The organism is Nonomuraea coxensis DSM 45129 (assembly GCF_019397265.1).
In the GTDB taxonomy this organism is placed as follows: domain Bacteria; phylum Actinomycetota; class Actinomycetes; order Streptosporangiales; family Streptosporangiaceae; genus Nonomuraea; species Nonomuraea coxensis.
This window is the reverse complement of the sequence record NZ_CP068985.1, coordinates 5,876,778-5,987,843: the sequence shown is the minus strand read 5'-3', so window position 1 is coordinate 5,987,843 and position 111,066 is coordinate 5,876,778. Positions and strand designations below refer to the sequence as shown.

General features: G+C 72.7%; 114 protein-coding genes, 4 tRNA genes and 1 pseudogene (2 of these 119 running past the window's edge). 77 read left to right on the top strand and 42 right to left on the bottom strand.

Annotation, left to right across the window (positions count from 1 at the left end; all coding sequences use genetic code 11):
- The 13 genes and pseudogenes from Nocox_RS28055 to Nocox_RS28000 form a co-directional block, all read left to right on the top strand.
- Positions 1-578 carry the 3' portion of an MFS transporter gene (locus Nocox_RS28055; RefSeq protein ID WP_020547232.1) on the top strand. Its footprint begins 586 nt before the window's first position, so the window shows 578 of its 1,164 coding nt (coding positions 587-1,164); its start codon lies off the left edge, out of view; it ends in the stop codon at positions 576-578.
- 118 nt (positions 579-696) lie between these two features.
- Positions 697-750 (top strand): annotated as a pseudogene (locus Nocox_RS44020) (hypothetical protein); the annotation flags it as partial.
- A 21-nt stretch (positions 751-771) separates the two neighbouring features.
- On the top strand, positions 772-1,149 hold the full coding sequence (locus Nocox_RS28050) for a hypothetical protein (protein WP_020547231.1): 378 nt from the start codon (positions 772-774) through the stop codon (positions 1,147-1,149).
- Between the two features lie 91 nt (positions 1,150-1,240).
- Complete coding sequence (locus tag Nocox_RS28045; RefSeq protein WP_020547230.1) at positions 1,241-2,272, top strand: LacI family DNA-binding transcriptional regulator; 1,032 nt, start codon at positions 1,241-1,243, stop codon at positions 2,270-2,272.
- Positions 2,269-3,183, top strand: coding sequence for a carbohydrate ABC transporter permease (locus Nocox_RS28040; RefSeq protein ID WP_020547229.1), 915 nt, complete (start codon positions 2,269-2,271; stop codon positions 3,181-3,183). The genes Nocox_RS28045 and Nocox_RS28040 overlap by 4 nt, the downstream gene beginning before the upstream one ends.
- A complete protein-coding gene (locus tag Nocox_RS28035) occupies positions 3,180-3,998 on the top strand; it encodes a carbohydrate ABC transporter permease (protein ID WP_020547228.1) in 819 nt (272 codons plus the stop codon). Before Nocox_RS28040 ends, Nocox_RS28035 begins: the two co-directional genes overlap by 4 nt.
- A gap of 9 nt (positions 3,999-4,007) precedes the next feature.
- Complete coding sequence (locus tag Nocox_RS28030) at positions 4,008-5,321, top strand: ABC transporter substrate-binding protein (RefSeq protein ID WP_020547227.1); 1,314 nt, start codon at positions 4,008-4,010, stop codon at positions 5,319-5,321.
- Entirely contained in the window at positions 5,318-6,304 is a 987-nt protein-coding gene (locus Nocox_RS28025; protein ID WP_020547226.1) for an ADP-ribosylglycohydrolase family protein, read from the top strand. The genes Nocox_RS28030 and Nocox_RS28025 overlap by 4 nt, the downstream gene beginning before the upstream one ends.
- A 5-nt stretch (positions 6,305-6,309) precedes the next feature.
- A complete protein-coding gene (locus Nocox_RS28020) occupies positions 6,310-7,275 on the top strand; it encodes an ADP-ribosylglycohydrolase family protein (RefSeq protein WP_026215171.1) in 966 nt (321 codons plus the stop codon).
- Complete coding sequence (locus Nocox_RS28015; protein WP_020547224.1) at positions 7,272-8,411, top strand: ADP-ribosylglycohydrolase family protein; 1,140 nt, start codon at positions 7,272-7,274, stop codon at positions 8,409-8,411. The genes Nocox_RS28020 and Nocox_RS28015 overlap by 4 nt, the downstream gene beginning before the upstream one ends.
- Positions 8,408-9,745 (top strand): ADP-ribosylglycohydrolase family protein, encoded by a 1,338-nt coding sequence (locus Nocox_RS28010; protein ID WP_020547223.1) that lies wholly within the window; start codon positions 8,408-8,410, stop codon positions 9,743-9,745. Before Nocox_RS28015 ends, Nocox_RS28010 begins: the two co-directional genes overlap by 4 nt.
- On the top strand, positions 9,742-10,626 hold the full coding sequence (gene rbsK, locus Nocox_RS28005; RefSeq protein ID WP_020547222.1) for a ribokinase: 885 nt from the start codon (positions 9,742-9,744) through the stop codon (positions 10,624-10,626). Before Nocox_RS28010 ends, rbsK begins: the two co-directional genes overlap by 4 nt.
- A 51-nt stretch (positions 10,627-10,677) precedes the next feature.
- Positions 10,678-10,890 (top strand): hypothetical protein, encoded by a 213-nt coding sequence (locus Nocox_RS28000; protein WP_020547221.1) that lies wholly within the window; start codon positions 10,678-10,680, stop codon positions 10,888-10,890.
- Positions 10,891-10,925: 35 nt separating this feature from the next.
- Here the strand turns inward: Nocox_RS28000 and Nocox_RS27995 are convergent, their stop codons facing one another.
- Both Nocox_RS27995 and pyrF read right to left on the bottom strand, forming a co-directional pair.
- Positions 10,926-11,357, bottom strand: a complete 432-nt coding sequence (locus Nocox_RS27995; protein ID WP_020547220.1) for an SRPBCC family protein — start codon at positions 11,355-11,357, stop codon at positions 10,926-10,928.
- Positions 11,354-12,178, bottom strand: a complete 825-nt coding sequence (pyrF, locus tag Nocox_RS27990; protein WP_020547219.1) for an orotidine-5'-phosphate decarboxylase — start codon at positions 12,176-12,178, stop codon at positions 11,354-11,356. Before pyrF ends, Nocox_RS27995 begins: the two co-directional genes overlap by 4 nt.
- Positions 12,179-12,299: 121 nt before the next feature.
- On the opposite strand from pyrF, the gene Nocox_RS27985 reads away from it, so the two are divergent.
- Both Nocox_RS27985 and Nocox_RS27980 read left to right on the top strand, forming a co-directional pair.
- The gene (locus tag Nocox_RS27985; RefSeq protein WP_020547218.1) at positions 12,300-12,776 is read left to right on the top strand and encodes a DUF2283 domain-containing protein; all 477 of its coding nucleotides are present in this window, start codon (positions 12,300-12,302) and stop codon (positions 12,774-12,776) included.
- A 54-nt stretch (positions 12,777-12,830) separates the two neighbouring features.
- Positions 12,831-13,625, top strand: coding sequence for an HAD family hydrolase (locus Nocox_RS27980; RefSeq protein WP_020547217.1), 795 nt, complete (start codon positions 12,831-12,833; stop codon positions 13,623-13,625).
- A 113-nt stretch (positions 13,626-13,738) separates the two neighbouring features.
- On the opposite strand, the gene Nocox_RS27975 is transcribed toward Nocox_RS27980, so the two are convergent.
- From Nocox_RS27975 to Nocox_RS27955, 5 genes are all read right to left on the bottom strand, one after another.
- Positions 13,739-13,999, bottom strand: a complete 261-nt coding sequence (locus tag Nocox_RS27975; RefSeq protein WP_157383462.1) for a hypothetical protein — start codon at positions 13,997-13,999, stop codon at positions 13,739-13,741.
- 38 nt (positions 14,000-14,037) lie between these two features.
- Positions 14,038-14,655 carry a TIGR00645 family protein gene (locus Nocox_RS27970; RefSeq protein ID WP_051112782.1) on the bottom strand — a complete coding sequence of 206 codons (618 nt, stop codon included), beginning with the start codon at positions 14,653-14,655 and terminating at the stop codon, positions 14,038-14,040.
- Between the two features lie 5 nt (positions 14,656-14,660).
- Positions 14,661-14,810, bottom strand: coding sequence for a hypothetical protein (locus Nocox_RS27965; RefSeq protein WP_020547214.1), 150 nt, complete (start codon positions 14,808-14,810; stop codon positions 14,661-14,663).
- Between the two features lie 73 nt (positions 14,811-14,883).
- Positions 14,884-15,093, bottom strand: a complete 210-nt coding sequence (locus tag Nocox_RS27960) for a hypothetical protein (RefSeq protein WP_020547213.1) — start codon at positions 15,091-15,093, stop codon at positions 14,884-14,886.
- Positions 15,094-15,180: 87 nt separating this feature from the next.
- Positions 15,181-15,333, bottom strand: a complete 153-nt coding sequence (locus Nocox_RS27955; protein ID WP_020547212.1) for a hypothetical protein — start codon at positions 15,331-15,333, stop codon at positions 15,181-15,183.
- A gap of 30 nt (positions 15,334-15,363) precedes the next feature.
- Here Nocox_RS27955 and Nocox_RS27950 point away from each other — a divergent pair, with 30 nt between their 5' ends.
- The gene (locus tag Nocox_RS27950) at positions 15,364-15,741 is read left to right on the top strand and encodes a hypothetical protein (protein WP_020547211.1); all 378 of its coding nucleotides are present in this window, start codon (positions 15,364-15,366) and stop codon (positions 15,739-15,741) included.
- 22 nt (positions 15,742-15,763) lie between these two features.
- On the opposite strand, the gene Nocox_RS27945 is transcribed toward Nocox_RS27950, so the two are convergent.
- On the bottom strand, positions 15,764-16,432 hold the full coding sequence (locus tag Nocox_RS27945; RefSeq protein WP_020547210.1) for an endonuclease V: 669 nt from the start codon (positions 16,430-16,432) through the stop codon (positions 15,764-15,766).
- 100 nt (positions 16,433-16,532) lie between these two features.
- Here Nocox_RS27945 and Nocox_RS27940 point away from each other — a divergent pair, with 100 nt between their 5' ends.
- Positions 16,533-17,273 carry a sulfite exporter TauE/SafE family protein gene (locus tag Nocox_RS27940; protein WP_169577092.1) on the top strand — a complete coding sequence of 247 codons (741 nt, stop codon included), beginning with the start codon at positions 16,533-16,535 and terminating at the stop codon, positions 17,271-17,273.
- Here Nocox_RS27940 and Nocox_RS27935 read toward each other — a convergent pair.
- Together Nocox_RS27935 and Nocox_RS27930 are read right to left on the bottom strand one after the other, a co-directional pair.
- Entirely contained in the window at positions 17,242-17,976 is a 735-nt protein-coding gene (locus tag Nocox_RS27935) for a type 1 glutamine amidotransferase (RefSeq protein ID WP_020547208.1), read from the bottom strand. The genes Nocox_RS27940 and Nocox_RS27935 overlap by 32 nt on opposite strands.
- 100 nt (positions 17,977-18,076) lie before the next feature.
- A complete protein-coding gene (locus Nocox_RS27930; RefSeq protein ID WP_157383461.1) occupies positions 18,077-18,580 on the bottom strand; it encodes a hypothetical protein in 504 nt (167 codons plus the stop codon).
- 160 nt (positions 18,581-18,740) lie between these two features.
- Between Nocox_RS27930 and Nocox_RS27925 the strand changes: the two genes are divergently transcribed.
- On the top strand, positions 18,741-19,736 hold the full coding sequence (locus Nocox_RS27925; RefSeq protein WP_020547206.1) for an NHL repeat-containing protein: 996 nt from the start codon (positions 18,741-18,743) through the stop codon (positions 19,734-19,736).
- Here the strand turns inward: Nocox_RS27925 and Nocox_RS27920 are convergent.
- From Nocox_RS27920 to Nocox_RS27880, 10 genes are all read right to left on the bottom strand, one after another.
- Positions 19,726-19,863 carry a hypothetical protein gene (locus Nocox_RS27920; RefSeq protein ID WP_157383460.1) on the bottom strand — a complete coding sequence of 46 codons (138 nt, stop codon included), beginning with the start codon at positions 19,861-19,863 and terminating at the stop codon, positions 19,726-19,728. The genes Nocox_RS27925 and Nocox_RS27920 overlap by 11 nt on opposite strands.
- A 32-nt stretch (positions 19,864-19,895) precedes the next feature.
- Entirely contained in the window at positions 19,896-20,510 is a 615-nt protein-coding gene (locus tag Nocox_RS27915) for an FMN reductase (RefSeq protein WP_020547205.1), read from the bottom strand.
- 30 nt (positions 20,511-20,540) lie between these two features.
- Positions 20,541-21,641, bottom strand: coding sequence for an LLM class flavin-dependent oxidoreductase (locus tag Nocox_RS27910; RefSeq protein ID WP_020547204.1), 1,101 nt, complete (start codon positions 21,639-21,641; stop codon positions 20,541-20,543).
- A 79-nt stretch (positions 21,642-21,720) separates the two neighbouring features.
- On the bottom strand, positions 21,721-22,371 hold the full coding sequence (locus Nocox_RS27905; RefSeq protein ID WP_020547203.1) for a Rossmann-fold NAD(P)-binding domain-containing protein: 651 nt from the start codon (positions 22,369-22,371) through the stop codon (positions 21,721-21,723).
- A gap of 127 nt (positions 22,372-22,498) precedes the next feature.
- Positions 22,499-23,245, bottom strand: a complete 747-nt coding sequence (locus Nocox_RS27900) for an IclR family transcriptional regulator (RefSeq protein ID WP_084685934.1) — start codon at positions 23,243-23,245, stop codon at positions 22,499-22,501.
- Between the two features lie 97 nt (positions 23,246-23,342).
- Complete coding sequence (locus Nocox_RS43785) at positions 23,343-23,471, bottom strand: hypothetical protein (protein ID WP_020547201.1); 129 nt, start codon at positions 23,469-23,471, stop codon at positions 23,343-23,345.
- A 357-nt stretch (positions 23,472-23,828) separates the two neighbouring features.
- Positions 23,829-23,903, bottom strand: a tRNA-Val gene (locus tag Nocox_RS27895).
- A gap of 5 nt (positions 23,904-23,908) precedes the next feature.
- Positions 23,909-23,979, bottom strand: a tRNA-Cys gene (locus Nocox_RS27890).
- Positions 23,980-23,994: 15 nt separating this feature from the next.
- Positions 23,995-24,066 (bottom strand) — tRNA-Gly (locus Nocox_RS27885).
- 82 nt (positions 24,067-24,148) lie between these two features.
- Positions 24,149-25,345: a ferritin family protein gene (locus Nocox_RS27880; RefSeq protein ID WP_020547199.1), complete on the bottom strand. Its 1,197-nt coding sequence runs from the start codon at positions 25,343-25,345 to the stop codon at positions 24,149-24,151.
- 112 nt (positions 25,346-25,457) lie between these two features.
- Here Nocox_RS27880 and Nocox_RS27875 point away from each other — a divergent pair, with 112 nt between their 5' ends.
- From Nocox_RS27875 to hutH, 3 genes are read left to right on the top strand one after another with little or no spacing between them, the layout of a single operon-like run.
- The gene (locus tag Nocox_RS27875) at positions 25,458-26,009 is read left to right on the top strand and encodes a hemerythrin domain-containing protein (RefSeq protein WP_026215167.1); all 552 of its coding nucleotides are present in this window, start codon (positions 25,458-25,460) and stop codon (positions 26,007-26,009) included.
- A 54-nt stretch (positions 26,010-26,063) separates the two neighbouring features.
- Positions 26,064-26,771, top strand: coding sequence for an ArsR/SmtB family transcription factor (locus Nocox_RS27870; protein ID WP_020547197.1), 708 nt, complete (start codon positions 26,064-26,066; stop codon positions 26,769-26,771).
- 16 nt (positions 26,772-26,787) lie between these two features.
- On the top strand, positions 26,788-28,338 hold the full coding sequence (gene hutH, locus Nocox_RS27865; protein WP_026215166.1) for a histidine ammonia-lyase: 1,551 nt from the start codon (positions 26,788-26,790) through the stop codon (positions 28,336-28,338).
- Here the strand turns inward: hutH and Nocox_RS27860 are convergent.
- Positions 28,319-29,509 carry an NAD(P)-binding domain-containing protein gene (locus Nocox_RS27860; protein ID WP_026215165.1) on the bottom strand — a complete coding sequence of 397 codons (1,191 nt, stop codon included), beginning with the start codon at positions 29,507-29,509 and terminating at the stop codon, positions 28,319-28,321. The two genes, hutH and Nocox_RS27860, sit on opposite strands and share 20 nt — an antisense overlap.
- Positions 29,510-29,566: 57 nt before the next feature.
- On the opposite strand from Nocox_RS27860, the gene Nocox_RS27855 reads away from it, so the two are divergent.
- The 3 genes from Nocox_RS27855 to Nocox_RS27845 are packed head-to-tail and all read left to right on the top strand — an operon-like array spanning position 29,567 to position 32,294.
- Entirely contained in the window at positions 29,567-30,487 is a 921-nt protein-coding gene (locus tag Nocox_RS27855) for a LysR family transcriptional regulator (RefSeq protein WP_157383459.1), read from the top strand.
- 29 nt (positions 30,488-30,516) lie between these two features.
- On the top strand, positions 30,517-31,467 hold the full coding sequence (locus Nocox_RS27850) for a chorismate-binding protein (protein ID WP_020547193.1): 951 nt from the start codon (positions 30,517-30,519) through the stop codon (positions 31,465-31,467).
- Entirely contained in the window at positions 31,464-32,294 is an 831-nt protein-coding gene (locus tag Nocox_RS27845; protein WP_020547192.1) for an aminotransferase class IV, read from the top strand. The genes Nocox_RS27850 and Nocox_RS27845 overlap by 4 nt, the downstream gene beginning before the upstream one ends.
- Positions 32,295-32,352: 58 nt before the next feature.
- Here the strand turns inward: Nocox_RS27845 and Nocox_RS27840 are convergent, their stop codons facing one another.
- Complete coding sequence (locus Nocox_RS27840) at positions 32,353-33,741, bottom strand: LVIVD repeat-containing protein (protein WP_020547191.1); 1,389 nt, start codon at positions 33,739-33,741, stop codon at positions 32,353-32,355.
- 93 nt (positions 33,742-33,834) lie between these two features.
- On the opposite strand from Nocox_RS27840, the gene Nocox_RS27835 reads away from it, so the two are divergent.
- Entirely contained in the window at positions 33,835-34,470 is a 636-nt protein-coding gene (locus tag Nocox_RS27835) for a DUF305 domain-containing protein (RefSeq protein ID WP_020547190.1), read from the top strand.
- 68 nt (positions 34,471-34,538) lie between these two features.
- Here Nocox_RS27835 and Nocox_RS27830 read toward each other — a convergent pair whose 3' ends face one another.
- Positions 34,539-34,955 (bottom strand): SsgA family sporulation/cell division regulator, encoded by a 417-nt coding sequence (locus Nocox_RS27830; protein ID WP_020547189.1) that lies wholly within the window; start codon positions 34,953-34,955, stop codon positions 34,539-34,541.
- Positions 34,956-35,439: 484 nt separating this feature from the next.
- Here Nocox_RS27830 and Nocox_RS27825 point away from each other — a divergent pair.
- A tRNA-Val gene (locus Nocox_RS27825) sits at positions 35,440-35,511 on the top strand.
- Positions 35,512-35,577: 66 nt separating this feature from the next.
- Here Nocox_RS27825 and Nocox_RS27820 read toward each other — a convergent pair.
- Positions 35,578-36,306 (bottom strand): DUF4352 domain-containing protein, encoded by a 729-nt coding sequence (locus Nocox_RS27820; protein ID WP_020547188.1) that lies wholly within the window; start codon positions 36,304-36,306, stop codon positions 35,578-35,580.
- A gap of 101 nt (positions 36,307-36,407) precedes the next feature.
- Here Nocox_RS27820 and Nocox_RS27815 point away from each other — a divergent pair, with 101 nt between their 5' ends.
- From Nocox_RS27815 to Nocox_RS27795, 5 genes are all read left to right on the top strand, one after another.
- A complete protein-coding gene (locus Nocox_RS27815) occupies positions 36,408-36,599 on the top strand; it encodes a hypothetical protein (protein ID WP_020547187.1) in 192 nt (63 codons plus the stop codon).
- A gap of 100 nt (positions 36,600-36,699) precedes the next feature.
- On the top strand, positions 36,700-38,256 hold the full coding sequence (locus Nocox_RS43780; protein WP_020547186.1) for a phospholipase D family protein: 1,557 nt from the start codon (positions 36,700-36,702) through the stop codon (positions 38,254-38,256).
- Between the two features lie 20 nt (positions 38,257-38,276).
- Positions 38,277-39,023 carry an SDR family NAD(P)-dependent oxidoreductase gene (locus Nocox_RS27805; RefSeq protein ID WP_033411302.1) on the top strand — a complete coding sequence of 249 codons (747 nt, stop codon included), beginning with the start codon at positions 38,277-38,279 and terminating at the stop codon, positions 39,021-39,023.
- Between the two features lie 106 nt (positions 39,024-39,129).
- The gene (locus Nocox_RS27800; RefSeq protein WP_020547184.1) at positions 39,130-39,993 is read left to right on the top strand and encodes a hypothetical protein; all 864 of its coding nucleotides are present in this window, start codon (positions 39,130-39,132) and stop codon (positions 39,991-39,993) included.
- 208 nt (positions 39,994-40,201) lie between these two features.
- The gene (locus Nocox_RS27795) at positions 40,202-41,470 is read left to right on the top strand and encodes a hypothetical protein (protein WP_020547183.1); all 1,269 of its coding nucleotides are present in this window, start codon (positions 40,202-40,204) and stop codon (positions 41,468-41,470) included.
- Between the two features lie 16 nt (positions 41,471-41,486).
- Here the strand turns inward: Nocox_RS27795 and Nocox_RS27790 are convergent, their stop codons facing one another.
- Complete coding sequence (locus tag Nocox_RS27790; protein WP_020547182.1) at positions 41,487-42,059, bottom strand: RNA polymerase sigma factor; 573 nt, start codon at positions 42,057-42,059, stop codon at positions 41,487-41,489.
- A 188-nt stretch (positions 42,060-42,247) separates the two neighbouring features.
- Here Nocox_RS27790 and Nocox_RS27785 point away from each other — a divergent pair, with 188 nt between their 5' ends.
- From Nocox_RS27785 to Nocox_RS27775, 3 genes are read left to right on the top strand one after another with little or no spacing between them, the layout of a single operon-like run.
- Positions 42,248-42,958 (top strand): Crp/Fnr family transcriptional regulator, encoded by a 711-nt coding sequence (locus Nocox_RS27785; RefSeq protein WP_020547181.1) that lies wholly within the window; start codon positions 42,248-42,250, stop codon positions 42,956-42,958.
- 22 nt (positions 42,959-42,980) lie between these two features.
- Entirely contained in the window at positions 42,981-44,312 is a 1,332-nt protein-coding gene (locus tag Nocox_RS27780) for an oxygenase MpaB family protein (protein ID WP_020547180.1), read from the top strand.
- Positions 44,309-47,512 (top strand): ATP-binding protein, encoded by a 3,204-nt coding sequence (locus Nocox_RS27775; RefSeq protein ID WP_020547179.1) that lies wholly within the window; start codon positions 44,309-44,311, stop codon positions 47,510-47,512. The genes Nocox_RS27780 and Nocox_RS27775 overlap by 4 nt, the downstream gene beginning before the upstream one ends.
- 8 nt (positions 47,513-47,520) lie before the next feature.
- On the opposite strand, the gene Nocox_RS27770 is transcribed toward Nocox_RS27775, so the two are convergent.
- Together Nocox_RS27770 and Nocox_RS27765 are read right to left on the bottom strand one after the other, a co-directional pair.
- Positions 47,521-47,940 carry a hypothetical protein gene (locus Nocox_RS27770; protein WP_020547178.1) on the bottom strand — a complete coding sequence of 140 codons (420 nt, stop codon included), beginning with the start codon at positions 47,938-47,940 and terminating at the stop codon, positions 47,521-47,523.
- Between the two features lie 98 nt (positions 47,941-48,038).
- Positions 48,039-49,205, bottom strand: a complete 1,167-nt coding sequence (locus Nocox_RS27765) for an alpha-hydroxy acid oxidase (RefSeq protein WP_020547177.1) — start codon at positions 49,203-49,205, stop codon at positions 48,039-48,041.
- 359 nt (positions 49,206-49,564) lie between these two features.
- On the opposite strand from Nocox_RS27765, the gene Nocox_RS27760 reads away from it, so the two are divergent.
- Positions 49,565-50,218, top strand: coding sequence for an HD domain-containing protein (locus tag Nocox_RS27760; protein ID WP_219495510.1), 654 nt, complete (start codon positions 49,565-49,567; stop codon positions 50,216-50,218).
- Between the two features lie 18 nt (positions 50,219-50,236).
- Here Nocox_RS27760 and Nocox_RS27755 read toward each other — a convergent pair whose 3' ends face one another.
- The 3 genes from Nocox_RS27755 to Nocox_RS27745 are packed head-to-tail and all read right to left on the bottom strand — an operon-like array spanning position 50,237 to position 52,476.
- Entirely contained in the window at positions 50,237-50,509 is a 273-nt protein-coding gene (locus Nocox_RS27755) for a DUF4031 domain-containing protein (RefSeq protein ID WP_020547175.1), read from the bottom strand.
- Positions 50,506-51,279 (bottom strand): HAD family hydrolase, encoded by a 774-nt coding sequence (locus Nocox_RS27750; RefSeq protein WP_020547174.1) that lies wholly within the window; start codon positions 51,277-51,279, stop codon positions 50,506-50,508. The genes Nocox_RS27755 and Nocox_RS27750 overlap by 4 nt, the downstream gene beginning before the upstream one ends.
- A gap of 18 nt (positions 51,280-51,297) precedes the next feature.
- Complete coding sequence (locus Nocox_RS27745; RefSeq protein ID WP_020547173.1) at positions 51,298-52,476, bottom strand: cytochrome P450; 1,179 nt, start codon at positions 52,474-52,476, stop codon at positions 51,298-51,300.
- A gap of 365 nt (positions 52,477-52,841) precedes the next feature.
- Here Nocox_RS27745 and Nocox_RS27740 point away from each other — a divergent pair, with 365 nt between their 5' ends.
- Both Nocox_RS27740 and Nocox_RS27735 read left to right on the top strand, forming a co-directional pair.
- On the top strand, positions 52,842-54,080 hold the full coding sequence (locus tag Nocox_RS27740) for a hypothetical protein (protein ID WP_026215159.1): 1,239 nt from the start codon (positions 52,842-52,844) through the stop codon (positions 54,078-54,080).
- Between the two features lie 24 nt (positions 54,081-54,104).
- Positions 54,105-54,803 carry a DUF2786 domain-containing protein gene (locus Nocox_RS27735; protein ID WP_020547172.1) on the top strand — a complete coding sequence of 233 codons (699 nt, stop codon included), beginning with the start codon at positions 54,105-54,107 and terminating at the stop codon, positions 54,801-54,803.
- Between the two features lie 12 nt (positions 54,804-54,815).
- Here the strand turns inward: Nocox_RS27735 and pgm are convergent, their stop codons facing one another.
- Entirely contained in the window at positions 54,816-56,450 is a 1,635-nt protein-coding gene (gene pgm, locus Nocox_RS27730; RefSeq protein WP_020547171.1) for a phosphoglucomutase (alpha-D-glucose-1,6-bisphosphate-dependent), read from the bottom strand.
- A 97-nt stretch (positions 56,451-56,547) separates the two neighbouring features.
- Between pgm and Nocox_RS27725 the strand changes: the two genes are divergently transcribed.
- The 3 genes from Nocox_RS27725 (at position 56,548) to thrS (ending at position 60,115) form a co-directional block, all read left to right on the top strand.
- A complete protein-coding gene (locus tag Nocox_RS27725) occupies positions 56,548-57,447 on the top strand; it encodes an LLM class F420-dependent oxidoreductase (protein WP_020547170.1) in 900 nt (299 codons plus the stop codon).
- Between the two features lie 40 nt (positions 57,448-57,487).
- Entirely contained in the window at positions 57,488-58,084 is a 597-nt protein-coding gene (locus Nocox_RS27720) for a glycoside hydrolase family 25 protein (protein ID WP_157383458.1), read from the top strand.
- Between the two features lie 66 nt (positions 58,085-58,150).
- Entirely contained in the window at positions 58,151-60,115 is a 1,965-nt protein-coding gene (gene thrS, locus Nocox_RS27715) for a threonine--tRNA ligase (RefSeq protein WP_020547168.1), read from the top strand.
- 60 nt (positions 60,116-60,175) lie between these two features.
- On the opposite strand, the gene Nocox_RS27710 is transcribed toward thrS, so the two are convergent.
- Positions 60,176-60,379, bottom strand: a complete 204-nt coding sequence (locus tag Nocox_RS27710; protein ID WP_020547167.1) for a TM2 domain-containing protein — start codon at positions 60,377-60,379, stop codon at positions 60,176-60,178.
- Between the two features lie 147 nt (positions 60,380-60,526).
- Complete coding sequence (locus Nocox_RS27705; protein WP_020547166.1) at positions 60,527-61,255, bottom strand: PIG-L deacetylase family protein; 729 nt, start codon at positions 61,253-61,255, stop codon at positions 60,527-60,529.
- Positions 61,256-61,353: 98 nt separating this feature from the next.
- On the opposite strand from Nocox_RS27705, the gene Nocox_RS27700 reads away from it, so the two are divergent.
- The 4 genes from Nocox_RS27700 to Nocox_RS27685 are packed head-to-tail and all read left to right on the top strand — an operon-like array spanning position 61,354 to position 63,246.
- Positions 61,354-61,680, top strand: a complete 327-nt coding sequence (locus Nocox_RS27700) for a PadR family transcriptional regulator (RefSeq protein ID WP_020547165.1) — start codon at positions 61,354-61,356, stop codon at positions 61,678-61,680.
- Positions 61,680-62,381: a hypothetical protein gene (locus tag Nocox_RS27695; protein WP_020547164.1), complete on the top strand. Its 702-nt coding sequence runs from the start codon at positions 61,680-61,682 to the stop codon at positions 62,379-62,381. Before Nocox_RS27700 ends, Nocox_RS27695 begins: the two co-directional genes overlap by 1 nt.
- Positions 62,381-62,659 (top strand): hypothetical protein, encoded by a 279-nt coding sequence (locus Nocox_RS27690; RefSeq protein ID WP_020547163.1) that lies wholly within the window; start codon positions 62,381-62,383, stop codon positions 62,657-62,659. Before Nocox_RS27695 ends, Nocox_RS27690 begins: the two co-directional genes overlap by 1 nt.
- Before the next feature lie 56 nt (positions 62,660-62,715).
- A complete protein-coding gene (locus tag Nocox_RS27685; protein ID WP_246649568.1) occupies positions 62,716-63,246 on the top strand; it encodes an HIT family protein in 531 nt (176 codons plus the stop codon).
- On the opposite strand, the gene Nocox_RS27680 is transcribed toward Nocox_RS27685, so the two are convergent.
- Both Nocox_RS27680 and Nocox_RS27675 read right to left on the bottom strand, forming a co-directional pair.
- Positions 63,202-65,412, bottom strand: coding sequence for a hypothetical protein (locus Nocox_RS27680; RefSeq protein ID WP_020547161.1), 2,211 nt, complete (start codon positions 65,410-65,412; stop codon positions 63,202-63,204). The genes Nocox_RS27685 and Nocox_RS27680 overlap by 45 nt on opposite strands.
- Before the next feature lie 110 nt (positions 65,413-65,522).
- A complete protein-coding gene (locus Nocox_RS27675) occupies positions 65,523-66,440 on the bottom strand; it encodes a branched-chain amino acid transaminase (protein WP_246649567.1) in 918 nt (305 codons plus the stop codon).
- A gap of 90 nt (positions 66,441-66,530) precedes the next feature.
- On the opposite strand from Nocox_RS27675, the gene Nocox_RS27670 reads away from it, so the two are divergent.
- Positions 66,531-67,871 carry an aminotransferase-like domain-containing protein gene (locus tag Nocox_RS27670; RefSeq protein ID WP_020547159.1) on the top strand — a complete coding sequence of 447 codons (1,341 nt, stop codon included), beginning with the start codon at positions 66,531-66,533 and terminating at the stop codon, positions 67,869-67,871.
- 104 nt (positions 67,872-67,975) lie between these two features.
- Here the strand turns inward: Nocox_RS27670 and Nocox_RS27665 are convergent, their stop codons facing one another.
- Positions 67,976-68,905, bottom strand: a complete 930-nt coding sequence (locus Nocox_RS27665; RefSeq protein WP_020547158.1) for a zinc-binding dehydrogenase — start codon at positions 68,903-68,905, stop codon at positions 67,976-67,978.
- 97 nt (positions 68,906-69,002) lie between these two features.
- Here Nocox_RS27665 and Nocox_RS27660 point away from each other — a divergent pair, with 97 nt between their 5' ends.
- Positions 69,003-69,644 (top strand): TetR/AcrR family transcriptional regulator, encoded by a 642-nt coding sequence (locus Nocox_RS27660; protein ID WP_020547157.1) that lies wholly within the window; start codon positions 69,003-69,005, stop codon positions 69,642-69,644.
- On the opposite strand, the gene Nocox_RS27655 is transcribed toward Nocox_RS27660, so the two are convergent.
- Both Nocox_RS27655 and Nocox_RS27650 read right to left on the bottom strand, forming a co-directional pair.
- On the bottom strand, positions 69,631-71,184 hold the full coding sequence (locus Nocox_RS27655) for a glycoside hydrolase family 10-like protein (RefSeq protein ID WP_033411224.1): 1,554 nt from the start codon (positions 71,182-71,184) through the stop codon (positions 69,631-69,633). The genes Nocox_RS27660 and Nocox_RS27655 overlap by 14 nt on opposite strands.
- 147 nt (positions 71,185-71,331) lie before the next feature.
- Positions 71,332-73,470 carry an elongation factor G-like protein EF-G2 gene (locus Nocox_RS27650; RefSeq protein WP_026215157.1) on the bottom strand — a complete coding sequence of 713 codons (2,139 nt, stop codon included), beginning with the start codon at positions 73,468-73,470 and terminating at the stop codon, positions 71,332-71,334.
- A gap of 162 nt (positions 73,471-73,632) precedes the next feature.
- Between Nocox_RS27650 and pgsA the strand changes: the two genes are divergently transcribed.
- The 20 genes from pgsA to Nocox_RS27550 all read left to right on the top strand — a co-directional run bounded on the left by pgsA (position 73,633) and on the right by Nocox_RS27550 (position 94,695).
- Entirely contained in the window at positions 73,633-74,235 is a 603-nt protein-coding gene (gene pgsA, locus Nocox_RS27645; protein WP_026215156.1) for a phosphatidylinositol phosphate synthase, read from the top strand.
- Complete coding sequence (locus Nocox_RS27640) at positions 74,232-75,152, top strand: phosphatidylinositol mannoside acyltransferase (protein ID WP_020547153.1); 921 nt, start codon at positions 74,232-74,234, stop codon at positions 75,150-75,152. Before pgsA ends, Nocox_RS27640 begins: the two co-directional genes overlap by 4 nt.
- Positions 75,149-76,279: a glycosyltransferase family 4 protein gene (locus tag Nocox_RS27635; protein WP_020547152.1), complete on the top strand. Its 1,131-nt coding sequence runs from the start codon at positions 75,149-75,151 to the stop codon at positions 76,277-76,279. Before Nocox_RS27640 ends, Nocox_RS27635 begins: the two co-directional genes overlap by 4 nt.
- A gap of 8 nt (positions 76,280-76,287) precedes the next feature.
- Complete coding sequence (locus Nocox_RS27630) at positions 76,288-76,818, top strand: hypothetical protein (protein ID WP_085996070.1); 531 nt, start codon at positions 76,288-76,290, stop codon at positions 76,816-76,818.
- A gap of 66 nt (positions 76,819-76,884) precedes the next feature.
- Positions 76,885-77,901 carry a DUF3048 domain-containing protein gene (locus tag Nocox_RS27625; RefSeq protein ID WP_026215155.1) on the top strand — a complete coding sequence of 339 codons (1,017 nt, stop codon included), beginning with the start codon at positions 76,885-76,887 and terminating at the stop codon, positions 77,899-77,901.
- Between the two features lie 119 nt (positions 77,902-78,020).
- Entirely contained in the window at positions 78,021-78,935 is a 915-nt protein-coding gene (gene pdxS, locus Nocox_RS27620) for a pyridoxal 5'-phosphate synthase lyase subunit PdxS (RefSeq protein ID WP_020547149.1), read from the top strand.
- 142 nt (positions 78,936-79,077) lie between these two features.
- A complete protein-coding gene (locus Nocox_RS27615; RefSeq protein WP_020547148.1) occupies positions 79,078-80,766 on the top strand; it encodes an alkaline phosphatase D family protein in 1,689 nt (562 codons plus the stop codon).
- Positions 80,767-80,811: 45 nt separating this feature from the next.
- Positions 80,812-81,234 carry a MarR family winged helix-turn-helix transcriptional regulator gene (locus Nocox_RS27610; protein ID WP_020547147.1) on the top strand — a complete coding sequence of 141 codons (423 nt, stop codon included), beginning with the start codon at positions 80,812-80,814 and terminating at the stop codon, positions 81,232-81,234.
- 25 nt (positions 81,235-81,259) lie between these two features.
- Entirely contained in the window at positions 81,260-82,480 is a 1,221-nt protein-coding gene (locus Nocox_RS27605; RefSeq protein WP_020547146.1) for an MFS transporter, read from the top strand.
- 93 nt (positions 82,481-82,573) lie between these two features.
- Positions 82,574-83,152: a pyridoxal 5'-phosphate synthase glutaminase subunit PdxT gene (pdxT, locus tag Nocox_RS27600; protein ID WP_020547145.1), complete on the top strand. Its 579-nt coding sequence runs from the start codon at positions 82,574-82,576 to the stop codon at positions 83,150-83,152.
- 3 nt (positions 83,153-83,155) lie between these two features.
- Complete coding sequence (locus Nocox_RS27595) at positions 83,156-83,914, top strand: YebC/PmpR family DNA-binding transcriptional regulator (RefSeq protein ID WP_020547144.1); 759 nt, start codon at positions 83,156-83,158, stop codon at positions 83,912-83,914.
- A 287-nt stretch (positions 83,915-84,201) separates the two neighbouring features.
- On the top strand, positions 84,202-85,347 hold the full coding sequence (locus Nocox_RS27590; protein ID WP_157383457.1) for a GNAT family N-acetyltransferase: 1,146 nt from the start codon (positions 84,202-84,204) through the stop codon (positions 85,345-85,347).
- 127 nt (positions 85,348-85,474) lie between these two features.
- The gene (ruvC, locus tag Nocox_RS27585) at positions 85,475-86,005 is read left to right on the top strand and encodes a crossover junction endodeoxyribonuclease RuvC (RefSeq protein ID WP_020547142.1); all 531 of its coding nucleotides are present in this window, start codon (positions 85,475-85,477) and stop codon (positions 86,003-86,005) included.
- 70 nt (positions 86,006-86,075) lie between these two features.
- The gene (ruvA, locus tag Nocox_RS27580) at positions 86,076-86,696 is read left to right on the top strand and encodes a Holliday junction branch migration protein RuvA (RefSeq protein ID WP_020547141.1); all 621 of its coding nucleotides are present in this window, start codon (positions 86,076-86,078) and stop codon (positions 86,694-86,696) included.
- A 273-nt stretch (positions 86,697-86,969) separates the two neighbouring features.
- Positions 86,970-88,001: a Holliday junction branch migration DNA helicase RuvB gene (gene ruvB / locus Nocox_RS27575; RefSeq protein ID WP_033411288.1), complete on the top strand. Its 1,032-nt coding sequence runs from the start codon at positions 86,970-86,972 to the stop codon at positions 87,999-88,001.
- Positions 88,002-88,185: 184 nt separating this feature from the next.
- Complete coding sequence (yajC, locus tag Nocox_RS27570) at positions 88,186-88,596, top strand: preprotein translocase subunit YajC (RefSeq protein WP_246649566.1); 411 nt, start codon at positions 88,186-88,188, stop codon at positions 88,594-88,596.
- Between the two features lie 41 nt (positions 88,597-88,637).
- A complete protein-coding gene (secD, locus tag Nocox_RS27565) occupies positions 88,638-90,449 on the top strand; it encodes a protein translocase subunit SecD (protein ID WP_246649562.1) in 1,812 nt (603 codons plus the stop codon).
- A gap of 1 nt (position 90,450) precedes the next feature.
- Entirely contained in the window at positions 90,451-91,452 is a 1,002-nt protein-coding gene (secF, locus tag Nocox_RS27560; protein WP_020547137.1) for a protein translocase subunit SecF, read from the top strand.
- Positions 91,453-91,784: 332 nt separating this feature from the next.
- On the top strand, positions 91,785-92,303 hold the full coding sequence (locus tag Nocox_RS27555; RefSeq protein WP_026215154.1) for an adenine phosphoribosyltransferase: 519 nt from the start codon (positions 91,785-91,787) through the stop codon (positions 92,301-92,303).
- Between the two features lie 199 nt (positions 92,304-92,502).
- Positions 92,503-94,695: a RelA/SpoT family protein gene (locus Nocox_RS27550; protein ID WP_020547135.1), complete on the top strand. Its 2,193-nt coding sequence runs from the start codon at positions 92,503-92,505 to the stop codon at positions 94,693-94,695.
- 9 nt (positions 94,696-94,704) lie between these two features.
- On the opposite strand, the gene Nocox_RS43300 is transcribed toward Nocox_RS27550, so the two are convergent.
- The 3 genes from Nocox_RS43300 to Nocox_RS27535 all read right to left on the bottom strand — a co-directional run bounded on the left by Nocox_RS43300 (position 94,705) and on the right by Nocox_RS27535 (position 98,076).
- Positions 94,705-95,796 (bottom strand): cupin domain-containing protein, encoded by a 1,092-nt coding sequence (locus tag Nocox_RS43300; RefSeq protein WP_020547134.1) that lies wholly within the window; start codon positions 95,794-95,796, stop codon positions 94,705-94,707.
- A gap of 118 nt (positions 95,797-95,914) precedes the next feature.
- Positions 95,915-97,144, bottom strand: a complete 1,230-nt coding sequence (locus Nocox_RS27540; protein ID WP_026215153.1) for a DUF349 domain-containing protein — start codon at positions 97,142-97,144, stop codon at positions 95,915-95,917.
- Between the two features lie 62 nt (positions 97,145-97,206).
- Positions 97,207-98,076, bottom strand: coding sequence for a peptidylprolyl isomerase (locus Nocox_RS27535; RefSeq protein WP_246649560.1), 870 nt, complete (start codon positions 98,074-98,076; stop codon positions 97,207-97,209).
- Between the two features lie 138 nt (positions 98,077-98,214).
- On the opposite strand from Nocox_RS27535, the gene Nocox_RS27530 reads away from it, so the two are divergent.
- From Nocox_RS27530 to aspS, 3 genes are read left to right on the top strand one after another with little or no spacing between them, the layout of a single operon-like run.
- Positions 98,215-98,895, top strand: a complete 681-nt coding sequence (locus Nocox_RS27530; protein WP_020547131.1) for an MBL fold metallo-hydrolase — start codon at positions 98,215-98,217, stop codon at positions 98,893-98,895.
- On the top strand, positions 98,895-100,151 hold the full coding sequence (gene hisS, locus Nocox_RS27525) for a histidine--tRNA ligase (RefSeq protein ID WP_020547130.1): 1,257 nt from the start codon (positions 98,895-98,897) through the stop codon (positions 100,149-100,151). The genes Nocox_RS27530 and hisS overlap by 1 nt, the downstream gene beginning before the upstream one ends.
- The gene (gene aspS, locus Nocox_RS27520) at positions 100,148-101,881 is read left to right on the top strand and encodes an aspartate--tRNA ligase (RefSeq protein WP_020547129.1); all 1,734 of its coding nucleotides are present in this window, start codon (positions 100,148-100,150) and stop codon (positions 101,879-101,881) included. The genes hisS and aspS overlap by 4 nt, the downstream gene beginning before the upstream one ends.
- Before the next feature lie 63 nt (positions 101,882-101,944).
- On the opposite strand, the gene Nocox_RS27515 is transcribed toward aspS, so the two are convergent.
- Positions 101,945-102,841, bottom strand: a complete 897-nt coding sequence (locus Nocox_RS27515) for a peptidylprolyl isomerase (RefSeq protein WP_020547128.1) — start codon at positions 102,839-102,841, stop codon at positions 101,945-101,947.
- A gap of 107 nt (positions 102,842-102,948) precedes the next feature.
- Here Nocox_RS27515 and Nocox_RS27510 point away from each other — a divergent pair, with 107 nt between their 5' ends.
- The 8 genes from Nocox_RS27510 to mltG (Nocox_RS27475) form a co-directional block, all read left to right on the top strand.
- Positions 102,949-103,197 (top strand): hypothetical protein, encoded by a 249-nt coding sequence (locus Nocox_RS27510; RefSeq protein WP_219495509.1) that lies wholly within the window; start codon positions 102,949-102,951, stop codon positions 103,195-103,197.
- Between the two features lie 9 nt (positions 103,198-103,206).
- Positions 103,207-104,532: a replication-associated recombination protein A gene (locus Nocox_RS27505; RefSeq protein ID WP_033411220.1), complete on the top strand. Its 1,326-nt coding sequence runs from the start codon at positions 103,207-103,209 to the stop codon at positions 104,530-104,532.
- Between the two features lie 63 nt (positions 104,533-104,595).
- The gene (locus Nocox_RS27500; protein ID WP_020547125.1) at positions 104,596-104,985 is read left to right on the top strand and encodes a DUF948 domain-containing protein; all 390 of its coding nucleotides are present in this window, start codon (positions 104,596-104,598) and stop codon (positions 104,983-104,985) included.
- Entirely contained in the window at positions 104,982-105,215 is a 234-nt protein-coding gene (locus tag Nocox_RS27495; protein ID WP_020547124.1) for a hypothetical protein, read from the top strand. The genes Nocox_RS27500 and Nocox_RS27495 overlap by 4 nt, the downstream gene beginning before the upstream one ends.
- A gap of 58 nt (positions 105,216-105,273) precedes the next feature.
- A complete protein-coding gene (gene alaS / locus Nocox_RS27490; protein WP_020547123.1) occupies positions 105,274-107,946 on the top strand; it encodes an alanine--tRNA ligase in 2,673 nt (890 codons plus the stop codon).
- Between the two features lie 7 nt (positions 107,947-107,953).
- A complete protein-coding gene (gene ruvX / locus Nocox_RS27485; protein WP_020547122.1) occupies positions 107,954-108,433 on the top strand; it encodes a Holliday junction resolvase RuvX in 480 nt (159 codons plus the stop codon).
- A gap of 574 nt (positions 108,434-109,007) precedes the next feature.
- A complete protein-coding gene (mltG, locus tag Nocox_RS27480) occupies positions 109,008-110,234 on the top strand; it encodes an endolytic transglycosylase MltG (protein ID WP_020547121.1) in 1,227 nt (408 codons plus the stop codon).
- Positions 110,235-110,445: 211 nt separating this feature from the next.
- A protein-coding gene (gene mltG / locus Nocox_RS27475; RefSeq protein ID WP_020547120.1) for an endolytic transglycosylase MltG crosses the window boundary here: on the top strand, positions 110,446-111,066 show its 5' portion. 537 nt of this gene lie beyond the right edge of the window; the window shows 621 of its 1,158 coding nt (coding positions 1-621); the start codon lies at positions 110,446-110,448; the stop codon falls past the right edge of the window.

Sequence of the window (111,066 nt, the reverse complement as noted above, 5' to 3'; positions counted from 1 at the left end):
TCGCCGGTCACCTGAGCGAGGGCGCGGCCATCGACTGGGCCGCGCTGCACGCCCGCTGGGTCCTCGGCACCGACCCGGCGGCCGCTCCGCTGGCGTACACGATCTTCTCGGTCGCGATGACCACCGTGCGGCTGCTGGGCGACCCGATCAGGGCGAGGCTCGGCTCCGTGCGCACGATCCAGCTCGCCGGGCTCCTCGCCACCCCCGGGTACGCGCTCGTCCTGCTCTCCCCGCTCGCCCCGGAAGCCCTGACGGTGGCGTGCGCGTGGACCGGCTGGGCGCTGGCCGGCGTGGGGCTGGCGACCGTGGTGCCGGTGCTGTTCAGCGCCGTCGGCGCGGCCGGGGAGCGGGTCGGGCGGGCACTCGCCCTGGTCACCGCCTTCGGCTACAGCGGCCTGCTGGTCGGGCCCGCCGTGCTGGGCCACGTGGCGGACCTGGCCTCGCTGCCGGTCGCGCTGATCATCCCGGCGGTGCTGGCCGCCGTGGTCTCCCTCGCCGGCGCCCCGGCCATCCGCTCCCTCCTGCGCGCCTCGCCCCCGGCCCCCGCCGCCCCGCTCCCCGAGCCCGCCCGGGACTGACACCGGCGCCGACCTTCCTGATCCTGACCGCGTCGGCCGCCGGTCCCCGGCACGGGTACGGCGTCATCACCGACGTGGAACGCATCTCGGAAGGCCAGGTCCGCCTCGCGCCGGCACCCTGTACGCCGCGCTCGACCGCCTCCAGGAGGAGGGCCTGATCGCCGAGGACCGGGAGGAGATCGTCGACGGCCGGGTGCGCCGCTGCTACCGGCTGACCGGCGACGGCGCCGCGAGGCCGGCGGCGGAGGCCGACCTGTTGTGGGGCGCGCTGCGCGTCCACGGGCGGCGGGCCTTCGGCCCGGTCTCCGCGCCGGCCTGGCGCGGCGGGCCGGCGCTCGCCGTGGCGCTGTGGCCGTTCCTGATGCCGGCCGGCGTGCTGGCGGCCGAGCTGCTCCGGACGGCCGGGAGCCTGCACTACGCCGCGCACCGCGCGATCGCGGGCATCCGCAGGCGCGCGTTCCTGCTGTGGGGGCCGGGTCGGGTGCGCGGCCCTGGCCGTCGCCGCCGCGGCCGCCCTGCGGCGCGTTTGCGTCCCACCCCTCTGACCTGGTGTTATGCGATCGTGACTTGACCGCCGGGTTACGCACGGGTTTCATGTCCCCCACACCGTAAACGTTTACAGAAGCATGGTCGTCAACGTTTGCGCCGATGGAAGGACTGCCTTGGCCGACGGACCCACGATCAACACGATCGCCGCGCGCGCCGGTGTCTCGATCGCCTCCGTCTCGCGGGTGCTGAACGGCCTGCCGACCAGGCAGGAGACCGTGCGCAAGGTGATGGCGGCCGCCGACGAGCTGGGCTACGTGCGCAACGCCGTGGCCAGGTCGCTCAAGTCCCGCCGCACCCACCAGGTCGCCTTCGCCATGGCCGACGTCGGCAACCCCGCCTACCTGGCGATGCTGCGCGAGATCCAGCCCGTGCTGAAGGCCGCGGGCTACCGGCTCGTGCTGCACTCCACCGACGCCGTCGCCGCCGACGAGATCGACGTGCTGCGCAGCCTGGGCGAGCGGTACGTGGACGGCCTCATCATGAGCCCCCTGCGGGTCACCGACGCCCACCTGGAGACGCTGGCCGCCGCCCGCGCCCCGGTCGTCATCATCGGCCAGGTCCCCGACGGCACCCCGGTGGACAACGTACGGGCCGACTCCCGCACCGGCGTCCGGCTCGCGATCGACCACCTCCACGCGCTCGGCCGCCGCCGCATCGCCATGGTCAACGGCCCGCTCGACACCGTGCCCGGCGCCGCCCGCGGGGCCGGCTACCGGGAGGCGCTGGAGGCCGTCGGCCTGCCGTACGACGAGGGCCTGGTGCAGATCGGCGACTTCTACCGCCCTGAGGGACGGCGCGCGGTCGCCGAGCTGCTGGCCCGCCGCCCCGACGTGGACGCGCTCATGTGCGCCAACGACCTCATCGCGCTCGGCGCCCTCGACGTGCTGCGTGACGCGGGCCGCCGGGTGCCGGAGGACGTGGCCGTGGCCGGCATGGACGACACCGACCTCGCCGCCGCCTCCTGGCCCTCGCTCACCAGCGTCTCGCTCGGCTCGGCCGAGCGCGGCCGGGTCGCCGCCGAGCTGCTGCTGGAGCGGCTGAACGGCGGCGAGCGCGAGCCCCGGCGGGTCACCGTCCCGCCCCGGCTCGCGGTGCGCGCCTCCACGGCCGGCGAGGGGCACAGCGGTGAGGGGAGCGGCGCGTGACCGCCACCGCGACGAGGCCCGCTCCGCCGCGCCGGCCGCACGCGCGGCCCCGGCGCGTGTCCCGCCAGACCCGCGAGATGTGGCTGCTCATGCTGCCCGCGCTGGTGCCGGTGCTGCTGTTCAGCGTGGGCCCGCTGCTGTACGGCATCGCGCTCGCCTTCACCGACGCCCGCAACACCCGCAACCACGAGACGAGCTTCGTCGGCCTGGAGAACCTGACCGAGCTGCTCACCGCCGAGGACTTCTGGTCCTCCTTCAGGATCGGCGCGATCTGGGCCGTCTCGGTGACGGCGCTGCAGTTCCTGGCCGCGCTCGGCCTGGCGCTGCTGCTCAACGAGAACCTGCGCTTCCGGGGCGTGGCCCGGGTGCTGGCCGTGGTGCCGTGGGCGATGCCCCCGGTCGTCATCGGCCTGATGTGGAAGCTCGTCTACCACCCGGACGCCGGCATACTCAACGCCCTGCTCGGCACGGACGTCAACTGGCTGGCCGACTTCTCGCTCGCGCTGCCGGCGATCATCGTGGTCGGCGTCTGGACCGGCATGCCGCAGACCACGGTCGTGCTGCTGGCCGGCCTCCAGGGCATCCCGCGCGAGCTGTACGAGGCCGGCGAGGTGGACGGCGCGAGCCGCTGGCGGCGTTTCTGGAACATCACGCTGCCGCAGCTCCGCCCGGTGATCGTGGCGATCACCTCGCTCGACTTCGTGTGGAACATCAACCAGTTCGGCCTGGTCTACGTGCTCACGCAGGGCGGGCCGGGCGGCCAGACGCGGCTGCCCATGCTGTTCGCCTACGAGGAGGCCTTCCGCTACCGCTTCGCCGGGTACGCCTCGATGCTCGGCCTCGCGATGGCGATCGTCGTGCTCGCGGTGCTCGGACTGTACCTGTGGCGCGAGTTGAGGGAGACCCGATGAGACGCCTGCCGCAGTACGCCGCCCTCGCCGCGTACGTCGTCTTCCTGGCCTTCCCGCTGCTCTGGCTGCTGTCGACGGCGCTGAAGACGCCGCAGGAGATGGCGCTGGCCGATCCCACGTGGATCCCGCGCGAGCCGACGCTGGCCAACTTCACCGACGCCTTCGGCGAGCAGGACCTCGTGGGCGCGGCGGCGCGCAGCCTCGGCGTGGCGCTGGCCTCCAGCGTCGTCACGGTGGTGATCTCGCTGCCCGCCGCCTACGCGATGGCCCGCTACCGCGGCCTGGTCAACAAGATCGCGATCGGGTGGGTGCTGGTCAGCCAGGTGTTCCCGTTCATCCTGATCATCATCCCGCTCTTCATGATCCTGCGGGACCTGGAGCTGGTGAACACGCTGCCCGGCCTGGTGGTCGTGCACGTGACGTTCACGCTGCCGTTCGCGCTGTGGATGCTGCAGGGCTACGTCCGGGCGGTGCCGCCGGAGCTGGAGGAGGCCGCCGCCGTGGACGGCGCGACCCGGCTGCGCTCGATCGTCTCGGTCGTCGCGCCGCTGCTCGCGCCGGGCGTGGTGGCCACGCTGCTGTTCGCGTTCATCTCGTCGTGGAACGAGTTCATGTTCGCCCTCGTCATCCTGCAGAACCCCGACGTCATGACGCTTCCCCTCACCCTGGTGCGCTTCACCGGTCCTGAGGGGGTGGCCAGGCTCGGCCCGCTGGCCGCGGCGTCGCTCATGGCGACGATCCCGAGCTTGATCTTCTTCGCAATCATCCAGCGGCGACTGAAGTCCGGCCTGATGGCCGGCGCCGTGAAGGGCTAGGAGGCTCACATGCGTATCAGGTCCGCTCTGGCGGCGGCCGCCATCGTGGCGCTCGCCGGCGCGTGCGGCAGCGGAGGCGGCGACGGCGGCTCCTCGTCGTCGTCCTCCTCCGGCGAGCCGGTCAAGATCAATTTCCTGAGCCTCGCCTGGCAGAAGGAATCCGTCGCCGCGAACAAGCAGATCGTGGACGAGTGGAACAAGGCCAACCCGAACATCCAGGTCACCTACGTCCAGGGGAGCTGGGACAACGTCAACGACCAGCTCGTCACCCAGTTCGCCGGCGGCACCGCGCCCGACGTCATCCACAACGACTCGCCCGCGCTGTCCGGGTTCGCCGCCGACGGCTACCTGATGGACCTCAAGGACAAGCTGCCCGCCGAGCTGAAGGGCGACATCCCGCAGGCCGCCTGGGACACCGTCACCTTCGACGACGGCAAGGGCGGCCAGGGCGTCTACGGCGTGCCGTTCCTCCAGGAGTCGCAGGTCATCATCGCCAACAAGAAGCTGCTCGACGCGGCCAAGGTGCGCGTCCCCACCGCCGCCGAGCCGTGGACGTGGGACGAGTTCTCCGAGGCCGCCAAGAAGATGACCAAGGACGGCACGTACGGCGTCGCCTGGGCCATGAAGTCGCCGGTCAACAAGACGCTCAACCTGGCGCTGAACTTCGGCGGCACGTTCTTCCAGACCGCCGGCGGCAAGACCACCGTCAAGGTCGGCCCCGAGGAGCGCGAGGTGCTCCAGCGCATCCACGACCAGCTCCACACCGACAAGTCCGCCGACCCCGACGCGCTCGGCCAGGGCACCGCCGACCCGCTGCCCGCCTTCTACAAGGGCAAGTTCGCGCTGCTGCCGGCCGGCGTGTACCTGCGCCAGCAGGTCGCCGAGCAGGCGCCCGACGGCTTCGAGTGGGTCACCCTGCCCGGCCCGAAGGGCACCACCGCCCAGCAGGGCGCGGTCTCGCAGACGCTGTCCGTCGCCCAGGACAGCAAGCACCCCGAGGAGGCGATGAAGTTCATCGCCCACTTCCTCAACGGCCCCAACCAGGCCAGGCTCGCCAAGGGCGACTGGCTGCTGCCGACGTCCCAGGCGGCCGCCTCCGACCCGGCGATCACCACCGAGGAGAACGGCTGGGACGTCGCCACCGCCTCCGCCAAGAACCTCGTCGTCGCGCCCTTCCTCAAGGTGAACGGGTTCGACGAGTGGAAGACCAAGGTCGCCACGCCGGTGCTGCAGGAGTACTTCGCCGGCAAGATCAGCCTCGACGACGCGGCCAAGCGGCTCGTGGAGGAAGGCAACAAGGTGCTGGAGCGGTACCAGCGGTGACCTCCTACCGGGAACGGGCCCGGGGGTGTCTGCTCGGCCTCGCGGCCGGCGACGCCCTCGGGGCCCCCGCCGAGAACCTGTCGCCGGCCGAGATCCGGCGGCGGTGGGGGCGGCTCACCGAGATCGAGGGCGGCGGCACGGACGACACCGAGTACGCCATCTTCGCCGCCTCGCTGCTCGGGCGGCACGGCCACGGGCTGACCCCTGAGCTGGTCGCGCGGGCGTACCGGGACGAGGTCATCCCGAGGGTGGACGGGCCGATGCGCGGCGCCGGGTTCTCGGAGCTGGGCACCGTCGAAGCGCTTCGACGCGGGCTGGAGCCGCCGCTCACCGGGCTGGTCCACTCCCACGGCTGGTCCGACGGGCTGGCCATGCGCGCCGCCCCGTACGGGATCTTCTGCCCGGGAGACCCGGCGGAGGCGGCCAGGCTCGTGGAGCAGGACGGCCTGGTGAGCGGGTCGGGCGAGGGCATACTCGGCGGTCGCGCGGTCGCGGGGGCCGTGGCCGCCGCGATGTCCGGCGCCGGGCCCGAGGACGTCGTGGACGCCGCCCTGGCGGTGATCCCCGCCGACTCCTGGACCTCCAGGAACATCCGCCGCGCCCGCGCCGTCCTCGGCGAGGCGGCGCCGGACGAGCTCGTCGAGGCGCTGCACGAGGCCGTCGTCGTCCGGCACTACCCGTGGACCGACCTCGCCCCGGAGGCCGTCGCGCTCGCGCTGGCCGCCTTCCTGGCCGGCGGCGGCGAGGTGGAGCCGGCGGTGACGTTCGGGGTGAGCCTCGGGCGGGACGCCGACACCATCGGGGCCATCGCCGGGGCCGTCAGCGGCGCGCGGCAGGGCGAGCGCGGCGTGCCCGCCCGCTGGGCGGCCAGGATCGGGCCGGTGACCGGCAAGTGCCTTCCCGTCGTGGCGGGACGGCACGTGCTCACGACCGCCGACGAACTCGCCGGCATGGTGACCGGCGAGCCCGTGAGAGGACGGTGACGCGGATGCCGGGGGACAGGATCAGAGGAGCCGTCGCCGGGCTCGCCGTCGGTGACGCCGCGGGCTGGCCCGCGAGCCGGCACCGCGCGGCCCTGCACGCGCCCTGGAGCAGGCGGCTCCATCGGGAGCTGGACGCCTTCGCCGAGGAGCACCGGGTCACGACGCTGCCGGTGCCGTTCGCGCTCAACCAGCCGACCGCGCCGCTGGCCGCCGGCCCATCCGACGACGCCGAATGGCTCGCCTGGACGCTGCTGACCGCCGACCGGCCGCGCGCGGCGGCCTTCCGCGAGCTGATCGGCCAGGACCTGCGGGCGCGCGTCTCGGTGCGGACCGCGCTCGACAACCTGGACAGGGGCGTCGAGCCGCCCGCGTCAGGGCACGACAACCCGCACCACTTCGACGACGCCGCCGCGGTCCGCGCCGTCGCGTTCGGGGTCCTGGGGAGGGACCCGTCGGACGACGCCCAGGTCACCAACGCCGGCGACGGCGTGCTCGGCGCGCGGGCCATGGCCGCCGCCGTGACCACGGCCGTGGCCACCGGCGACGTGACGCGGGCGGTGGAGGCGGCGCTGGACCTGCTGCCCGCCGGCACCGCGATCGGGCACAACGCCCGCCTCGCGCTGAGCGCCGCCGAACGGGCCGGCGACGCGTTCGCCGCCGTGCCCGCCCTCGACGCGGCGCTGCTCGACCACGTCTACAGCTACGGCGTGGGCGCCGCCCAGACGGTGCCCGCGGCGCTGGCGCTGGCCGCGGCCTCCGGAGGCGACCTGACCAGGGCCGTGCCCGCGGCGGCGTGCCTGGCCGCGCTGGCCGACTCGGCGCCGGCGCTGACCGGCGCGCTCACGGGGGCCTCCGGCGGCTTGGAGGCGATCCCGGAGGGGTGGACCGCCTCGGCCCGGACGCTGGCAGGCTGTTGCCTGCCGGAACTGGCCGGCCAGGATCTGATCGAACTGACGAAAGGACTCGCATGACGCCGCTTGAGGACAGGGCGACCGGCTGCGTGGCGGGGGCGGCGGTCGGCGACGCGCTGGGCGGCGCCACCGAGGGCTGGACCCCCGAGCAGATCGTCGAGCGCTACGGCGGGCGCGTCGAGGGGATCGTGCCGCCGTACAACGAGGACTGGCGCAACGCCCGCCCGATCGCGCCGTACCACAAGGGCGACGGCCACATCACCGACGACACCCTCATGACGCACGCGCTCATCCGCGTCTACGAGAAGGCCGGCCGGCACCTCGACGCGTACGCGATGGCTGAGCACCTGGTGCCCGAGCTGATGAGCGAGCGGCGCTGGATCCCCGAGCTGGAGGCCGAGGCGCTGCCGCTGCAGCGGATCTTCCTGGCCGAGAAGTGGATCGTGGCCCGGCTGCACTACGGCCACGCCGACCCGCGCGAGGCCGGCGTCGGCAACATCGTCAACTGCGGCGCCGCCATGTACGTCGCCCCCGTCGGCATCGTCAACGCCGCCGACCCCGACGCCGCCTACGCCGAGGCGATCGACCTGACCGGCGCCCACCAGTCCAGCTACGGCCGGGAGGCCGCGGGCGTCATGGCCGCCGCCGTGGCCGAGGCCATGCGGCCGGGCGCCACCGCCGACTCCGTCGTGTCCGCCTGCCTGCGCCTGGCCAAGGACGGCACCAGGGCCGCCATCGAGGCGGTCTGCGAGGCCGCCGCCGGGCTCGGGCACTGGGAGGGCTCGTTCGAGACGCTGCGGGCCGCCGTACGCCCCTACGACACGGTCGCCGACACCTACCGCGACCAGGGCCTCGGCGCGCGGCGGCCGAGCCGCGTGCACAGCATCGAGGAGCTGCCGCTGGCGCTCGGCATGCTGGTGATCGCCAAGGGCGACTACCGCGACACCGTGCTGGGCGGCGTCAACTACGGGCGCGACGCCGACTCCATCGCCTCCATGGGCGGCGCCATCGCGGGCGCGCTCGGCGGGCTCGCAGCGGTGCCGGCGGAGTGGGTGGAGCAGGTGGGGGCGGCGAGCCGTACGGACCTGGTGGCCCCCGGCCGGGCCATCGCGGCGGTCGCGCGCCGGGTGCGGGCCGGCGACCAGGAGCGGCGGCGGGCCGCCGAGGCCGCCTTCGCCGAGCTGGACCGCCCGTGATCCGTCTCACCTGGGTCCAGCCGGAGGACCTGGTCGGGCACGAGCTGCGCCAGGCCGCCGAGGACGGCCGCGACCCCGCCAGGGTGCGCGCGGTCGCCGAGCGCTGGCACGCGGCGGGCGGGCACGACGCCCCGCCGCGCGCCGGCGCGTCCGAGGCGGGCGCGGCGCGGCTGCGCGGCCTGGCCGAGGAGCTGCTGGACGAGCTGGAAGCTCTCCCGTCGCCGCTGGAGGAGCCGTCGGAGCTGGCGGACATCGCCGCCGCCTGCCCCGCCTGGCCCGCCGCCCGGCCGGGCGGCACGGCCGACCCGCGCCGGGTGCTGGCCGCCTGGCAGGGCCGGGCGGCCGGATGCGTGCTCGGCAAGCCCGTGGAGAAGATCCCGCGCGCGGGCATCAGGGAGATCGCCGAGGCCACCGGCAACTGGCCGATCCGCGGCTGGTTCACCGCCCGCGGCCTGCCGGACGACGTGGCGCGCCGCTGGCCGTGGAACCGCCGCAGCGCCGTCAACTCCCTCGCCGAGAACGTCGACGGCGTCCCCGAGGACGACGACCTCAACTACCCGCTGCTCGCGCTGACCGTGCTGGAGCGCCACGGACGCGGCTTCACCACCGAGGACGTGGCCCGGCTGTGGCTGGACGAGCTGCCGGCCGGGCGGACGTTCACGGCCGAGCGGGTGGCGTACCGCAACCTGCTGGACGGCGTCGAGCCGCCGGAGACGGCGACCCGGCGCAACCCGTTCCGCGAGTGGATCGGCGCGTTCATCAGGACGGACGTCTACGGCTGGGTCAACCCGGGCGATCCGGCCACGGCCGCCGCGTACGCCTGGCGCGACGCCCGCCTCACCCACACCGCGAACGGGATCTACGGGGCGATGTTCGCCGCCGCGATGTGCGCGGCCTCGCTGACCGCCGGCACGCCGGAGGAGGTCGTCGAGGCCGGGCTGTCCGTGGTGCCGCCGGGCTCGCGCCTGCACCGCGCCGTCAGGGAGGCCGTCGCCGACGCCGCCCGCGAGCCGGACTTCGAACGCGTCGTGGACCGGCTGCACGAGCGGCACGGCGCCCTCCACTGGGTGCACACCATCCACAACGCGGCCCTCGTCGCCGCGACCCTCGTCCACGGGCGGGGCGACTTCACCGCCACGATCGCCGGAGCCGTCGCCGGCGGCTGGGACACCGACTCGGCGGGCGCGACCGCCGGCTCGGTCTGCGGCGCGCTCGCCGGGGAGGTGCCCGAGCGGTGGCGCCTCCGCGACAGCCTGGCCAGCAGCCTGACCGGGTTCGACGGCGTGAGCCTCGGCGAGCTGGCCCGGCGTACTCAGGAGATGATGCGGACATGATCGCGGTTTTCGGCAGCGCCAACATGGACCTGGTCGCCTACGTCGACCGGGCGCCGGCCCGCGGCGAGACGGTCACCGGGCACCGCTTCCGCACCGTGCCCGGCGGCAAGGGGGCCAACCAGGCCGTCGCGGCCGCCCGGGCGGGGGCGGAGGTGGCCTTCCTCGGCGCGGTCGGCGACGACGGGTTCGGCACCGAGCTGCGCGCCGCGCTGGCCGCCGCCGGGGTGGACGTGCGCGGCCTGCGCGAGGTGCCAGGGCCGAGCGGCATCGCGCACATCGTCGTGGACGACGACGGAGGCAACTCCATCATCGTCGTCCCGGGCGCGAACGGCACCGTCACCGGCCCCTCCGAGGCCGACCTGGCGGCCATCGCCGGGTCGCGGGCGCTGCTGCTCCAGCTCGAACTGCCGATGCCCGCCGTCGTGGCCGCCGCCGAGGCCGGGCGGGCCGCCGGCGTCCCGGTCATCCTCACGCCCGCGCCCGCGCAGCCGCTGCCCGGCGCGCTGCTCGACGCGGTCACGATGATCGTCCCGAACGAGCACGAGGCCGCCGCCATCACCGGCGCCACCGGCCCGGACGCCGCCCTCGACGCCCTGCTGGAGCGGGTCGAGGAGGCCGTCATCACGCTCGGCGCCGCGGGCGCGCTCTACGGGTCGCGCTCCGGGGAGCGGCTGCGGGTGCCGGCCGCCGAGGTCAAGGCCGTGGACACCACGGCGGCCGGGGACACGTTCGTGGGGGCGCTGGCCGTGGCCCGCGCCGAAGGCCGGCCCATGGCCGGCGCCCTCCGCTTCGCCACCGCGGCGGCGGCGCTGTCGGTGCTGCGCGAGGGCGCCAGCACCTCGATGCCGCACCGGCGCGAGATCGAGGACTTCCTGGCCTGACGGCGCGCCGCCGCGGGCGGTGACCAGGCGAAACGAGGGCAGAGGAAGGACATGAGCGAGATTCCCTATGAGCTGCCGGAAGCCGTCGGCGGCGTGGACGGGGAGAGCGACGTGGTGGCCGAACGGTCCGGCTGCGTCAACCGGCGCAACCGCCGTCCGGTCTCCGCCGACATGCCTCAGGACCTCGACCCGCCGCATCCGTACGAGGAGCCTGAGGAGAACGAGGAGAACGTCACCCGGCCCGACATCGGCCCCACCGGCTGACCTCGCCCGCGGGGCCCCTCGCGCCGGGGGCGGGGTCAGCCCGGAGGCTCCCGTTCGCAGCGGCGCTTCAGGCTGAGCGCCTCCGTACGCACGTAGCGGCGGGTGCGGGCGCCGGTCAGCAGGGCGAGGACCGGCGCCAGCAGCCCCCTGCGGGTGATCGACAGCTCCACGGCGGCCCCGCCGCGCCCGGCCGCCTCCACGACGTGCCCCGCCGCGATCGTCACGCCCGCGGCCACCGTCTCCCAGACGAAGGAACGGCCCGGGGTGAGCGCCGTCACCATCCAGTCGAGTGCCGGCAGGCCGGGCTGCTCCACGCGCACCCGGCTGCCGGCGCCGAACGGCTCGTCGTCCAGCAGGCGCACGCTCGTCATCGTCGGCGTGAACTCCGGCCAGCGGGTCACGTCGGACATCGTCCGCCACACCAGCTCGGCGGGGGCGTCCACGGCGACGCGGGTGCGGAAGGTCATCTCCTGCCCGCCGCCTCGGGCGTCAGGTGGGCCGCGCACTCGTCCCGGTACTGCAGGACCCGGCCGCGCAGCCGCTTCGGGTCGGCCAGCACCGCCCGCGAGACCGACGGCAGGACGGCGTGCCGCACCGGGGCGAACAGCCGCGCCACGTCGGCCGGCGTCCCGCCCTGCGCGCCCACCCCCGGAACCAGGATGGGCCCGTTGAGCTCGGTCAGCGGAAGGTCCACCTCGCGCAGCGTGGCGCCCATGACCACCCCCACAGGCCCGAACGGCGTGGCCCCGGCGTTCGCCGCCGCCGCGCCCGCGAGGACCTGCCCGGCCACCAGCCGCTGCAGCTCCGCGGACTCCGGGTTGGAGGTCCTGGCCAGCACGAACACGCCCGCGTCGTTGGCCACCGCCGAGGCGATCGCGCCGGTCAGCGAGCCGAACCCGAGGTAGGGGCTCAGCGTCACGGCGTCGGCGGCGAGCGGGCTGCCCCGGTCGAGGTACGCCTCGGCGTAGGCGGTCATCGTGCTGCCGATGTCGCCCCGCTTGACGTCCAGCAGCACGAGCGTGCCCGCCTCGCGCAGGTCGGCGATGGTGCGTTCCAGGACGGCGACGCCCCGGCTGCCCCACCGCTCGAAGAACGCCGACTGCGGCTTGACGACGGCCGCCACCTCCGCCACGGTCTCGACGACCGTCCTGCTGAAGCGTTCGAGCCCGGACGGCGAGTCGTCCAGCCCCCAGGCGTCCAGCAGGGCCGGGCCCGGATCGATGCCGACGCACAGCGGCCCGCACGCGTCGAGCCTGGCTCGCAGGCGTGCCCCGAACGACTCGTTCATGGTGAACCCCTTCGCACGGTTATGCGGCGACCCTACGGGACGGGCCGTCCGGGTGAACAGGAGACCGACCGTTCCCGTTCACCTGTCTTCCGGGGGCGGCGGCAGGGGTAAGGCAGCAAGCATGTACGAGATCGCCCACCGGGTGCTGGCGCTGCGCAGCGATCCGCCCCGTGACGTGGTCGTCACGGTCGGCATGCCGTACGAGGAGCCGACGGGGGAGTGGTCGTGCCCCTACCGCATCGACGGGCTCGACGGGTGGGAACACGAGAGGAAGGTCACGGGGCCCGACTCGCTGGGCGCGGCCGAGCTGGCGCTCGCGATGGTGCGGGCCGCGGTCACCGGCTCGCACGAGGCCAGGGAAGGGCTGCTGAGCTGGGAGGAGGCGTCGCCGGGGCCCCGCGCGCAGACCGTCTGGGTCACCTGGGACAAGAAGCACGACGTCGCCTACATCGCGATGAAACACGAGATCTCGCCGGGCGAGGCCACCCGCCAGGTGGTGGCCGAGGACGCCGTGCTCGACTACGGCGACAAGGGGCGGCTGATCGGCGTGGAGCTGATGAACGCGACCGCCAGGCTTCCGTCGGAGATGCGCATGTGAGACCTGGCAGTCCGGCGAGGCCCGCCGGGGGCGGCTCTCGCGTACCTTACGTCCGTGACTCCTCCCCGCATCGTCGCCACCGATCTCGACGGCACCCTGCTGACCTCCGAGCGCGCCGTCTCGCCCCGCACCAGGGACGCGCTCCGGCTGGCCCGCGCGGCCGGCGCCGAGATCGTCCTCGTCACCGCCAGGCCGCCGCGAGGCGTGCGCCCGATCGCCGAGCAGGCGGGCGTGACGGGCACCGCGATCTGCAGCAACGGGGCCGTCGTCTACGACCTGGACACCGACGAGATCATCGAGAGCCTGCCGCTCGACCCCGGCGCCGCCCGCCGGGCCGCGCGCGCCCTGGCCGAGGCCCTGCCGGGCGTCGGGCTGGCCGTCGAGACGGGCCGCGGGGTGCTGGCCGAGGCCGGCTACACCCGGCGCGTCCCCGAGGACCTGGCGTTCCACCGTGAGGTCGTCTCGGTCATGGAGGAGGCGGAGCCCATCGTCAAGCTGCTCGCCCACTCGCCGGCGCACACCGCCGACGAGATGATCGCCGCCGTGCTGGCGGCCATGAAGGGTCTGGCCGAGATCACGCAGTCGGGCGACGGCGGGCTCGTCGAGATCAGCGCGCCGGGGGTGACCAAGGCCGCCGCGCTGGACCGGCTCTGCCGGGCGCGGGGCGTGCCGGCGAGCGAGGTGGTGGCCTTCGGTGACATGCCGAACGACCTGGCGGTCCTGACGTACGCGGGGCTGGGGTACGCGATGGCCAACGCGCATCGGACGGTGCTCGCGTCGGTGCCGCGCCGCACCCTCTCGAACGACGAGCACGGCGTCGCCGCGGTGCTGGAACGCCTGTACGCCTGAGCCGCGCGGCGCCGGGCGTGCGGAACGGCCGGGCCCGCCCGCGGGGTGTCGGGCGGGCCCGGCCCAGGGGATGGTCCGGTGGGACGGGGGGTCAGGCGGGGGCCGGGCGGGGGTCAGGCGTCGTCGTCGGAGACGCGGGAGGTGTCCTTGCAGCCGGAGGGCGCCTGCGCGAACAGCGAGACGCCGCCGCACGTGCTCACCGGCACCGACACGGGCTCGACGATCTCGTCGTTGAAGACGGTGACGTCGCCGACCAGGGGCGGCGGACCCGGGCGGCCCGTGCCGGCCTGCGCCGCCCCGGGCCAGAGCTGCACCAGCGCCCCGGCCCCGCCGAGCAGCCCACGGACGAGCCCGGCCCGGGATCCGCCGATCAACCCGGTCCCGGGCGCCTGCCCGCCCACAGGCCCGGATGTCAGGCGATCAGCCGCTCCTGGGGACGTTCGGCGGGCCGCCCGCCCTGGTCGCCGCGGTCGGGCTGCGAGCGCCCCGAATGCATGACCCGGTCGATCAGGGCGAGCGCCACGGCCGAGACCACGAAGGTCAGGTGTATGAGGGTCTTCCACAGCAACTCCCTGTCGGTGATGGCCGGTAGGCCGGCGTTGATGAAGATCTGCAGGAGGTGGATGCCGGAGATGCCGATGATCGCCATCGCCAGCTTGACCTTGAGCACGTTGGCGTTGACGTGCGAGAGCCACTGCGGCTGGTCGGGGTGGCCCTCGATGCGCAGCCGGGAGACGAACGTCTCGTAACCGCCCACGATCACCATGATCAGCAGATTGGAGATCATCACCACGTCCACCAGCCCGAGGACGATGAGCATGATCACGGTTTCCGGCGGCGAGCCGCCGAACCCGAGGTGGACCAGGTGGGCGAGCTCCACCATGAAGCGCCACACGTACACGATCTGGGCGACGATCAGCCCGAGGTAGAGCGGCACCTGGATCCAGCGGCTGAGGAACATCACGTAGCCGACCCGGGTGAGCACCGACCGTGGCGCCCCCTGCGAGGGCGCCACGGACAGTTGAGCCATGCCCACTACGACGTCAGGACGTTGACGTGCTGGACCCACGCCTCGACGTCGACCAGGGGAGGGGAGCCCTGGCCGAGGTGGTCGAGGAGGACGGGAGGTGCGATGGCCGTGGCCAGCGCGAAGGCGGCGACGAAAGTCAGGGATCTGGCCTTCAACGGATCTCCTTGCTGCTGCTCGTCTGCGTGGTGGCCGGGAGGGGGCGGAGGGGGGAGGGGGAGTGAGGGTCGGTCAGGGCTGGAGGCAGGACACGGCGGGCACCTCGGCGGGGACGCCGGGCGCGGCCGGGTCGACGAGGGTGGCGACGTCGGCCGTGGCGCCGGTGAGGCAGGCGCTCACGGCGAAGGGATCGACGACCGCCTGGGCGGCCGGCGCGGCGAGCAGGCCGAGGCCACCGGCGATGATCGCGGCCGCGACGGCTCTGCGGGGGCTGGGGAGCATGGAACCTCCTGGGTAACTCTCGGTAACGATCGGTCGACCTTTAGTTACCTAGAGTAGTGGCTCGCTAACGGAAAGGAGACGGGAAGTTCAGGACAGCGGGTCGGTCCAGCGGTCCTGGGCCTCCATGACCTTGTCGGCGTGCGCGAAGGCCCTCCCGCGGCGTACGCCCTGGGGCGTAGTGGTGACCACGACCCGCGGCGGATGCCCGGGCCGCCCGCCCGGCACGATCCTGGTGGTCATGTTCGCGGGAGACGTCGAAGGAGAGTGCCCGTGGTGACCACGCAGGCGGCCGTGAGGAGCAGCGGCTACGTGACCGCGTTCCGGGCCGTGACGGTGCTGAACGCGCTGGCCGTGCTGGCGCAGGGGGTGACGGCCGGGCAGCTCATGAGCGGGGCCGGAGCGGGGATGCACGCCTCGGGGGCAGGGGCCGTGCACGTGCTGGGGCTCGCCCTGCTCGTCTCCGCCGTGCTGCTGTGGCGGCCGGGGCGCGGGGCGGGCTGGCCGGCCCTGGTGTCGCTGGGGATCCTGCTGCTCGGGATGGTGCAGTCGATGCTCGGCGGGACGGGGGCCGTGGCCGTGCACGTGCCGCTCGGGATGACGCTGCTCGGCCTCAGCGTGTGGCTGATGGTCGCCGCCTGGCGCCGCTGAGCGCGGGAGGACCCGCGCGAGGTCAGGAGAGGCGGGCGAGGTGGTCGGCGTGGCGGATCGGCTCGGGGAGGCGGTAGCGGGGGGTCAGGCGCAGGACCTCGGCGGTGACGGTGTCCAGGGAGACGCGGTGTCCCTGGGAGACGTACACCGGCTTGACGCCCGGTCGCGTGCGCAGGGCGCGGCCCACCACGGCGCCGCCGTGCGTGATCGGCGTCCAGTCCCCCCGCTCCGGCCCCGGCGGCTCGTGCGTCCCGACGAAGGGCGTCTTGCCCACCCCCAGGGCGGGCAGCCCGGTCAGCACGCCGAGATGACACGCCAGCCCGAACCCGCGCGGGTGCGCCAGGCCGTACCCGTCGCACACCAGCAGGTCGGGCGTGACGGTGAGCCGTTCGAGGGCCTCGACGAGCGCGGGCAGCTCGCGGAAGGCGAACAGCCCCGGCACGTACGGGAACGCCGCCTTCCCGCGCACCACCACCTGCTCGGCCACGGCGAGCGTGCCGGGATCCAGGACGGCCACGGCGGCCGTCAGCGCGTCATCGCCGCCGCCGGCCCCGTGGTAGTGCACGTCCAGGCCCGCCACCAGGCCGAAGGAGGTGGGCCCGGACAGTTCGACGCGCGGGCGGAGCCGGTCCTGGATGGCCTCCGCCTCCTCGGCCGTGGCCGGCCACGGATGAAGCCGCTGTACTCGCATCCGGCACAGCGTACGCCCTGGACCTGGACGACGGCGCCCGGCGGACGTTCCTGCCGCCCCGGCGGCACGGACGAAAAGGACCGGTCACTAGCATGACCGGGTGATCGTCGGAGATGTGCTCGGCCTGCTCGCCACCGGTGTCGCGGCCGGAGTGGTGAGCACGGTCGTCAGTCTCGCCTCGATCGTCTCCTACCCCGCCCTGCTCGCCTTCGGGCTGCCCCCGCTGACCGCGAACGTCACCAACACCGTCGCCCTCGTCTTCACCGGCATCGGCGCGGCGGCGGGCTCCCGTCCCGAGCTCGCGGGGGAGGGGCGCACGATGCTGCGCCTCGGCCCGGTCGCCGCGCTGGGCGGCGCGACCGGCGCGCTCCTGCTGCTGGTGACCCCGGCGCGGACGTTCGAGCTCATCGCGCCCTGGCTGATCGGGATGGCCTCGCTCCTGCTGGCCCGCCCGCCTTCGCGCGAGGCGCGCGGCGAGCACGGGGTGCTCGGGCGGATCGCGCTGTTCGCCGTCACGATCTACGTCGGCTACTTCGGCGCGGCCGGCGGCATCCTGCTGTTCGCCGTGCTCTCCTCGATGTTCGCCCATCGCGACGCCAAGCTGAACGCGATGAAGAACGTGCTGTCCGGCCTGGCGAACGCGGTCGCCGCCCTCGGCTTCGCGCTGTTCGGCCCGGTGGACTGGGCCGCGGCCGTGCCGCTGGCGGCGGGCTTCCTGCTGGGTGGCTGGATCGGCCCCAAGATCGCCCGCCGCCTGCCCGGTCACAGCCTGCGGTACCTGGCCGCCGTCTGCGGGGTCGCGGTGGCGGTCAAGCTCGGCTGGGACTCCTACGCGGGTTAGCCGCCTCCCTGGCCGCGGCGTGCTCGGCGACCAGGGCCGCGAAGCGCAGGGTCACCATGCGCCAGATCGGGGTGGACACCGGCTCGTCGGCCACCGCCCGCGCGTGGACCTCTGCGGGATCGAAGCCGTCGGCCTCCCACTCGCGGATGCGCGCGGGCAGCACCTCGGGATGGAACTGCACCCCCCAGGCCCGCTCGCCCACCCGGAACGCCTGGTAGGGGCAGGCCGCCGTCTCGGCCAGCCACACCGCGCCGGGCGGCAGCCCGGTGACCGCGTCCTTGTGGTGCTCGACGGCGGGCACCACCGGGGGCAGCCCGTGGAAGAGCGGGTCGGCCGCCGCCTCCGGCCGGATCGTGACGGGGAGGCTGCCGTTCTCGGGCGCGCCCGTGTCGCCGGTGACCTCGCCGCCCGCCACCTCGGCGATCATCTGGCCGCCCAGGCAGATGCCGAGCAGCGGAACGCCCTCCGCGAGCGCCTGACCGACCAGCCGGCGGGCGGCGGCCAGCCAGGGGGCCCGGTCGTCGTCGCCCGGGAGGTAGCCGCCGCCGAGCATGATCATGGCGTCGTGCTCCAGCCGGTCAGGGAGCGGGGCGCCCTCGTGGGCGAGCACGACGTCCAGCTCGTGGCCGGCGTCCGCCAGCCAGTCGCCCACCCGGCTCGGGCCGCCGCTCCTGCTGTTCTGCACCACCAGCACCTTGCCCATCACACGCTCCGGGAAGGTGTGGCGGCGGGCGTCCGGCCGGCCGGGAGGTCGTCGATCTTCGTGTCGCGCATGGCCCGCATTCTGCCAGGCCGTCCGCGGCCTACTCGCGGTACATCGGCCTGGTGGCGTCCTCGGGCAGGTACGGAGAGGTCCCCTGTCCGTACGCGGGCGACACGGAGAGCGGCTCAGGAACGGCCGCCCGCCACCGTGACGGGAACAGCGAGACGGTCAGCAGCAGCACCCCCGCGAACAGCAGCGCCCCCGAGTAGCCGAGGGCCAGGTAACCCTCGTGGACGCGCGCGGGCAGCATCCCCTGCGGCACCAGCCGCGGCCCGCCCGAGAACTCCAGCAGGGGCGTCAGGCCCAGCGCGGTGTACGCGAGCCCGCCGAGGAGCGAGGCGACGGGCGAGAGCCGCGAGCCGGCGAGGAGGGCCAGGACGACCGCGGCGGCGGCCAGCACGCCGGCGGCGTACCACGGGAACTGGAACGCGGAGCGGGTCTGGAAGGAGATCTCGCCGATGCCGTACAGGAGGCCGGCGAGCGCCACAGGAGGAAGGAGCAGCCCGGCGACCACTCCGAGGGCATGACGGGCACCATTTGACATGATCTAACCCCGTTTGTTGGCTTCGGTGCCCAACCTACCCCGACCACACCGCGAGCGTGCGACGGTCGCCGGGTCCGGCATCGCGCCCTTCCTCCGAACTCGCTGTGAAAGCCCGCCGCGGCACTTAACGCGGCCCCGGCGTCCGGGCATCGTGGGCCGCATGAGACCCGCGATCCTCACGACCGCGTTCCGTGCGCTCATCGTGCCCCTGGCAGGGGTCCTCCTGCTCGGCGCCCAGCCCGCGCAGGCCACCGCTTTCCAGCCCGGCGCTTTCCAGCCCGGCGCTCTCCAGCCCGGCGCTCTCCAGCCCGGCGCCAAGCCCGCGGCCTTCCCGCTGCCCGACGGCTTCCAGCCGGAGGGGATCGCGATCGGGCCGGGGCCCCACGCGTACTTCGGCTCCCGCGCCAACGGCGACGTCTACCGGGCCGACCTGCGCACCGGTGAAGGCTCGGTGATCAGCAAGGGCCCCGGCACGCCGACGCTCGGGCTCAAGACCGACGGGCGCGGCCGGTTGTTCGCCGCCGGCGGGACGGGCGGCGACGCCCGCGTGATCGACCTGCGCACCGGCGCGGTGCTGAGGTCGTACCGGCTGGCCACCGGGACCGCCTTCGTCAACGACGTGATCCTCATGGGGAACGCGGCCTACTTCACCGACTCCGCCAACCCGGTCCTGTACAAGCTGCCGCTCGGCCGGGGCGGCGCGCTGCCCGCCGAGGCGGTCACGATCCCGCTGAGCGGCGCCATCCAGTACACCACCGGCAACAACGCCAACGGCATCGCCCCGAGCCCGGACCGGCGCTCGCTGCTGATCGTGCAGTCCAACACCGGCAAGCTGTTCGAGGCGGACCCGGCGACCGGCGTCACGACCGAGGTGGACCTCGGCGGCGAGACACTGACCAACGGCGACGGCCTGCTGCTGTCCGGCCGGACCCTGTACGCCGTGCAGAACCGCCTCAACACGATCGCCGTCATCGCCCTGTCCCGGGACGGCTCGTCCGGCCGGATCGCCAGGCGGATCACCGACCCGCGCTTCGACGTGCCGACGACGGTGGCCGCGTTCGGTGACCGGCTCTACCTGCCGAACGCCCGCTTCACCACACCGCCCACGCCGGAGACGACGTACGACGTGGTGGCCGTGAAACGGGTCAGCTCCTGATCGTGTAGCTGTCGCCGTAGACCTTCCACCTCAGCGGCGGCTTGAGGTCGAGGTTGCCAAGACCCGCTGCATGGTGTCCACCCGGGGTGACGGCGAGGGAGAGGGCCAGGAGGGTGGCTGCGAGCACGGGCGGACCCTGCTCCCGCGACCCCCCGGAAACTACCGCTTCGGGCGAAGTGCGGCGAGCTGTTCCTCGAACGGCACGACCTCCCTGACCGGCTCCGCCGCCGCGGGCGCGCGGTGCAGCAGCAGGTCGGCCAGTTCCCCGGCGGCGCGCTCCACGCGCTCGCCGAGCCCGTCCGTGAACGCGTCCTGACCGCCGCCCCAGTCCTCCGCCGCCGCGTAGACGGCGGTCGGGACGACCACCGCCCGCAGGTACGCGAACAACGGCCGCAGCGCGTGCTCCAGCGCCAGCGAGTGCCGCGCGGTGCCGCCCGTGGCCGCGACCAGCACCGGCTTGCCGGCCAGCGCCGTGTTGTCGAGCACGTCGAAGAACGACTTGAACAGCCCGCTGTAGGAGCCGCTGAAGATCGGCGTGACCGCGACGAGCCCGTCGGCCTCGGTCACCGCGTCCAGCTCCGCGCGCAGCCGCGCGTTCGGGAACCCGGTGACGAAGGCGTTGGCCACGTCGCCGGCCAGCTCGCGCAGCTCGATCACGCGCACGTCCGGCTCGTGCCCGGCCAGCCGCCGGACCGCCGCCTCGGCGAGGCGGTCGGCCAGCAGCCTGGTCGAGGACGGCTGCGTCAGTCCCGCCGTGACCACGACGAGCTTCATGATGTCTCCTTCTTCTCCTGTACGGGGGGGTCAGGCTTCCACGGGGGCGATCTCCGCCTCCTGCCTGGCGGCGAGCAGGGAGGCGTGCGTCGGCGCGTCCGGCACCCCGGCCGGCCGGCCCTTGGCGAACTCCGCGCGCAGCACCGGCACGACCTCCTCGCCCAGGAGGTCGAGCTGCTCCAGCACGGTCTTCAGCGGCAGGCCCGCGTGGTCCATGAGGAACAACTGGCGCTGGTAGTCGCCGAAGTAGTCCCTGAACTCCAGCGTCCGCTCGATGACCTGCTGCGGGCTGCCCACCGTCAGCGGCGTCTCGGCCATGAACTCCTCGAGCGAGGGGCCGTGCCCGTACACGGGGGCGACGTCGAAGTACGGGCGGAACTCCCTGACCGCGTCCTGGGAGTTCCTGCGCATGAACACCTGCCCGCCGAGCCCGACGACGGCCTGCTCGGGCGTGCCGTGGCCGTAGTGGGCGTAGCGCCGGCGGTAGAGGGCGATGAGCCGCTGGAAGTGCTCCTTCGGCCAGAAGATGTTGTTGGCGAAGAAGCCGTCGCCGTAGTAGGCGGCCTGCTCGGCGATCTCGGGGCTGCGGATCGAGCCGTGCCACACGAACGGCGGCACCCCGTCCAGCGGGCGCGGCGTCGAGGTGAAGCCCTGGAGCGGCGTGCGGAAGCGGCCCTCCCAGTCGACCACGTCCTCGCGCCAGAGCCGGTGCAGCAGGGCGTAGTTCTCCACGGCGAGGGGGATGCCCTGGCGGATGTCCTGGCCGAACCACGGGTAGACCGGGCCGGTGTTGCCCCGGCCCATCATCACGTCCACGCGGCCCTCCGCGAGGTGCTGGAGCATCGCGAAGTCCTCGGCGATCTTCACCGGGTCGTTCGTGGTGATGAGGGTCGTGGCGGTGGACAGGATCAGCCGTTCGGTCCGCGCCGCGATGTAGCCGAGCATCGTGGTGGGGGAGGACGGCACGAACGGCGGGTTGTGGTGCTCGCCGGTAGCGAAGACGTCCAGCCCGACCTCCTCGGCCTTGAGCGCGATCGTCACCATCGCCTTGATCCGCTCATGCTCGGTCGGCGTCCTGCCCGTCATGGGGTCCATCGTCACGTCGCCCACGGAGAAGATCCCGAACTGCACTTTAGTCACCATCCATGACTGTTGAAACTTTAACGGTTACGGTAGCGCTCAGGCCCTCGCGGTTATTCCATCATCGCCGTCAGAGGGCGTTGATGCCGGCCGGGCCGAGGATCCGCGTGGGCGCCCCGTGCTCGGTCACGGCGATCATCGCCTTGCCGATCTGCTCGGTCGTCGTCATCGCCGGGCCGAACATCCGCCGCAGGAGCGGGTAGAAAGGGCGCGTCACGACGTAGCCGAGACGGTAGAGCCGGGTGCGCGAGGTGAGGCCGTGCAGGGGCTGGATGTAGCCGGGCCGGAACATGTAGGCCCGCAGGTCCATCGCCAGCAGCGCGTTCTCGGTCTCGCCCTTCACCCGGGCCCACATGGCGCGGCCGTGGGCGTCGGTGCCGGCGCCGGAGACGTACACGAAGACGGAGCCGGGGCTGAGCCTGGCGAGGGTGCGGCCCGCCGTCACCGTGTAGTCGTAGGTGACGTGCCGGTAGTCCTTCTCCTTCATGCCGGCCGAGGAGACGCCGAGGCAGAAGAAGCAGGCGTCGTGCCCGGCCAGGCGGTCCTCGATCGGCGACAGGTCGTCCAGCTCGCCGTGGACGAGCTCGCGCAGCTTGGGATGGCTGACGCCGGTCGCCGTCCGCCCGACGGTGAGCACGCCGGTGACCCGGGCGTCGAGCAGGCACTCCCGCAGCACGCCCCGGCCCACCATGCCGGTCGCCCCGAAGATGATCACTTTCATGGCGGGCCAGCCCCGATCGTCTCGCCGATGTCCTCAGGGGAAGGATAGGGCTCACGCGCCCGCCCGGTCGCGGCGCTCACGCGCCTGCCGGGTCGCGAGGCTCACGCGCCTGCCGGGTCGCGGGGGCTTACGCGCCTGCCAGGTCGCGGGCCGCCGCGGACAGCAGGGCCACCGCCGGGGCCGGGAGCTCCAGCCCGCGCGTGGAGATCCCGATCGCCCACGCCGTGCCCGCGACCACGGCCCCCGCGCACGCCACCTGCTCGCGGAACTGCCCGTGCTCCTCCACCACCATCCGCCCCGGCGGCAGGCTCGCCAGCTCCTCCTCCACGTCCTCCACCGTGGCCGGCGTCGCGGAGGTGAAGCGGGGCAGCCGGCCGTACCCGGTCAGGATCTCCCGCCGGTCCCGCGCCGGCAGCGCCCGCAGCAGCGCCTTGCCGAGCGCGGTCGCGTGCGGCGCCGTCTCCAGCCCCGCCTGCAGGTCCTCCAGCCACGGCGAACGCGGCCCCTCGGCGACGTCCACCACCAGCAGCCGCCCGTCGGCGAGCTGCGCCAGGTACGCGGTGTGCCCCGTGACCTCCGCCAGGTGCCGCAGCACCGAGCCGGCGTGCGGCGGCCGCTCGAAGCCGTCCAGCATGTCGTGGAAGCGCTCGGCCACCTTCGAGCCCAGCAGGTAGTCGCCCTCGGGCCGCCGGTGCAGGTAACCCTCGTAGCACAGCGTCCTGACCAGGTGGTACGACGTCGACAGGTTGAGCCCGCAGCGGCGGGCGATCACCTTGACCGGCAGGGGCCGATCGGCCCGCGCCACCTCCTCCAGGACGCGAAGGGCGCGCGAGACACTCCGGATCAGATCGCTGGGCTGTGCGTCACCTGTCATCGCTCCAGCATCATCGCCATCTGAAATCGCGACGCCTACCCCGGCGGACACACCCGCCCGACGGCGAGGACACGCCGGGGATACCGTGGCGCGCGGGTCAGCGGGCCGTGCGCCGGCTCTGCTCCTCCACCAGCTCCACGCTGCGCCAGCCGTCCGGCGTGGCGCTCACGCGGGCCTCCCCGGCGCCGCCGAAGCCGATCACGGGCGCGCCGTCCTGAACGTCCATGCCATGATCGTCGCGCCGCGACGGCGTACGCGCCGGCCCGGTGCGCGCGTCCCTCTCGTCCTGGGCTCAGAGCAGCCAGTTGACCACCACGGTCAGCACGACCGACAGCAGGACCGACACGATGATCATCAGCAGGCAGCCCGTCCAGCCGCCCAGCGGCCGCACGTCCCAGTTCCCGAACCTCATGGCCCCGCGCCTACCCCGGCCACCCGACAGGAAGCCCCGGCCTGTCGCTCAGGCCGCCCGGCGACCAGCAGGCCGCAGGCGGGGCGGCGGCGCACGCGGCGCGGCGGCCCGGAAAACGACGAAGCCTCACCAGCGCCGGCCGCAGAGAGGCCGGAACTGGTGAGGCGGTGATGGTGGACGATACTGGGATTGAACCAGTGACCTCTTCCGTGTCAGGGAAGCGCTCTCCCGCTGAGCTAATCGTCCTTGTGAGGTGGCGACGGGATTTGAACCCGTGTGGACGGCTTTGCAGGCCGCTGCCTCGCCTCTCGGCCACGCCACCGAGCCGGAAGCTCCGAGCGGAAGACGGGATTCGAACCCGCGACCCTCACCTTGGCAAGGTGATGCTCTACCACTGAGCCACTTCCGCATCCGCCCCGCTCGCGACCGGGGCGACGAGAGAACTGTAGCGAATCTCGGCCGAGTACCCAAACTGGGAATCCGCGCCCCGCTCATCCCAGCCGGGCCTGCGCCGGGTGCGGGCCCTCCGTCTCCAGGCGGTACTCCTGGCCGGAGACGCTCCGGTTGTCGCCGACGACCCGCTCGGAGGCCGGCTTCCGCCCGTCCATGACCGCGTCCTGCATCCGCTCGAACCGCTCGTGGGCCTCGCGCGCGTAGCCGGTGCCCAGCGTGGTCAAGCCGGCCTGGGCGGCGAGCAGTTCCCGCAGGTACGCCTTGTTCGGCTCGAACGTGACCGGCGGCGGCAGCGCCGGGGCCAGCACCTGGTCCGGGTCGCGCCCGTCGAAGCGCCGGAACAGGTCGGCCGCCAGCCGCAGGTGCTCCAGCTCCATCCCCAGGTGCAGCTCCCAGAGGCGCTTCACCCTCGGGTCGGACTCGGTCTCCATGAAGGAGTAGTACAGGTAGCACTCGTTGTACTCGTGGTTGAGCAGCCGCTCCCACCAGCTCTGCCCCGGGTCGACCAGGGACTCGTAGTGGGTGACGTGCTCCTCCTCCACCATGGCGATCTCCTGGTAGAGCTCGCGCGCGATCGGCTCCATCTGCAGGGGGCCGACGTTGAGGTAGTGGTTCATGGCCTGCTGCTCGGCCGCCGTGATCGTCAGGGCGTGCAGGCGCGACAGCGGCTCGGTCCGGCTCCGGTCGTACGCCTCGCGCACGCCGTCCGCCGGATCGCGGTGCTGCAGGCGCGTCGGCCGCCCCGGCATGACCTCGGTCACGTTGTCGACGATCTTCTCCGCAGCGCGGTGCTCGACCATCTCGTACAGGTTGGAGAACCGGTAGAGGTGGTCGACCTCCTCCAGCACCCCGAACTCGTACGCCTGCCGCAGGTAGGGATCGGGCTCCATCCGCGCCACCCACGCCGTCAGCTCCACCGCGGCCTGCTCGTACGCGATGGTCGTCTCCAGCACCGACGGCGCTCCTGGCAGCAGCCAGTTCACCGCCTTCTGCTGCTCCGCCTCGACGTAGCGGACCTGGGCGAGCCGCCGCCTGAGCTCGGTGTCCGGGCAGTGCCTGGCCAGCTGGTGGTTGAACAGCACCGCCTCCGTCTCGATGCCGTTCATCGTGATGATCCGGCAGCGGGTGTACGGGTCGGCGCGGTCGGGGTCGATGGGCGTGACGTCCAGCTCGCGCCAGTCGCGGAGCTGCCTGTCCAGCGGGATACCCCGCTCCTGCAGCGGATCGAAGGCCATGTCGGCGCCCGTACCCGGGGGTTCGGCGGGCAACCTCCGCGTTGGGTCCCCGGACGTCCCGCGTTCGGTAAGGAGGCGCGTGTCCGGTGGGAGGCCGGGTAGGCCGCCTGGCGTGGCAGAACACGATGTGATCGACCTGCTGGTGGCCCAGCACGGGCGGATCAGGGACCTGTTCGACGAGGTCGAGCAGGCGCCGCCGGAGAAGGTGGAGGCGGCCTTCTCCCGCCTGACGCGGCTGCTGTCCGTGCACGAGACCGCCGAGGAGGAGATCGTCCATCCGTACGCGCGCAGGAAGCTCGACAACGGCCCCGGAGTCGTCGCCGACCGGCTGCGCGAGGAGAGCCTGGCCAAGCGGCTGCTGCAGGACCTGCACCGCGACGGCGTCGACCACCCTCGCTTCTGGGACCGCCTGGCGGAGCTGCGGTCCGCGGTCACCACGCACGCGCGCGGCGAGGAGCGCTACGAGTTCGCCCGGCTGCGCGCCTGCACCACGCCCGTCGAGCGGCGGGCGATGGGCGCGGCGGTCCGGGCCGCCGGGGGCCTGGCGTCGATCCGGCCGCGTCCCGGCGCCGAGTCCCCTGCCAGGAACCTGCTGACGGGCACCCCGGCGGCGTTCGCCGAGCGGGCCCGCGAGGTGATCCGCAAGGCCCTCGGCAGGAGCTGACCCACCGGCACCCTTCGGCGCGGGACGAAACGTGCGCGTACTACCGTCGGGAGCATGGAGCACATCGCCAGGGACGCCGACATCGCCCCCGTCGCCGCGCTGATCGCGGACCCTACCCGGGCGGCCATCCTCACGGCCCTCCTCGACGGCCGCGCGCTCGCGGCGGGGGAGCTGGCCAGGATCGCCGGAGTGAGCGCCGCCACCGCGAGCGCCCACCTGGCCCGGCTGCTCGACGGCCGGCTCGTGGACGTCGTCCGGCAGGGCCGCCACCGCTACTACCGCCTCTCCGGCCACGAGGTGGCCGAGGTCCTGGAGGTCCTCGCCAGGATCAGCGCCCGGCCGCCGGTCCGCTCGCTGCGCCAGTCGCGGCAGGCGCGGCTGCTGGAGGAGGCCCGCACCTGCTACGACCATCTCGCCGGGCGGGCCGGCGTCGGGCTGCTCGACGGCCTGCGCGCGGGCGGCTACTACACCGGTTCCGGCCTCACCGGCGAGGGGGAGCGGCTGCTGACCGGGCTCGGCGTGGACGTGGCGGGCGCGCGCGGCTCCCGGCGCAGGTTCGCCCCCGAGTGCCTGGACTGGACCGAGCGCCGCGCGCACCTCGGCGGAGCGCTCGGCGCGGCGGTCACGGACACGCTGTTCGAGCGCGGCTGGTACCGGCGCGGCACCGTCCCACGTGCGGTGATCCTCACCGACGAGGGCAGGGAAGGGCTGGCCGCGATGTTTCCGAGTAAGGAGCTAACATCGCACACACCAGTTACCTGACGAGGGAGTGCCCACCATGCGCGACAACGGAGTCGTGGCCGTCGGCCCCGAGCCGCTGAGCTTCCAGGACGTGATCGACGTGGCCCGCCACGGCGCGGCGGTCAGGCTCACCGACGACGCCGTGGCCGCCATGGCCGCCGCCCGCCAGCGGGTGGACGAGCTGGCCGAGAGCCCCGTCCCCGCGTACGGGGTCTCGACCGGCTTCGGCGCCCTCGCCACCCGGCACATCGACCCGGCGCTGCGCGCGCAGCTCCAGCGCTCCCTCGTCCGCTCGCACGCGGCCGGCAACGGCCCCGAGGTCGAGACCGAGGTCGTCCGCGCCCTCATGCTGCTGCGCCTGCACACTCTCGCCACCGGCCACACCGGCATCCGCCCGGTCACCGCCAGAACGCTGGCCGCCCTGATCAGCGCCGGCCTAACCCCCGTCGTGCACGAGTACGGCAGCCTCGGCTGCTCCGGCGACCTCGCCCCGCTCGCGCACGTCGCGCTCACGCTCATGGGCGAGGGCGTGGTCCGCGACCGCGACGGCGACCTCCGCCCCGCCGCCGAGGCGCTGAAGCAGGCCCGCATCGAGCCCGTCGAGCTGGCCGCCAAGGAGGGCCTCGCGCTCATCAACGGCACCGACGGCATGCTCGGCATGCTCGTCCTCGCCGTCCACGACCTCACCCGCCTGGTCCGCACCGCCGACGTGAGCGCCGCCATGAGCGTCGAGGCGCTGCTCGGCACCGACCGCGTCTTCGCCCCGGAACTGCAGGCCCTGCGCCCCCATCCCGGCCAGGCCGCATCCGCCGCCAACATGGTGAAGGTGCTGCGCGACTCGGGCGTCATGGCCAGCCACCGCGACCCGGAGGCGTGCACCCGCGTCCAGGACGCCTACTCGCTGCGCTGCGCCCCGCAGGTCGCCGGCGCGGTCCGCGACACGCTCGCGCACGCCGCCACCGTCGCCGAGCGGGAGCTGGCCAGCGCCGTGGACAACCCGGCCGTGCTGGCCGACGGCCGGGTGGAGTCCAACGGAAACTTCCACGGGGCGCCCCTCGCGTACGTGCTGGACTTCCTCGCCGTCGTCGCCGCCGACCTGGCCTCCATGTCGGAGCGGCGTACCGACCGGTTCCTCGACGTGGCCCGCAACCACGGCCTGCCCGCCTTCCTGGCCGACGACCCCGGCGTGGACTCGGGCCACATGATCGCCCAGTACACCCAGGCCGCGATCGTCTCCGAGCTGAAGCGCCTGGCCGTGCCCGCGAGCGTCGACTCCATCCCCAGCTCGGCCATGCAGGAGGACCACGTGTCCATGGGCTGGTCGGCGGCGCGCAAGCTGCGCAGGTCGATCGACGGGCTCACCCGCGTGCTGGCGATCGAGGTGCTGACCGCCGCCCGCGCGCTCGACCTGCGCGCCCCCCTGCGGCCCGCGCCCGCCACGGCCGCCGTGGTGCGGGCGCTGCGCGAGACCGTCCCCGCCCCCGGGCCCGACCGGTTCCTGGCGCCGGAGATCGACGCCGCCGTCCGCCTGGTCGCCGACGGCGGCGTGATCGCCGCTGTGGAGCAGGTCACCGGCCCCCTGGCGTGACCCGCGACGGCAGCGCCACGATCAGGTCCACCTCCAGCAGCAGCCCCGGCATGAACAGCCGCGACACCTCCACGGTCGTGCTGGCCGGGGGCGTGCCCGTGATGTACTTGCGGCGCACCGCGCCGTGCTCGGCGCGGGCGTCCATGTCCGTCAGATACGTGCGGATGAACGCGATGTCGCCGAACCCCGCGCCCTGGTCGGCGAGGATGCGCCCGATGACCTGGTAGACGTGCTCCGACTGGGCCGCCATCGAGCCCTCGCCGACGATCTCGCCGTGCTCGTCGAAGGCCGCCACCCCCGAGACGTAGAGCGTGTCGCCGGCCCGCACCGCGTGCGAGTACATCCCGTTCGTGGCCGGGACCGTCGCCAGGTTGAGCGGCACCGCCCGCGTACCCGCCGGGCTCACCGCCACGTGGCCGGCGATGGCGGTCAGGTCGCGCTCGCCGAGCCCGGCCGCCCGCGCCTCCTGCAGCCGGGCGCGGGCCGCCCCCGCGACGCTCGCGCCCTCCCACGCCCCCAGCTCCAGGTCCTTGGCGGCGTGCGCGAGGGAGTAGCGGGTCTCGGCGGCGGGCACGCGCAGCCGCTCGGCCAGCGCGCCGAGCGGGGTGAGCGCCAGCACGTCGGACAGCGCCTCGCGGTCCACGCCGTGCGCCTCCCCGTACGCCAGCGTCTCGGCCAGCAGCACCTGGGCGGGCACCAGCGCGTTCATCACGGCCAGCTTCATGGCCGCGCCCGCGCCCAGCGGCCCGAGCTCGCGCACCGTGCCGAACACCGACAGCACCTCACGGCAGCGCGCCACGTCGTCGCCGTCGCCGCCCGCCAGCACGGTAAGGGCGCCCTCGGCCGCCGGGCCGACGCTGCCCAGCACCGGCGCGTCCACCAGGCCCACCCCGGCCGGCAGCAGCGCGCGCAGCTCGCGCACCGCCTCAGGGCCGATCGTCGACATCTCGGCCACCGTCGCGCCCGGCCGCAGCCCCGGCAGCGCCGCCGTCAGCACCTCGCGCACCGCCGCGGGGTCGCTCAGCATCGTGATGACCAGGTCCGCGCCCTCCACGGCCGCGGCGGGGGAGACGCCGGCGCCGCGCCGCCAGGTGGTCACGTCGTGCCCGGCCGCCGCCAGCCGCCGGGCCATGGGGACGCCCATCCGTCCCTGTCCGAGAAAAGCAATCATGGGGCCAGTGAAGCGGTGAGTCCGGTATTCCACCACCGACTAGATTGCATGGCAGCCATGACTGACACGAATGCCTTCGACGCCGCCACGCTCCGCCTCTTCGACGAGGTCGCGCGGAGCGGCTCCTTCACCGCCGCCGCCGAACTGCTCGGCCAGACCCAGTCCGCGGTCTCCCGCCGCGTCGCCGCCCTCGAACGCGCCGCCGGCGGGCCGCTGTTCGAACGGCTGCCCCGCGGCGTCCGGCTCACCCCCGCGGGGGCCGCCCTGCACCGGCACGCCGCCGCCGTGCTCGACCGGCTGGAGCGGGCCGGGGAGGAGCTGGCCGCCCTGCACGCCGGCCGGGGCGGCACGCTGCGGCTGGGCGCGTTCGCCACCGCGAACGTGGACCTGGTGCCCGGCACGCTCAGACGCTTCGCCACCCGCCGCCCCGGCGTCGAGCTGCGCCTGGTCGAAGGGCTGACCACCAAGCTGCTGGAGCGCCTGCGCGCCGGGGCGCTGGACGCCGCCGTCATCAGCGACTACCCGGCGGGGCTGCCCGCCGCGGACACCGGCCGCCTGGTGCCGTTGCGGGAGGACCGGCTGCTGGTCGCCCTGCCCGCCGGGCACCGGCTGGCCGCCGAGGACGCGGTGGACCTGCGTGACCTGGCCGGGGAGACGTGGATCGAGGCCGCGCCGCGCGGCCAGCCGACGCTGCTGCTCGCCGCGTGCGCCGCCGCCGGGTTCGCGCCGCGCGGCGGGCTGCGGGTGGCCGAGTGGACCGGCAAGTTCGGCTTCGTCGCCGCCGGGCTCGGCGTGACGCTCGTGCCCGAGCTGGCCGCCCGCGCCGTACCGGCCGGTCTGGTGCTGCGGCCCCTGCGCGGGCAGGCCCCCGTCCGCAGGGTGTACGCGGCCCTGCCGGAAGACCCCCTCCCCGCCGCACTGGAATTCGTCCGGCTCCTGGAAGAATGGGAAGCGTGTACGACGGATTCGCCCGCTTAGGCCATATGTTGGCCACCGGTCTTCGGGACGTGACCTCCGACCTCGCCGCGCTCGACGGCGAGGGCTGGTGGGCTGTCGTCGTCGACTACGAGGGCAAGGTGACGTGCGCCCGCTTCGACCAGGTACGCCCCGCGCCGCTGCCCCGCCCCGCCACGCCCTGGCACGGTCCAAAGCCGGACGAGTGGCGCAGCTCCCTCGACCGTGACGCCTACGAGCGCGGCGTGCGCACCATCCGCGCCCTCATCGAGCGGGGCGAGGTCTACCAGGCCAACCTGTGCCGGATCCTGACCGCTCCGCTCCCGCCCGGCGCCGACCCGCTCGCGCTGGCCGCCCGGCTCGCCGAGGGCAACCCCGCCCCGTACGGCGGCGTGGTCCGCCTCCCCGGCCTCAGCGTGGTGACCGCCTCGCCCGAGCTCTACCTCGCGCGCGACGGCGACGTCGTCGAGTCCCGGCCGATCAAGGGCACCGGCGTCACCGCCGCCGACCTGCTGCCGAAGGACCACGCCGAGAACGTGATGATCGTCGACCTGGTCCGCAACGACCTCGGCCAGGTGGCGGCCGTCGGCTCGGTCGAGGTGCCGGAGCTGTGCGTGGTCGAGGAGCACCCGGGGCTGGTGCACCTCGTGTCGACCGTACGCGCGCGGCTCGCGCCGGGGGCCGGCTGGCCGGAGCTGTTCGCCGCGACGTTCCCGCCGGGATCGGTCACGGGAGCCCCCAAATCGTCCGCGCTGCGCATCATCAACGAGCTCGAACCGGCACCCCGGGGCCCGTACTGTGGCACGGTGGGCTGGGTCGACGCCGACCGACGCACGGCGGCGCTGGCCGTCGGCATCAGAACCTTCCAGATCTCGGCAGGCGAGATCCGGTTCGGCACGGGAGCGGGCATCACCTGGGGCAGCGATCCCCGGCGCGAATGGCTCGAGACCGAGCTCAAAGCAGCCAGGCTCATAGCCCTGGCATCCACAGGAGGAAACGCATGAACATCCCTGTCTGGGTCAACGGGGAGCTGATCGACCCCGCGCAGGCCACCGTCTCGGTCTTCGACCACGGGCTCATGGTCGGCGACGGTGTCTTCGAGACCATCAAGCTCGTGAACGGCCGGTCGTTCGCGCTGACCAGGCACCTCGACCGGCTCAAGCTCTCCGCCCAGCGCATGGACCTGCCCGAGCCGGACGTCGCCGCCATCGCCGGCGGCATCGACCGCCTCCTGGAGAACGCCCCCGGCTGGGCGCTGGGCCGCATCCGCGTCACCTACACCAGCGGCCCCGGCCCCCTCGGCTCCGACCGCGGCAACCAGGGCACCACGACGGTCGTCATCATCGACGAGCAGAAGCCGTTCCCCGCCACCGCGAACGTCACCGTCGTCCCCTGGCCGCGCAACGAGCGCGGCGCGCTGTCCGGCGTCAAGAGCACCTCCTACGGCGACAACGCCAAGGCCCTCCTCTACGCCAAGAAGCGCGGCGGCGGCGAGGCCGTCTTCGGCAACCTCGCGGGCAACCTGTGCGAGGGCACCGGCTCCAACGTCTTCCTCGTCCTCGACGGCCGTCTGGTCACCCCCACGCTGGAGGCCGGCTGCCTGGCGGGCGTGACCCGCGGGCTGGTGCTGGAGTGGTTCGGCGGCGAGGAGACCGACATCCCGCTGTCGGCCCTGTACGAGGCCGAGGAGGCGTTCCTCACCTCCACCACGCGCGACGTGCAGCCCATCAAGCTCGTGGACGACACCGAGCTGCCGATCGCCCCCGGCCCGATCACCAGCAAGGCCATGCGGGTCTTCGCCGAGCGCGCCGCCTCCGACCTGGACCCGTGACCGGCGCACACCCACGTCCGGGCTCCGGCCGCGCGTCCCGCGCGGCCGGAGCCGGAACTCAGTAGCTCTTCTGGGTCTGGACGTTGAAGTCGTCCATCTTGACCTTCTTGGCCGGGTCGGTGAGCGGGTCGTCGATCTCCAGGACGTCCAGGCCCTCCATGATGTCGCTGGAGTAGATGTAGCCGTTGTAGTAGTAGGCCGACCAGGAGCCCGCGATGGTCGGCGGCCGGTGCGGGCCGCGCTCGAAGTAGCCGATCTCCCTCGGGGCGGCCGAGTCGGTGAAGTCCCAGACGGACACGCCGCCCTGGTACCACGCCTGGACCATGACGTCCTTGCCCGGCACCGGGATCAGCGAGCCGTTGTGGGCCACGCAGTTCTCGTCCTGCTGCTGCTCACGGTCGATCTTGAAGTAGCCGCGCAGCTCCAGTCTGTTGTCCACCAGGTCGTACACGGCGTTCGCGCCCTTGGTGCGCGGCGTGCCGCGGTCGCAGGTGGCCTGGCCGCCGCCGCCGAGCTCGTCGCTGAAGACGACCTTGGTCGCGTCGTTGTTGAACGTCGCCGAGTGCCAGATCGAGAAGTTCTCGGTGTCGGTGAGCTGCTGGAGCACCTTCGGCCGTACCGGGTCGGCGATGTCGAGCAGCACGCCGTCGCCGAAGCAGGCGGCCGCGGCCAGCTTCTTCTCCGGGTAGGCGGTGATGTCGTGGCAGCCCGAGAGCATCTCGTCGTGCTGGCGCTCGGGGAAGATGTCCGGCTTGGCCACCACCCGCGCCGACTGCGGCGCCCCCATCGGGATCTCCACGATCTGGATCAGCTCGTGGGGCGGCGGGCAGGTCCGCGACTCGGGAACCGGGCCGGGGGAGGAGACGTAGACGTACAGGGTGTCCCCGGCGGGCACCATCGTGTGCGTGTGCGAGCCGCAGTCGGTCGCGACGGCGCCGACGTAGCGCGGGCTTGCCTTGTCGCTGACGTCGAAGATGCGCAGCCCCTCCCAGGCGGGCTCGTCGTCGTCCGCGTCGCACTCCGGGCCGGACACCGGCTCGTCGATGGACAGGATCAGCAGGTTCCGGTAGACCGACACGTCGTTCTGCTGGCCGGGGCAGGCCACCTGGGTGACGGTCTTGGGCTTCTTCGGATCGCTGATGTCGTAGATGGCGAAACCGCCAAAATTGCCCTGGAAGGCGTAGTCGCCCTGGAAGGCGAGGTCGGTGTTGATGTCGTCCCGTCCGTCGAACGGGGCGGTCCTCGGCACGTGCGCGACCTGCCTGACGTTGTCGCTGGCCGTGACGCCGTCCCCGGCCGGGGATCGGTCCGCTGGAGCGCTGGTCTCCTGCTGGGAGGTGTCTGAGCTCGCCGGCTCCCCTGAGGCCGACGGGCCGCCCGCGCACGCGGCGGTCAGCAACAGCGTCGCCGCGACCGACACCGCTCCGCGCAGCTTGGCAGAGATCAACGCGCATTCCCCTTTGTCTCGTAGCTCACTATGGAAGGTATGTCAGCAGGTTCGCGGCCGCGTACGGCATTCATCACAGTTAAGGTGCTTTCGGTGCTTGCCGCCTGCGCTCTCTCCACCGCCGCGTGCGCGGCCGAGGCGGTCCGGCCGCCGTCCGCGATCGGCACGGACGCGCCCGTCATCGTGCCGGGCAGCCCCGGGGCGCCCGCGCGGACCGCGACGCCGGGGGAGCGGGTGGGCCGGACGCCGCAGCCGACCGTGGCCGCCGACGTGCGCTTCGCGGAGGCGATGATCCCGCATCACCGGCAGGCGCTGGAGATGACCTCACTGGTCGAGGAGCGCACCACGACGGACGTCGTACGCCGGGTCGCCCGCGCGATCACCGCCGCCCAGACCCCCGAGATCAGGGCGATGACGAGCTGGCTCGCCGGCCTCGGCCGCCCCGCCCCCGCCGGTCACGACCACACGGCGGCGGGCACCGGCTCCGGCTACGGGATGGCCACGGAGGAGGAGCTGAACGCCCTGCGGGCCGCCCGCGGCGACGCCTTCGACCGCCTGTTCCTGCGGCTCATGACCCGCCACCACGAGGGCGCCGTGACGATGGCGGAGGAGGAGCTGGCCGGCGGCCGCGACCACCGCATGCGGCTGCTGGCCAAGGACGTGTACGCGGGTCAGAGCATCGAGATCGCCCGCATGCGCGCCGCCATGGAGTCCCTGCCGCCCGCGTGAGACGCACGCGAAAGGGGGCGGGCCCGTACGATCGGGCCCGCCCCCTTCACTTCACGTCTTCTCGTGGCTCAGGACGGCCAGAGCATGTTGGTCAACTCGGCATCGAGGTCCATGAAGTCGGTCTCACGTCCCGCCGGCACCTTCTCGTACGTGCGGTGCAGGAACTCCGTCAGCGGCGCCAGCGGCACCTCGAACAGCGCCTGGCCGAACGGCGAGGTGAGGCTGATGTGGAGCGTGCGCTCTCCATCGGCGCGGGCGGGCCAGACCTGCACGTCGCCGTCGCCGACACGCCTCACGATGCCCACGGTCAGCAACTCGCGGGCGAAGATCCACTCGACCGGCTCGTCATTCCCTACGTGGAAGGCCATGCGGATGGCGTAAGGGTCGTCGGCTGTGTAGCTCAGTCCGGCGAGCAGGGGGACGGTAGTACGGTCGGGGACCACAAGCCGAAGGCCAAGCTCGGCGGAGACGGTGGTGCTGTTCATCGTCAGCCAAACCTTTTCGTCGTAGGTCCCCTCTTCGGGGCTTTCACTGCTCTGACGGACTTCGTCCTGAGCTATGACGCGGAACGAAGAAACCTGTAGGAAAGATTCCGCCTCAGGGGCCTTCTGTAACGCACATCACAGCTGGACATTCAGGCATCTACCAGGCTAAACGGCATCAATCGGGTCGCATTTGCAAGGGTTTTGCGTGCTGTCGAGCCTGCCCCGGAACGGCCGATCATGAACGTTTCTCAAGAAAGATCGCGACCGCCCACTTCCGGGACACGACGATGGTATGTCACCGACCCCACTCGCCGGTGGGCAACCGCCGCCTTTCACCCTGAATCCCTCCGCCGCGACCGCCAGGCACCCCCCGGAACCCGCCCGGCACCTGCCCGACACCCGCCTCCCGGCCGCTTCGCTTCGCCAGCAGGTGCCGGAGTGCGGTATGGTTTTCCCCGTCGGCACCGCGAGGGACCGGCAGGGCGGGCGATTAGCTCAGCGGGAGAGCGCTTCGTTCACACCGAAGAGGTCACTGGTTCGATCCCAGTATCGCCCACCGAGCTCAAGGGCCACATCCCCGACACGGAGATGTGGCCCTTGATCTTTGTGCGACAGCGGCTACTCACCCGAGTGACCATTCGCCCTTCTGGTCGGCGAATCCCGAGTTAAGCCCATACTGGAACTTCACCGCCTTCGCCGACTTTGGCAGCTCGAACACGATCACACCTTTCCGGCTGTCGCCGGCGTTGATCGTGGCTTGCCCGCCGAACCCCTGCCCCTCTCGTACCTCGTGGTACGACGACTGGTACTGCTGGTCGTCGGCGTCGATGAGGAAGGCGCCGTTCGTGGGGGAGTCACTGTAGACGGTCGGCCCCACGTTCCTGAGCGTGAGCTGCACGGCGACGAGCCGGTGACCCGCCCGCGCGGTCGAGAACTGGCCGGCGGTCGCCGGATCCACCAGCTTGGTGAGGGTGACGGACATTTTCAGGCCCTCGAAACCGTCGAGGGTGATCGATCCGCCGACGGCGGCGGCGGTCGCCGGATCCCGCGCCTCTTGAGAGCGTGAGGCGCTCGGCCGTGACTCCTGCGGAGAGACCGGTTCTGACCGGTCAGGCTCGGTGACCACCCTGTCGTTCGCGCCGGCCAGGGTCATGACGAAAGCCGCGCATCCGCCGAGCAGCAGCAGTGGCAGTCCGATCGCGAGCACCAGGATCAGCCCGGTGTTGCCGCGTCGCGGCGGGGGCGGGCCCGTGGGCGGCTGGTGGCCGTACTGCGGCTGGGGGCCGCTCGCGTAGCCGTACGGCTGATGCGGCTGCTGGTCGTACGGCCCTTGGTGCGGCGGATGGCCCATGTGGCGACTCCCGGTGACGGCGTTAGGACGTTGTGAGACGTGAGACGCTCCGGTCGCCGCCTTGGTTCACCGTCTGTACGTGTCCGGATGCGGACAGCACCGTGATCGTGCCGTCCGCCTGGTTGCGCGGTTGCCGCGGCCCGTGCCGACGGGCCTGGTTCGCCGAGCCGGTCGGGCGCGCGGGCTGGGAGGCCGGGGCGCGGTTGCGGGCGATGCCGGCCCGGACTCTCACCCGGGAGATGGCCGGGCGTCTGCTGGAGGAGTGCGCGCAGGCCGACGTCCGCTCGGGTTGACGTCCGGCCGGTCAAACGATGACACCGGGTTGACCAGGCACGACGAGGGGCAGGCGCACAAGCGCACATCATGGCCTCCGTATGGGGTAAATGGTACAAAATGCGGATCGAGGACTGGTTCCTGACTGAGGACGAGCGCGGCAACGGGGCGACCAAGCTCGGGCCGTGGACGACCGGCAACGACGTACGCCCCCTCGTCCACGGAGCGACCTACTTCGCCGAGCTGCGGGCCTGCCTGGAGCAGCTCGGCAAGGACGACCTGCTGCTGTTCGCCGACTGGCGCGGCGACCCCGACGAGCGCCTGACCCCCGACGGGCCGACCGTGAGCGAGGCCATGGCCGCGGCGGCGCGGCGCGGCGCCCTCGTACGCGGCCTCATCTGGCGCTCGCACATGGACCTGCTGCGTTTCAGCTCGGCGGAGAACCGCCGCCTCGGCAGGGAGATCGAGGACGCCGGCGGCCAGGCCCTGCTGGACACGCGGACCAAGCCGGGCGGCGCGCACCACCAGAAGTTCGTCATCCTGCGCCACGACCGCGACGCCACCAGGGACGTCGCCTTCGTCGGCGGCATCGACCTGTGCCACAGCCGCCGCGACGACGCCGACCACCTGGGCGACCCGCAGAGCTGCCCCATGCCCGACGCGTACGGCCCCCGCCCGCCCTGGCACGACATCCAGGTCGCCATCCACGGACCGGCCGTCGCCGAGGTGGAGACGGTCTTCTGTGAACGCTGGGAGGACCCCGCCCCCGAGACCCGGGACCCGCTGCGCCGGCTGCGCGACCACCTCGGCCGGCTGGACGACGCCCCGCCGCTGCCGAAGCCGGGCCCGCCTCCGCCGCCGGCCGGGCGGCACGCCGTGCAGTTATTGCGTACCTATCCGGCGCGGTGGGACCGCTACCCGTTCGCGCCGGACGGCGAGCGCAGCATCGCCCGCGCCTACCGCAAGGTGCTGGCCCGCGCCCGTTCCATCGTCTATCTGGAGGACCAGTACCTGTGGTCCACGGACGTCATCGAGCCGTTCGCGGAGGCGCTGGAGCGCGAGCCGGACCTGCGCATGATCGTCGTCGTGCCGCGCCATCCCGACCAGGACGGCCTGCTGGCCGGGCCCGCCAGCCTCATCGGGCGCGCGGACGCCCTGGCCCGGCTGCGCGCCGCGGGCGGCGACCGGGTCGCCGTCTACGACCTGGAGAACCACCGGGGCACCCCCATCTACGTGCACGCCAAGGCGTGCGTGGTGGACGACGTGTGGGCCACGGTCGGCTCCGACAACGTCAACCTGCGCTCGTGGACGTACGACTCGGAGCTGAGCTGCGCGGTGCTGGACGAGCGGGAGGACCCGCGCCCGCCGTACGGCGCGCTGCGCTTCGCCCGCGACCTGCGGCTGACCCTCATGGCCGAGCACCTGGACCTGCCGGGCGGCGAGCAGGACGAGCTGTGCGACCCGGCCGCCGCCTTCGAGGCGTTCGCGCGGTCAGCGGCCCGGCTGGAGGAGTGGCACCGGGGCGGCGAGGAGGGTCCGCGCCCGCCGGGGCGGCTGCGTCCGCACCCGGCGCCCACCCTGTCGAGGCTGCAGAAGGCGCTGGCCATGCCCCTCTACCGGTTCGCCGTGGACCCGGACGGCCGGCCGGCCGAGCTCCGGCGGTCGGGCCGGTTCTGAGCGCTGCTAGGGTGCGGCGGGTGAGCAGCGGACGTGGAGTGCTCGTGACCGGCGGGTCGCGGGGGATCGGGCGGGCCGTCGCGGCGGCCTTCGCCGCGCAGGGTGACCGGGTGGCCGTCCACCATCGCGATTCGGCGGCGGAGGCGCACGGGCTGCTCGGCGAGCTGCCCGGGGAGGGGCACGCGGTCGTCCGGGCCGATCTCGCCGATCCCGGCGAGGTCCGCGACATGGTGGACGCCGCCGCGGACGCGCTCGGGCGCATCGACGTGCTGGTGAACAACGCCGGGGTCTTCTTCCACCATCCCGTGGCCGAGGTGTCGTACGAGGAGTGGCAGGACGCCTGGCGGCGCACCCTCGCCGTCAACCTGCTGGGGGCGGCCAACGTCACCTACTGCGCGCTCCGCCACATGCGGGCGGGGGGCCGCGTGGTCAACGTCTCCTCGCGCGGGGCCTACCGCGGCGAGCCCGACGCCCCGGCGTACGGGGCGTCCAAGGCGGGGCTCAACGCGCTCGGGCAGTCGCTGGCCGTCGCGCTCGCGCCGCACGGGATCGCGGTCGCCTCGGTGGCGCCGGGGTTCGTGGCGACCGACATGACCAACGAGCACCTCAAGGCGCCGCGGGGCGACGCCATCAGGGCGCAGAGCCCGTTCGGGCGGGTGGCGCGGGCGGAGGAGATCGCGGCGGCCGTGGTGTTCCTGGCCTCGCCGCAGGCCGAGTGGGCGAGCGGCGCGGTGCTCGACCTGAACGGCGCCTCCTACTTCCGCTGACGTTCCCCCGGGCGCCCTGGATGGCGTGGTATAGCCGCGGAATGTCGGAAGTGGCGGCTATTGTGGCATCCAGGGCACTGCGGGTACTCGCTTCGGAGGGGACGGCGTGGCCAGAGGATGGGGTTGGGCGCTGGCGTCGCTCGTCGCGTCCGTCGGCGTCCTGCTGACCGGTTTCACCCTGTTTGTGGAGTTAGGCCCGATCGCCGCGGTCATCGTGGTGCTGCTCGCCCCCATCATCCTGTGCGGCTTCGTCGTGGCCCACGACGTGCTGCGCCACCGCGCCCTGACCCAGGAGGAGGCGCTGCGGCTGGACCGCGAGCGCGAGCACGTCCGGCGCACCGTCGACCTGGTGCTGGACCCCGAGCTGAACGCCGAGCAGCGCCTGGCCGTGCTCGACTGCCACATCCCCCGGCTGGGCCGCGACCCCCGGTCCTCGCCGCTGCGCGAGCGGTTCGTGGCCGTCGCCGAGCTCTCCCCCCAGGGGCGCGCCCTGCTGGAACGTGCCCGCCGCGCCGTCGCCGTGATCCAGCGGTCGGAGGCCATGCGCCGCCACCTGCTCGACGTCGTGGCCAACGAGGTGCTGCTGCCCCGCCAGGTCTGGGAGATCGCCCGCCTGCTGCGCGTCCAGCAGGAGCTCCAGCACGAGCAGGACGCCGCCCGCCACGGCCTGGTCACCGACGAGCTGCGGGCCGTGCTCGACCCGCAGCAGGAGGCGCTCGACCGCTCCCTGACCGCCGTCACCGCCCGGGTCGAGGGCCTGGAGCGCTACGCCCGCCGCGTCCAGGAGGCCGACGCCGCGCTGCGCGCCCGCGAGGCGCTGGACAACAACCACAAGTACCGCGCGCTGCTGGCCGCCACCGACGACGCCGAGGGCATGGCCGCGCTCGCCGCCCACGGCGACGCGCTGGAGGAGACCCTGGCGCGCAGCGTCCGCGAGGCCATCGAGGCCGGCCAGACCCTGTCCGTCTGAGCCGCCGGGGGCTCCTGTGCCGCCTGGGCCGCCGCGCGGGGCTCACCGGGCGCTGATCAACCTGCAAGCCTTCCGCAAGCGGCCCCTTCTACGCTCGACCTCCCGGCGGCCACGGGGAGGCGAAGCTGGTCGCCGGGCTGTATCTGACGCCCTCGGGGACGCTCTGAACTCTTCGAGGCGAGGGATTAGCGAACGGGAGACACCCCCTATGTCCGAGACCCGGATGACCGCGGACGACGTGCTCCGCATCGCCGCCTACAGGGACCGCAGCCCGGCACTCGAGGCGATGGTCATCGCCTACGCCTACCACCGGGTCGCGGGCGACCTTTCCGGACATCTCGGCCAGGCGTGCAACAACTGGTACTGCTACGCCACCTGGACCTCCAAGGCCGTGGGCGAGAGCCTCGACCTGACACCCGACTCGCCGTTCATCGAGAACTTCGGGCGCCGCCTCCGGGTGCCGCGCCGCCTGCGCCGCTTCTTCCGCGCCACGCTGCTCACCCTGCTCGGCCCCAGCTACCAGCTCGGTCTCGCCCTCGCCAACCGTGCGATCTTCCTGGAGACCGCCAGCCTCGCCGTCAACCTCTGGCGCGACACCCCCGACCGGTTCCTCAAGGTCAGCCCCGAGTCCGACCTGACGCCGACGCCGCCCGAGTTCCTGACCGGGCTGCTGGAGCAGGCCGACCCGCGCTACCTGCGCGACGCCGCCCAGCTCCTGATGGAGGCCAGGGAGGCGAACGACCCCGAGGTACGCGCGGAGCTGATGTTCGGCGCCAACATCGCGCTGTCGGCGTACGAGCAGAAACGCGCGCAGAAGGCCCTGGAGCTGGTGCTCTACCGGCCGGTACGGTGGCTGACCCGCGTGTCGTGGCGCTCGCTGCGCTCGCTCGTGACCCGCCGCCCGCTCCCCCGCTTCCGCCTCTACGCCGCCCGCCACGAGGACCAGCCCTGGCTGACCCGCAGGCTGGAGGAGCTGTGGGCGGGGCTCTACACCCGCCACCTGTTCGCCGTCCGCACCCCGCTGAGCGACATCAGGGTGGGCCGCCCGCTCACCGCGCCCGACGGCGTCGACTTCGACCAGGCATGGGCGCCGATCCGCGACGAGCGGGTGCGCAAGCTCGCCGAGGAGTTCATCACCGAGGACCGCGAGGCGTCCACGGCCGGGGTGACCAACTGGGTGTCCTACCCCGACCGCATGCGCTTCATCGTCAGCTACTTCCGCGTCTACCAGACGGTGGCCGCCCTCTACCGGGTGCCCTTCGACGACAAGCTCGCCACCGGCCTCGCCGAGGAGATGCGGCGCGGCCTGGTGCCCCAGTCGATCGGCGAGATGTTCGACCGCGACCCCGGCCTGCCGGCGATCCGGCGCAGGTTCTACCGCTACCCGGCCGAGACCGACCCCGACGTCTTCGAGATGGCCCATTTCGACTTCGAGCCGTTCCTGGAGGCGATCCCGCTCGACCGGAGCGTCACGTAGTGGGCGGCCGGACGGATCAGTCGAGGAAGTCCCTGGTGATCTCGCGGGCCTGGAGCATCCCGCGCAGCTTCGCGAAACAGCGGGCACGGGTGGGCCCGATGCTCCCGACCGGCCTGCCCAGCCTGCGCGCCACGTCCACGTAGTGCGGCTCGGAGGTCTCCGTGAGCGCCCTGAACAGCACCCGCTGCGCGTCCGGCAGCCCCTCGACCAGCTCTTCGAGGGTCCCGGCGAGCCAGATCCTGGCCAGCTCCCTGTCCACGTCGTCGGTGCTGCCGAGCGTGTCGAGGTCGGGCGTGCAGATCTCGCGCGTCCTCCTGGTCAGCTTGAGGCACTCACGGAAGGCGATCGTGGCCAGCCAGCCGGCCATGCGCCGGCCGTCGGCGACGCTCTTCAGGTTCTGCCAGGCCAGCAGCCAGGTGGTCTGCAGCACGTCCTGGGCGTCCTCGTGGCCGAGCCTGAAGCGGCGGATGCGCGCCTTCAGCATCGGGGTGAACTCCTCGACCAGCCGCTCCCAGGCGCCGGCGTCGCCCTGCTGCGCTGCCGCCACCAGAGCGCCCGTGTCGAGGCGGTCGATGGTCTCCAACTGCATGTTCCACTCCTCGCCGGCGCGGGTACTCGGGGGGCCACTTCCGGCCGGCCCTCCCACGGTCCGCCTGAAGATCCGCGACGTCTGTCGCGCCCGTGACAGCTCGCGTGTGTTCCTCGTCACATTCGGGACGTGGAAGAGATCGCTTACCGGTTACTGCCGGGCCGCCGATTGCGGCCTAGAGTTCTTTCATGAACGGGTTCAGCGGGCCCCCGCAGGACGGTCAGCAGCTCGCCGCCGTGCTGGCGGAGATCCCGTTGTTCCGCGTACTCGGGAAGGACGGCGTCGAGAGCGCGCTGCGGGCGGGGCTCGCCCGCAGATACCGGTCGGGGCAGATCATCTTCCACCAGGGGGATCCCGGGGAGTCCCTCTACGCGATGCTGGACGGCCTGGTGAAGGTCGTCTTCACCACCGAGCACGGCGACGAGATCGTGCTCAACATGCTGAGCAGGGGCGACACCTTCGGCGAGATGGCGCTGCTCGACGGCTCGCCGCGCTCGGCGTCGATCGTCACCGTGCGCCCCTCGTGGGTGTTCGCGCTGCCCAGGGCGCGGCTGCTGGAGCTGATGCGCGAGCATCCCGCGCTGGCCGACGAGTTCCTGCGCATGCTCGGCCACCTCGTGCGCCGGCTCACCGGGCAGGCGGCCGACCTGGCCTTCCTCGATCTCGGCGGCCGGCTGGCCAAGCTCCTGCTGGAGCTCGCCGGCAAGCACGGCAGGGCGGACGCCGTGGTGGACCTGCCCGGCCTGACCCAGTCGGATCTGGCCGCGCTCATCGGCGCGACCCGGCCGGCGGTCAACCGGGCGCTGCAGTCGCTCGTGTCACGGGGGCTCATCGCCATCGATGGCCGCACGATCACGCTGCTGGACGTCGCCGCACTGCGCAAGCGGGGCGGCCTCTGACCGAATCGGGAGTACGGGGACAATGAACCGACGCGAGGATGCCCACGAGCGCTGGCCGGAGGAGAGGTTCCGGCAGCTGAGGCAGATGGCCGACCCCGAGATCGACGAGATCGTCGCCCGCCACCTCAAGGAGCGCGACGACGGCCTCGGCCCGCTGGAGCTGGTGAAGGCCGTGGTCAAGGAGCTGGGGGAGGCCAAGAAGGAGGCCAGGCAGCCCTCGGGACGGCCGCCCGCCTCCGAGATCTTCGACGCGCTCGACTTCGCCGCCAACCTGCCCGAATGGGGCTGCGACGCCGACCTGCTGGCCAAGGGCCAGGCGGTGTTCGCCGACTACGGCCTCTACCAGTCGGCCGCGCTGTTCTGCAAGTGCCTGCCGATGGCGTACGTCGAGGTCTCCAGCGCCCGCGTGCTGGCCGGGGTCTCGCAGCTCGCCACGCACGGCCTCACCCGCCGCGTCGCCGAGACCGGGCAGATGCTGGTGGACGTCATGGGGCTCAAGGCCACCGACAGCCTGCTGCCCGGCGGCCCCGGCAACACCACGGCGCTCGGGCTGCGCATCCTGCACGCGTTCGTGCGCGCCCTGGTCGACGAGCGCTACGGCGACCACTGGGACGTCGAGCGGTTCGGGCCGCCGGTCAACCAGGAGCTGCTGCTGGCCACCCTGTTCGACTTCACGGTGGTCACCTGGGAGGCGATGGAGACGATGGGCGTCACGCTGACCGACGAACAGCGCGCCGCCCACCTCTACACGTGGAGCGTCTTCGGCCACCTCATGGGCGTGGAGGCGTGCCGCGAGCGGCCGCTCACCCTCGACGACGTCGCCCCGGTGAGCGAGCGCATGGGCCGCCTGTACGAGTCCAGCCCCGAGGGCCGGCTGCTCATGTCCATGCTGCTGGCCGAGATGGAGGAGTTCATGCACCTCGGCTGGCGCAAGCTGCCGCGCAGCCTGGTGCACTGGGTCTTCCGCGACGCCCGTCACGGCGCCGACCGGGTGCCCGAGCTGCTGGAGGTGCCGCCGCCCGCCTGGTGGTTCACCGCGCTGTTCGCCCTGGCCAAGGCGGCGCACCGGCGGCCGTGGCTGGGCCGCGCGGTCGACGGCGTGGTGCGCGGCCTGGTGCGCAGGGTGGGCCGGCACCTCGTGGTCGCCCTGGTCGACCGCCACTCCGACGGGCAGGCCGCCTTCCGCATCCCGCCCGAGCTGGCCGGCGCCTGGCGGATCAAGCAGTCGAAGACGGCGGTCAAATCACGTGAGATCCGGCGTAACGTCCGCAAGAATGTCCGCAAGACCGTCCGCAGGAGTGTGCGCACGACCGAACGAGCGCCCGCGGAGGGGCGGAAGGGGCTGCGCGCGTGAGCGTCCCGCACGAGCCAGGCACCCTCACCACGGCGACGATCCTGTTCACCGACGTGGTGAGCTCCACCGCGCTGCGCATCAGGCTGGGCGAGGAACGCGCGAACGACGTCTTCCGCCGCCTCTACCAGCTCCTCCGCTCGGTGGTGCAGGCCAACGGCGCCACCTTCACCAAGAGCCTCGGCGACGGCCTCATGGCCGTCTTCGAGTCGGCGACCGCCGGCCTCGACGCGATCATCGCGGTGGAGCAGGCGGTGGCCGACGAGAACGAGCGCGCGCTGGAGAAGATCTCCATCAAGGCGGCGCTCGCCGCCGGCGACGTCTGCTGGGGCCACGACGACGTGTCCGGGCTGCCCACGGTGGAGGCGGCCCGCCTGGTCGCGATTGCCGAGGGCGGCCAGGTACTCTGCACCGACCTGGTGCGGCGCCTGGCCCAGGGCCGCAGCAGGCACGAGTTCAAGGACCTCGGCCGGCTGCCCGGCAAGGGCCTGCGCGAGCCGATGCACACCTACGAGCTGCACTGGCAGAACGCCGACCACCACCAGAGCGGCGCGCTGCCCGCCTGGCTGGCCGGCGAGCGCGAGCTGACGTTCGTCGGCCGGGGCGAGGAACTGCGGGCGCTGGAGGCCGGCCTCGCGGCGGCCGAGTTCGGCAGCGGGCTCGTGATCCTCCAGGGCGAGCCGGGGGTGGGCAAGACCCGGCTCGCGTCCATGGCGGCCAGGCAGGCGCTCAAACGGCAGTTCACCGTGCTGGCCGGGCGGTGCACCGATCCGGCGCGGCAGGCGTACGAGCCGATCGCCGGAGCCGTCGAGCGGCTGGCCCGCACCTCGCCCGCGCTGCTGCTGCGGGCCGGGATCGACCAGCAGTGCGGCCAGCTCGTCCGGCTGGCGCCGTCGCTCGCCGCGCCGCCGCTGTCGCTGGAGGTGCCGCCCGCCACCGAGCCCGTCTCCGAGCGCTACCACCTCATGGCCGCCGCCCGCACCCTGATCGAGCGGCTCACCACCGTGCGCCCGGTGCTGCTCGTCATCGACGACCTGCAGTGGGCGACGCTGGAGTCGCTCCAGATGCTCAACGCCCTCATGTACGACGCCGACGCGCTGCCGCTGCTCATCCTGGCCACGGCCCGGCCCACGCCGGTCGAGACGGCCATGCCCGAGCTGCTCAAGCTGACCGCCGACGGCCGCGTGCTCCAGGTCGCCTCGTTCGGCCTGGAGGAGGTCGCCGACGTCCTGGCCGAGGTACGGCCAGGCGCCGACGCCGAGCTGCTGCACCGCGTCACGGGCGGCAACGCCTTCCTCGTCAGCGAGATGGCCCGCGAGCTGACCGCCGGCAAGGAGCTCGACGCGCTCGGCGTGCCCGACTCCGTCACCCGCATGGTGCGGGCCCGCCTGGCGCAGCTCCACCCCGACGCCCGCGACCTGGTCAGCATGCTGGCCGTGGGCGAGCACATGGAGTCGGCCGAGCTGCGCGCCGCCCTCGGCCTGGACGAGGCCCGCTTCGTCGCGGCGGTCGAGGAGGCGCTGGGCGCGGGCCTGGTCGCCATGTCCGCCCGCGGCGCGTGCAGCTTCCCGCACGAGCTGACCAGGAACGCCCTCTACGCCACGCTCTCGCCGCTGCGCGCCGGGCTGCTGCACGGCAAGGTCGCCGACGCGCTGTGCCAGGCCGACCCGCGGGCCATGGAGACGCGGCCGTACGTCGTGGCGCGGCACCTGATGGCCGCCGCCGAGCACGGCCGCGACCCGGCCCGGGTGAGCGCGGCGGCCGAGGCCGGCGTCCTCGCCGCCGGGCACGCGCTGAAGGGTCTCGCCCACCGCGAGGCCGTCACCTGGTACCGCCGGGTGCTCGACCTGCTCGACGGCGCCCCGGGCACCACCCCGGAACGCCGGGCCGAGCTGCTGGTCGGCTGCGGGCGGGCGATGTGGCTGGCCGGGCACCCGGAGGCGAGGGCCACCCTCGGCGAGGCCGCCGACCTCGCGCTGGAGTGCGGCCGCGGCGACCTCGTCGTCACCGCGGCGCTCGGCGGCGTCGCCTTCTCCGGCATCAACGCAGCCCTCGACCGGCAGCGCATCGCGCTGCTGGAGGAGGCGCGCAGGCAGGTCGACTCCACCGACGTCAGCACCCGCGCGCTGCTGGCCGCCAACCTGGCCGCCGAGCTGATCTGGGCCCCCGACGGGGAGCGGCGCTTCGCGCTCAGCGACGAGGCGGTGGCACTGGCCCGCAAGTCCGGCGACCCGCGCACCCTCGCGCTGGTGCTGGGCCTGCGCAGCCTCACCATCATCCCGGCCGACCCACTGCACCAGCGCCACCGCGACGGCGACGAGATGCTGGAGGCGGCCCGCCGCACCGGCGACGACCTCGCGCTGTTCCACGCCTACGTCCAGCGCACCCCGCCGGTCCTCGACAGCGGCGACGCCGCCCGCGCCGCCGACCTGCTCGACCGGGCCGACGAGCTGGCGCACCGGCTGGCGCAGCCGCACCTGCACTGGCTGGTCGGCTACTCCAGGGCCGGCCTCACCCTCATGCAGGGCGACCTGGCGCAGGCCGAGGCCGAGGCCGAGGCGGCGCTGCGGCTCGGCTCGCGGATCGGCCGCCGCCTGGAGGCCGTCGCCATCTACTCCGAGCAGATCGCCGAGATCCGGCGGCTCCAGGGCCGGCTGTGGGAGCTGCGCGACCGGCTGCGCCGCGCCGCGCAGGCGCCCCGCGCGGACCCCGTCCACGCGGTGCTGCGCTATCTGAGCGAACTCGACGACGAGGAGGCCGGCCCGCTGCTGGAGCGCATCCTCGCCGACACGGGCGCGATCCCGCCGCGCAACATGGCGCACCGCCCCGCCCTCGACAACCTGACCGTGGCCGCAGGCCGGCTCGGCCGTCCCGAGCTGGCCGCGCGGCTCCACGACGCGCTGGCCGGCGAGGGCGACACGTTCGGGCACTCGACGGTGGCCCACCACTGCGGCCACCACTACCTGGCCCACCTGTGCGTCACCATGGGCGAGCCGCGGCGCGCGGCCGAGCACTTCGAGGCCGCCGCCGAGGTGCACGAGCGGCGCGAGGTGCCCCTCATGCTGGCCGAGTCGCTGCTGGACTGGGCCGACCTGCTGGACGGCGGCGAGGTGAACGGGCCCAAACCGGCGGACCTGCGCCGATGGTGCTCCTCGCTGCTGGCCGGCCGGGGCGCGGTGCTCCTCGACCGCCGGCTTCGCTGACTCCGCCGTCACTCCTTCACCAGGATCTTGCTGAGCACCACGAAGCCGCCGAGCGCCCCCGCGGTGCCGGCGGCGGTCGTGGTGGTGAGGTTGACCACGAGGTCATAGGTGCCGGGGGCGAGCTGGCCGCGCATCGGGATCGACGCCGTATATCGGCCCGACCCCGGGGTGAACGTCAACTCCACGGGAGGCGAGGGATGCCGGCTCTCGCCACCGCCCAATAAGTCGGCGATGATCTCCAGCTGCCATCGGCCCTGCAACCAGTCGATGAGCTCGCCGGTCACCTCCCAGCTCACGTCCACGGTCCATCCCTCGCCGCGCCTGACCACGGTCGTGGGCTGCGCGCCCGGATCGACAACCTGGCCGTGAAGGGCGCCGGCCAGCTGCTCGGCCGGCACTTTCATCACTTGGAACTCTCCGGTTGCCATCTGCTCTCCTCTCCGGGTGAGGACCAGGTCCCCGTGTGAAGGAGCAGAGCGGCGACACCGCCGCCCAGATACGCTCGTTTTCCCGGCGGATGCGGCGGTCAGGGCCGCAGGCGCACCAGATCGCGGTCCAGGCCCTCGACGCCGCCCGCGCCCAGCAGCTGCAGGGTCCGTACGAGCTCGGCGCGCAGCAGGTCGAGCACCCGGGTCACGCCGCGCTCGCCGCCCGCCATGAGGCCATAGAGGTAGGCCCGGCCGACGAAGCAGGCCCGCGCGCCGAGGGCCACCGCCGCCGCCACGTCCGCGCCGCCGCGCACCCCGCCGTCCAGGAACACCTCGGTACGGTCACCGACGGCGTCCACCACCTCCGGCAGCAGCTCCAGCGGGGTGGGGGAGCGGTCGAGCTGCCGGCCGCCGTGGTTGGACACCACCAGCCCGTCCACGCCCACGGCCGCCAGGTCCTTCGCGTCGTCCACCCGCTGCACGCCCTTGACCAGCAGCGGGCCCTGCCACGCGGACCGGATCCACTCCAGGTCCGCGACCGTCACCGACGGGTCGAACATCAGGTTCGTGATGCCCGCCATGTCGCCGGGCGCGCCGTCCACCGTCGCGAACCGCAGCGGCTCGCTGGTCAGGAAGTCGAACCACCACGCGGGGCGGCCCAGCGCCTGCAGCGCGCTGCGCCAGCGCAGGGACGGCGGCACCGTCAGGCCGTGCCTGACGTCGCGCAGCCGCGCCCCGGCGACCGGCACGTCCACGGTGACGACCAGCACGTCCATGCCCGCCTCGCGGGCCACGGCCAGCATGTCCAGGGTGCGGGCGCGGTCGCGGACCACGTAGAGCTGGAACCAGTTCCACCCGCCGGGGGCCGCGGCCGTCACCGCCGGCGCCGGGGTGGTGCCCATCGTGGACAGCGTGTACGGGACGCCCGCCCGCTCCGCCGCCCTCGCCACCGCGCGCTCGCCCGCCCGGTGCATCATCCGGGTGAACCCGGTCGGGCCGAGCACCACCGGCATCGCGATCCTGCGGCCCAGGATCTCCACCGCCGTCGGCGCCTCGGCCACGTCGCGCAGCACCCTCGGCCGGAACTCCACCCGGTGGAACGCCTCCACCGACCTGGCCAGCGACCACTCGCCCTCGGCGGCGCCGTCCACGTAGTCGAAGACCATGCGCGGGGCGCGTCTCCTGGCCAGCTCCCGCAGGTCGCCGACGTCCGCCGCCGCGGCCACCCGGTCGGCCCGGGAGAGCCGGGGACGGCCGGGCAGCACCTCCCGCAGCTCCCGCCACCGCGGCAGCCGCCGCCGCTCCTCCCCGCTCCCGTCGATCCCCCGACGCTACCAAAACCGACCCAACCCAGCGAGACCCCACCACCCCGACCCCCGCGCCCCTCTTCCCCTCAGCCCCGTCCGCGGCCCCCTCCCAGGGGACCCCGGCCCCCGCACCTCCCGAGGGACCCCGGCCGTCTGCGGCCACCCCTCTACCTCCCGAGGGACCTTGGCCGTCTGCGGCCACCCTTGTACCTCCCAAGGGACCTCGGCGTCTGCGGCCCCGTACTTTCCAAGGGGACCTCGGCGTCTGCGGCCACCCCTGTACCTCCTGGGGGACCTCGGCCGTCTACGGTGGGGGCGTGATCGAGCACCGTAGTGACGGCGGCGGGCCGGCGGCGGCGTGGGTGCGGCTCGCCGGGGCGTCGCCCGCCGCACTCGCCACCGGCGCCGAGCTCGTCGCCCGCTGGTCGGAGCCGCACCGCCACTACCACGACCGCGCCCACCTGGCCGCCGTGCTCGCCGCCGTGGACGACCTCGCCTCCGACGCCGCCGACCCGGACGCGGTCCGCCTGGCGGCCTGGTTCCACGACGCCGTCTACGACGGCCACCCCGGCAGGGACGAGGAACGCAGCGCCCAGCTCGCCCAGGCCAGGCTCCCCGCCTGCGGCGTCCCCCCGGCCGTGGTCGCCGAGGTGGCGCGACTGGTCCGGCTGACCGCCGCCCACGACACCCTCGCCGGCGGCGACGCGAACGGCGCGGTCCTGTGTGACGCCGACCTCGCCGTCCTGGGCGGCCCGCGGGACGCCCCCGGCGGGTACGCGGCCTACGCGGCCGCCGTCCGCCGCGAGTACGCCCACGTCCCCGACGACCTGTTCAGGCTGGGCCGCGCCGACGTCCTGCGCCGCCTGCTCGCCACCCCCAGCCTCTACAGGACCGCCCGCGCCCGCGAGCTGTGGGAGGAGCGGGCCCGCGCGAACATGACCGCCGAGCTCGCCTCACTCACCGCCCCCTGACCGCGGCCGGCCGGGCGTTCACCGCGGCAGGTGCCGCTTGCGGCTGCGCAGCCCCGCGTCGACCAGCCGGCGCAGCAGTTCCCGCGAGCTGACCGCCTCGGCCCCGAGCGACACCGCCCGCGCGTGCACGGTCTCGGGCACGTCGTAGTGATCGCGGTCGAACGCCCGCCCCGGCATCCCCAGCAGCACGGCGAAGTCGTGCAGCTCGTCGAGCGTGTGGTCGCTGACCAGATGCGACCACATCAGCCCGCGCGGACCGGGCCAGTGGGGAGGATCGATGAGAACGGTCACGAGGACAAGGGTAGGACCCGCCCGCGCACCTCGACCTCCCCGAGGTCGGCGACGACGGCCCCGGCTCCGGCGGCGCGCATGTCGTCCGCCTGCCCGCTCTCGCGTACGACGCCGACGACCAGCCCGAACGCCCCCTTGCCCGCGGCCTCCACGCCCGCCAGCGCGGCGTCCACCACCGCGACGCGGGCCGGCGGCAGCCCCAGGCGGCGCGCCGCCTCCTGGAACAGGGCGGGGTCGGGCTGGCCGGGGAGGCGCAGCTCGGCGGCGTCGGCGCCGTCGACGATCACGTCGAACAGGTGGGACAGTCCGGCCGCCCGCACCAGCCGCCGCCCGTGCAGGCTCGCCGACACGGCCGCCGTCCTGGCGCCGCGCCGCCGCAGCTCGTGGAGCAGCGCCACGGTGGAGGGGAACGCGGCCACGCCGTACGCGTCGACCTGCGCGAGGAACGTGCGGTCCTTGGCCAGGCCCAGGCCGTGCACGGTGGGCGCGCCCGGCTCGTCGTCCGGTGCGCCCTCGGGCAGCGTGATGCCGCGCGTGGCGAGGAACGTGCGGATCCCGTCGAGGCGGGGCCTCCCGTCCAGGTGGCGCAGGTAGTCCTCGCGGATGTCGAACGGCGCGGAGCGGCCGCGCAGGAAGGCGTCGAAGACGTGTTTCCAGGCGGCCGCGTGCCCCCGGGCGGTGTCGGTGACCGCGCCGTCGGTCCCGAAGGCGACGGCGCCGACCCGGGTCAGGTCGATGACGGGGTCGTCAACAGCAGCAGGCTCGCTCACATGGCGAACGTAGCCCGTCTACCAGGCCACGGGTAGCGTCTTGAGGCCGTAGACGATGGCGAGCTCGCGGAAGGTCGCCTCGCCCGCGACCCGGAGGGTGGGGAAGCGGCGCAGCAGGGCGGGGAAGGCGATGCGCATCTCCATCTGCGCCAGGGGCGCGCCGAGGCAGCGGTGGATGCCGTGGCCGAAGGCCATGTGGGAGCCGTCGCGGCCGGGCCGGATCTCGTCGACGTCCGCGCCGAGCGCCCGCGGGTCGCGGTTGGCGCCGATGAGCGAGCACAGCACCATCTCGCCCTTCTTGATCGGCACGCCGTGCAGCTCCAGGTCGTCGCGGGCGAAGCGCGGGAAGGCGACCTGCACGACGGACATGTAGCGCAGCAGCTCCTCGACGACGTCGTTGACGTAGCCGTCGACCTCGCGCACCTTCGCGGCCTGCTCCGGGTGCTCCAGCAGCCAGAGCGTGCCGAGGGCGAGCATGCTGGTGCTGGTGTCGTGGCCGCCGGTCAGCAGGCCGTCGGCCATGCTGGCGAGCGTGCGGTCGTCGAGCTCGTCGCCGTGCTCGCGCAGGAGCTGGCCGAGCAGTCCTTCGCCGGGGTTCAGCCGTTCCCTGGCGACCAGCTCGACGAGGTACGTCATCGCGTCGTTGATCGCCTGCAGCGACGCCTCGGGCCCGGCGGTGAAGTCGAAGCGGTCCTTGCTGATCTTGACGAAGCCGGCGCGCTCCTCGTAGGGGACGCCCAGCAGCTCGCACACGACGAGCGACGGGATCGGCAGCGCGAACTCCTCGAACAGGTCGACCGGCATGCCCTCGGCGCCCTTGGCCTCGATGCGGTCGAGCGCCTCCTCGACCATGGCCTCGATGCGCGGCTCCATCCGGCGCAGCCGCCGCACGGTGAACTCGGGGGTCAGGAACTTGCGCAGCCGCGTGTGCTCGGGCGGGTCGCGGAAGCCCAGCCCGCCCGGGTCCTCCTGGTTGGAGCCCAGCCCGATGACGCCCGCGAAGTCGTTGCTGAACCGCTCGTGGTCGCCGAGCACCGTGCGGACGTCCTCCCAGCGGGTGACGAGGTACACGGTCTGGTCGCCCGGGATCTGCATCGGAAAGACCGGATGCTCGTTCCTGATGCGGCCGAGCTCGCCCACGGGGTCGAAGCCGTCGCGCATGAACTGGACGAGCGGGAACTCATTGTCTGACATCATGTCCGTCCTGCTGGGATATAGCGCACCATCCAGGGATAAATCCCTCGATAGATGGTCCCACCTGGGAAGCCTGCTGGGCCCCTCCGAAAGGAGGAATTTACACCTCAGCCCGCCGGCGGGCCGTCCGTTCGGCGTCCGCGGACCCCGCCCCCCGCGCCGCCCCCCGCGCCGCCCCCCGCGCCGCCCCCCGCGCCGCCCCCCGCGCCGCCGGCCGCGGACCGGCGTCCGCCGGGGCGGGCCCGTTGCCCCTGAGAAAGCGGGGCAAACTGGGGCGGCAGACGGTGTTCGGCGTACAGATTTGGCGACATTCTGCGATGATCTCGTCGCATAGAGCCGGAGTTAACGCCCCCCACGGATAGTGACTGATGCCGACATTCGAGGAAATCACCGCCTTCGTCCAAGAGAAGCCGGTCGCCACGGCGGTCATCGCCCTGCTCAGCCTCCTCGGGCTGGCGCTCGCGTTCCTGGTGACCAGGATCGCCTGGAGAGCCCTCGCCTGGCTGTTCGCCAGATACGTCGCCCAGCGTCCCATCGAGGACGTGCTGACCATCGTGGCCGCGTCCATCGCCACCGGTGTGTCGGCGCAGGGCATGTGGCGCTTCTCCGGCGACGTGCTGGGGCTGGACGGGCCGCTGAGGTTATTGCTGTTCGCCTTCATCGAGGTCGCCATCATCACCTCGGCCGTACGCGCCCGCCGCAACATGCGCGAGAACTTCTCCGCCGGCATCGACGGCATCGCCGTGTGGGCGCTGACCTGCCTGACCGCCGTCCTGTCGTCCATGGACGCGCGCAGCCTGCCCGAGGCCGTCTTCCGCCTCGCCGCGCCGCTGGTCGCCGCCTGGCTGTGGGAGCGCGGCATGGCCATCGAACGCCACCGCATCCGCGGCACCGGCCGCATCAACTGGCGGCTCACCCCCGAACGGCTGCTCGTCCGGCTCGGCCTGGCCGAGGTCAGCGACCGCACGGCCAGCGAGGTCGACGCCCACCGCAGGCTCACCCGCGTCGCGCTGGCCGCCAAGAAGGCCAAGGCGCTGCGCGAGTCCGGCGCCCCCGAGCGCAAGCTGCGCGCCGCGCTCGCCAAGCTCGACAAGGCCATGGACCAGGCCGTCGAGCACACCGGCCTGGCCGTCGACCCGGCCCGCCAGGAGGCGCTGCTCGCCCAGATCGCCGCGCTCTACAACACCACCGCCCTCATCGACGCCGACCCGCGCGTGCCGTGGGAGCACGACGCCGAACGGCACCCGGTGCCCGCCCGCCCCGCGCTGCCGCCCGCGCTGGCCGAGCTCGTCGACGACGAGGACGAGGACGCCGAGGTGCTCGACACCACCCCGCAGGTGCTGTCCACCGCCGAGCGCGCCGCCCGGCAGCGGGCCGCCCGCGACTACTGGGACCGGCAGATCGCCAAGGGCATCGTGCCGCGCACCGTGGACATCGCCCAGGAGATCGGCATCTCGCTGGCCACCGCGCGCGAGTATCGTGCCCTGTGGAAGCTGGAGCCGCAGGCACACGCCCTCATCGAGGCGCTGTACCAGCAGCACGGCATCGTGGACACGGGCGCCTTCCCCGCCCTCGGGGCCGACGGGCGGGTGCTCGCCAAGCACTGAGCGGCGGCACCCTGGGGGCGGCACTTGCGCGAGCAGCGCACACTGGAGCGCGTCAGGAAACTCCTGGCCAAGGCCGAGCGCACCGACAACGAGCACGAGCGGGCCACGTTCATGGCGGCGGCCTCGGCGCTCATGGCCAGGCACGGCATCGACGCGCTGCCGCCCGGCCGCGACCGCCAGGCGCCCGGCGACCGCGTCGTCACCCTGCCGGGCCCGTGGGCCAGGGAGAAGGCCCGCCTCGTCAGCCTGGTCGCCCAGGCGGTGCGCTGCCGCCCGCTGCTCATCGGGCGCGGCGACGGCGGCCAGCGCGTGCACGTCTTCGGCTTCGCGGCCGACCTGGAGCGGGCCGATCTGCTGGCGACGTCCCTGCTGCTGCAGATGGCCTCGGGGCTGGCCCGCGTCCGGCCGCCCGGCGACGCCGTCTCGCCGCGCGCCTACCGGCGCTCGTGGCTGCTCGGCTTCACCGACGAGGTCTACCGGCTGCTGTGCGCGGCCGAGGCGGGTGCCGAGGCCGACGCGGCGGCGGCCGGCACGGGGACCGCGCTCGTCCTCGCCGACCGCCGCGCCGAGGTGGAGCGCGCCGTGGCCGCGCACTACCCGCGGGTCAGGATGAGCGTCCCGCGCACCAGCGGCACCGGCTACGGCGACGGCGTCGCCGCCGCCCGCCACGCCGACCTCGGCCGCACCGGCATGCCCTCGTCGTCCCTCCGGGAGCTGAGCTGACCTGGGCGCGGGTCAGCCGGCCAGCGCGGCGGAGACCAGCGAACGGGCCTCCTCCTGGACCTTCGCCAGGTGGCCGGGGCCGCGGAAGGACTCGGCGTAGATCTTGTAGACGTCCTCGGTGCCGGACGGCCGCGCGGCGAACCAGGCGTGCTCGGTCGCGACCTTGACCCCGCCGAGCGCCGCGCCGTTGCCGGGCGCCGACGTCTGCACGGCGGTGATCTCCTCCCCGGCCAGTGACGACGCCGTCACCTGCGCGGCCGACAGCCTGCCGAGCACCGCCTTCTCCTCCCGGGTGGCGGGGGCGTCCACCCGCGCGTACGCCGGCTCGCCGAACCGCCCGACCAGATCGGCGTAGTGGGCGCTCGGCGACCTTCCGGTGACCGCCAGGATCTCGGCGGCCAGCAGCGCGAGGATGATGCCGTCCTTGTCGGTGGACCACACCGAGCCGTCCCTGCGCAGGAACGACGCCCCCGCGCTCTCCTCGCCGCCGAAGCCGAGCGAGCCGTCCAGCAGGCCCGGCACGAACCACTTGAAGCCCACCGGCACCTCGTACAGCCGCCGCCCCAGGGAGTCGGCGACCCGGTCGATGATGCCGCTGCTCACCATGGTCTTGCCGACCCCGGCGTCGGCCGGCCAGCCGTCGCGGTGGGCGTAGAGGTAGGAGATGGCGACCGCGAGGTAGTGGTTGGGGTTCATCAGGCCGCCGTCGGGCGTGACGATGCCGTGGCGGTCGGCGTCGGCGTCGTTGCCGGTGGCGATGTCGTAGCTGTCGCGGGCGGCGATCAGGGAGGCCATCGCGTACGGCGACGAGCAGTCCATCCGGATCCTGCCGTCCCAGTCGAGCGTCATGAACCGCCACGTCGGGTCCACCAGCGGGTTGACCACGGTCAGGTCGAGCCGGTGCCGCTCGGCGATCTCCCCCCAGTAGGCCACGCTCGCGCCGCCCAGCGGGTCGGCCCCGATGCGCACCCCGGCCTCCCTGATCGCGTCGAGGTCGAGCACGGAGGGCAGGTCGTCCACGTACGTGCCGAGGAAGTCGTAACGTCCGGCCCGCTCCACCGCGCGGGCGTAGGGCACCCGGCGGACCCCCTTCAGACCGTCGGCCAGCAACTCGTTGGCGCGGTCCTGGATCCAGCCGGTGGCGTCGGTGTCGGCGGGGCCGCCGTGCGGCGGGTTGTACTTGAACCCGCCGTCGGACGGCGGGTTGTGCGACGGCGTGACCACGACCCCGTCGGCGAGCCCGGAGCCGCGCCCCCGGTTGTGGCGCAGGATGGCGTGCGAGACGGCGGGCGTCGGCGTGTAGCCGTCGCGCGTGTCGATGAGCACGTCGACGTCGTTGGCCGCGAAGACCTCCAGCGCCGACACCCGCGCGGGCTCCGACAGCGCGTGCGTGTCGACGCCCAGGAACAGCGGCCCGTCGGTGCCCTGCTCGCGCCGGTATTCGCAGATGGCCTGGCTGGTGGCCAGGATGTGGCCCTCGTTGAAGGCCGCGCCGAACGCCGACCCCCGGTGCCCGGAGGTGCCGAACGCGACCCGCTGCCCGGCCTCGGCGGGATCGGGGCGCAGGGCGTAGTAGGACGTCACCAGCCGGGGGACGTCGACCAGGTCGGCGGGCTGAGCGGGCTGTCCGGCGCGTTCGTGGGTCATACGGGTCACTTTACAAACGGGGTCCGGCGCGCCGGATGACCGCGCCCCGGTGTGCGAAGTAGATTCACGTCAGCCACCAGAATGGAGTTCTGTTCGGATGCGTTACGGATACTTCCTCAACGAGCCCACGGGCGCCGACCCCATCGGCGGTCTCCGCGACCAGATCGCCCAGGCCGCCGAGGACGGCTTCAGCTCGGCCTGGCTCTCCCACATCTTCGGCCTCGACGCGATCACCGCCCTGGTCGCGGCCGGCGTGCAGGCGCCGCCGCTGGAGCTCGGCACCGCCGTCGTCCCCACCTACCCGCGCCACCCGGCCGCGCTGGCCCAGCAGGCCATGACCGCCAACGCCGCGCTCGGCGGCCGGTTCGCGCTCGGCCTCGGGCTGTCGCACCAGGTCGTCATCGAGAACATGTTCGGCTACAGCTTCGAGCGGCCCGGCCGGCACATGAAGGAGTACCTGGACGTCCTCGTGCCGGCCAGCCGCGGCGAGCACGTCCGCTACGAGGGCGAGACGCTCAAGGCCGACATCAGGCTGAGCACCCCGGGAGCCGGCTTCCCCGTGCTGGTGGCCGCGCTCGGCCCGCGCATGCTCAGGATGGCCGGCACCGTGGCCGACGGGACCGTCCTGTGGATGACCGGCCCCAGGACCGTCGCCGAGCACATCGTGCCGACGATCAGGGCCGCCGCCGCCGAGGCGGGCCGGGAGCCGCCGCGCGTCGTGTGCGCGCTGCCCGTCTGCGTCACCGACGACCCCGAGGGCGCCGTCGCCCGCGCCAACGAGGTCTTCCAGATCTACGGGCAGCTCCCGTCCTACCGGGCCATGCTCGACAGGGAGGGCGCGGCCAACCCCGGCGACGTCGCCCTCGTGGGCGACGAGGAGACCGTGCTGGCCAAGCTCGCGGAGCTGGAGCGGGCCGGGGTCACCGACTTCGTCGGCTCCGTGTTCGCCGGGCGGGAACGCACGCGGAGCCTGCTGATCGGCGCGGCGAAGGGCTGAGGCGGGAGGGATCCCCATAAGCTCTGGCAAGGTGAAGGGCGTGCTGCACGGCATAGACGTGTCCAACTGGCAGGGCTCGGTCAACTGGTCCGGCCACGCCGAGGCCGGACTGGCCTTCGCCTTCGCCAAGGCGACCGAGGGCGGCGACTGGACCGACAAATGGTTCGCGCGCAACTGGAACGGCATGCGGGAGAGCTGGCTGGTCTGCGGCGCGTACCACTTCGCCCGCCCCAAGGGCGACCCCGTCCAGCAGGCCCGCCACTTCCTGGACACGATCAGGTCGGCGGGCGGGCTGCGCCGCGGCGACCTGATCGCGCTCGACCTGGAGACCGGCGACGGCCTGCGCCCCGAGCAGGTCGCCAGGTACGCCCGCCGCTGGTGCCACCACGTCGAGCGGCACACCGGCGTGCGCCCCTTCATCTACACCTTCCACTCCTTCGCGAACTCCGGGCACTGCGCCGGCCTCGGCGAACACCCCCTGTGGATCGCCGGCCCGGAGCACCCGCGGGGCCGCCCCGCCGTGCCGCGGCCCTGGACCGACTGGACCATCCACCAGTACGCCCAGAGCCCCGTGGACCGCAACGTCTTCCACGGCACCAGGAAGGACCTGACAAAGCTGGGGTTTCACCCGCGATAGCATCGTTGTTCGTCACCGAAGCAGCCCCGGTGCAGGGCGCCGGGCGCGCGACCCCAAGGAGTCACCGTGTCAGCCGAGCTACACATCACCCTCGCCGGAGCCGAGCGTGTGGTGGCGGCCGGCACGACGGCCGGCGCGGCGCTGGAGGCCGACGGCCGCACGGTCATCGCGGCCAAGGTCAACGGCGAGGCCCGCGACCTCGCGCACGAGCTCGCCGACGGCGACGTGGTCGAGCCGATCGAGATCTCCAGCGAAGAGGGCAGGGCGATCGTCCGCCACTCCACCGCGCACGTCATGGCGCAGGCGGTGCAGGAGCTGTTCCCCGAGGCCAAGCTGGGCATCGGGCCGCCCGTCGACAACGGGTTCTACTACGACTTCGATGTCCCCCAGGCGTTCAACCCCGACGACCTCAAGCGCGTCGAGAAGCGCATGCGCGAGATCGTCAAGGAGGGGCAGCTCTTCTCCCGGCGGCCGGTCGGCGACGACGAGGCGCGCGCCGAGCTGGCGGGCGAGCCGTACAAACTGGAGCTCATCGGGCTCAAGGGCGGCGCGGCCGACGAGGAGTCGGTCGAGGTCGGTGCGGGCCAGCTCACCATCTACGACAACCTCGACGCCAAGAGCGGCGAGCTGCGCTGGAAGGACCTCTGCCGCGGCCCGCACGTGCCGTCCACCCGGTCCATCCCGGCCTTCAAGCTCATGCGCTCCGGCGGCGCCTACTGGCGGGGCAGCGAGAAGAACCCGCAGCTCCAGCGCATCTACGGCACCGCCTGGGAGTCCCGCGACAAGCAGGACGAATACCTCAAGCTGCTGGAGGAGGCCGAGAAGCGCGACCACCGCAAGCTGGGCGCCGAGCTCGACCTGTTCAGCTTCCCGCCCGAGCTGGGCAGCGGCCTGCCGATCTTCCACCCCAAGGGCGGCATCATCCGCAAGGAGATGGAAGACTACATGCGCCGGCGGCAGGCCGAGGCGGGCTACGAGTTCGTCAACACGCCGCACATCACCAAGTCGTCGCTGTTCGAGACCTCCGGCCACCTGCCGTGGTACGCCGACGACATGTTCCCGGCCTTCGAGCTCGAAGGCGTCGAATACCGCGTCAAGCCGATGAACTGCCCGATGCACAACCTCATCTTCCGGGCGCGCGGCCGCTCCTACCGCGAGCTGCCGCTGCGGCTGTGCGAGTTCGGCTCCGTCTACCGCTACGAGAAGTCCGGCGTCGTCCACGGCCTCACCCGGGTGCGCGGCATGACACAGGACGACGCGCACATCTACACCACCCGCGAGCAGATGGCCGAGGAGATCCAGTCGCTGCTGCGGTTCGTGCTGAGCGTGCTGCGCGACTTCGGGCTCGACGACTTCTACCTGGAGCTGTCCACCCGCGACGACTCCGACAAGTTCATCGGCGACCCGGCCGAGTGGGAGGAGGCCACCGAGGCGCTGCGCCAGGTGGCCACCGAGTCGGGGCTCACGCTCAAGGACGACCCGGGCGGCGCGGCCTTCTACGGCCCGAAGATCTCCGTCCAGGCCAAGGACGCCATCGGCCGCACCTGGCAGCTGTCCACCATCCAGCTCGACCTCAACCAGCCCAAGCGGTTCGGGCTCGAATACCAGGCGGCCGACGGCTCGCGGCAGACGCCCGTCATGATCCACCGGGCGCTGTTCGGCTCCGTCGAGCGGTTCCTCGGCGTGCTCACCGAGCACTACGCCGGCGCCTTCCCGCCCTGGCTCGCGCCGGTGCAGGTGGTGGGCATCCCGATCGCCGAGGCCCACGCCCCCTACCTCCAGGACGTCGCCAAGAAGCTGCGTGAGCACGGCATCCGGGTCGAGGTCGACACCTCCGACGACCGCATGCAGAAGAAGATCCGCAACGCGCAGAAGGCCAAGGTGCCGTTCATGCTGCTGGCCGGCGACGACGACATCGCGGGCGGCGCGGTCTCCTTCCGCTACCGGAGCGGCGAGCAGAACAACGGGGTGCCGGTCGAGCAGGCGATCACCGAGATCGTGCAGGCGGTGGAGCGGCGCGTCCAGGTCTGACCCGATGGGACGGGGGCGGAGCGGCCGTGCCGCTCCGCCCCCGTCGTCGTTCCCGAGGCGCTACTTCGCGAGCGGCCGGCCCTGCTTGTCGTCGAACTTGCCGATGAGGATCATGATGAAGTCGATCAGCACCCAGACGCCGAGGCCGCCGAGCGTGACGAGCTGCAGGATGCCCGTTCCGATCTTGCCTACGTAGAAGCGGTGCACGCCCAGCGCTCCGAGGAAGAAGCAGAGCAGGACAGCAACGACCCATGACTTGCCCATGAGGGAAGACCTTTCCTTGGGGGACGGGCCGAGCGCGTGACACGTCGCGCCCGGCCGGTGAGCCTGCGGGATCGGATCGATCGACCGCAGGCCACGAAACCTAGCAAGATCTCCGCACCGTCCGCCGACTCTTCTGGTTGCGATGACCTAACGGGAGAACAGGCGGAAGGTCACGGCGGGCCGGCCGCCGAAGCGCCTGGCCTCCTCTCGCGCGAACCCCTCGATGAGGTCGCGGGCGTACTTCTCCGGGTCCTCGCCGGTCAGGGCCTCGATGTAGGCGCGGTGCTCCATGAGCGAGCGCACCCCCCGCTCCAGGCCGTCGGTGACGTCCACGGCGTGGGTGGGCGCGCCGGAGCCGGCGACGGCGACCCAGCGCACGCCGTTCCAGGGCTCGGCGTCGGTGTCGGGGAAGATCCACCGGTTGCCGGCGTCCCCGGCCGCGTCCAGCACCGCCCTGCCGACCGCCCGGTGGTCCGGGGTGTTCCAGTAGGTGCCGCCCCAGGTGTCCTCCGGGTTGAGCGTGATCAGCAGCTCGGGGCGGTGCCGGCGGATCGCGGCGGCCAGGTCGCGGCGCAGGGCGACGCCGTACTCGATGACCCCGTCCTGATGGCCCAGGAACTCCACCTCGCGCACGCCCACGACGGCGGCGCTGGCCCGCTCCTCCCGCTCGCGCAGCGGCCCGCTCTCGGCGGGTTCTAAAGTGTCGATGCCGGCCTCGCCGCTGCTGACGATCACGTACGTGACCTCGCGGCCGGCGTCGGTCCAGACGGCGACGGCGGAGGCGCAGCCGTACTCCAGGTCGTCGGGGTGGGCGACGATGGCCAGGGCGCGCTGCCAGTCGCCGGGCATGGGCTCAAGCTGATCGTTCGTGGTCATTCCCACACCCTAGGGCGGGTTCGCCACGGTTCGTCCGCCGGAAAGGACAGGAAAACCTACCCTCGACATATGTAGCCTACATAGGTAGCGTCGAGGTCATGAAGCTCACTGAGCCCCTGGCGCGGGTGCTCACGGCCTTCCTCGCGGACCCCACGGAAGACCGTTACGGCTACGACCTCATGAAGGTCACCCGGCTGGCCAGCGGCACGCTCTATCCCATGCTCGCCAGGCTCATGGACGAGGGCCTGGTCGTGGCGGAGTGGGAGGCGCAGCCGGCGGACGCGGCCGGGCGACCGCCGCGCAAGTACTACCGGCTGACCGGCGACGGTGTCCGCGTCGCCCGCGAGTCCCTGGCCCAGGCGTCCCTCGACGCCTCACGGGACGGCTTCCTGACGCCCAGGCCCGCGCCGCGAAGGGCGGTCTGATGGTCCTTCGCACGAGCGCCCTGAGACTCGGCAAGCGGCTCATCCGCAGCGCCTGCCTCAGCCTGCCGGTCGAGCTCGCCACCGACTACTACCGGGAGTGGACGGCGGAGCTGCCCGCGATCCTCGACGACCGCGACGTCCGGCGTCCGGCGGTGCGGATCGTCAGAGCTCTCGCGTACGCGGCCGACCAGCATCGCAGCGTCCGCAAGCTGGCTCCGCGCGGCGCCCGCAGCAGGTCGTCGCGGGGCGTCGTGCTCACTCTGACCGCCATCGCGTTCCTCGCCGGGGTCCTGTGCGGGGGGATCGCGGGCCTCGCCACCGTCCTCGCCACCGGCGCGGGATACTTCGCCGGGATCTTCGTCGGCATGGTGGCCGATTCCACCGTGGTGGGCGTCGCGGGCGCCGTGCTGCTCGGGGTCGGCGCCGGCGGCTACCTCGCCGGCGCGGGGATCGTGATCATCGGCGAGCTGATCGACACCACCACCGACGAGATCGTCATCCGGGTCGCCCTGGGCGGCGCGCTGGTCGGCGCCGTGGGGGTCTCCGCCCTGGTCATGACGCTGGGCCACGGGCCGATCGGCCTGATCTCGCTCTGCGTCTGCGGCGCGGGCATCATCCCGGCCACCCGCCGGCTTGCCATCGCCTACCGGGCCGCCTACGCCGAGCACTACCGGGCACTGTCCCTCGAAGAGGACGTGTGATGAGCGGCGCGATGGTGCTGGGGATGCCGTGGTGGGCCTACCTGATCGGCAGCGTCGCCTGGCTGCTGGCCTACATATGTAGGCAACTGGTCCTGCTCCTGCTGGCCTCGAAGGCGCTGGACAAGGCCGAGGCCAGGCACGTCCCTGCCGTCATGACCGTGATCTTCCCCGGGCGGCAGCCGGCGGCCGGAGAGGACGAGCCGGCTCCCGGCGAGCTCCCGTCCGCCCTGGCGGCCGACGGGGCGGCGACCGGCGAGGACGGGGCCGGCCCCGCCTGAACCGCCCGGTCCGGGGGGAGGGCAGCCCGTACGCCCGGGGTCCTATGCTGCTAGTTATGCACGATCAGGAAGGGGCCGGGGCCCCGGACAACTTCGAACGTCTGTGGACCCCGCATCGGATGGCCTACATCAAGGGTGAGAACAAGCCGACGGGCACCGGGCCCGGCGACGGGTGCCCGTTCGACGCCATCCCCGAGATGAGCGACGAGGACGGCCTGGTCGTGGCCCGGGGGGAGAGCGTCTACGCGGTGCTCAACCTCTATCCGTACAACTCCGGCCACCTCATGGTGGTGCCCTACCGGCACGTCTCCGACTACGACGAGCTGACCCCCGCCGAGCTGGTCGAGCTGGGCGAGTTCACCCAGAAGGCGCTGCGCGCGCTGCGCAAGGCCAGCGGCGCCCAGGGCTTCAACGTCGGCATGAACCTCGGTCACGTTGCCGGCGCCGGCATCGCCGCCCACCTGCACCAGCACGTGGTGCCCCGGTGGGGCGGCGACACCAACTTCATGCCGGTCGTCGCCCGGACGAAGGTGCTGCCGCAGCTACTTCGCGACACCCGCCAGCTCCTCGCCGACGCCTGGGGCTGACGCCTCCCGCGCCACCAGCACCCCGATGCCGGTGGCCAGCAGCAGCGGCACCGCCAGGGCCAGCGCCATCGACAGCACCGCCGCCCCGGAGTCGTTGACCAGCATGCCGACCACGCCGGCGACCATCGTGCCGATCAGCCCGGCCCGCAGCGCGGGCGAGTGCTCGAAGGCCGCCGGCACCACCCCGGCCGACGCCTCGTCGGGACGCAGGATCGCGTACACGAGGAAGGCCACGGCGACGATCACGATCGGCATGAGGTTGGGGCTGAGCAGCGTGGCCAGCATCGCCTGGAGCTTACGCCAGATGACGTCGAACGCCTCGCCGGTCAGCACCTGCCCCACGAACCGGCCCAGATGGGTCTGCTCGCTCGGCGGCTTGAGATAGTTGAGCCAGGCGAACGTCATCACGATCACCCCGCCCGCCACGCAGAACAGCCCCAGCTTCACCAGCGACACCCGCTTGCCCGTCAGGACGAGCGCGGTCACCGCGATGCCCGGCACGAACGCGATCACGCCGCCGAAGTCGCTGCCCAGCCCCGACCCGCCGAGCACCATGGCCCCGGCCCCGAGGCCGACGATCGCGGCCAGCCCGGCCCGGCCCGGCCAGCGGTGCGCGATCACGGTGGTGGTGAGCAGGGTGCCGGTGGCGAAGAGCGCGAACGGGATGTTGCCGAGCCCGAAGTAGCGGGCGCCCTGCTCGGCGCTGTAGCCCATGAAGCTGTTGAGCTGGAGCGTGGTGCCGGTCAGCAGGTCGGCGGCGAGCGTGAGCGCCGTGACTCCGGCCACCACCGCCAGCGGGCCGAGCGGACGCCTGCGCCACGGCCCGGCCAGCGCCAGCGCGACGATCGCCGCCCACCAGGCCAGCATCCAGCCGAACAGCTCCAGATGCGTGGACCACGGCAGCAGGTTGACCAGGAACGTGGTGACCGGCAGCGCCGCCAGCGCCACGGCCGCCACCCGCACCCACGGCAGCCGCCTGCGGCGGCGCAGCAGCACGAACGCCAGCACGTAGAACAGCACCTGGAGGACCGCCAGCCCGGTGAAGTACTGGCCCTTGGCGGAGCGCATGGTCTGCGCGGTCGCGTCGGCGCGGGCCATCGCCTCGATCGTCGCGCCGCGCTCGCCCACCCGCATCGGCACGCCCACCACGGTGGCGGGCACGGGCACGCCGAGCTCGGTCAGCACGGTGGCGGTCAGGTCGGGCAGGATCGAGATGTCGTCGCGGCGGGTCGAGGCGGCGCCGAGCAGGCGGCCCTCCGCGCCAGGCGCGTGCAACGCGGCCACCCGCAGATGGGGCACCGAGCCGTGGTCGGACAGCCCGGCGAGCAGCACCGTCGTGCCGGTGGGCAGGGCCGCCAGCAGCGCGCCCGCCTTGGCGTCGGCCAGCCGCAGCGCCTCGCGGCGCTGGGCCGGGGTGAGCTGGTCGGGCGTCGCGGGCAGCCGGTCGCCGGCGAGGTAGGGGCGGACGAGATCGTCGACGTCCATGGCGATCAGCCGGCACCGCTCCAGGTCGCCGGCGGCGAGCTGGGCGGGGGAGGCGTGGTAGCGCGGGATCCGGCCCTCGCGGTCGGCGAGCGCGAGGGCCGCGCCGGGGCCGATCGCGAGCGAGCACTGGCCGGCCGCCTTCAGCGCCTCGCCCAGGTTGCCGGCCTCGCGGTTGCCTGCCACGTCGATGAGGTAGCGGTAGTCGGGGATGACCGCGCCGTCGCCCCGCTGCTCGGGGGCCGGGGGCGCGCCGCAGCCGTAGCCGACCGCCGACCTGGCGCCCGCGGAGACGGTCAGCCAGCCGTCGTAGGGGCAGGTCACGTTGCCGACCGTGCGGACCGACAGGGAGCCGATCGCGCTCGATCCCGCCAGGGCCCACAGGTGGGGGGTGCCGGTGGGGTCGAGGTCGTTCCAGTGCAGCGCGGGCACGCCGATCAGCGCCACCCGCTGGGCCGCGGCGCCGGTCGCGGCCTGTCGCCGCGCGTCCGCGCCGGTCGGGGCCGCCTCCCGCGCCGCGGCGTCCGTGCTAGCGACGTCCGTGCCCGCGGCGGCGGGCGCCGCCGCGGCGGACAGCCCTGGGCCGGCCAGGAGCTGGCCCGCCAGTACGGCCAGCACGATCAGGGCGCGCCTCACCTCGAAGACCTCCCGCGACTCGGTCGTGGCGTCGTGCGACCGGCGCACGGGGGGCCGGTACGGGCCCGCGCCGTCGGACGCGACTACCCTCTCATGCCGCGGACCCGCCGCGAGCCGCTTGCGCGACGGTGATCCCCGGCAGTCGTCCGGGCGGCGGTTCAGGCCGCCGGGCGGGAGGCGGGGACCGGGGTCAGCCAGTGGCGGTGGCGGTCGTCGCGGCCGTGGGTGACGGCGTCGTAGGCGTCGGCCAGCTTCGCCGTGACCGGCCCCGGGCCGCCGAGCTCCCGCCCGTCCACGGAGCTGACGTGCACGACCCCGGCGCCGGTGCCGCACAGGAGGATCTCGTCGGCGGCGTACAGGTCGGTCCGCATCAGGTCCTGACGGACGGCGGGGACGCCGAGGCCGGCGGCGAGCCGTTCGAGGGTGTCCTGGGTGATGCCGTCGAGCGCGCCCGCGCCGGGCGGCGGCGTGAGCAGCCGCCCGTCGCGCACGACGAAGAGGTTGGCGCCGGTGCACTCGCTGACGTGCCCGGCGGCGTTGAGCAGCACGGCCTCGTCGTAGCCGGCGGCCATGGCCTCGTCCTTGGCCAGGACGGAGTTGAGGTAGGGGCCGGTGGCCTTGGCCGCGACCGGGACGACGCGGTGGTCGTTGCGCCGCCAGGAGCTGGTCATGAGCCGCACGCCCGAGGTGCCGAGCAGCGGCGGCCACTCCCAGGTCGCGACGGAGACGACGGCCGGGCAGCGGCGCGCGGCGATGCCCATCTCGCCGTAGCCCCGGTGGACCAGGTGCCTGATGTAGCAGGCGGCGTGGCCGTTGGCGGCGACGGTCTCCAGGGTGGCGGCGCGCAGCTCGTCCACCGTGTACGGCAGCGCGAGCCCGATCATCCGGGCGCTGCGCGCGAGCCGCGCCAGGTGCTCCTCCAGCCGGAACACCGCCGGCCCGTCCGGCGTCGCGAACACCCGGGTGCCCTCGAAGACGGCGGTGCCGTAGTGCAGGGCGTGCGTCAGCACGTGCACGCGGGCCTCACCCCAGGGGACCAGCTCCCCGTCCATCCAGATGTACGCGGCTTCGCGCACTGTGCCCACCCTCTTCCCCATTGGCCGCGATTCGGCGGCGTTCATGAGCCAATTGGCTCATGAGTGGCACAGTAGCGGGATACTAGTGGCATGGGAAGGGATGACAACCTCGTCACACTCGTCCGCGATCGGCTGCGCCTGCACCGGGGCACACCCAGCCGCAGGCTCGCCGGCGCGCTGGCCGACCTGGCGCAGACCGGCGCCCTCGCCCCCGGCGACCGGCTGCCCTCCGAACGCGACCTGGCCCAGGCCGTCGGCCTCAGCCGGGGCACGGTGGCGGCCGCGTTCAACGCGCTCTGCGATGAGGGCCTGTGCGAGCGGCGGCACGGGAGCGGCACGTACGTGCTGGGCACGCCCTCGTTCGGCGGCCTGCTGAAGGGCGGGGCGGTGGTGGCCGACCTGTCCACCTCCGTCGTGCCCGACCCCTCCCACCTGGTCGTGCCCCCGCTCGACCCGGCCGCGCTGCTGCGCTCCCCGAGCGGCCACGGCTACGACGCCATGGGCGATCCCCGGCTGCGGGCGCTGCTGCGCGGGGGCGCGGCCGGCGCCTGGCCGGAGGGCGGGGGAGAGGTCCTGGTCACCGCCGGGGCGCAGCAGGGCATCGACCTGGCCGCGCGGGTGCTGCTGCGTCCCGGCGAGCGCGTCCTGGTCGGCGACCCCGCGTACGGCGGGGCGCTCAGCGTGTTCCGGCGGGCGGGGGTGATCGCCGTGCCCGTCGACCTGGCCGCGCCCGCCGCCGTCGAGGACGCGCTCGCCCGGCACCGCCCCGCCGCCGTCTACGTCGTCGCCGTGGAGAACCCCACGGGGGCGGTGCCCGACCTGCGCCCGGCCGCCGAGCTGGCCGCCGCGGCGGACGTGCCGCTCGTCGAGGACCGCACCCTGGCCGCCCTCGTGCACGACGGCGCGCCGCCGCCCGCGCCGCTGGCCCCGCTGCACCCGTACGGGACGGTGACGGTCGGCTCGCTGTCCAAGGTGCTGTGGGGCGGGCTGCGGGTGGGCTGGCTGGCCGCGCCCGAGCCGCTGCTGGCCCGCCTGGTGGACGCCAAACTGGACGCCGACCTGGCGACCAGCGCGGTGGCCCAGCGGCTGGCCGCCGGCCTCCTCGACCACAATCCGCCCGGCCCGTGGCTCGCCGAGCTGGCCCGCCGCCGCGACCACTTCACCGCGGCCCTGGCCGCCCGCCTGCCCGGCTGGACGTGGGAGCGGCCGGCGGGCGGGCTGTCGGTGTGGGCGCGGCTGCCCGGCACGGACACCGACCGGTTCGCGGTGGCGGCCAGGGAGGAGGGGGTGGCGGTGGCGCCCGGCTCGCTGTTCTCGCCCGACGGCCGGCACCGCGACCGCCTGCGGCTCAGCTTCGCCCTCCCGCCGGCCCTCCTGGACCAGGCGGTCGAGGCCCTGGCCCGCGCCTGGACGGCCGCCCAGGGCGACTGAGCGGCCCCCGCCGGTTGCGGCCCGGCCAGGGCGGTTGAGCGGCCCCCGCCGGTTGCGGCCGGCCACGGCGGCTGAGCGGCCTTCGCCGGTCGAGGGCCGGCCCGTCAGGTGAGGTCGAGGACGGCCTTGCCGTGCAGGCGGCGCTCCAGCAGCGCGCTCACGGCCTCGCCGGCCCTGTCCCACCCGCCGCGCCACGACACGTGCGGATCGAGGACGCCGTCGGCGACGCGCGCGGCCAGCCACGTCAGGTCCGCCTCCAGCGGCTGCCCGTCCAGCAGGTAGAAGGTGACGATCGAGCGCCCGTGCCGCCCCTGGTCGCCGGAGAACGCGCCGGGCGGGAAGACCTCGGGCTCCTCGGCGGAGTGGCCGACCGAGACCAGCGTCCCGTGCGGCGCCAGCTTCATGAAGCCCTGTACGAGCTGCGGCCCGCCCACGCAGTCCACGACCCCGTCCAGCGTCCCGGAGACCAGTTCGGGGGCGGCGACCACCTCGTGCGCGCCCAGCGCCCGCAGCCCGTCCCCGTGGGCTCGCGGGTCGCCCGTGGAGGCCACGACCCGCGCCCCGCCGAGCCTGGCGAGCCGCACCGCGTACCGGCCGACGCCGCCTGTGGCGCCCGTGACCAGCACGCGCCTGCCGAGCAGCGGCCCGATCCTGCGCAGGGCGCGCAGCGCGCTGGCCCCCGCGACCGGGACGGTGCTGATCGGGCCGAGGTCGGCGCCCTCGGGGACGACGCCGAGCGCGCCGGTGTCCACGGCGCGCAGCTCGGCCCAGCCGCCGTCGCTGCCGAGCGTGACGACGGGCGTGCCGGCGGCGGGGCCTGAGCCGTCGGCGGCCGGGCGTTCGACCACTCCGGCGGCGTCCCAGCCGATCACCGCGCCGTCCGGCGCGGCGGCGAGGGCGTGCCTGACCTCGCCGTAGTTGAGCGAGACGGCGCTGACCCTGACCAGGGCCTGGCCAGGGCCGGGCACGGGGTCGGCGGTCTCGCCGAGGCGCAGGCCGGAGGCGGTGGAGTGGTCGACGAGCAAGGCGCGCATGCGAGATCTCCTCGTGGTGCGAACGGATGTCCCGGTCATTTATGCCACTGAGTGGCATAAGCCTGCAAGTGACATTCGCCCCTGCTATGCTTCCCGCGTGACCCTGCGCGAACGCAAGAAACTCCGCACCCGCCAGACCCTCATCGACACCGCGCTGGAGCAGTTCACCCGCCGCGGCTTCGACGGCGTCACGCTGGACGAGCTGTGCGAGGCGGTGGAGGTGTCCAAGCGCACCTTCTTCCGCACCTTCGCCAGCAAGGAGGACGTCGCGATGGCGCCCGCGCAGGACCTGTGGACGCTCTTCCTCGCGGAGCTGGAGTCCGCCGAGCCCGGCGGCCGGACGCTGCTGGAGATGGAGCGGGACACGTTGCTGGCGGCGCTGGAGCGCGCCGCCGAGGAGGAGGGCTGGGCCGGGCGGATGGCCCTGGCGTACGCGCTCGCCCAGCGCACGCCCTCGATGGACGGCCACAACCGGCACTTCTGCGAGAGCACCACGCGAAGCGCCCTGGACATCCTGTGGCGGCGGTTCGGCCTCGGCGGCCCCGACGACCCGCGCGCCCGCCTGGCGGTCGACATGCTGGTCGCGGCGTTCCACGTCGCGATGGCGGGCTGGGCCGACGGCCCCGAGCCGGACCCCGCCGACCTGGCCGTCCGGCTCCGCGACGCGCTGGCGGCCCTGCCCGCCGCCCTCACCCTGGTCCCGGGCGAGGGCGGCGCGGCGGGCGTCAGCTCACCTTGACGCTCGTCCCCTTGCTCTCGTGCTGGAGCCGGTCGAGCGAGGTGACCAGGTAGGTGCCGGCGCCCTTGGCGGTGTAGGACGGGCTCGTGACGACGGCGAGCAGGTTGCGGTTGTCGGTCTCGTAGCAGCTCTCGCCGGACTTCGGCACCTGGTAGACCGCGTAGCCGCGAGCCCCCTGCGAGGGCGTCCACGACAGCGTCGTGCCCGCGGCCTTGACGCCCGCCGGCTTGGCCGGCGCGTGGCCGCCGAGCTGCTTCATGATCGGCAGCAGCGCCGGGCGGCTGTAGAACTCCTTGACGACGCGGTCCATCGCGCCCAGCGGGTTGGCCAGCAGGTTCTTGGCGCTGAAGTAAACGTCGCCCTTGACCTCGGGATACTTGCGGTTGAGCGTCAGGTGCGCGGCCAGCTCGCCCGGCTTGGACCACGACTGGTCCTCGCCGACCCGGTAGAGCGCCTGGCCGATGTAGAGCTGCACGCCGGAGCCCTTGACCGCGCCCGCCCACCACGGCATCAGCTCGCGGTAGTCGGCCGCCTTGAAGCCGCGCGGCCAGTAGAGCTGCGGCATCACGTAGTCGACCGTGCCGGCCTTGATCCAGGCGAGCGCGTCGGCGTAGATCGAGTCGTAGGCCGACATGCCGGAGGTGTTGGACCCGGACGGGTCCTGCGCCTTGTTGCGCCAGATGCCGAACGGGCTGATGCCGAACTTCACGTAGCTCTTGCGGGCGTGGACCGACTCGTCCACCTCCGCGACGAGCTTGTTGACGTTGTCGCGCCGCCACTCGGCCAGGCTCTTGCCCTTGCCGTACTTGGCGAAGGCGGCCTTGTCGGCGAACTGCCCGCCCTCGCCCGGATAGGGGTAGAAGTAGTCGTCGAAGTGCACGCCGTCGATGTCGTAGCGGCTGACGACGTCGTCCACGACCTTGACGACGTGCTCGCGCACCTGCGGCAGGCCCGGGTTGTAGTAGAGGCGGCCGCCGTACTTGACGACCCAGCCGGGGTGCTGCCTCGCGGGGTGGTTGGCCGGGAGCTGGGAGACGTCGGACTCGTACGCGGCCCGGTAGGGATTGAACCAGGCGTGGAACTCCAGGTTGCGCTTGTGCGCCTCGTCGATGAGGAACGGCAGCGGGTCCCAGCCGGGGTCCTTGCCCGCCGTGCCGGTGAGGAACTTGGACCAGGGCTCCAGCGACGACCGGTAGATCGCGTCGGAAGCGGGCCTGACCTGCACGAAGACCGCGTTGAGATTGCGCTTGGCCGCGGTGTCGAGGATCTTGAGGTATTCGGCCTTCTGGCGGGCCTGCGACAGACCGGCCTTGGACGGCCAGTCGAGGTTGGTGGTGGTCGCGATCCAGAGGCCGCGCAACTGGCGCTTGGGGTAGCGCGGATCGGCCTTGCAGGCGGCGGCCGCTGCGGCGCTGGCGGTGGTCGTCTTCTTCTTGCTCGCGGCGGGGCTCTCTCCGGCTCCGGGGCCGAACAGGTAGGCGGCCGTGGTGGTGGCGACGGCGAGAGCGGCGGCGGCCAAAAGTGGGCGTCCAGTTCGCATAGTGCCACCCAGTCTGGCAGCCCGGGGCCGGTGATCAGGCCAAAAGCGCGAAATGGAATCGTGATGCTTCTGTGATGATTTGTTATGGCTGGGCCGGGAGGGATCCGATCCGCCCTCCCGGCTCCACGGCTCAGACCGCCCCGCGGCTCACCCGGCCGCCGCCATCTTGTTCGCGAGGTTCGGCGGCAGCGGCTCGTAGCGCAGGAACGAGCGCGTGAAGGCGCCCGTGCCGTGCGACATCGACCGCAGGTCGATCGCGTACCTGGTGATCTCCAGCTCGGGCACCTCGGCCCGCACCAGCGTGCGCCCGGTGCCGACGGGCTCGGTGCCGAGCACCCGCCCGCGCCGCGACGACAGGTCGGACATCACCGAGCCGACGTAGTCGTCGGCCACCAGCACCGACAGCTCGTCCACCGGCTCCAGCAGCAGCGTCGGCACCTTCGACGCCGCCTCCTTCAGCGCGAGCTGGCCGGCGATCTGGAAGGCCATGTCGGAGGAGTCGACCGAGTGGGCCTTGCCGTCGTACAGCGTGACCCGCACGTCCACCATCGGGTAGCCGGCCACGACGCCGCGCTCCATCTGGGCGCGCACGCCCTTCTCCACCGACGGGATGAACTGCCGCGGCACGACACCGCCGACGATCTTGTCCACGAACTCGAACCCGCCGCCGGAGGGCAGCGGCTCGACCTCGATGTGGCAGATGGCGTACTGGCCGTGGCCGCCGGTCTGCTTGACGTTGCGGCCCATCGCCTGGCACCTGCCGCCGAACGTCTCGCGCAGCGGCACCCGCAGGTCGATCCGCTCGACCTCGACGCCGTAGCGCTTGGACAGCCGGTCGAGCAGCACGTCGGTGTGCGCCTCGCCCATGCACCACAGCACGAGCTGCTTGGTCTCGGCGTTGTTCTCCAGGCGCAGCGTCGGGTCCTCGGCGACCAGCCGGGAGAGCGCCTGCGCCAGCTTGTCCTCGTCGGCCTTCGACCTGGCCCGGATCGCCACCGGCAGCAGCGGGTCGGGCATCGTCCAGGACGTCATCAGCAGCGGCCGCTCGACGTCGGAGAGCGTGTCGCCGGTCTCGGCCCGCGCGAGCTTGGCCACCGCCACGATGTCGCCGGCCACGCCCTTCGGGATCGGCCGCTGCTGCTTGCCCAGGGGGCAGCTCAGCGTGCCGATGCGCTCGTCCACGTCGTGGTCCTCGTGCCCGCGGTCGGCCAGGCCGTGCCCCGAGACGTGCACCGTCATGTCGGGGCGCAGCGTGCCGGAGAAGACGCGGACCAGGCTGATGCGGCCCACGTACGGGTCGCTGGTGGTCTTGACGACCTCGGCCACCAGGGGGCCGTCAGGGTCGCAGGTGACGTCCCGCACCGGCTTGCCGGACAGGTCGGTGATCTCCGGCATCGGGTGCTCCAGCGGCGACGGGAAGCCCTGGGTGATCACCTCCAGCACCTCGTGCGTGCCGACGCCGAGGCCGCTGCACACCACCGGGTAGAAGCTGCCGCGCTCCACGGCCTTCTCCAGGTCCTCGATGAGGACCTTGACGTCGATCGGCTCACCCTCGAGGTAGCGCTCCATGAGCGACTCGTCCTCGCTCTCCTGGATGATCCCCTCGATGAGGCCGCCGCGGTGCTCCTCGATCTGCGCCCCGTAGTCCGCGCCCGGCTCCTTCTCGGTGCGGGCGCCGGTCGCGTAGTTGTAGAACTTCTGCGTCAGCAGCCCGATGAGCCCGTTGACGTGGCCGTTGGTGATGACCGGCAGGTAGAGGGGCGCGACGCCGTCGCCGAAGATCTCCTGGCAGGTGGCGAGCACCTCCTCGAAGTTCGCCCGCTGGTGGTCGATCTTGGTGATGACGACCGCGCGGGGCATGCCGACCTGGGAGCACTCCTCCCAGAGCATCTGGGTGAGCCCGTCGATCCCGTCGGAGGCCGACACGACGAACAGCGCGGCGTCGGCCGCGCGCAGCCCGGCCCGCAGGTCGCCCACGAAGTCGGCGTAGCCGGGCGTGTCGATGAGGTTGATCTTGATGCCTTTGTGGGTCAGCGGCGCCACGGCCAGGTTGACCGACCGCTGCTGCCTGACCTCGACCTCGTCGAAGTCGCTGACCGTGTTGCCGTCCTCCACGCGCCCCGGGCGCTGGATGGTGCCCGTCGCCGCCAGCAGCTGCTCGACGAGGGTCGTCTTGCCCGCTCCTGAGTGGCCGACCAGCACGACATTGCGTATAGCGTCCGCCCGGTCGGCCGCGGGTGCCCTGCCCGCGGCTCCCACGGCGTTGCCCGAGTTCTTCTCCGCCACATCAGCCTCCCGCGCGTCGAACTCTGTCCGGCCCGCGCCCGCGGAATGTGCTGGAAACCGCATGGACGCGGTGTGTTCACCAAATACCCGTGTGGCGGATATCACAAGGGGGGCGGGGCAAAGAAAGTGCCTGGGTCCGTGATGGCCTACGATCGGACCGCGATGCTCAAACTCCTGCGCCCGGCCATGACCCGGATACTCACCCCGCTGGGCAGGGCCCTCGTGAGCCGCGGGATCGGCCCGGACGCCGTCACGGCGATCGGCACCCTCGGCACCGTCGTGGCCGCCCTGACCTTCTTCCCCATGGGCCAGCTGACCTGGGGCGCTCTCGTGATCACGGTTTTCGTGCTGTTCGACCTGCTCGACGGCGTGGTCGCCCGGCTCGGCGGCAAGGGGGGCAGCACCTGGGGCGCGTTCCTCGACTCGACGCTCGACCGGGTCGCCGACGCCGCCATCTTCGCCGGCCTGATCTTGTATTTCGTCTCCCGGGGAGACACGCTGATGGCGGCGGTCACGCTGGCGTGCCTCGTCGCGGGCGCCCTGGTCTCCTACGCCAAGGCCAGGGCCGAAGGGCTCGGGCTCACGGCCGACGTCGGGCTGGCCGAGCGTCCAGAGCGGCTGGTCGTGGCGCTGGTCGCGGCCTTCTTCTCGGGGCTCGGGGTGCCGTACGTGCTGGCGGCCGGCATGTGGCTGCTGGCCGCGGCGAGCGTGATCACGGTGGGTCAGCGGGTGTGGCACGTCCACGAGCAGGCGAGGGAGAGATGAGCGGGGACACGTCGTTCGGCGACCGGGTCGTCGCCGCGGGTTTCGCGGCCGGCTGGAAACTCGTCCCGCTGCTGCCCGAGCGGCCCACGGCGGCGGTCTTCCGCCTGCTGGCCGACCGGGTGTGGGCCAGGCACGGCAAGTCGGTGGCCCGGCTGGAGTCCAACCTGGCCAGGGTGACCGGGCTGGAGCCGGGCAGCCCCGAGCTGCGCGAGCTGACCAGGGCGGGCATGCGCTCGTACTTCCGCTACTTCCACGAGATCTTCCGGCTGCCGCGGATGAGCGGCGAGGAGATCGTGCGCCGCACGCGCGTCGTCGGGGCCGAGCACATCCACGACACCGTGGCGGCCGGCCGGGGCGTGGTGCTGGCGCTGCCCCACATGGGCAACTGGGACCAGGCCGGCGCGTGGCTGGTCAACGTGGGCCACCCGTTCACGACCGTGGCGGAACGCCTCAAGCCCGAGTCGCTGTTCCGCCGCTACGTCGCCTTCCGCGAGGGCCTCGGCATGGAGGTGCTGCCGCTGACCGGCGGCGACGGCCACAACTTCGCCACCCTGGCCCTGCGGCTGCGCAGGGGCGGCGTGGTCTGCCTGCCGGCCGAGCGCGACCTGACGAAGACCGGCGTGGAGGTGCGCTTCTTCGGCGCGGCCACCAAGATGCCGGCCGGGCCGCCGCTGCTGGCCGTGCAGACCGGGGCCGCGCTGCTGCCCGCGATCGTCCACTTCGACGGCGACGACTGGGGCATCCACATCCAGGAGGAGCTCCCGGTGCCGGCGGAGGGCACCCGGCAGGAGAAGGTGGCGGCGCTCGCCCAGGGGCTCGCCGACGCCTTCGAGAAGGGCATCGCCGAGCACCCGGAGGACTGGCACATGCTGCAGCGGCTCTGGCTGGACGACCTGCCGGGCGGGGCCGGCCGATGAAGGTCGGCATCGTCTGCCCCTACTCGTGGGACATGCCTGGCGGCGTCAAGCAGCACATCGACGACCTGACCCAGGCGCTGGCGGCGCAGGGCCACGAGGTGTCGGTGATCGCGCCGGCGGCCGACGACGACGAGCTGCCTCCTTACGTCACCGGAGCGGGCCGGGCGGTGCCGGTGCCCTACAACGGGTCGGTGGCCCGGATGTCGTTCGGGTTCCTGTCGGCGGCGCGGGTGCGGCGGTGGGTGCGCACCGGCGAGTTCGACGTGCTGCACATCCATGAGCCGCTGATCCCGAGCCTCGGCGTGCTGGCCTGCTGGGCGGCCAAGGGGCCGATCGTGGCGACCTTCCACGCCTCGTTCTCGCGCTCGCGGGCGATCGCGGTGGCCGAGCCGCTGCTGCGCAGCGCGCTGGAGAAGCTGACCGGCCGCATCGCGGTCTCCGACGCGGCCCGCAAGAGCCTGGTCGAGCAGTTCGGCGGCGACGCGGTGCTCATCCCCAACGGGGTGACGGTCGCCCGCTACGCTCGGGCCGAGCCGCTGGAGGGCTGGGGTCCCGACGGCCGGACGATCGGCTTCCTCGGCCGCATGGACGAGGAGCGCAAGGGCCTGCCGATCCTGCTGGAGGCGTTCGCGGCGCTGGCGGACGAGCGGCCCGAGGTGCGGCTGCTCGTCGCCGGCCCCGGCGACGAGAAGGACGTCTACGAGCGGGTCCCCGGGCGCTTCCACGACCGGGTGACGGTGCTGGGCATGGTGAGCGAGGCGGACAAGATCCGCGCCTACCATTCGGTGGACGTGTTCTGCGCCCCCAACACCCGCGGCGAGAGCTTCGGCATCGTGCTCGCCGAGGCCATGGCGTCCGGGGCGACGGTGCTGGCCAGCGACATCCCGGCCTTCCGCAAGGTGCTCGGCGACGGCCAGGCGGGCGCGCTGTTCGCCAACGGCGACCCGGCCTCGCTGGCGCGCGAGGCGGGGGCGCTGCTCGACGCGCCGGAGCGCCGGGCCGCGCTGGCCGAGGAGGCGCTGCGGGCGGTCAGGAAGTACGACTGGTCCACGGTGGCCCGCGACGTCGTGCGCGTCTACGAGACGGTCACCGCGTCGGGCGCCGGGCGGGTGGAGGAGGACCTGTGACGTCGACCATGGCCGTGCTGGTCGCGGGCCTTGTCGTGGTGCTGCTCGCGGTCTACGTCTCCTGGCGCGCGGGCCGGCTCGACCGCCTGCACATCCGCCTGGAGCTGGCCCGCGAGTCGATGGAGGCGGCGCTGACCCGCCGCCGGGCCGTGGTGCTGGAGCTGGCCGGCTCACGCCTGCTCGACCCGGCGACGTCGCTGGTGCTGGCCGCGGCGGCGCACGAGGCCAGGATCGCCGGGCCCGAGGAGCGCGAGCACGCCGAGAGCGACCTGTCGCGGGCGCTGCGGGCGGCGGTGGACCAGGAGCGCTTCAGGGAGAAGCTGGGGGAGTCGCCCGGCGGCGCCGACTTGCTGGAGGAGCTGGACGCGGCGGTGGCCAAGGTGGTCTACGCGCGCCGCTTCTACAACAACGCGGTGGCCGTCACGCGGACGGCGCAGCGCCGCTGGCTGGCGCGGACGCTGCGGCTGGCGGGCCACACGGACTTCCCCGGTTTCTTCGAGATCGATGACAATCCGCCGGCGACCATGGCAACTGAATGACCAGATTTGTGAGGAAGCAGTAAGCTCATGCCGGTTTCGCCAGGCATGCAGCGAGGAGTGTTCAACGTGCGGCTACCCCGGATGATCTCGGTCACGCTGGCCGGAGCGGCCGTGCTGCTGCCCATGGCGGCCTGCTCCAGCGAGGAGCCCGCCCCCGGCAAGGCGCCCGAGGCCGCCACCGCCGCCCCCAGCGCCGAGCCCGAGGAGTCGGCGCCGGCGCATCCGTTCACCGGCAAGCCGTACGACACGCTGAAGCCGGTGCTCGCCGTGAAGATCGAGAACACCGCGGCCGGCAAGCCGCAGCTCGGGCTGAAGAGCGCCGACATCGTCTACGTCGAGCAGGTCGAGGCCGGTCTCACCCGGCTCATGGCCATCTTCTCCTCCAAGCTGCCCGCCAAGGTGGGCCCGGTCCGCAGCGCGCGCGTCTCCGACCTGCACATCGCGCCCATGTTCGGCAAACCCGCCTTCTCCTACTCCGGCGCGCAGACCAAGATGCTCCCGCTCATCGCCGAGGCCTCCCTCTGGGACGTCGGCGACACCCGCAACCCCGGCGCCTACTACCGCGAGCCCGGCCGTTTCGCCCCCTACAACCTGTTCGCCACCACCAAGCAGCTCCTGGCCAAGGCGCCCAAGGCGAGCAAGGCCCACGACATCGGCTTCACCTTCGGCGAGGCGCCGGCCGAGGGCGGGGTGGAGCGCAAGTCGTACACGGTCCGCTGGCCCGCCGCGCGCTTCACCTTCGCCTGGAACGAGCAGCGCAAGCTGTGGATGATCTGGCAGGACGGCAAGAAGGACATGGCCGCCGAGGGCGGGCAGCTCGGCGCGCCGACGATCGTCGTCCAGTACACCAAGACCGAGCGCTCGCAGTTCCACGACAAGAACCAGAGCTACACGCCCCTCGTGCACACCACCGGCAAGGGCTCGGCGATCGTGCTGCGCGACGGCAAAGCTTTCAAGGCGCGCTGGGAACGGGAATCCGAGGACAGTGGCACGACGTTCACCACGGTGAGCGGCGAGCCGATGAACTTCGCGCCCGGCCAGGTCTGGGTGGCGCTCGCCAGCCGCAAGCCCGTGATCCCTTAGCCGCCTGCATGTACAACAACAGCCCTGAATCCTGACATCTTGGCATGTCGGGTGAGGGGTCCCGCAGGACCTACGATGGGCTTGACAAACGAACCGATCCGCCGTGAGAGCCCGTGAGGATGACCGTGTCCAGCAGCACGCCAGAAAGCACCCCCGTCACCGGAACCGCCCGCGTCAAGCGCGGCATGGCCGAGATGCTCAAGGGCGGCGTCATCATGGACGTCGTCACGCCCGAGCAGGCCAAGATCGCTGAGGACGCCGGAGCGGTCGCCGTCATGGCCCTTGAGCGCGTGCCTGCCGACATCCGCGCCCAGGGCGGGGTGTCCAGGATGAGCGACCCCGACATGATCGACGGCATCATCGAGGCCGTGTCCATCCCCGTCATGGCCAAGGCCCGCATCGGCCACTTCGTCGAGGCCCGGGTGCTGCAGTCGCTCGGCGTCGACTACATCGACGAGTCCGAGGTGCTGACCCCCGCCGACTACGCCAACCACATCGACAAGTGGCAGTTCACCGTGCCGTTCGTGTGCGGCGCCACCAACCTGGGCGAGGCCCTGCGCCGCATCACCGAGGGCGCGGCCATGATCCGCTCCAAGGGCGAGGCGGGCACCGGCGACGTCTCCAACGCCGTCACCCACATGCGCACCATCCGCGCCGAGCTCAAGCGGCTCTCCTCCCTGCCCGAGGACGAGCTCTACGTCGCGGCCAAGGAGCTGCAGGCCCCCTACGAGCTGGTCGCCGAGGTCGCGAGGAGCGGCAAGCTGCCGGTCGTGCTGTTCACCGCGGGCGGCATCGCCACCCCGGCCGACGCCGCGATGATGATGCAGCTCGGCGCCGAGGGCGTGTTCGTGGGCTCGGGCATCTTCAAGTCGGGCGACCCGGCCAAGCGCGCGGCGGCCATCGTCAAGGCCACCACGTTCCACGACGACCCCGACGTCGTCGCCAAGGTCTCGCGCGGCCTCGGCGAGGCGATGGTCGGCATCAACGTCGACGAGATCCCGCAGCCGCACCGCCTGGCCGAGCGCGGCTGGTAGCCCCCGGGCGCTGACGGAAATCTTCGAGTGAGGCGGCATCCGCGAAGGATGTCGCCTCCTTCGTGTCGCGTGGCGTTCACCACCCGGCCATGATCCTCGGTCAGGCTACGGGCGTTCCCCCCTCCGCGATCCAGGAGCGCCCATGTCCTTCCCCAACCGCAGGCACTTCCTCGTCACCGGGCTGGCGGCGGGCGCCGCCGCGGCCCTGCCCGCCACGCTCGCCCCGGGAGCGGCCTTCGCCGACGACCCCGCCGCCGATCCCACCGCCGAAGCCGCCTCGCGGGGGCTGCGCGGCGACCCGTTCACTGTCGGCGTGGCCTCCGGCGACCCCGACCACGAGGGTTTCGTGCTGTGGACCCGCCTCGCCCAGCAGCCGCTCGCCGAGGACGGGCTCGGCGGCATGCCGCAGCGGCCGTTCCCCGTCCAGTGGCAGGTCTACGCCGACGAGCGGCTGCGCCGCGTGGTGCGCGCCGGCGTGGCGACGGCCGCGCCCGAATGGGGGCACAGCGTCCACGTCGAGGTGGACGGCCTGGCCGCCGACCGGGAGTACTGGTACCGCTTCCGCGTCGGCCCGTACGTCTCCCCGGCCGGCCGCACCCGCACCGCCCCGCACCCGGCGTCGTACGGCGGCGCGCTCGCCATGGCGTTCGTCTCCTGCGCCCAGTACGAGCACGGCTACTTCACCTCGTACCGCAGGCTGGCCGAGGACCACCCGGACCTGGTCCTGCACCTCGGCGACTACCAGTACGAGTACACCAGGGACACCTACACCATCCCCGGCGGCAACATCCGCGACCACGAGGGCCCCGAGACCGAGACCCTGGCCGGCTACCGCCAGCGCCACGCCCAGTACAAGACCGACCCCGACCTCCAGGCCGCCCACGCCGCCGCGCCCTGGCTGGTCGTCTGGGACGACCACGAGCTGGACAACAACTGGGCCGACAAGGTGCCGGAGAAGCCCGAGATCCCGCAGCCGGGCTTCCTGGCCCGCCGCGAGGCCGCCTTCCGCGCCTACTACGAGAACATGCCGCTGCGCCGCACCTCGATCCCGCGCGGCGTCGACATGCAGCTCTACCGGCGGGTCCGCTGGGGCCGCACGGCCACCTTCCACATGCTCGACACCCGGCAGTACCGCGACGACCAGGGCTGCGGCGACGGCTACAAGAACTGCCCGGCCGCCGTGGACCCGGCCCGCTCGATCACCGGCGCCGAGCAGGAGGCGTGGCTGCTCGACGGCTTCCGCCGGTCGCGGGCGCAGTGGGACATCCTCGGCCAGCAGGTCTTCTTCGCCCAGCGCGACAACAACGCCGGCCCCGCCAAGATCACCAGCATGGACGCCTGGGACGGCTACGTGGCCTCCCGCCGGCGCATCACCCAGGGCTGGGTGGACGCCGGGGTGCGCAACGCCGTCGTGCTGACCGGCGACGTGCACGCCCACTGGGCCAGCGACCTGAAGCTCGACTACGACGACCCGACCGGGCCCTCGGTGGGCGCCGAGCTGGTCGCCACCTCGATCTCCACCACCGGCGACGGCGCCGACTCCGACCCGGCGGCGCACCCGTTCCTCGCGATCAACCCGCACCTGAAGTTCTACAACAACCAGCGCGGCTACGTGCTCACCAGGATCGAGCGCGACCAGATCACCGCCGACTTCAAGGTGGTGCCCCAGGTCACCGTGCCGGGAGCGGAGGCGTACACGCGGGCCACCTTCGTGATCGAGGACCGGGTGCCGGGGGTGCAGCAGACGTACCTGCGGCCGCTCGACCCGGGCCTGCGCGCCGCGCCGGTCACGGTCGAGGACACCGTCAGGCAGGAGACCGAGCGCCCCTGACGCTCCCCGGGGAATATTAGCCAGGCTAAGTGAGTTGGGCCAGGCATGAGGGACGACCCCGCCGGCCTGGCAGAGCAGGTCTCATCGGTGCTGCGCCACCTGGTGCTCCTCCTCCGGCGCACGGTCGCCGGGCAGCCGCTCACCAGCCAGCAGTACGGCGTCCTCGGCTCGCTCGAACCCGGCCCGCGCCGGATGACCGAGCTGGCCGAGGAGCACGCCGTGCAGCTGCCCACCATGACCGTCCAGATCAACCGGCTGGAGGACGCCGGGCTGGTGACGCGCGGCGGCGACCCCGCCGACGCCCGCGTCCGCACGGCCGGGCTCACCGCCGAGGGACGCGAGCGGCTGCGCGCCGTACGCGCGGCCAGGATCGCCCACCTCACCGAGGAGCTGGCGGCGCTCACCGAGGACGAGCGCGCCACGCTCGCGGCGGCGCTGCCCGTCCTGGCCAAGCTCGGCCGCCGCTAGACGCACCCCACACAGAAGGAGCACCATGCAGACCGGCGGAGGGATCCTGCGTCAGCCGATGTCCGTCTGGGCCACCGCGTTCGCCGCGGTCGTGGCCTTCATGGGCATCGGCCTCGTCGACCCCATCCTCCCCAGCATCGCGCAGGGACTGAAGGCCACGCCCAGCCAGGTGTCGCTGCTGTTCACCAGCTACTTCCTGGTGACGGCCGTGGCCATGCTGATCACCGGCTGGGTCTCCAGCCGCATCGGCGGCAAGCGCACCCTGCTGGCCGGTCTCGCGCTGGTGATCGTGTTCGCCGCGCTCGCCGGCACCTCCACCAGCGTCGCCGAACTGGTCGGCTTCCGCGCCGGCTGGGGCCTCGGCAACGCCCTGTTCGTCGCCACCGCCCTCGCCGTCATCGTCGGCGCCGCGAGCGGCGGCGCAGAATCGGCCATCATCCTGTACGAGGCCGCACTCGGCCTCGGCATCTCCGCCGGACCCCTGGTGGGCGCGCTGCTCGGCGACTGGAACTGGCGGGCCCCGTTCTTCGGCACCGCCACCCTCATGGCCGTCGGCTTCGTCCTCATCCTGACGCTGCTCAAGGCCGCACCCGGGCCGTCCGCCAGGACCGCGCTCAGCGCCCCCATCCGCGCCCTCGCGCACGGCGGACTGTCCACCACCGCGTTCACCGCGCTGTTCTACAACTTCGCCTTCTTCACCATCCTCGCCTTCACCCCGTTCATCCTCGGCATGAGCCCGTACGGGATCGGCGCGGTCTTCTTCGGCTGGGGCGTCTGCGTCGCCCTGGCGTCGGTGTCCGGTGCGCCGCCGCTGCAGCGCCGCGTCGGGTCTGTCAGCGTGCTGCACCTGGCGCTGGCGCTGCTCGCCGTCCTGCAGGCCGGCATCGCCGTGTTCGCCGTCGCCGGCATGAACGCCGGGGTCGTCGTGTGCGTCGTCCTGTCCGGCGTCCCCATCGGACTGAACAACACCGTCTTCACCGAGTCGGCCATGGAGGTCTCCGACGCGCCCAGGCCCGTCGCCTCCGCCGGGTACAACTTCGTGCGCTGGACGGGCGGCGCGCTGGCCCCGTTCGTCGCCACCAAGCTGGGCGAGGAGATCGGGGTGGCGGTGCCGTACGTGCTGGGCGCCGTGTGCTGCTTCGTCGGCATGATGATCCTCTACCTGCGCCGGCACCACCTGCGGACGCTCGCCCGCGTCGACGCCGATCACGCCCGGCACGACGCCGCGGCCGCCCCCGCCCGCTGAGTTCTCCGCCGGCGAACCGGGCGGCCGGCAGGAAGATGCGGGGCCGCGCTGGTGTTGAATAGCTGAATCCGCACCCGGACGGAAGGATCGACTGTGCCCACGATCGGTGTACTCGCTCTCCAGGGAGACGTGCGCGAGCACCAGCGCATGCTTCAGGAGGCAGGCGCCACGGCCGTCGCCGTGCGCAGGCCCGCCGAGCTGGACGCGGTCGACGCCCTCGTCATCCCCGGCGGGGAGTCCACCACCATGTGGAAGCTCGCCGACATCTTCGACCTGCTCGAACCGCTGCGCCTGCGCATCAAGGAAGGCATGCCCGCCTACGGCTCCTGCGCCGGCATGATCATGCTGGCCGACCGGATCGAGGACGGCATCGCCGGGCAGCAGACGATCGGCGGCATCGACATGGTGGTCAGGCGCAACGCGTTCGGCCGCCAGGTGGACTCGTTCGAGTCGGACCTGGACTTCGCGGGCGAGCGCGTGCACGCCGTCTTCATCCGTGCGCCGTGGGTCGAATCCCTCGGCGGCGACGTCGAGGTGCTGGCCATGTGCGAGCCTGGGGATAGGATCGTCGCGGTCCGTCAAGGTCCGTTGCTCGCGACGTCGTTCCACCCTGAGCTCACCGGGGACACGCGCGTGCACCGTTACTTCGTAGACATGGTTAGGGAGCTCTAAGTAATGTCCGGCCACTCCAAATGGGCGACGACGAAGCACAAGAAGGCCGCGCTCGACGCCAAGCGCGGCAAGCTGTTCGCCAAGCTCATCAAGAACATCGAAGTGGCGGCCCGCACCGGTGGCCCTGACCCCGACGCCAACCCCACGCTCTTCGACGCCATCTTCAAGGCCAAGAAGAACTCGGTGCCCAACGACAACATCGAGCGGGCCCGCAAGCGCGGCGGCGGTCTGGAGGCCGGCGGGGCCGACTGGCAGACCATCATGTACGAGGGCTACGCGCCCGGCGGCGTCGCGGTCCTCATCGAGTGCCTCACCGACAACCGCAACCGCGCGGCCTCCGAGGTGCGCGTCGCGCTGACCCGCAACGGCGGCTCCCTCGCCGACCCGGGGTCGGTCTCGTACATGTTCAACCGCAAGGGCGTCGTGATCGTCCCCAAGCAGGACGGGCTCGACGAGGACACCGTCCTCATGGCCGTCCTGGAGGCGGGCGCCGAGGAGGTCAACGACCTCGGCGACTCCTTCGAGGTCGTCTCCGAGGCCGGCGACCTGGTCCCGGTGCGCAAGGCGCTGCAGGACGCGGGCATCGACTACGACTCCGCCGAGTCGAGCTGGCTGCCCTCGATGAGCGTGCCGCTCGACGAGGAGGGCGCCAAGAAGGTGTTCCGGCTCGTGGAGGCGCTGGAGGACAGCGACGACGTCCAGAACGTCTACGCCAACTTCGACGTGAGCGACGCGGTGCTGGAGCGCCTGGGCGCCGAGTGACGCCCACCCGCTGAAGCCGGCCGGCCGGCCGTCCGCCGCCGGCCGGCGGCGGGGAGCCAGGGGCGTCGAAGGTGCGCGGGCTGTGGCGAGGCGGCGCAGATGGCGGCGTGGCCTCCTCCGGCCCGCCACAGCGCTCCTACCGCCCGGCGGGCCGCCTCCTCGCCCTGCCCCGTCCTCCCGGCGGCCCTGTGATCATCCTGGCGCGTCCTCATCGTGACGAACGGCACGTCCGTCCGGACGGGAAATGGCTCGCGCCGAAGGGACGCCGCTGCATAGGTTGAGCGGTTGTGGAACTTCGCGACGTGACCCCCGACGACCTCGACCAAGTCCTTGACCTCCGCAAGCGCGCCTTCGGCCCCATCGCCTCCGCCGACGTCGAGACCTGGCGGAACGCCGTCACGCCGGTGCTGGGCGAGGGACGCTACCTGGGCGTCTTCGACGGCTCCCGGCTGACCGCCGCCGCGCGGCTGCGCCAGTTCACGCAGTGGTGGCACGGCCGGCCCCAGCCCATGGCCGGCGTCGCGGGCGTCACGGTCAGCCCGGAGGACCGGGGCCGCGGCGTCGGCAGCCGGCTCATGCGCGCGGTCATCGAGCGGGGAGCCGAGCTCGGCGACGCGGTGTCCGCGCTCTACCCGGCCACCACGCCCATCTACCGCGCTCTCGGCTACGAGCACGCCGGCGGCTGGCGCAAGGTGACCCTGCCCGCCGAGGCCCTGCGCGGCCTGCGCCCGTCGGGCCAGGTCAAGCTGCGCAGGATGGGGCCGGCCGACGCGGCCGAACTGGTCGCCGTCCTGCACAAGGTGCACGGCGCCGCCCGTTCCAGCGGGCCCGTCTCCTACGACGAGCGCACCTGGAGCCTGTGGCTCGGCGGCGACGACGACTTCCGCTACATCGCCGACGACGGCTACGTCATCTACGGGTGGCACGGCCAGGACATCCAGATCGACAGCCTGGTCGCCGGGTCGCCGGAGACGGCCAGGGCGCTGTGGTCGATGGTGGGCACCTCCTCCTCCATCGCCAAGAACGTCATCGCCCCCCTCGCGCCCGACGACCCCGTGCTGTGGCTGCTGCCTGAACGCTCGCAGGATCACGTCACCGAGCAGCGGTGGATGTTCCGGGTGCTGAACGTCGCCGCCGCCGTCGAGCGCAGGGGCTATCCGGCCGCCGTGACGTGCGAGGCCGTGGTCACCGTCCAGGACCCGGTGCGCGGCGACGGCACCTGGCGGCTGGACATCTCGGGCGGTTCGGGCACGGCCACGCCGATGGCTGGAGCACCCGCTCCGGTGCTGTCGGCGAACGGACTGTCCGCGCTCTACAGCGGGGTGCCGACGAGCACACTGCGCGTCACGGGACTGATGTCCGGCGACGAGCGCTTCGACGAGGCCCTCGACGCCGCCTTCGCCGCCAAGGCGTACATGCTCGACTACTTCTGACGGGCTTCCCCGTACGGGCCCGGCGTCCCGGCCGGTGCCCCGGCGTGCGTCGCACGGTGCGCGGCCGGGCCTGGCGCGGTAAAGTCTCGTGCCGAACAGATGTTCGGCGTACGGGGAGGGCGATCGGGTGCGGGTGTTGGGCGTCGATCCGGGGCTGACCCGGTGCGGCCTGGGCGCCGTCGAAGGGCGGCCGGGCGCGCCGCTGACCATGGTGGCGGTCGGGGTGGTCCGCACAGGCTCGGACGAGGAGCTCGGCGCCCGGCTCGTCGGCATCGAGGCGGGCATCGAGCAGTGGCTCGACGACGTCCGGCCCGACGCGGTCGCGGTCGAGCGGGTCTTCAGCCAGCACAACGTACGCACGGTGATGGGCACCGCCCAGGCCGCCGGCATCGCCGTGCTGTGCGCCGCCCGGCGCGGGCTGCCCGTGGCGCTGCACACGCCCTCGGAGGTCAAGGCCGCCGTCACCGGCAGCGGCACCGCCGACAAGAAGCAGATCGGCGCCATGGTCACCCGGCTGTTGCGCCTGCCGGAGATGCCCAAGCCGGCCGACGCCGCCGACGCCCTGGCCCTCGCCATCTGCCACGTCTGGCGCGGCGGCGCGCAGAGCCGGCTGGCCGCCGCCCTGGCCCGCGCCACCCCGAAGGGCAGCCGGGCATGACGCCGGGTCCGGGGCCGATGGGTCTAGGGTCGGTGACCGTGAACGTTTCAGGAGCGGCGGAGGGCGGGCTGTGATCGCGTCGGTGGCGGGGAAGGTGACGGCGATCGCGCCCGACGCCGCCGTCATCGAGGTAGGCGGCGTCGGGATGCTCACGCACTGCACGCCGGGCACCCTCGCCCAGTTGCGCCTCGGCGAGGAGGCCAGGCTGGCCACGTCGCTGGTCGTACGCGAGGAGTCCCTGACCCTCTACGGCTTCGCCACCGACGACGAGCGCGCGGTGTTCGAGCTGCTGCAGACCGCCAGCGGCGTCGGCCCCAAGCTGGCCCTCGCCATGCTCGCCGTCCACACGCCCAACGCGCTGCGCGTCGCCGTGGCGAGCGCCGACCTCAAGGCGCTCACCCAGGTGCCGGGCATCGGCCAGAAGGGCGCCCAGCGCATCGTCCTGGAGCTGAAGGACCGCCTCGGCACGCCGGAGGAGACCGTCAACGCCGCGCTCAACGGCGACCGGCGGGTGGCCGTGTGGCGCGAGCAGGTCCACTCGGGGCTGGTGGGGCTCGGCTACTCCGGCAAGGACGCCGACGAGGCGGTCGCCGCCGTCGAGCCGATCGCCGACGCCGACCTCGCCGCCGGCCGCCGGCCCCAGGTCGCCGCCCTCCTCAAGGCCGCACTCCGATCCCTGAGCACCCGATGACCCCCCACACCCCCTGCCTGGTGGATGGCCGGCTCCAGCCGCTGGAAGCCTCCCACGCGAGCGACCACCACGTGCCACGCTCCCGCGCGAGCGGACTCCGTACGCGCGGGCAGCACTCGAAGGGCCGGCGGGTGGGCGCCCAGCCTTCCCGTGGCCGTTGCGCGGGTGGCCGGGCGTGGGCGGGGCGGGTGGCCGGGGGCGGGAGGGCTTCGGCGCGGTTGCGGTTGCGGGGGGATCGGGGGATGGCGGGGGTCAGGAAAGGGTGTGGTCGGGGTGGGTCTTGATCGGGAGCTGGTGTCGCCCGACGCCGCCGGCGACGAGGTGCAGATCGAGGCGGCCCTGCGCCCCAAGCGGCTCGACGAGTTCATCGGCCAGTCGCGGGTGCGCGAGCAGCTCTCCCTGGTGCTGGAGAGCGCCCTGCGCCGCCGTCGCCCGCCGGACCACGTGCTGATGAGCGGCTCCCCGGGCCTGGGCAAGACGACGCTGGCCATGATCATAGCGGCCGAGCTCAACGCGCCGCTCCGCATCACCTCGGGCCCCGCCCTGGAGCGGGCCGGCGACCTCGCCGCGATCCTGTCCACCCTGTCCGAGGGCGAGGTGCTGTTCATCGACGAGATCCACCGGATGGCCAGGCCCGCCGAGGAGATGCTCTACCTCGCGATGGAGGACTTCCGGGTCGACATCGTCGTCGGCAAGGGCCCGGGCGCGACGGCCATCCCGCTGGACATCGCGCCGTTCACGCTGGTCGGCGCCACCACCAGGGCCGGGCTGCTGCCCGCGCCGCTGCGCGATCGGTTCGGCTTCACCGCCCACATGGACTTCTACGAGCCCGCCGAGCTGGAGCAGGTGCTCCACCGCTCGTCCCGGCTGCTCGGCGTCGACTTGCCCGCCGACGGCGCGCACGAGATCGCCCGCCGCTCCCGGGGCACGCCCCGCATCGCCAACCGCCTGCTCCGGCGGGTGCGCGACTTCGCGGACGTCCGCGCGGACGGCGTCATCGACCGCGACGTCGCCGCCGCCGCGCTCAACCTGTACGAGGTCGACGCCGAAGGGCTGGACCGGCTCGACCGGGCGGTGCTGGGTGTGCTGCTGAAGAAGTTCGGCGGCGGCCCGGTCGGCCTGTCCACGCTGGCAGTCGCCGTGGGGGAGGAGCCGGAGACGGTCGAGGTGGTGGCCGAGCCGTTCCTCGTCCGCCAGGGGCTGCTGGCCAGGACGCCGCGCGGCCGGGTCGCGACGGCGGCCGCCTGGATCCACCTCGGGCTGACGCCGCCGCCGGACGCTTTCGGGGCGGCCGTCGTGGACTGATCACAGATCGGTTGCAACCATCTCAAATCGGGAACTTCCCCGCGCGCCGAAACGCTGCCTCGTTGCCGCGTTTCGCAACAAGCGCCTACACTCCGTGGCTTGGCTGGCTGTGTAGGCTGACGGGCTGAGCGGCGCGGCCCGACGCAGCGCGCGGAATTTCCGGCGCGAGGCCAGTGTCAACTCCTTGTACGACGATGGAAGGTCGCCCCTTATGGACATGGGACAACTCGGAAGCATCCTGCCGCTGATCCTTCTGGTGGTGGTGTTCTACTTCCTGCTGATCCGCCCCCAGCGCAAGCGCCAGCAAGAGGCGATCCAGATGCAGAACAGCCTGACGCCGGGCAGCCGCGTCATGACGACGACCGGGCTGTTCGCCACCGTCGTCGCCGTGGACAATGAGGATGTGATCCTCGAGGTCGCGCCGGGCGTGGAGACGCGCTGGATCAAGGCCGCCATCGGCCGTGTCGTCACCCCGGGTGACGCGCCGGCCGCTGACCCGGTGGTCGCCGACGAGGCCGTCGAGGAGAAGAACGAGTCCGAGATCGCCGCCGAGCGCGACGGCGAGCAGGACTCCAGCACCAAGCGGCGTGACTAAGCTTCTGCGACAATTCCTCTATCCGAAAGAACTGACGACCAGTGGCCCGACCGACCAGCCGCCACAGCCGACCGGGGCGAACGCTCCTGGTGCTGCTGGCGCTCATCCTCGCCATGGGCGCGACGATGCTCCTGCAGAAGGCGTTCACGCCGAAGCTGGGCCTCGATCTCGCCGGCGGAACGACGGTGACTCTGTCTCCGGTGACTCTCAACAACGCGAGTCCGCCGGAGGAGATCCTTGACCGTGCGGTCAACATCATCCGCGACCGGGTCAACGGCACCGGCATCTCCGACGCGGAGGTCGCCAAGTCCGGCGACAACATCATCATCTCCATCCCCGGCGTCGGGCAGAGCGAGGCCATCAAGCTGGTCGCCACCACCGCGGAGCTGCGTTTCCGTCAGGTGCTAGCGATGGAGGCCACGCAGATCCCGCAGGACCTCGCGACCAACGCCCCCTCGCCGAGCGCCGCGCCGTCGGCCACGGGAACGGGCACGCCGTCGGCACGGCAGTCGGCCCAGCCCAGCTCCTCCCGGTCGGCAGGCCCGGCGCCCAGCGCCTCGCCCACCGGCAAGGCCCTGTCGTCGGCGCTGACCGCGCCGACCCCGAGCGCCTCCGCGCCTGCCGACCCGTCGGCCACGCAGAGCTCCCAGGGCCAGAACGACCAGGGCGCCAAGCGGGGCCAGGGCAAGGCCACGCCGAGCGCGTCGCCGTCGCAGCAGGCGAGCACCCCGCCCGCCCAGGAGCAGAACCCCGGCGTCAACCCCGAGGGCATCGACCCGGCGGTGCTGGCCCAGTTCAACAAGCTCAACTGCGCCGACCCGGCCAACCGCGGCCAGGGCGTCCAGGACGACCCCAACAAGCAGTACGCCGGCTGCGAGGCCGACGGCAGCTACAAGTACGTCCTCGACGTCGCCAAGGTCGTCGGCACCGACATCGACACCGCCAGCGCCGGCATCCGCCAGGGCACCACCGAGTGGGTCGTCCAGCTCGACTTCAAGAGCAAGGGCGCGGGCGCCTGGGCCGACCTCACGCAGAAGGCGTACAACTCGCAGGAACCGCGCAACAAGGTCGCGGTCGTCCTCGACGGCGTCGTCATCACCGCGCCCAACATCATCAGCCCGATCCCCGGCGGCCGGGCCGAGATCACCGGCGGCTTCGACCAGCTGAGCGCCACCACCCTGGCCGACCAGCTCAAGTACGGCGCGCTGCCGCTGAAGTTCAACCGCAGCTCCATCGACACCGTCTCCTCGACGCTCGGCCAGGACCAGCTCAAAGGCGGTCTGATCGCCGGCCTCATCGGCCTGGTGCTCGTGGTGATCTACTCCCTGCTCTACTACCGGGGCCTCGGCATCGTGGCGGTGCTGAGCCTCGTGGTGGCGACGATCATCACGTACTGCTCGGTGGTCGTGCTCGGCCACAACGCCAACTTCCGGTTGTCGCTGCCGCACATCATCGGCCTGGTGGTCTCGATCGGCATCACCGCCGACTCCTTCATCGTCTACTTCGAACGCATACGTGACGAGATGAAGGAGGGCCACCGCACCCTGCGGGCGGCCGTCGAGGTGGCCTGGGTCCGCGCCCGGCGTACGATCCTCATCGCCGACGCCGTCATGTTCATCGCCGCGATCGTGCTGTACTTCCTGGCGGTGGGCGGTGTGGCCGGGTTCGCCTTCGCGATGGGCCTGACCACGCTCATCGACGTCGTGGTGGTGTTCCTGTTCACCAAGCCGTTCATCGCCCTGCTGGCGAGGCTGAAGTTCTTCGCCAAGGGGCATCCGCTGTCCGGGCTCGACGCCGAGCGCATGAGCGACGCCAGCGGCAGCGCCCGCCCGACCACTCCGCAGGAGGCCTGACATGGGACTCGCGCGTCGCCTCTACCGGGGCGAGATCGACGTCGACTTCGTCGGCAAGTGGAGGCTCTGGTACAGCCTGTCGGGCGCGCTGCTGCTCGTCTCGATCCTCGGGCTGCTGATCAACGGGCTCAACCTGGGCGTGGAGTTCAGGGGCGGCACGGTCTTCTCGTTCAAGACGTCCCAGAACCTCACGGTCGAGCAGATCCGTGAGGACATCAGGGAAGAGGGCGTGCACCAGGTGATCGTCCAGTCGGCCGGTGACGGCTGGCGGGTGACCACCGAGACCCTGGAGGAGGACTTCCGGGCCGAGGTGCAGTCGGCCATCGCCAAGGACTTCAACGTCCCGGTCGGCGACGTCAGCGTGCAGGCCATCGGCGCCACCTGGGGCGGCGAGGTGTCGCAGAAGGCCTGGATCGGCCTCGGCGTGTTCATGCTCGCGATCATCCTCTACCTGTCGATGGCGTTCGAGCCGAAGATGGCGCTGGGCGCCATCGTCGCGCTCTTCCACGACCTGGTCATCACGGCGGGCATCTACGCCTGGTCGGGCTTCGAGGTGACGCCGGCGACGCTGCTGGGCTTCCTGACCATCCTCGGTTACTCGCTCTACGACGCGGTCGTGGTGTTCGACATGATCAAGGAGGTCACCGCCAAGCTGGGGCACACGTCGAAGATGACGTACTCGATGGCGGCCAACAACGCGCTCAACCACACGCTGATCCGGTCGCTCAACACCTCGCTGGTCGCGATCCTGCCGGTGGCGGCGATCCTGTTCATCGGCACCACGCTGCTCGGCGCGGGCACGCTGAAGGACCTGTCGCTGGCGTTGTTCGTGGGCATGGTCGTCGGCACCTACTCCTCGCTGTGCGTGGCGACGCCGCTGCTGGTCACGCTGAAGGAGCGCGAGCCGAAGTACCAGGCCATCGCCAAGCGGCTGGCCTCCACGAAGGGCTCCGGCAAGGGGGCGAAGGGTGGTCCCAAAAGCGCCGCGGTAGCCAAGGGCTGACCCGCGCAGGCCCATGGCCCGCAGGCCACGCCTCCGCCGGGCCGGTTGTTCGGCCGACGACGCCCCCGCTCCATCCGAGGAGCGGGGGCGTCGTCGTGTCCCGGCGCCTCTCAGGACGCTCTGGGACGGCAGGGGACGGCGCGGGATGTTCCGGGCGACCCTGTAGTCCGGCAACGTCCCCGAGGACGTGAGGAAGGCGCTGAGCCCCGTCTGAGGGGTTCCTGGCGCGGCCGGGGAGCGGGCGGGCGGCGCGGTGGTCCGGGAGACGTCCGGGATGCACCATCATGGTGCCGGGCATCAGGCCGCCGGCGGAGGCAAGCGAGGGAGACGGCATGAGCGAGCTGAGCACGATGATCCTCGACAGGATCAGGGACGTCCCCGACTATCCCCAGCCGGGCGTCATGTTCAAGGACATCACCCCGCTCCTCGCCGACCCGGTGGCGATGGCGGCGGTCGTGGACGAGCTGGCCGGCCTGGACGAGGTCGACAAGATCGTCGGCATCGAGGCCCGCGGCTTCATCCTGGCCGCCCCGGTCGCCTACCGCGCGTCCGCCGGTTTCGTCCCCGTCCGCAAGAAGGGGAAACTGCCCGCCGCCACGCTGGAGGAGTCCTACGATCTGGAGTACGGCTCGGCGACGATCGAGGTGCACCGCGACGCGTTCACCCCGGGCGACCGGGTCCTGATCGTCGACGACGTGCTGGCCACCGGCGGCACCGCCGAGGCTGCCGTGGAGCTGGTGCGGCGGGCCGGCGGCCTGGTCGTCGGCATCGCGGTTCTCATGGAGCTGGCATTTCTGAAGGGCCGCGAGCGTTTGGACGGAATACCGGTCCACTCCCTGGTGATCGTCTGAGCCCGTCCGGCGACGGCTCGGGTTCGCCACCTGGATACACTGGGGGACCTGGACCCAGCGTGAGGAGCCATGTGCGTGAGGAGCCATTGCGGGAGGAGTCTGAGTGCCCCGTGATGCGGTCGTGCCCGACGTAACCGACTCGGGCGGCGCCGAGCCGTCCGGCGCCCCTGCGCGCCGGAGGCGCTTTGGGGGTGGGGCCATGAACCCGGTGCTGGAGCCGCTGTTCCGCACGGTCCGGGCCACCCATCCCAAGGCCGACCTGCGCGTCATCGAGCGGGCCTATGACGTGGCCGCCTATCACCACCGCGACCAGAAGCGGAAGTCGGGCGACCCCTACATCACGCACCCGCTGGCCGTGGCCACGATCCTGGCCGAGCTCGGCACCGACGACGAGACGCTGTGCGCCGCGCTGCTGCACGACACCGTCGAGGACACCGCCTACAGCCTCGACGAGCTGCGGGCCGACTTCGGCGACACCATCGGCTCGCTGGTCGACGGCGTGACCAAGCTCGACAAGGTCAAGTTCGGCGACGCGGCGCAGGCCGAGACCGTGCGCAAGATGGTCGTGGCGATGTCCCGCGACATCCGCGTGCTGATCATCAAGCTGGCCGACCGCCTGCACAACATGCGCACGATGCGCTACCTGCCCGAGCACAAGCGCCACCAGAAGTCCCGCGAGACCCTGGAGATCTTCGCCCCGCTGGCCCACCGCCTGGGCATGAACACCATCAAGTGGGAGCTCGAGGACCTCGCGTTCGCCATGCTCTACCCCAAGCGCTACGACGAGATCGCGCGCATGGTGTCGGAGCGGGCCCCGCGCCGTGACCTGTTCCTGCAGGAGGTCATCGAGAAGGTCTCCGGCGACCTGCGCGAGGCGAGGATCCGCGCGGTGGTCAAGGGCCGGCCCAAGCACTACTACTCCGTCTACCAGAAGATGATCGCCAGGGACGTCGCCTTCGACGACATCTACGACCTGGTGGGCATCCGCGTCCTCGTCGACACCGTCCGCGACTGCTACGCGGCGCTCGGCACCATCCACGCCCGGTGGAACCCGGTGCCGGGACGGTTCAAGGACTACATCGCGATGCCCAAGTTCAACATGTACCAGTCGCTGCACACGACGGTCATCGGCCCCGAGGGCAAGCCGGTGGAGCTGCAGATCCGCACCCACTCGATGCACCACAGGGCCGAGTACGGCGTCGCCGCGCACTGGAAGTACAAAGAGGAGGTCGGCGTCGCCGGCGCCGGCGGCAAGGTCAAGCCGGGCAACGACATGGCCTGGCTGCGCCAGCTCCTCGACTGGCAGAAGGAGACCGCCGACCCGGGCGAGTTCCTGGAGTCGCTGCGTTTCGACCTGTCGGTCTCCGAGGTCTACGTGTTCACCCCGAAGGGCCAGGTCATCGCCCTGCCCGAGGGGGCGACGCCGGTCGACTTCGCCTACGCGGTGCACACCGAGGTGGGCCACCGCTGTATCGGCGCCCGCGTCAACGGGCGGCTGGTGCCGCTGGAGTCGCGCCTCGGCAACGGCGACACGGTCGAGATCTTCACCTCCAAGTCGCCGGACGCGGGGCCGTCGCGCGACTGGCTGAAGTTCGTCAAGTCGGGCCGGGCCCGCAACAAGATCCGGCAGTGGTTCTCCAAGGAGCGCCGCGAGACCGCGATCGAGGCGGGCAAGGAGGCCATCGGCCGGGCCATGCGCAAGCAGGGCCTGCCGCTGCAGCGGCTGATGTCGGGGGAGGCGCTGCTGGCGCTCGCCCGCGACCTGCGCTACTCCGACGTCTCGGCCCTGTACGCGGCCGTCGGCGAGGGCCACATCGCGGCCCAGGCCGTGGTGCAGAAGCTGGTCGCCTCGATCGGCGGCGTCGACAGCGCCGAGGAGGACATCGCCGAGACCTCGCTGCCGACCCGGCTGCGCGGGCGTCCCCGTGGCGGGGGCGGCGCGGGCGTGGTCGTGGCGGGCGACGCCGACGTGTGGGTGCGCCTGTCGAAGTGCTGCACGCCGGTGCCCGGCGACGACATCGTCGGTTTCGTCACCCGTGGCCACGGCGTGTCCGTGCACCGCTCCGACTGCACCAACGTCCAGCAGCTCAAGTCGCAGCCCGACCGGCTGGTGGAGGTGAGCTGGTCGCCGAGCGACGACAGCGTCTTCCTGGTGGCCATCCAGGTCGAGGCGCTCGACCGGCCGCGGCTGCTGTCCGACGTCACGCGCACGCTGTCCGACCAGCACGTCAACATCCTGAGCGCCTCGGTCACGACGTCCCGCGACCGGGTGGCGATCAGCAAGTTCACCTTCGAGATGGGCGACCCCAAGCACCTGGGTCACGTGCTGAAGGCCGTGCGCAACATCCAGGGCGTCTTCGACGTCTACCGGGTGAGCGGCGCCGGCGGCTGAGCGCGCTCCTCAGCGGGGCCGCAGGTCGGGGAGGTTGACCACGACGGCCTCCTGGGTGCTGCGCGCGATGACGACCACGGCCTCCCGCTCGGGGTCGGGGTTCTCCTCGCGGTGCGGCACGTACGGCGGCACGAACACGTAGTCGCCGGGCCCGGTCTCCAGCCGCACCTCCTCGCCGTCGCGCAGGAACACGAAGGACGGCGTGCCGCTGACCACGTAGATCGCGGTCTCGGAGGCCCCGTGGTGGTGGTCGGCGGAGCGGGTGGCGGGCGCGACGTGCGTCTGGCCCATCCACAGCCGCTCGGAGCCGGCGCTCGCGCCGCTGACAGCGGCCAGCCTGCGCATGCCGGGGCTCTGCGCGGTCTCGTCCGAGAGCGTCCCTGAGGGCACGTGACGGAGGGGCCGGTGGAAGGGGTCGCCCTCGATCCGGTAACCCTCCCAGAGGCGCCCTCCCGCCCGTTCCAGGACGCCGGAGGCGACGGCGGTCAGGCGGGCGGGGTCGTCGCGGGCGTCCAGCAGGCGCTCGGCCAGTTCGGGGTCGTGCGCGCGCAGCTCCCGCAGCAGCCATTTGCCGCTGCCCTGCCAGCGCCGCCCGAACCCGAGCGCGAGGCGGGCGGTGTCCTGCACCACCTGCCAGGCGACGAACGCCCGCTCGCCGGGATCGCCCGCGCCCGCGAGGTCGTCCAGCAGGTCGGACAGCACGTAGCGGGCCCGCGCGGCCTCGCCGTCGCTCAGCCCGCCCGGCCCGGCCGCCAGGCGCTCGCCCAGCGCCGCCTGCAGGTCGCTGGCCCGGCCGCCGGTGCGGTCGGTCAGCACCGCGCCCTCGGCGCACATGCGCGCCAGGCTCGGCTGCCGCCGGTCGAAGTCGCGGTCGAGGTGGGCGCGCAGGCTCGTCTCGCTGTTGACGAACAGCTCCACCGGCCAGCCCCGCCAGCGCAGCGACTCGCGGTAGGGGGTGGGCAGGCCGTCGAGCACCACGACGACGTCGAGGTCGGAGGTGCTGGTGCGGCGCTCGGTGAGCACGCTGCCGCCGACGAAGGCGTACAGGGCGCCGGGGAACAGCTCCTCGACGAGCGCACGCGCGACACTGACCGGATCCATGCGGTCAGCCTAGATCGCGGGATGGGCCGCGTGCCGCCCGATTCCCCGTGATCGGGCGGAAAGCAGGGCCGTGATGCGGCGGTTCGGCCGGTTGGGGCCGGCACGCCTCACCCGCGGGTCAGCTGAACTCGGCCAGCGTGCGCTCGGCCTCCTCCAGCCAGGAGCGGCGGGCGATCAGGGCCTCCTCGGCCTCCTTGACGTCCTTGGCGCGGCCGGCCGCCTGCGCCTTCGACAGCCGCTTCTCCAGCTGCTCGATCGAGGTGCGCAGCTGGTCGACCGTGCTCTGCGCGCGGGCTCTCGCCTCGGGGTTGGAGCGCTTCCACTCGGCGTCCTCGGCCTTGCGCACGGCCTCGTCCACGCGGCGCAGACCGCCCTCCAGCCGGTCGCGCTGCTCGCGCGGCACCGGGCCCGCGGCCTCCCAGCGCTCCAGGAGGTGACGCAGCGCGGCGCGGGCCGCGCGGGCGTCCGTGACCGGCAGGATCTTCTCCGCCTCGGCCAGCAGTTCCTCCTTGACGTGCGCGTTGGCGGCCAGCGAGGCGTCGCGCTCGGCGAAGACCGCGGAACGGGCCTGGAAGAACTGGTCCTGGGCGGCCTTGAAGCGGCCCCACAGCTCGTCCTCCACCTCGCGGGAGGCCCGGCCTGCGCTCTTCCACTGCTGCATCAGCTCGCGGTAGACCGCCGCGGTGGGGCCCCAGTCGGTGGAGCCGGCCAGCATCTCGGCCTCGGCGACGATGCGCTCCTTGGCCGCGCGCACGCCCTCGCGCTGCTCGTCCAGGCCGGCGAAGTACTGCTTGCGCCGCTTGGCGAAGGCCGTGCGGGCGGCGGAGAGCCGCTTCCACAGCGCGGCCTCGGTGACCCGGTCGATGCGGTCGGCGGCCTTCCACTCCTCGACGAGCTGGCGCAGCCGCTCGCCGCCGGACTTCCAGTGGGTGGTCTCGTCCGCGATGCGCTCGGCCTCGGCGACGATGCGCTCCTTGACCGTCCTCGCCTCGGCGCGCGCCTGCTCGCGGGCCGCCTTGACCTCCTCACGGCGCTGGGCGACCAGCTCGGTCAGGCCGTCGAGGCGCGCCGTCAGCGCCTGCAGGTCGCCGATCGCGTGCGCGTCGGCGACCGCCTCGCGCAGCTTGGCGATGCCGGCCTCGGCCTGCGCCGGAGCCAGGTCGGTGCCCCGTACGCGCTGTTCGAGCAGCTGAACCTGGCCCGCCAGCTCGTCGTACTTGCGATGGAAGTAGGCCAGTGCCTCTTCGGGTTCACCGGCCTGCCAGGAGCCGACGGCCCGTTCTCCCTCAGCCGTACGCACGTAGACGGTGCCGTCGTCGTCTACCCGGCCCCACGGGTCGGTGCTCACCGTGTCCTCCCGCACTCTCCATCAGACCCTTCGGGACTACTTCGTCCCTAGTTTGTATTACGTCAGCTCTTGCTGGCGAATGTCACGTCTTTGATTTCCATGGTTTCCTTCGGTGCGCCGGTCCCGTCGCCCATGTCGGCAATGACGCCCGCTTTGTTCACCTTGTCCAGGATGTCGAGACCCTTCGTGATCGTACCCACAGGCGTGTAATCAGGGGTGAGCTGGATGTCACCGAACACCAGGAAGAACTGGCTTCCCGTGGTGCCGGGCGCGTTGGTCTTGGCCATCGCCATGACACCGCGCTTGTACTGGGCTCCGTCGAGATTCTCCTCGGCCATCACGTAGCCGGGGCCGCCCGCGCCGTCCTGGCTCTTGCCGTCGGCCTTGGCGGTCGGGTCGCCGCACTGCAGCATCGGGAACTTGTCGCTGCCCAGCCGGTGGCACTTGCTGCCGTCGTAGTACTTCTTCTTCGCCAGGAACTCCAGCGAGTTGGTCGTGCAGGGGGCCTTGGCGTTGTCGAGCTCGACCACGACGTCGCCCAGGTTGGTGCTGAGCGTCATCGTCTTCTTGGCGGGAGTGGTCTTGACCTTCGCCGGCGGCATGCCGACGTCCTTGACCGCGCCGCCGGTGGTGTCCTTGACGTAGTCGCAGGTGCCCGTGGCCGCGTCGTACGGCTTGGGCCCCGTGCTCGCCGAGGCCGAGGCGGTCTCGGCCGCCGAGGCGCTCGGCGATGAGGCCGCCTCCGTGCCCGTGTCGCCGCCGCCCAGGAGCGCGACCGCGGCCACGATTCCGCCGACCACGATCACCACGCCCACCGTCGAGCCGATGATCGCCGTGCGCTTGGCCTTCTGCTCGCGCTCGAGACGGCGCTGCATCTGCCGCTCGTAGTGCTCACGCGCCAGCTGCTTCTGCCGGTCCTTCCCCGTGGCCACCGCTTTGCCTCCCATAGTCAATCAACCAAGGTGGGCGAATCGTATCGGCCAACGGGTAATGATTCGCAGCCCGGCGACCCGCACCGGTACCCTTCGGTTACATTCCCATTGGCTTTTCGACGAGATCACCTGAGGCAGATGCTCATCGCCGGCTTCCCCGCAGGGGGCTTCCAGACCAACTGTTACGTCGTCGCGCCCGCGGCCGGCGAGGAGTGCGTGATCGTCGATCCGGGCCAGGACGCCGTCGAAGGCGTCGACGACCTGCTGCGCGAGCACCGGCTCAAGCCGGTCGCCGTGGTCCTCACCCACGGCCACCTCGACCACGTCTGGTCGGTGGCCCCCGTCTGCGGCGCCCGCGACGTGCCGGCCTGGATCCACCCGGACGACCGCCACCTGCTCAGTGACCCCGGCGCCGCCTTCTCCCGCGAGAGCGCCGCGCTGTTCGGCGGCATCACGCTGAGCGAGCCGGGCGACGTGCGCGAGCTGACCGACGGCGCCACGCTGGAGCTGGCCGGCCTGGAGCTGGTCGTGGACCACACCCCCGGCCATACCAGGGGGTCGGTGAGCTTCCGGCTGCCCTCGGACGACGTGATGTTCTCGGGCGACCTGCTGTTCGCCGGCTCCATCGGCCGCACCGATCTTCCCGGCGGCGACTACCCGACCATCCTGCGCAGCCTGGCTACCAAGTGTCTGCCGCTGCCGGACGATACGGTCGTGTTGCCGGGCCACGGACCACAGACCACGATCGGCCGCGAGCGCGCGACCAACCCCTACCTGAAGGAAGCAGCGCCGCACGCCGGTCCCACACGAGGGATCTAATGAGCTTCCAAGCACCAAAAGGCGTCAAGGAATACGTCCCGCCGCAGGCGTCGACGTTCTACGCGATCCGCGCCGCGTTCGCCGGGACGGCCAGGCGCGCGGGCTACTCCTACCTCGAGACCGCGGTCTTCGAGGACACCCAGCTCTTCGCCCGTGGCGTCGGCGAGTCCACCGACGTCGTGAGCAAGGAGATGTACACCTTCACCGACCGCGGCGGACGCTCGCTCACGCTGCGCCCGGAGTTCACCGCCGGCGTGCTGCGCGCGGTGCTGGAGCACGGCCTGCACCGCGGCCAGCTGCCGGTCAAGGTGTGGACCGACGGGCCGGTCTTCCGCGCCGAGGCGCCCCAGGAGGGCCGCTACCGCCAGTTCTACCAGCTCGACCTGGAGGCCATCGGCAGCGAGGACCCCGCCGTCGACGCCGAGACCATCGCGCTGGCCTGGCAGTGGTACACCACGCTCGGCCTCACCCGGGTCCGCCTGCTGCTCAACTCGCTGGGCTGCCGCGAGTGCCGCCCGATCTACCGGGCGCGGCTGCAGGAGTTCCTGCGCGCGCTCGACCTCGACGAGGCCACCCGCGCCCGCATCGAGATCAACCCGCTGCGCGTGCTCGACGACAAGCGGCCCGAGGTGCAGGAGCAGCTCACGGACGCGCCGCTCATCGGCGACCACCTGTGCGCCGGCTGCAAGTCCTACCACGACCGGGTCAAGCAGCTCCTGGCCGACCTCGGCATCCCGTGGGAGGACTCCCCGCGGCTGGTGCGCGGGCTCGACTACTACACGCGCACCACGTTCGAGTTCGACCACCCGCTGCTCGGCGCGCAGTCGGGCATCGGCGGCGGCGGCCGCTACGACGGCCTGTCCGAGGCCATCGGCGGGCCCGCGCTGCCCGGCATCGGCTTCGGGCTCGGCCTCGACCGCACCGTCATCGCCCTGGAGCGCGAGGGCGTCGAGCCCGACACCCCCGCCCGCTGCGAGGTGTACGGTGTGGCGCTGGGCGACGAAGCGGCCCGCGCCATGTTCACCCTCGTGAACGAGCTGCGCGCGGCCGGCGTCGCCGCCGACATGGCCTTCGGCGGCAAGGGGCTCAAGGGCGCGATGAAGGGAGCCGACCGTTCCGGCGCGCGCTTCGCGCTGATCCTGGGCGAGCGCGACCTCGCCGCCCGGGCCGTGCAGGTGAAGGACCTGACCACAGCAGACCAGACCGAGGTGCCGCTGGCCCAGGTCGTGGACGTCTTGAAGGGGAAAGTGCAGTGATCCGCACGCATACGGCCGGGTCGCTCCGCGAGGAGCACGCCGGGCAGAAGGTGACGCTCGCGGGCTGGGTGGCCCGCCGCCGCGACCATGGCGGCGTGGTCTTCATCGACCTGCGTGACGCCTCCGGCTCGGCGCAGGTGGTCTTCCGCGAGGAGGACCACGCCCACGACCTGCGCGCCGAATACTGCGTGAAGGTCGTCGGCGAGGTGCGCCTGCGCCCGGAGGGCAACGAGAACCCCGAGCTGCCCACCGGGAAGATCGAGGTCGTCGCCGACACCGTCGAGGTGCTGAGCGAGTCGGCGCCGCTGCCGTTCCCGATCGAGGGCAACGTGGGGGTGTCGGAGGAGGCGCGGCTGAAGTACCGCTACCTCGACGTGCGCCGCCAGCAGGTGGCGCACGCCATGCGGGTGCGCTCCAAGGCCACCTACCTCGCCAACGAGGTCATGAACGAGCTCGGCTTCGTCTACGTCGAGACCCCGACGCTGACCCGCTCCACGCCCGAGGGCGCCCGCGACTTCCTCGTCCCCGTGCGCCTGCAGCCCGGCAACTGGTACGCCCTCCCGCAGTCGCCGCAGCTGTTCAAGCAGCTCCTCCAGGTCGCCGGCCTGGAGCGCTACTACCAGCTCGCCAAGTGCTACCGCGACGAGGACCTGCGCGCCGACCGGCAGCCGGAGTTCACCCAGATCGACGTCGAGATGTCCTTCGTCGACCAGGAGGACGTCATCCAGGTCGGCGAGACGCTGATCGCCCGCCTGTGGCGGGAGCTCGCCGGCTACGAGCTGCCGACGCCGCTGCCGCGCATGACGTACGCCGAGGCCATGGCCCGCTACGGCTCCGACAAGCCCGACCTGCGCTTCGGCCAGGAGCTGGTAGAGATGACCGACTACTTCGCCGGCACCACCTTCCGCGTCTTCCAGGCCGACTACGTCGGCGCGGTCGTCATGCCGGGCGGCGCCTCGCAGACCCGCAAGGAGCTCGACGGCTGGCAGGAGTGGGCCCGCTCGCGCGGCGCCAAGGGCCTGGCCTACGTGCTGGTGCAGGAGGACGGCACGCTCGGCGGCCCGGTCGCCAAGAACCTCTCGGAGGAGGAGCTGTCCGGGCTGGCCGTCAAGGTCGGCGCCGCCCCCGGTGACGCGATCTTCTTCGCCGCGGGCGCCCGCACCGCCTCCCGCGACCTGCTCGGCGCGGCCCGGCTGGAGATCGGCCGCCGCTGCGGGCTCATCGACGAGTCGCAGTGGTCGTTCCTGTGGGTCGTGGACGCCCCCATGTTCGAGGAGGACGGCGAGGGCGGCTGGACGGCCGTGCACCACCCGTTCACCGGCCCCAAGCCCGAGTGGGCCGACAACTTCCAGGACCACCCGGGCGAGGCGCTGGCCTACGCCTACGACATGGTCTGCAACGGCATGGAGATCGGCGGCGGCTCGATCCGTATCCACCGGGCCGAGATGCAGCAGCGTGTCTTCGACGTGCTCGGCATCTCCAAGGAGGAGGCCGAGAGCAAGTTCGGCTTCCTGCTGGAGGCGTTCAAGTACGGCCCGCCGCCGCACGGCGGCATCGCCTACGGCTGGGACCGCATCTGCATGCTGCTGGCCGGCGGCGACTCGATCCGCGACGTCATCGCCTTCCCCAAGACGGCCTCCGGCTTCGACCCGCTGACCGGCGCGCCCACGCCCATCACGGCGGGGCAGCGCAAGGAGGCGGGCGTCGACGCCCAGCCGCGCCAGGACTGATCCGGGCCAGGCATGCGAGAAGCCGGCGGGGCGAGCGCCCCGCCGGCTTCTTCCGCGCGCCGGTCAGGAGAACGTGATGTTCTTGATGATGACCGGCTTCTTGGGCGCCGTGGTGCCGCCGTCGCCGGTGATGTCGGCCTCGTTCACGATGAGGTCCTGGCCGTCCTTGGCCAGGCCGACCAGCATGTCCAGGCCCTCGCTGACTACGCCGACGGTGGAGAAGCCCGCGCCGAGCTGCGTGTTCTCGTCCGACAGCGAGAAGACGAACTGGCTGTTGTTCTGGCCCATCGCGTCACCCGGCTGGGACATGAAGACCACGCCCTTGGCCGGCGGGATCTCGACGTTCTCGTCGGCGTACACGTAGCCCGAGGTGCCCTGGCCGTCGGTCGGGTTCTTGCCGTCGGCCTTGGCCTGCGGGTCGCCGCACTGCAGCAGGTGCACGCCGGCGACGTCCGGGGTGACCAGCCGGTGGCACTTCATGTTGTCGTAGAAGTGCTTCTTGCTGAGGAAGCTGAGCGAGTTGACGGTGCACGGGGCCGCGTCCGTCATCAGGTCGACGACGACCTTGCCGCGGTTGAAGTTGATCGTCATCTTCTTCAGCTTCATGTTGGGCTTCTTGCCCGGCAGGCCCACGAACTTGTTCGGGACGGAGTCGTCACGCTTGTACGTGCACGTCACCGGCCCCGCCGCCGCGGTCTTCGTCGGCGCGATCGGCAACGACGCCGAGGGCGAGGCCGAGGCCGAGGCCGACGCCGAGCTCTCCGCCGCGGCCGGATCAGTGCCGTCGCCGCCGCTCAGCGTGGTCGCGGCGAAGATGCCGCCGGCCACCACCACCACAGCCACGCCCGCGCCGATGAAGGCGTTCCGCTTCGCCTTGGAGGAGCCCTCGGCCGCCGCGCGCTTCTCCTGCCGCTCCTTGTGCTCCCGCGCGAGGTCGCTCTTGCGGTCTTCGCCGCTCACCGCATGTCTCCTTCATCTTTGCCGACACATGACCAAACAACTCCGCGCATGCTACCGGCCCTCGGTATGTGCCGGACGTAAGTGGCAAAAGCCGTGACATGCGACTGGTGGGGCCGCGAACCTTGTCGTGCTCCAGCCACGCCACGCCCCTGCTGCTGACGGCGCTCGGCCTGGCCGCCGTCACGCTGCTGCTGGTGTACGCCACCCGCCCGGCCCGCGACTCCGTCGGGCGTGACCGGTTCGGCCGCCCCGTCTCGGTGACCCTGTCCGGGCTCACGCTCGCGCTGGCAGCCGCGGCCGGCTACGCCTGCTTCCTGGCCGGGGACTCGGGCGCGAGGGCTGTTTGGGGCCTGTAATCTCGCGTTGTGGACAGCTTGTTCGACTCGGCGGCCGAGGACGCCACCCCGCAGCCCCTGGCGGTGCGCATGCGCCCGCGCACGCTCGACGAGGTGATCGGCCAGCGCCACCTGCTCGGCTCCGGCACCCCGCTGCGCCGCCTGGTCGAGAGCGAAGCCCCCATGTCGCTGTTCCTGTGGGGGCCGCCGGGCACCGGCAAGACCACGCTCGCCTACGTCGTCTCCAACGTCACCCAGCGCCGTTTCGTGGAGATCTCCGCCGTCTCCGCCGGGGTCAAGGACGTCCGCGCGGCCATCGACAACGCCCGCCGCGAGCTGGGCATGACCGGCCGCCAGACCGTGCTGTTCGTGGACGAGGTCCACCGCTTCAACAAGGCCCAGCAGGACGCCCTGCTGCCCGCCGTGGAGAACCGCTGGGTCACCTTCATCGGCGCCACCACCGAGAACCCGTTCTTCTCCGTCATCTCGCCGCTGCTGTCGCGCTCGCTCCTGCTCACCCTCGAATCGCTGTCCGACGACGACATCCGCGCCGTCCTGGAGCGGGCGGTGGCCGAGCCGCGCGGGCTCGGCGGGCGGCACCGGCTCGCTCCCGAGGCGCTGGAGCACCTCGTACGCCTCGCGGGCGGCGATGCCCGGCGGTCGCTGACCTACCTGGAGGCGGCGGCGCTGCTGGCCGAGGACATCACCGTCGAGGTCGTCGAGAAGGCCGTCGACAAGGCCGCGGTGCGCTACGACCGGCAGGGCGACCAGCACTACGACGTGATCAGCGCCTTCATCAAGTCGATGCGCGGCTCCGACGCCGACGCCGCGCTCCACTACCTCGCCCGGATGATCGAGGCCGGCGAGGACCCCCGCTTCATCGCCCGCCGCATCGTCATCTTCGCCAGCGAGGACGTCGGCATGGCCGACCCCACCTGCCTGCAGACCGCCGTCGCCGCCGCGCAGGCCGTCCAGCTCATCGGCCTGCCCGAGGGGCAGATCAACCTGGCGCACGCGGTCATCCACTGCGCGCTGGCCCCCAAGTCCAACGCGGTCGTCAAGGCCATCGGCGCGGCGATCGGCGACGTCCGCAAGGGTCTGATCGGCCAGGTGCCCGGCCATCTGCGCGACGCCCACTACGGCGGAGCCGCCAAGCTCGGCCACGGCGAGGGCTACAAATACCCGCACGACTTCGAGCACGGGCTCGTCCGCCAGGACTACGCGCCCGAGCAGGTGCGCGAGCGGCGCTACTACGAGCCCACCCGGCACGGAGCCGAGGCTCCGGTCGCCGAGCGCTGGGCCAAGATCCGCGACTTCCTGCGCGGTGGACCCCTGACGCCTCGCGGTCCTCAGTAACGTTGTCGGCGGGACGCGATAGGGTCGTGCCGTTCCGGCCCAGCGCACAAGGGAGATGAGCGGATGCTAACCGCCGGAGAGGTCGCCGGTCTGATCGCCGCCACCGGCTGGGTGGTCCTGGTCTGCGTGCTGGCCATGGTCCTCGTCAAGCTCGCCCGGCTGCTCAAGGCGACCACCAAGGCGGTCACCGAGCTCAACCACCGCCTCACGCCGCTGCTCGACGACGTCAGCCTGACCGTCAACGAGACCAACAGGCAGCTCATGGCCGTCGAGGCCATCGCCAAGGACGTCAAGCAGGTCAGCGGCCACGCCGCACGGCTGAGCGCGGTCACCGACACCATGTTCACCGGCCCGCTGATCAAGGTGTCCTCGCTGGGCTACGGCGTGCGCCGGGCCATCGAGGCCCGCAGGCCGGCCCGGCGCGGCGGCGGGCGGACGAGGCGGGTCAGATGATCCGCCGGCTGTTCTACCTGTCGCTCGGCGCGTTCCTCGCCTTCTGGGTGATGCGCCGCCTGCAGGCGCTGCACCCCGACCACGTCGCCCGCCGCACGGCGGCCGGGGCGGCGGGCATGCTCCAGCAGGTGAGAGACTTTACCTCGGACGCGCTCGGCGAGGCCGCGGCGCGCGAAACCGAGTTGCGGGCACGCCTCGGGCTCGACCAGGCTGAAGACACCGCCCGCTAGACACAGCCGCTGACAGACCGTTCGACCCAACACGACGACTACGCAAAGGATGGCCACCATGGAGTCGGCAGAGATCGCGCGCCGCTTCCTGCGCTTCTTCGAGGAGCGTGGGCACAAGATAGTGCCCTCGGCCAGCCTGATCGCAGAGGACCCCACGCTTCTCCTGGTTCCGGCCGGTATGGCGCCGTTCAAGCCGTACTTCCTGGGGCAGCGCAAGCCTCCGGCGTCCCGGCTGGCCACCGCCCAGAAGTGCGTCCGCACGCCCGACATCGAAGAGGTCGGCAAGACCACCAGGCACGCGACGTTCTTCCAGATGCTCGGCAACTTCTCCTTCGGCGACTACTTCAAGGCCGAGGTGATCCCGTTCGCCTGGGAGCTGCTGACCCGCTCCGAGTCCGACGGCGGCTTCGGCTTCCCCGAGGACAAGCTGTGGGCGACGGTCTACCTCGAGGACGACGAGGCGTACGACATCTGGCGCAACAAGGTCGGCCTGCCCGAGCACCGCATCCAGCGCCGCGGCCTGGAGGACAACTACTGGCACATGGGCGTGCCCGGCCCCGGCGGCCCCTGCTCGGAGATCTACTACGACCGCGGCCCCGAATACGGCAAGGAGGGCGGCCCCGTCGCCGACGAGGACCGCTACCTCGAGGTCTGGAACCTCGTCTTCATGCAGTACCAGCTCAGCGCGGTCCGCAGCAAGGTCGACTTCGACATAGCGGGCGAGCTGCCGACCAAGAACATCGACACCGGCATGGGCCTGGAGCGCATGGCGGCGATCCTGCAGGGCGTCGACAACATCTACGAGATCGACACCACCTACAAGATCCTCGACAAGGCGGCCGAGCTCACCAAGACCCGTTACGGCCGCGACCGCCGCTCCGACGTGAGCCTGCGGGTGGTCGCCGACCACGTGCGCACCGGCACCATGCTGGTCGCCGACGGCGTCCTGCCCGGCAACGAGGGCCGCGGCTACGTCCTGCGCCGCATCCTGCGCCGCTCCGTGCGCAACCTGCGCCTGCTCGGCTCCGGCGACGAGCGCTACATGCACGAGCTCACCGACGTCGCGATCAACGTCATGGGCGAGCAGTACCCCGAGCTCAAGGTCGACGCGCCGCAGATCCACGCGGTCATCGACGCCGAGGAGGCGAGCTTCCTCGGCACGCTGCGCACCGGCACCGCGATCTTCGACGTGGCCGTCGAGGAGACCAAGCGCAAGTCCGGCAGCACGCTGTCCGGCCAGCAGGCGTTCCAGCTCCACGACACCTACGGCTTCCCGATCGACCTCACCCTGGAGATGGCGGCCGAGCAGGGGCTCAAGGTCGACGAGGAGGGTTTCCGCCGGCTCATGAAGGAGCAGCGGCAGCGGGCCAAGGCCGACGCCGCGGCGAAGAAGACCGGCAACGCCGACATCTCGGTGTTCGGCCACATGCTGGAGGCGGCGGGCAAGGTCGAGTTCCTCGGCTACGACCACACCGAGGCCGACACGAGCGTCGTCGGCATCCTGGTCGACGGGGCGTCCGTCCCGTCGGCGGGCGCGGGCACCACGATCGAGGTCGTGCTCGCGCGCACCCCGTTCTACGCCGAGGGCGGCGGCCAGCTCGCCGACCAGGGCGTCATCCGCACCGGCGGTGCCGAGGTGGAGATCACCGACGTGCAGCAGCCGCTCTCCGGGCTCATCGTCCACCGCGGCAAGGTCCGCAGCGGCGAGCTCAAGGTCGGCGACGAGGCGCAGGCGGAGATCGACCTCGAACGCCGCCGCGCGATCTCGCGCAGCCACAGCGCCACCCACCTCGTCCACCGCGGCTTCAAGAACGCGCTCGGCGAGACGGCGGCGCAGGCCGGCTCCGAGAACTCACCCGGCCGCTTCCGCTTCGACTTCACCGCGGCCGGCGCGGTGCCGCCGAGCGTGCTGCGCGACGTCGAGGACGAGGTCAACGCGGTGCTCATCAACGACCTCAAGGTCAACGCCTTCTACACCTCCCAGGCGGAGGCGCGGGCGATGGGCGCGCTCGCCATGTTCGGCGAGAAGTACGGCGACGAGGTCCGCGTGGTCGAGATCGGCGACTACTCGCGCGAGCTGTGCGGCGGCACCCACGTCCACAGCTCCGGCCAGCTCGGCCTGGTCAAGGTGCTCGGCGAGCAGTCGGTCGGCGCGGGCGTGCGCCGCGTCGAGGCGCTGGTCGGCATCGACGCCTTCCGCTTCCTGGCGCGCGAGAGCGTGCTGGTCCACCAGCTCAGCGAGCAGCTCAAGGCCCGCCGCGAGGAGCTGCCCGAGCGCATCGACGGCATCGTCACCCGGCTGCGCACGGCCGAGAAGGAGCTGGAGAGGCTGCGCTCGGCGCAGGTGCTCGCGGTGGCGGGCGAGCTGGTGGCGCGGGCCCGTGACCAGCGCGGCGCCTCCGTCGTGACACACCGCGCGCCTGATGGCACCGGCGCCGATGATCTGCGTAAGCTCGCGCTTGATGTGCGTGGCAGGTTCCCGTCCGACAGCCCGGCGGTCGTCGTGATCGCCGGTGTCCCCTCCGACCGGCCTGTGGTGGTTGCCGCGGTCAACGAGGCGGGGCGCGAGCGCGGGCTCAAGGCCGGGCAGCTGGTCGGCGTCGCCGCCAAGGCTCTTGGGGGTGGCGGTGGCGGCAAGGACGATGTCGCGCAGGGCGGTGGCACGCGACCGGAGGCGATCGGCGAGGCGTTGCGCCTGGTCGATGAGGCCATCGCGGGTCAGCTCGGCTGACGCTGACATGAGGTTCGGTTCACGGATCGGCGTGGACGTCGGCTCCGTGCGCGTCGGCGTGGCCCGCAGCGACCCCTCGGGGATGCTGGCCACGCCGGTCGAGACCGTCCGGCGTGGCAAGGGCGACCTCGACCGCATCGCGGCGATCGTCGCCGAGCACGAGGCGATCGAGGTCGTCGTCGGGCTGCCCCGGTCGCTGTCCGGGCGCGAAGGGCAGGCGGCGGAGCTGGCCCGCGCCTACGCGGAGCGGCTCGCCGCCCGGCTCGCGCCGACGCCCGTCCGGCTGTTCGACGAGCGGCTGACCACGGTCGCCGCCCAGCACAGCCTCCGGGCCAGCGGCGTCAAGGCCAAGAAGCAGCGGGGCGTCGTCGACCAGGCGGCGGCCGTCGTGCTGCTGCAGGACGCGCTCGACTCCGAACGCGCCACCGACAGACCACCAGGCAGGCCCGTCGAACCGCCCCAGGCGGCCGACGGACCTGCCCAATGAGCCGGCGGCGCACGGGGCGGGGAAGCGCGGCGGGCGCCGGGGTGGTGGCGCCGTGAACGGGACGCCGGACGGCCGCCTGCCCGAGGAGCAGGACGACAGCGATGACCTGATCCCGTTCAGCGCGGTGGACGACGACTTCGAGGACGGCTCTCCGGAGCCGGCTGCTGCCGAGGCGACGGACACCGCCCTCCCGGAAACGCCCCCGGCCCCGGCTGACGGATTCTCCGGTGACGGGCTGGTCGGGGCGGCTCCGGGCGACGAATCGTACGCAGATGGGCTGGTCGGGGCGGCTCCGGGTGACCAGCCGTACGGTGACGGGCCGGTTGCGGAGGCTCCGGGCGCTCATTCAGGTGAGGTGGGCGGGTCTGCCCATGCGAGAGGACAAGCCGTCCCCACACCCGGAAGCCAGAGCGACGCCACGGCGCCGACCGGCGTGAGCCGGGGCTACGCGCCCGCGGATGAGACCTCCCGCGGCCTGACCGATGGCTCTGCTGACGCGGATGAGATCGCCCATAGCCAGGGCGGCGATGCGGCAGCGGTCCAGGGTGGGGGTAAGAGGCCGGGAACAGCCGACGTGGGCGAGCGCCCTGCGGCTGAGGGCCGGAGCACGGGCGTCGGGCCCGCCGGTCGTACGGCCGAGGAGGCCGCGCCCTCCGGCCAGGACGGCAGTCCGGCGGCGGCCGAGGAGGGCGGGCCCAGCAGCACGGCGGCCGGGACCGGGGAAGGCGGGCCGGACAGCACGGCTGGTGGGGCCGGGAAGGGCGGGCGGCGGAAGGCGGTGCGGAAGGCGGGGCTGGTGGCCGCCGGGCTGGCGGTGGCGTTGATCGCGGCCGGCGTCGGCGTCATCGCGCTGGTCAAGCCGTACCTCAGTCCCGCCGACTTCGAGGGCAAGGGCGAGGGCGCGGTGACGGTCCGCATCCCGCCCGGTTCCAGCGCCCAGGCCATCGGCACGGCGCTCGCCGACGCCGGGGTGGTGGCGAGCGCGCAGTCGTTCGTACGCGCGACCGAGGACCGGGCGGTGACCGGACGGCTGCGTCCCGGCACCTACCGCCTGCGCAAGGGCATGGCCGCCACGGCGGCGCTGGACCTGCTGCTCGACGCCGCCTCCCGGGTCGTCAAGCGGGTGACGGTGCCGGAGGGCATGCGGGTGAGCGAGGTGCTGGAGCGCCTGGCCAAGCAGACGGGCCTGCCGCTCAAGGACTTCCTGGCGGTGGACAAGGGGCTGGTCGGCCTGCCGTCGTACGCGCCCGGCCTGGAGGGTTTCCTGTTCCCGGCCACGTACGAGATCGAGCCGGGCGACAGCCCCGTGGACGTGCTGGCGGCGATGGTGGAGCGGTTCGGCGCCGAGGCGCGCAGGCTGCGCCTGGCCGAGCAGGCCGCCCGCGTGCACCTGAAGCCGCTGGAGGCCGTCACGGTGGCCAGCATGATCCAGGCCGAGGGCGGCACCGACGCCGACTACCCCAAGATCGCCAGAGTCATCTACAACCGGCTCCAGCGCGGCACGCCGCTGGAGATCGACAGCACGGTCCTGTACGCGCAGAAGCGACGGACGCTGAGAGTGAGCGAGAAGGACACCAAGGTGGACTCTCCGTACAACACCTACCGCCGCAAGGGGCTGCCTCCTGGCCCCATCGCCAATCCCGGCACGAAGGCGCTGGTGGCGGCTCTGAACCCGGCGGACGGCGATTGGCACTGGTTTGTGACGACGGATCCGGCGCATAGAATCACCAAATTCACCAACAAAGAGAGCGAGTTCGTGAGATACCGGGAAGAGTTGAACAAGAACCTCGGGACGAGCTGATGTTCGACGGGACTCCCTCCACTCCCGCGCAAATGTCGCAATATGGGGCACATGTCCTCTTCCCGTCCCCTAGCATGGCTACCCAGAGTGATCTCCGCTGGTCGTGGGAACATGACCGGCGGATCCCCCAGTTCCGCTCGGTGAGCTGTGCCGGTTGGGCACTTCCGCTTGACGTCCGGCCGGCCGTACCGGGAGATTGGCCTGCGAACCTATGAGCGATCTCGATCTGAACACGCTGCTCGGCGCCGAGGACGACGAGGGTCAGTCCCGACGGCGCGCCCGGGGCGGCCGCGGCAGCCGCAGGCGCCGCCGCCGTCGCAACCGGGGTGGATTCATCGCGCCGCTGCTCGCCTTCGTCGTGCTGGCGGGCATCATCGGCGGTGGCGGATACTACGGTTACCTCTGGCTCAGTGACGCTCTCGTGCCCGACGACTACACCGGTCAGGGCACCGGCGAGGTCGTCATCGAGATCAAGGACGGCCAGAGCGCGTCCGAGGTGGCGCAGGAGCTGGAGCGGCAGGGGGTCGTCGCCAGCGCCAGGGCGTTCACCAACGCGATCGGCAACGCCAACAAGAGCGGCTCGCTGCAGCCGGGCTCGTACAAGATGCGCAAGCAGATGTCGGCCTCCTCCGCCGTGGACGCGCTCACCCCCACCAACAAGCTGCTGACCAGGGTGCAGCTCAAGGAGGGCCTGCGGCTGTCGGACACGCTGGCGACGCTGGCCAAGGAGACCGGCAGGCCGGTCAAGGACTTCCAGGCCGCGCTCAAGCAGGCCGACGACCTGGAGCTGCCGCCGTACGCGAGGGGCAAGCTGGAGGGCTACGCCTTCCCG

Bases quoted from the DNA above. Each gene is read 5' to 3' on its own strand.
- Nocox_RS27555 (WP_026215154.1), top strand. From the start codon at position 91,785: ATGAGCGAGCTGAGCACGATGATCCTCGACAGGATCAGGGACGTCCCC.
- Nocox_RS27605 (WP_020547146.1), top strand. From the start codon at position 81,260: ATGCAGACCGGCGGAGGGATCCTGCGTCAGCCGATGTCCGTCTGGGCC.
- Nocox_RS27970 (WP_051112782.1), bottom strand. From the start codon at position 14,655: ATGGCTCAACTGTCCGTGGCGCCCTCGCAGGGGGCGCCACGGTCGGTG.
- Nocox_RS27905 (WP_020547203.1), bottom strand. From the start codon at position 22,371: ATGAAAGTGATCATCTTCGGGGCGACCGGCATGGTGGGCCGGGGCGTG.
- Nocox_RS28035 (WP_020547228.1), top strand. From the start codon at position 3,180: ATGAGACGCCTGCCGCAGTACGCCGCCCTCGCCGCGTACGTCGTCTTC.
- Nocox_RS28030 (WP_020547227.1), top strand. From the start codon at position 4,008: ATGCGTATCAGGTCCGCTCTGGCGGCGGCCGCCATCGTGGCGCTCGCC.
- Nocox_RS27695 (WP_020547164.1), top strand. From the start codon at position 61,680: ATGGTCCTTCGCACGAGCGCCCTGAGACTCGGCAAGCGGCTCATCCGC.
- hutH (WP_026215166.1), top strand. From the start codon at position 26,788: ATGCGCGACAACGGAGTCGTGGCCGTCGGCCCCGAGCCGCTGAGCTTC.
- Nocox_RS27530 (WP_020547131.1), top strand. From the start codon at position 98,215: ATGCTCATCGCCGGCTTCCCCGCAGGGGGCTTCCAGACCAACTGTTAC.
- Nocox_RS27745 (WP_020547173.1), bottom strand. From the start codon at position 52,476: ATGATGTCAGACAATGAGTTCCCGCTCGTCCAGTTCATGCGCGACGGC.
- Nocox_RS27855 (WP_157383459.1), top strand. From the start codon at position 29,567: ATGACTGACACGAATGCCTTCGACGCCGCCACGCTCCGCCTCTTCGAC.
- Nocox_RS28015 (WP_020547224.1), top strand. From the start codon at position 7,272: ATGACGCCGCTTGAGGACAGGGCGACCGGCTGCGTGGCGGGGGCGGCG.
- Nocox_RS28020 (WP_026215171.1), top strand. From the start codon at position 6,310: ATGCCGGGGGACAGGATCAGAGGAGCCGTCGCCGGGCTCGCCGTCGGT.
- Nocox_RS27670 (WP_020547159.1), top strand. From the start codon at position 66,531: ATGGGAAGGGATGACAACCTCGTCACACTCGTCCGCGATCGGCTGCGC.
- Nocox_RS27710 (WP_020547167.1), bottom strand. From the start codon at position 60,379: ATGGGCAAGTCATGGGTCGTTGCTGTCCTGCTCTGCTTCTTCCTCGGA.
- Nocox_RS27900 (WP_084685934.1), bottom strand. From the start codon at position 23,245: ATGACAGGTGACGCACAGCCCAGCGATCTGATCCGGAGTGTCTCGCGC.
- rbsK (WP_020547222.1), top strand. From the start codon at position 9,742: ATGATCGCGGTTTTCGGCAGCGCCAACATGGACCTGGTCGCCTACGTC.
- Nocox_RS27985 (WP_020547218.1), top strand. From the start codon at position 12,300: ATGTACGAGATCGCCCACCGGGTGCTGGCGCTGCGCAGCGATCCGCCC.
- Nocox_RS27780 (WP_020547180.1), top strand. From the start codon at position 42,981: ATGAACCGACGCGAGGATGCCCACGAGCGCTGGCCGGAGGAGAGGTTC.
- Nocox_RS27955 (WP_020547212.1), bottom strand. From the start codon at position 15,333: ATGACCACCAGGATCGTGCCGGGCGGGCGGCCCGGGCATCCGCCGCGG.
- Nocox_RS27785 (WP_020547181.1), top strand. From the start codon at position 42,248: ATGAACGGGTTCAGCGGGCCCCCGCAGGACGGTCAGCAGCTCGCCGCC.
- Nocox_RS27640 (WP_020547153.1), top strand. From the start codon at position 74,232: ATGAGCGGGGACACGTCGTTCGGCGACCGGGTCGTCGCCGCGGGTTTC.
- Nocox_RS27740 (WP_026215159.1), top strand. From the start codon at position 52,842: ATGCCGACATTCGAGGAAATCACCGCCTTCGTCCAAGAGAAGCCGGTC.
- Nocox_RS27665 (WP_020547158.1), bottom strand. From the start codon at position 68,905: ATGCGCGCCTTGCTCGTCGACCACTCCACCGCCTCCGGCCTGCGCCTC.
- Nocox_RS27790 (WP_020547182.1), bottom strand. From the start codon at position 42,059: ATGCAGTTGGAGACCATCGACCGCCTCGACACGGGCGCTCTGGTGGCG.
- Nocox_RS27935 (WP_020547208.1), bottom strand. From the start codon at position 17,976: ATGGGCAAGGTGCTGGTGGTGCAGAACAGCAGGAGCGGCGGCCCGAGC.
- Nocox_RS27690 (WP_020547163.1), top strand. From the start codon at position 62,381: ATGAGCGGCGCGATGGTGCTGGGGATGCCGTGGTGGGCCTACCTGATC.
- Nocox_RS27925 (WP_020547206.1), top strand. From the start codon at position 18,741: ATGAGACCCGCGATCCTCACGACCGCGTTCCGTGCGCTCATCGTGCCC.
- Nocox_RS27960 (WP_020547213.1), bottom strand. From the start codon at position 15,093: ATGCTCCCCAGCCCCCGCAGAGCCGTCGCGGCCGCGATCATCGCCGGT.
- hisS (WP_020547130.1), top strand. From the start codon at position 98,895: ATGAGCTTCCAAGCACCAAAAGGCGTCAAGGAATACGTCCCGCCGCAG.
- Nocox_RS27915 (WP_020547205.1), bottom strand. From the start codon at position 20,510: ATGAAGCTCGTCGTGGTCACGGCGGGACTGACGCAGCCGTCCTCGACC.
- Nocox_RS27630 (WP_085996070.1), top strand. From the start codon at position 76,288: ATGGCCGTGCTGGTCGCGGGCCTTGTCGTGGTGCTGCTCGCGGTCTAC.
- Nocox_RS27705 (WP_020547166.1), bottom strand. From the start codon at position 61,255: ATGACCACGAACGATCAGCTTGAGCCCATGCCCGGCGACTGGCAGCGC.
- Nocox_RS27770 (WP_020547178.1), bottom strand. From the start codon at position 47,940: ATGGCAACCGGAGAGTTCCAAGTGATGAAAGTGCCGGCCGAGCAGCTG.
- Nocox_RS43785 (WP_020547201.1), bottom strand. From the start codon at position 23,471: ATGGACGTTCAGGACGGCGCGCCCGTGATCGGCTTCGGCGGCGCCGGG.
- Nocox_RS27635 (WP_020547152.1), top strand. From the start codon at position 75,149: ATGAAGGTCGGCATCGTCTGCCCCTACTCGTGGGACATGCCTGGCGGC.
- Nocox_RS28000 (WP_020547221.1), top strand. From the start codon at position 10,678: ATGAGCGAGATTCCCTATGAGCTGCCGGAAGCCGTCGGCGGCGTGGAC.
- Nocox_RS27495 (WP_020547124.1), top strand. From the start codon at position 104,982: ATGATCCGCCGGCTGTTCTACCTGTCGCTCGGCGCGTTCCTCGCCTTC.
- Nocox_RS27795 (WP_020547183.1), top strand. From the start codon at position 40,202: ATGTCCGAGACCCGGATGACCGCGGACGACGTGCTCCGCATCGCCGCC.
- Nocox_RS27655 (WP_033411224.1), bottom strand. From the start codon at position 71,184: ATGCGAACTGGACGCCCACTTTTGGCCGCCGCCGCTCTCGCCGTCGCC.
- Nocox_RS27595 (WP_020547144.1), top strand. From the start codon at position 83,156: ATGTCCGGCCACTCCAAATGGGCGACGACGAAGCACAAGAAGGCCGCG.
- pgsA (WP_026215156.1), top strand. From the start codon at position 73,633: ATGCTCAAACTCCTGCGCCCGGCCATGACCCGGATACTCACCCCGCTG.
- Nocox_RS27870 (WP_020547197.1), top strand. From the start codon at position 26,064: ATGGAGCACATCGCCAGGGACGCCGACATCGCCCCCGTCGCCGCGCTG.
- Nocox_RS27685 (WP_246649568.1), top strand. From the start codon at position 62,716: ATGCACGATCAGGAAGGGGCCGGGGCCCCGGACAACTTCGAACGTCTG.
- alaS (WP_020547123.1), top strand. From the start codon at position 105,274: ATGGAGTCGGCAGAGATCGCGCGCCGCTTCCTGCGCTTCTTCGAGGAG.
- pgm (WP_020547171.1), bottom strand. From the start codon at position 56,450: ATGACCCACGAACGCGCCGGACAGCCCGCTCAGCCCGCCGACCTGGTC.
- Nocox_RS27820 (WP_020547188.1), bottom strand. From the start codon at position 36,306: ATGGGCCATCCGCCGCACCAAGGGCCGTACGACCAGCAGCCGCATCAG.
- Nocox_RS27830 (WP_020547189.1), bottom strand. From the start codon at position 34,955: ATGAACAGCACCACCGTCTCCGCCGAGCTTGGCCTTCGGCTTGTGGTC.
- pdxS (WP_020547149.1), top strand. From the start codon at position 78,021: ATGACCGTGTCCAGCAGCACGCCAGAAAGCACCCCCGTCACCGGAACC.
- Nocox_RS27995 (WP_020547220.1), bottom strand. From the start codon at position 11,357: ATGACCTTCCGCACCCGCGTCGCCGTGGACGCCCCCGCCGAGCTGGTG.
- ruvX (WP_020547122.1), top strand. From the start codon at position 107,954: ATGAGGTTCGGTTCACGGATCGGCGTGGACGTCGGCTCCGTGCGCGTC.
- Nocox_RS43780 (WP_020547186.1), top strand. From the start codon at position 36,700: ATGCGGATCGAGGACTGGTTCCTGACTGAGGACGAGCGCGGCAACGGG.
- Nocox_RS27880 (WP_020547199.1), bottom strand. From the start codon at position 25,345: ATGGCCTTCGATCCGCTGCAGGAGCGGGGTATCCCGCTGGACAGGCAG.
- Nocox_RS27615 (WP_020547148.1), top strand. From the start codon at position 79,078: ATGTCCTTCCCCAACCGCAGGCACTTCCTCGTCACCGGGCTGGCGGCG.
- Nocox_RS27610 (WP_020547147.1), top strand. From the start codon at position 80,812: ATGAGGGACGACCCCGCCGGCCTGGCAGAGCAGGTCTCATCGGTGCTG.
- Nocox_RS27845 (WP_020547192.1), top strand. From the start codon at position 31,464: ATGAACATCCCTGTCTGGGTCAACGGGGAGCTGATCGACCCCGCGCAG.
- Nocox_RS27725 (WP_020547170.1), top strand. From the start codon at position 56,548: ATGCGTTACGGATACTTCCTCAACGAGCCCACGGGCGCCGACCCCATC.
- Nocox_RS27550 (WP_020547135.1), top strand. From the start codon at position 92,503: ATGAACCCGGTGCTGGAGCCGCTGTTCCGCACGGTCCGGGCCACCCAT.
- pyrF (WP_020547219.1), bottom strand. From the start codon at position 12,178: ATGAACGAGTCGTTCGGGGCACGCCTGCGAGCCAGGCTCGACGCGTGC.
- Nocox_RS27930 (WP_157383461.1), bottom strand. From the start codon at position 18,580: ATGTCAAATGGTGCCCGTCATGCCCTCGGAGTGGTCGCCGGGCTGCTC.
- Nocox_RS27500 (WP_020547125.1), top strand. From the start codon at position 104,596: ATGCTAACCGCCGGAGAGGTCGCCGGTCTGATCGCCGCCACCGGCTGG.
- Nocox_RS43300 (WP_020547134.1), bottom strand. From the start codon at position 95,796: ATGGATCCGGTCAGTGTCGCGCGTGCGCTCGTCGAGGAGCTGTTCCCC.
- Nocox_RS27860 (WP_026215165.1), bottom strand. From the start codon at position 29,509: ATGATTGCTTTTCTCGGACAGGGACGGATGGGCGTCCCCATGGCCCGG.
- Nocox_RS27945 (WP_020547210.1), bottom strand. From the start codon at position 16,432: ATGCGAGTACAGCGGCTTCATCCGTGGCCGGCCACGGCCGAGGAGGCG.
- secF (WP_020547137.1), top strand. From the start codon at position 90,451: ATGGGACTCGCGCGTCGCCTCTACCGGGGCGAGATCGACGTCGACTTC.
- Nocox_RS27700 (WP_020547165.1), top strand. From the start codon at position 61,354: ATGAAGCTCACTGAGCCCCTGGCGCGGGTGCTCACGGCCTTCCTCGCG.